The sequence below is a fragment of the Variovorax sp. GW823-FHT04F07 genome (genome assembly GCF_058795995.1).
Genome location: NZ_JBXAIG010000001.1, coordinates 1122635 through 1231610 on the forward strand (window position 1 = coordinate 1122635; position 108976 = coordinate 1231610).

The window sequence follows — 108976 nt, forward strand, 5'->3', positions numbered from 1 at the left end:
GGCGCACATCCTCGTGGTGGACGACCATCCGGCCAACCGCGAGCTGGTGAAGATGCAACTCGAGGCGCTGGGCTACACCTCCGACCAGGCCTCGGGCGGCCTGCAGGCGCTCGACCTGTTCGCCCGGCGGCGGCACGACCTCATCATCACCGACATCAACATGCCCGGCATGGACGGCTACACGCTGGCACGCGCGCTGCGCGCACAGGGCTCGCGCGTGCCCATCGTGGCGCTCACGGCCGACGTCGCGGTGCGCGAACGCGAGCGCTGCGAATCGGCGGGCATCGACACCGCGCTGATCAAGCCCATCCTGCTCGACACGCTCGAACGCACGGTGCGCCAGCTGACCCTGCGCGACCCCAACGCCGCGCCATCGGCCGGCGCCCGGCGGCAGGACATCGCGCAGGGCACCCTGCCCGCGTCGGTGCACCAGCCGCTCGTGCAGTCCCTGGCCGACACCGCGGCGGCCATCCGCGCGGCGCTGGACGCCGGCGACAGCGCCGCGCTCGGCGCCGGGCTGCATTCGCTGCGCGGCGCCTTCGCACTGATCCACGAAGCCGGGCTCGCCGCCGACTGCGTCGCCATGGAAACGCAGCTGCGCGACGCCGACCTGCCCGCGCTGGCGCAGGCCTTCGAACGCTTCGAACCGGCGGCGCGCGCCGCGCTCGCACGCCGGGCGCCCGAGGGCGCGGCCGCGGCCTGAAGCCGCCCGGGTCCGAACCCGTTTTCGGACCCGATCCGATCCGCCAACGCCCCCGGTCCTAGCCTCGGGCACCCCGCGTCTTACAAATTAGGACGGGTCCTATGCATTGGCGGCCCGCTATCGGATCAGGCCGCTTAACGCAGGACCGACGCCCTCCTAAAGTCCAGTCATCCCCTGCTGGCATCGCCCGAGGCACCCGCCACCGGCCCCTTTTTCAGACGTCCCCGACGCCGGGGGCCGGGCGTTCGACAGCAGCCCTTCCTGCACGCGGCGCGCGCAGGTCCGACCCCTCTGCGTTCCACAGGTCCGCCATGAAGCCATTCAATCTCCGCGTCCTGATCGCGGACGACCATCCCGCCGTTCGCATCGGCATCGAGAGCACGCTGCGCGAAAGCCAGGCGGTCACCGTCGTGGGCGCCGCGCGCGACTCCACCGAGATGATGGAGATGCTCAAGCAGCACGACTGCCAGATCCTGGTGTCCGACTACGCCATGCCCGGCGGCCTGCACGGCGACGGCATCGCGCTGTTCGCGCTGGTGCGCCAGCGCTACCCGCGGCTGAAGATCGTGGTGATGACCATGCTGGACAACCCCGGCATCATCCATTCACTGCTGGACATCGGCGTGCCCTGCATCCTGAACAAGGCCGACTCGGTGAGCCACCTGCTGCCGGCCGTGCATGCGGCCTACGCGAGCGGACGCTACCTGTCGCCCAGCATGGCGGAGATCGCCGCGCGCACCGCGCCGCACCGCACCGACACCCAGCCGCACGCCATGCTCTCCAAGCGCGAGCTCGAGGTGGTGCGCATGTTCGTGTCGGGCCTCACGGTGACGGAGATCGCCGAGCGGCTGCACCGCAGCAAGAAGACCATCAGCACGCAGAAGGGCTCGGCCATGGCCAAGCTCGGCATCCTGCGCGACATGGACCTCGTGCGCTACGGCATGGAGACGGGGCTCATGAGCACGTCGGCGGCTCCCCCGCCGCCACCGCCGGGCCTGCCGGCGTTGCCCTGGCCCTGAGGCCACACGCGGGTCAGCCTTGCGGCGCGCCCGTCACCGTGGCCGTCAGGCCGTTTTCGAGCGCGTAGCGCAACAGGTCGACATCGCGCTCGATGCCCAGCTTTTCCATCGCCTTGGTCTTTTGCGTGCTGATGGTCTTCTTGCTGCGGTGCAGCTGCTCGGCGATCTCGTTGATCGTGAGCCCCGACGCATACAGCCGCACCACCTCCGACTCGCGCTGGCTCAGCACGCCCGCAGCGTTGCGGCTGCGCACCTCCCAGTCGATGGAGCGCACCACCGCGTCCATGGTCGGCGAGTAGTACGTGCCGCCGGTGCGGGCGGCGTGGATGGCGGGAATCAGGTGCGCCACCGCATCCGATTTGCTCACGATGCAGCGGATGCCGCTGGACACCAGCGAGTGCAGCACCGCCGGGTTGTCGAGCATGGTCATCACCACGATCTGCGTGTCGGGAAAGCGCCGCTTCACCAGCTTGAACAACGGCACGCCGTCGCCGAACTCGCCGGCCGGCATCGCGTAGTCGGACACCAGCACGTCGCAGGGCGTGGTCTCCAGCAGCGCCATGAGCCCGGTCGAATTGGCCGCCTCGCCTACCAGCGTGAGGGTCTCGACCGACGCCAGCTCGTGCCGGACCCCGGCCAGCATGCCGGGATGGTCGTCGGCCAGAACGACGCGGATTTCGAAGCGGTCCACTGCCATTGTTTTTTCCCTTTCGCTTGCCGGCGTGGCCGGCGGACGAGGGTCCGGGCGCTGCGCCGGGGCATCTTACCCGCCGGTCCTGCGCGGGCGGGCCGCGTCGCGCAGGGGAAAGGCTCAGGCGGTTTCGGTGGGTGGTGGCGCCGCGGCAGCGGGCTGCGAAGCGCGCGCGCCCGAGGCCGAGAGCATGTCGCCCGGGAAGGCCTGCGCGATGGCCTGCAGCGCCGCGTGCGCGGCTTTCTTGCCGGAGTCGTCCGAGGTCCGGTAGGCGCGCAGCAGCGACACCTCCTCGCGGCTCACCGACAGGTCTTCGGTGCAGGTGGGCATGCCGGTCACGACGTACAGCACGTCGATGCCGATGACGGCCATGGTGGCCAGGTAGGCCGCATCGGGGTGGCGCGCGCCTTTTTCGAAAGCCTCCTGCACGGAGGCATCGACGCCGCCGAGCACCGCGAAGGCGGCGGCGCTCAGGCCGAGCCTGCAGCGCTCCATGGACAGGCGGCGTCCGATCATCCGCATGAGCGCGCTCCCCATGAAGGGCCGAGGCCCCATCCGCCTGCGATCTTGATCAAGGCCAAATGCGACCGCCTGCTCAAAGGAAGTTGTCGTTCCGAGCCATGGCCGATGGCTTATTTGCCAGGACCAAAGCGCCGAACAACGCGCTTCGCCGCGTGCAGCCGGTTGCCTGCATTCGCTTGCCACGCAGGAATTCCCACAATTTCTTGATCCACAAGATATTCGTCATCGACGACTCCCTAAAAATATTCAATCCAGCGCCCTTGCACAGATGCCAAAGAGGCGACAAAGGTGATTTTTCAATCCTATGTTTTCAGCCTCAAAAATCCAATCAGACCCGTCTGAAAATCGCTCGCGCGGTGCTTGCCTATTGGTAGCTCATCGTGAAGGTCGCGCGGCCATTGGCGTTGCCGCTCGCCACTGTCGATTTGCAGGGCAGCCTTGCCGACCCAGCGACCTATTCGCAGGAGATCGAATCCACCCGAACAGATGATTTATTTTTCATCGACGCCTGCGACTGCAGAATACAGATGGAAATTCCAGAAGCCCAGCCTCGCTCACCGGCTCAGCCGAATCCTGAAAAAGAAAGGCCTGCATAGGACTCGACCTATAAACAGAAGCACTCCTGTAATTCATGGAAATCCACGCGCAATTCGCCCTACCATTCCAGTCGATTGTTTTTAATTCGCGTCTTTTTCGCCATTTTTTCGCCATGTCTCCGCCCGCCTTCCCCGCCAGCGCCCCTGCGGCCCCGACACCTGCCCGGCAGGCCCAGGAGCTGGACCTGCTGCGCCGCTACCAGCACGCCCTGCTCTATGGCGGCGGCGCGCTGCTGTCGCTGCTCATCGTGCTGGCCGCGGGCCTCGTGCTGTACAACGCCGCCGCCAATGCGCTCGCGAACCTGCGCACCACGCTGGCCGCGCACAGCGCGCAGATGCAGCTCGACATCGAGGAAAAGCAGGCGGCGATGCGCCGCGGCGTGGTGAACGCCGAACTGCTCTGGAACAGCCAGACGCCGCCGGCCGCCGGCACGCTGGAGGCCTTCGTGCGCGACGGAGGCCAGGTGGTCCTGCAAGCCGGGGCACACCTGACGCCAGCCATCGCCGCGGTCGACACCGCCGGCACCCGTGACCTGCACGAATTCGCGCCCTACCTGGGCATGCTCGAAATGCAGGCCTACAGCGTCACCGCCGTCGCGCAGCTGCGCAATTCGCCGCTGGGCGCCTACGCCTACACCCCCGACCACCGCCTGCTCACGCTGATGCCCGCGCCCGAAGGCGGCCTGCAGGGCGCGCTGGCTCGCACCAGCCTGCCGGACACCGCAGCGCTCATCGCGCGCCTGAGCTACGACATCGGTGATCTCGCCGGCGACCCGGCACTCGCCGCGCAGTGGCGTATGCAGCGGCGCGTGGCCTGGCAGCCGCCGGCGCCCGACCTGCTGGCACCGGGGGCATCGCCCTTCAAGCTGGTGCAGCCCGGGTTCGACGCCCAGGGCCGCCCCTTCATGGTGTTCGTGAGCAACCTGCCCTCGGGCGTGTTGCAGGACCGCCTGCGCCACACGCCGCCAGACACGGCCGCCCTGCTGGTCGACGCGCAGGGCCGGGTGCTGCTCTCGGCCGACCGCACCGGCGACGCCATCGACGGCGGCGCACTGATGGCCACCGCGCTGGCCCACAGCCTGCGCCAAGCCGGGCCCGCGCTGCCGCGTGAAACCTACCGCGCGGGCGTGTTCAGCCTCTCGACGCCGCTGGCCGGCACCGGCTGGTCGCTGGTGTACGCGTACTCGTGGCGCACGGTCTTCACCACGCTGAAGCCGCAGCTGCTGCGCTACGGCGGCGCCACGCTGGTGGTGCTGGGCACGCTCTGGGGCCTGCTGCTGCTCTTCAGGCGCAAGCTGCTGGAGCCCGCCTACCGTCGCTCGCAGCGGGTGTTCGAGAGCGAGCAGCTCAACCGCGCGATCATCGCGACCTCGTCGTTCGGCGTCTGCCTCATCGCGCTCGACGACGAGCGCGTGCTGCTGCAGAACACCCTGATGGAACACTACGCGGCGGCCACCGCGCCGCCCGAGCCGCTGCACCGCCAGATGGCCGCGCTCTACCGCGAACGCGCCCAGGGCGGCACGCTGCACGACGCCGGCATGCCGCTGGCGCTGAAGAACGGCCAGGCCTGCGAGCTGCTGCTGCAATGCACGCGCACGCGCTACCAGGGCGCAGACGCCCTGCTGTGCAGCTTCTCCGACACCACCGAGCGCAACGAACTCGACAAGAAGCGCGAAGAAGCCCGCGAGGCAGCCGAGGCGGCCAACCGCGCCAAGTCGGTGTTCATCGCCACCATGAGCCACGAGATCCGCACGCCGCTGAACGCGGTGCTGGGCAACCTCGAACTGCTCGGCCAGGGCGCGCCGCCCGAGGTGCAGGCCCGGCGCCTGCAGTCAGTGCGCCAGGCCTCGCGCACCCTGCTCGAGATCGTCAACAACATCCTCGACCTGTCGAAGATGGAATCGGGTCACCTCAAGCTCGAAACCACGCGCGTGGCGCTGCCCGAGATCGTGCAGGCTTGCGCGCAGATGTTCGAGCCCTCGGCGCACGCCAAGGGACTGCGGCTCGACTGCCTGGTGCACCCGGGCCTGGCCGCCGGCTACGAAGGCGATCCGACGCGCATCCGCCAGATCGTCGTGAACCTGCTGAGCAACGCGATCAAGTTCACGGCCTCGGGCACGGTGACGCTGGAGGTCGGGCCGCTGTCGCCGGGGCAGGCCTCGCCGGTGGCGATCCGCGTGACCGACACCGGCATGGGCGTGCCGCCCGAGCAGATTCCGCAGCTGTTCGACATCTACATGCAGGCTTCGCCCTCGACCGCGCGCGAGTTCGGCGGCTCGGGGCTGGGGCTGTCGATCTGCCAGCGGCTGGCGCGCAAGATGGGCGGCACGATCGCCGTGCGCAGCCAGCCGGGTGCGGGCTCGTGCTTCACGGTGACCTTGCCGCTGGTGGCGCTGGCGCCCGAGGCGGTCGCGCCATCGGACACCGGTGCTGGCAGCGCGGCCCTGCCCTTGCGTCCCGTGCGCCTGCTGGTCGTGGACGACCATCCGGCCAACCGGGCCCTCATCAGCGACCAGCTCGATGCGCTCGGCGTCGCCGCTGACGTGGCGCCCGACGGCGAGGCCGCGCTGGCCCTGTTCGCCGTGCAGCGCTACGACCTCGTGCTGACCGACCTGAACATGCCCGGCATGGACGGCTACGCGCTGGCCCGCCGGCTGCGCGAGCGCATGCCGTCGATCCCGCTCGTCGCCATCACGGCGCACCTCGAGCAGGAGGGCTACCAGCAATGCTCGCTGGCGGGCTTCGCGGGGGTGCTGCTCAAGCCGGTGCTGTTGCCGGCGCTGGAGCAGGCGATCCTCAAGACACTGGGCGCGGCTGCGCCGCCATTGGTGGCCAGCGCCCCGGTCGCGCCTGCGCAAGCGCCGCACGCGCCGTTGGACGCGCGCCTGCACGACGCGATGGTCTCGTCGCTGGCGTCTTCCGCGCAGCAGGTCCGCAAGGCCCTGGTGATCGGCGACCGGCGCGTCATCGGCGACGAGTTGCATGCGGTGCGCGGTGCCTTCGCCATGATCGGCGAGCCGGCCATCGCCGCGATGTGCGGCCGGCTCAGCGCTGTAGTGAAGCAGGACGAGATGGCGGTGATTGCCCCCGGCTGGACCGCGCTGCAGGCAGCCGCCGAAGCGGTGCTGGCGCGACGCGCGGCCTGAGCGCGCGTCGCCCGATCGTCAATCGGCGTTCCGCTGCGCCTGCGGGCGCCCCGCCGTATACCGCAGCAGCGCCGCGTACTGCACGAAGGCCGACTCGGCCATCGGCGCGGCATGCTGCGCGCCCTGCGTGAAGTGGCACCCAATGCTGCGGGCCAGCGCGAGGTCACGTTCGCCGTCGACGCCCTTCACGAGCAGCGTCGCATGCTGTTCGCGTGCCATGGCGATCACGCTCGCCAGGATGTGGCGCGCATGCGGGTTCTCGCGCGCCTGCGCCAGCTGGCGTGCGTCGATCTGGAGCTCGCTGAACGGCACCTTGAACCAGCGGCTCAGGGTCGAGTCGCCCTGGCCGAAACGGTCGATGGCGCAGTGGAACCCGCGCAGCCGCAGGTGCGCGACCGCGCCGGCCAGCACCTCGTTGCAGCGCGCGCCGCCGTCTTCGGCAATCTCCAGCACGAGCTGGTCGGCGGCGAGGCCGGCGCGTTCGGCCTGTTCGGCCACGCCCTGCGCCCAGGACACCGAGGCGGCCACCGACGCCGGCACGCGCACGCCCAGGCGCAGGCCGTGGTCCTTGTGCATGTAGCCGAGCAGTTCGAAGGCGCAATCGAGCATGCGCTGCACCAGCGCGTCGTGCAGGCCGGCCCGCGCAATGGCCGGCAGGAAGTCGGCCGCGGGCAGCCAGGTGTCGTCGGGCCGGTACCAGCCCGGCTGCAGTTCAGCGCCGCGCAGCACGCCGGTGCGCGCGCAGTGCCGGGGCTGGAAGTGGGCGGCGATCTGGCGCGTGGCCAACGCCTCGCACAGGACCGCGGCCGTGAACACCGGTGTGTCGTTCGCAGGTGGGGCGCTTCCGCGCCGCAGCCCGGCCCGGTGGCGCCGTTCGCGCGCCATGGCCTGCGCCGCCGACGCCATCGTGACCATGGTGCGCGGCTTGGCGATGGCCGAGAGCACGCGCGCGCCGCGGGCCCGGGCGTAGTCTTGCGCCGCCTGCAGGATGCGCGGCGGCTGGGCGCTCATGAGCACCAGCGCCGCGGGGCTGCCGGCCTCGACCACCGCGTCGATCATCTGCAGGCCCGTGACCTCGGGCGTGTCGATGTCCACCACCAGCAGGTCGTGGCGCCGGTGCTGTACTGCCTCGACAAAGCCATGGCCGCTGCGCGTCACGTCCACGCGGGGAATGCCGGCGTAGCGCATGAAGGTGGCCAGCGCGAAGCCGGTGCGTTCGACCTGGTCGATCACGAGTGCGTGTCTGATCATGGCGAGCCTTGGAGGGGGAAGAGGATGTTCGGCATCTTCCCGGGGGCGGCAAAAATCCCCCATCGGCCCAGTCCGAAACTCGCGGCCGATTCCGTAGGACTTCGGCTGAACCCTGTTGCCACGCAGCAACTGTTGCCAGTCCTGAGCAAGGCCGCATCTGGCGGTACGATGCGCGGAATCGAATCGACCGACATTCCACCCCACTTCGCCTGCCGCAAAGGAGCCTCGATGGCCGGACCTTCCCCCACCTTGACGCGCGGCACCACCTCGCTGGACAAGACCCTGAAAAAGAGCGAGCAGGTGGCCGCCGATGTGCAGCGCGCCTCGGACAACCTCGCCGTCGTGAGCACCGTGCTGGAACAGGAACTGCCGGACGAGGTCCAGGTCGGCGAGGTAGCGCAGGCCATCGAGCACACCAGCCAGCTCGAGGAAAAACTCGCCCAGTCGGCCGAGAAACTGGCTGAAGTGAATGCGGCGCTGAGCGAGGAAATCGAGAAGCGCCTCGAAGTGACCGCCGAGCGCGACGAGAGCCAGGCGCTGGCCGAGCAGCTCAAGGCGCGCATCCGCACGCAGGCGACGTCGGACAAGCGCTGATCGCCGTTGTTTCCGCACGGTTTGCGTGCGTCGTTCTCCCTTCTCCTACGCGGAGACCGCTTGCGCCACGCTACGCTATTGGTTCACACATCAAAACCGCGGCATGGCCCTCATCACGTTCCTCGTCGAGGACAACAAGACCATCAGGGACAACCTGGTCCCGGCCCTCGAGGACCTCGTCAACGGCCATGTCGTCGGCTATGCCGAAACCGAATCGGGCGCCCTCGCCTGGCTCGCCGCCCACCCCGATGCCTGGCAGCTGCTCATCGTCGACCTGTTCCTCAAGGAAGGCTCCGGTCTGGGCGTGCTGTCGGGCTGCCGCGAGCGCGGCCCGCACCAGCGGGTCGTGGTGCTGAGCAACTACGTCACCCCGGACATCCGCACGCGCTGCCAGGCCCTGGGCGCCGACGCGGTGTTCGACAAGTCGCGCGACCTGGACGCCTTCATCGAATACTGCAACGCCGACCGCCCCTCGGGCATGGCCGCGCTCTGAAGGCCGGCCCGTGCCACGGCGGCGCGCCCCCCTGAATGACAAAAGGGCCCGAAGGCCCTTTTTTCATGGAACGACCCGGTGAAGGGTCGTTGGCTGCAATGCGATCAGCGCACCACGGCGATCTGCGTGCGCACGCCACCCTTGTAGGTGAAGAGCGTCAGGGCGCCGTTCTTGATGTCGCCCTTTTCGTCGAAGGCGATCGGGCCGGTCACGCCCTTGTATTGCACCTTGCCGACTTCAGCCAGGTACTTTTCCGGGTCGGACGAGCCGGCCTTGGCCATGGCTTCGGCCAGCACGTTGACCGCGTCGTACACGTACGGTGCGTAGATCTGCACTTCGACGCCGTTCTTGGTCTTGAACTTGGCCTTGAAGTCTTCCAGCGGCTGTTTGAAGTCGCCGTCGACACCGCCGGCTTCGGCGCAGACCACCATGTCTTCACCGATGGCGTCGCCTGCCAGCTTCGGCAGTTCGCCGGTGCACAGGCCGTCGCCGCCCATGAACTTGACGTTCAGGCCGAGCTGCTTGACCTGCTTGAGCATCGGGCCGCCCACGGCGTCCATGCCGCCGAAGAACAGCACGTCGGGCTTGGCAGCCTTCAGCTTGGTCAGGATGGCGTTGAAGTCGGTCGACTTGTCGGTCGTGAACTCGTGGCCCACGATGGTCGCGCCGGCGGCCTTGGCAGCCTTCTCGAACTCTTCGGCAACGCCCTGGCCATAGGCCGTGCGGTCGTCGATCACGGCGATGTTCTTGCCCTTGAGCGTTTCGACGGCGTACTTGCCGAGCGTGCCGCCCAGCTGCGTGTCGTCGGCCACCACGCGGAACGTGGTCTTGAAGCCCTGGCGGGTGTACTTGGGGTTGGTGGCCGACGGCGAGACCTGCGGAATGCCGGCGTCGCTGTACAGCTTGGAAGCGGGGATCGTGGTGCCCGAGTTCAGGTGACCGACGATGCCGTTGACCTTTTCATCGACCAGCTTCTGGGCGACGGCGGTGCCTTGCTTCGGATCGCCAGCGTCGTCTTCGGGAACCAGCACGAACTTGGCAACCTTGTCGCCGATCTTGAAGCCCTTTGCATTCAGGTCTTCGATGGCCATCTTGGCACCGAGCTCGTTGTCCTTGCCGAGGTGGGCAATGGGACCGCTGGTCGGGCCGACGTGGCCGATCTTGACGACCAGGGCATCAGCCGGAGGCGCAGCAGGGGCCGGAGCCGCAGCCGTGGGTGCCGGTGCCGCCGGAGCAGCAGCTTCTTCCTTCTTGCCGCAAGCCACGAGCGTGAGTGCAGCCAGTGCGACCGCAGTCCATTTCAATTGCATGAGAACCTCCAGAACTTGGATGAAAAGATATAAAAACCGGTCGTTCGATCCGGGCGTTCAGACCTCGCAAGTTTCGCGCCGCAGACCAGCGGCACCCTCACGCCATTCCGACCTGCGGCGCAGTTTAGCCGAGGATTTATGCGCCGGAAGTTGGCGTAGACCCTGTGTTTTCCCCTGTGTTTTCACAGAGTTCAGCGGCCATGGATTCGATGACGAGCGCGCGCAGCACGGCCTCGATTTCGCCGCGCAGACGCGGCACCATTTCGTCGAGCTGATGCTGAACGGCAGCTGACACGGCGTCGCTCAATCGCTCCTCCAGCGACAGGTCGACGCGCTGCAGCACGCGGTGCAGCAATTGCTCTTCGAGGCTGACGATTTCGGCCGGCGTGAGCGACACCGAAGGCGGCAACGCCACGGCGCTCGCGGGGTCGGGCGACGCAGGCTGCGACACCGGTGCGCCAATACTTGGAACTAAAGGGCGCACCGCCTCGGCGACCGGCACGGGCTCGGCCGGAATCTCGAGCACGGTCGTCAGCGTCGGGACGAACCGGGGCGGCGTGCGCAGCGTGCTGGCCATCAGGAAGCGCTCCTTGCGAAATCGTGCGGCTGGATCGTGTAGCCCCGGTCGGCGTAGTGACGCCAGCGGGTGCGGCCGACCTGCCGGTCGTTCGCCTCGTCGCTCACGATGTCGATCATGCGTTCGAAACGCTCGAAGCCGGCCGGCACTTCAAGGCCGAGGTTGACCAGCATCTCGCGGTGCGGCAGCGAGGCCGCGTCCGCACCTTCGGCGCACAGGATGACGGGCGAGCGCGCCACCACATGGGCCGGCGCATCGGCGCGGCAGTGCGCGACGAAGTCGACCGGCGACAGCTGCCAGAGCGCGGCATCGACCGTGTCGAGCGCGCGCGCATCGCCCACCACCACCACGCGCAGGCCGCGTGTGTTCACGGCCTTGCGAACCAGCCGGCAAGCGTAGGTGAGCTTGTCGGGCGCGTTGTAGTGAAAGCCGATGTCGGTCACTGCGCGGACCGGGCCTTTCGGGCCGGCTTGGCCGGGGCCTTGGGCGACGCGGCCTTCTTCACGGGCTTGGCAGCCTTGCCGGCCTTCGGCGCGGCGGCAGCGGCGTTGCTGCTGCCCGCGCGGTTCGTCAGGTACGACACCAGCAGGCCGACGGGCCGGCCGGTCGAGCCCTTGGCCGCCCCGCTCTTCCAGGCCGTGCCTGCGATGTCCAGGTGCGCCCAGGCGTAGTCGGCCGTGAAGCGCTGCAGGAACTTGGCCGCGGTGATCGCGCCGCCGGCACGCCCGGCGATGTTGGCCACGTCGGCGAAGTTGCTCTTGAGGCCTTCGGCATAGTCGTCGTCCAGCGGCAGGCGCCAGCAGCGGTCTTGCGAGGCCTCGCCGGCCGATTCGAGCGCGGAGGCCAGCGACTCGTCGCTGGCGAACAGGCCGCTGCGCACGCCGCCCAGAGCCACCACGCAGGCGCCTGTGAGCGTCGCGATGTCGATCACGGCGGCCGGGTCGAAGCGCTTGGCGTACGTGAGCGCGTCGCACAGGATGAGCCGGCCTTCGGCGTCGGTGTTCAGGATCTCGATGGTCTGCCCGCTCATGCTGGTGACCACGTCGCCGGGCTTGACGGCGTTGCCGTCGTTCATGTTCTCGCACGAAGGGATCAGGCCGACCACGTTGATCGCCGGCTGGATCGCGCCGAGCGCGCGGAAGGTGCCGAGCACGCTGGCCGCGCCGCACATGTCGAACTTCATCTCGTCCATCTCGGCCGCGGGCTTGAGCGAGACGCCGCCGGTGTCGAAGGTGATGCCCTTGCCCACGAGCACCACGGGGGCCTCGTCCTTGGCGCCGCCCTGGTAGCGCAGCACGATGAAGCGCAGCGGTTCGGCCGAGCCCTGGGCCACGGCGGCGAACGCGCCCATGCCGAGCTTGTCGACTTCCTTCGGGCCCAGCACTTCGCACTTGATGCGCGGCAGCTTCGCCAGCCCCTTGGCGGCTTCGGCCAGCAGCGTGGGCGTGGCGTGGTTGGCGGGACGGTTGCCCCATTCCTTGGCCAGCTCGATGCCGGCGACCGTGGCGCGGGCGTCGTCGAAAGCCTTGGTGACGGCGGGGCTGGCGGCCTCGGCCACGCCCAGCGTCAGGTGGCGGATGCTGCGCGGCTCGGCCTTCGACTTGGTCGTGGTGTAGACATAGCTGGCATCGGCCGCGGCCGTGACGGCGGCGGCCACCGCGGCGGCGTCGGCCGGCTGCGCGAAGACGATCACGACGCGCTTGGGGCCATTGGCCTTGGCGGCGGCAACCGCCGCGCTCACGGCGCTGCGCACCGAGGCGGCCTTGCCGTCGCCGATGGCGGCCAGCAGCACGCGCGAGGGCACCACGGTCTCGGGGCGGTACAGCGCGAGCAGCTTGCCGGCCTTGTCGGGCAGGTCGCCGGCCTTGCGGGCGCTGGCGGCGAGCACGGAAACGGGGTCTTTGGCGGTGGGGAGAGCGCTGCCGACGAGCACGATGAGGAGGTCGGATTTCTCGGCGGCGGCCTGGGCGACGGTGAGGGTCTTGAGTTGAAAGTCCATAATCCTTTTTTTCCTCGAACGATGTTATTCCATTCTTCCCTACGCAAGGAGCTGTCGCGCAGCTTCGGAGCGACCCTCGTCGTCCTGGTCACCATCGTGATGACCATGATGCTCATCCGTACGCTCGGGCTGGCGTCCAAGGGCAGCGTGAACCCGCAGGAGGTCTTCCTCGTGATGGCGTACACGGTGCTCGGCTACATGCCGACCATCCTGAGCCTGAGCCTGTTCATCGCCATCGTCGGCACGCTCTCGCGCATGTACCGCGACAGCGAAATGGTGATCTGGTTCTCCAGCGGGCGCGGCCTGGCCGATTTCGTCCAGCCGCTGTTCCGCTTCGCCTGGCCGGTGCTGCTGCTCATCGCGGCCATGGCGCTGGTGGGCTGGCCCTGGGCCAACTCGCAGACCATCGGCATGCGCCAGCAGTACGAGCAGCGCAGCGACATCGAGCGCGTCACGCCGGGTGAATTTCGCGAGTCCTCGGGCCGGCTGCGCGTGTTCTTCATCGACAAGGACACGCCCGACGGCGCCACCGCCACCAACGTGTTCATCTGGGCCGTCGAGCGCGGGCTGCAGATCACCACGTCGGCGCGCAGCGGCCGCATCGAGGACATCGACAACCACCGCTTCCTGCTGCTGAGCAACGGCCAGCGCCTGGAACGCCCGCTGTTCACCGAATCGGGCCTGAAGATCAGCGAGTTCAAGACCTACGGCACGCGCGCCGGCGGCAGCTCGAACGCCACCGGCGACAGCACGCCCACGCGCGCGCGCTCCACGCTCTCGCTGCTGCGCGACCGCAGCGATGCCAGCCTGGGCGAGCTGGGCTGGCGCTTCGGCATGCTGCTGGCCGCCATCAACTTCGTGCTGCTGGCGCTGACGGTGTCCAGCGTCAACCCGCGCGTGGGGCGCAGCGGCAACCTGGTGTTCGCGCTGTTCGCCTTCGTCGTCTACTACAACCTGCTGAACCTGGGCCAGAGCTGGATCAGCTCGGGCCGCTACGGCATGGGCTCATTCATGCTGCTGCTGCATGGCGGCGTCTTCCTCTTCGCCACGGCCTGGCTCACGCTGCGCAACAACAACTGGTCGGCCCGCCGCCAGGCCCGCGCCAGCGCCGCCACGGCCGGCGCCCTGCCGGCCGTACCGCCTTCCCGGATCGACCCGACCTCGTGAAAACCATCCGCCGACTGATCTACGTCGAGGCACTGAAGGCCGTGGCCTTCGTGACGCTCGGCTTCCTGAGCCTGTTCTTCTTCTTCGACTTCGTCGACGAGCTGCAGTCCGTGGGCAAGCCCGAAAGCCTGGCCTACGGCCCGGTGCAGGCGCTGATCTACGTGCTGCTGCTGGTGCCCAGCCACCTGTACGAGCTGCTGCCGATCACGGTGCTGATCGGCTGCATCTTCGTGATGGCGCGGCTGGCGCAAAGCTCCGAGTACACCATCCTGCGCACCAGTGGCCTCGGTCCGTGGCGCGCGCTGCGCACGCTGCTGCTGCTGGGGCTGGGTTTCGTGGTGCTCACCTTCGCCATCGGCGACTACATCGCGCCGCTGTCGGGGCGCACCGGGCAGCTACTCAAGTCGCGCTACCAGGGCACGTTCTCGCTGGTGGGCAACACCGGCGCCTGGCTGAAGGAAAAGCGCGGCGACACCTCGTATGCGGTCAACGTGCTGTCGATCTCGCGCGGTGGCTCGCTCACGACCACCCGCATCTTCGAATTCGATGCCGACGGCTATGTGAGCAAGCAGCTGGTGGCCCGGTCGGCGCGCATCCTCGACGAAAAATGGACGCTCTCCGACGTCGAGCAGCAGGACTACCAGACCCGCAACACCGAGAAGGCCCAGATCGTCACCACCCAGATCCCGAAGATGGACTGGCCCACCTCGCTCACCGCCGAAATGGTGTCGGTCGCGCTGCTGCGACCCGACCGCATGAGCACCATCGACCTGTTCGACTACATCCGGCACCTGAACGCCAACGGCCAGACCGCGCAGCGCTATGAGATCGAGTTCTGGCGCAAGGTGTTCTATCCGCTGTCGTGCCTGGTGATGGTGGTGCTCGCCCTGCCCTTCGCCTACCTGCACTTCCGCCAGGCCGGCATCACGACCTACGTGTTCGGCGGCGTGATGATCGGCATCAGCTTCTTCCTGCTGAACAACGTGTTCGGCTACCTGGGCAACCTCAGCAACTGGTCGCCCTGGCTCACGGCGGCGGCGCCGGGGCTGATCTATTCGGTGCTGTCTCTCACAGCCTTCAGCTGGCTGGTCCTGAGGCGATGACCACGCAGGTGCCGGGCACGGTGCTGCTCGCGCACGGCTCGCGCGACGCGCGCTGGCGCGAGCCCATCGAGGCGGTGGCCGCCCGCATGCGCGAAGACGACCCCGCCGTGCGCGTGCTGTGTGCCTACATGGAACTGGCCGCACCCGACCTGCCAACCGCCGCCGCAGCCCTGATCGCCGACGGCGCCACCGCGGTGCACGTCGTACCGCTGTTCCTGGGCATGGGCAAGCACGCCCGCGAAGACCTGCCGCTGCAGCTGGACGCCCTGCGCCAGCGCTGGCCCGACGTGGCCTTCTCGCTGGCCCCGATCGTGGGTGAATCGCCCGAACTGGTCGCTTTGCTGGCCCGGATTGCCATCAAATCCTGAAGTCCCGGTCATTTTTATAGACTTCAAAGGCATAATGAATTCCGCAATAAGACGGAATTTGATATGAATCTGCACCAGTTCAAGTTTGTTCAGGAAGCCGTGCGGCGCAACCTGAACCTCACCGAGGCGGCCAAGGCGCTCCACACCTCGCAGCCCGGCGTCTCCAAGGCGATCATCGAACTCGAGGAAGAGCTCGGCGTCGAGATCTTCGCCCGCCACGGCAAGCGCCTGAAGCGCATCACCGAACCCGGCCAGCACGTCATCGCGAGCATCGAGCTCATCATGCGCGAGGTGGGCAACCTCAAGCGCATCGGCGAACAGTTCAGCGCGCAGGACAGCGGCACCCTCTCCATCGCCACCACCCACACCCAGGCGCGCTATGTGCTGCCGGTGCCCGTGGCCAACCTGCGCGAGGCCTACCCGAAGGTCAACGTGAGCCTGCATCAGGGCTCGCCCGACCAGGTGGCGCGCATGGTGATCGACGAGATCGCCGAGATCGGCATCGCCACCGAATCGCTCGACGGCTACGCCGAGCTGGTCACGCTGCCCTGCTACGAGTGGCAGCACGTGCTGGTGCTGCCCAAGGACCACCCGCTGGCGGCCAAGGAGCGCGTCTCGCTCGAAGACCTCGCGAGCGAGCCGATCATCACGTACCACCCGTCGTTCACCGGCCGCACGCGCATCGACCACGCCTTCGCGCAGAAGAAGCTCACGCCGCGCATCGCGCTCGAAGCCATCGACTCCGACGTGATCAAGACCTACGTGCGCCTGGGCCTGGGCGTGGGCATCGTGGCCGAGATGGCCGTGCGCGACGAGTCGAACGCCGACCTCGTGGTGCGCCCGATGGGCCATGTGTTCGGCCAGAACATCGCGCGCGTCGCCTTCAAGCGCAGCGCCTACCTGCGCAACTTCGTCTTCAAGTTCGCCGAGCTGCTCTCCGACCGCCTCGACCGCAACCTGATCGCGAAGGCCCTCAGCGGCCACCAACAAGACTACGAACTCTGATCCTCCAGCCTTTCTCCCCGCGACGACCGACCATGAGCACCGCCACCCCTTCGTCTTCTCCCCGCACGCCCGAGATCACCACCAAGCTGCCGGCTGTCGGCACCACCATCTTCACCGTGATGTCCACGCTCGCGGCCGAGAAGAACGCCGTGAACCTCGGCCAGGGCTTCCCCGATTTCCACTGCGATCCGAAGCTGCTCGAAGACGTGACCGCCGCCATGGCGGCCGGCCACAACCAGTACCCGCCGATGCCGGGCATTCCGTCGCTGCGCGACGCCATCGCCGCCAAGATCGAGGCGCTCTACGGCCGCAACTACAGCGCCGCGACCGAGATCACGGTCACGGCCGGTGCCACGCAAGCCATCATCACGGCCATCCTGGCTATCGTGCGCCCCGGCGACGAAGTGATCGTGCTGGAGCCCTGCTACGACAGCTACGTGCCCAACATCGACCTGGCCGGCGGCAAGGTCGTGCGCGTGCCGCTCGTGCCCGGCACCTTCCGCCCCGATTTCGACAAGATCGCCGCCGCGCTCACGCCGAAGACGCGTGCGATCATCATCAACACACCGCACAACCCGAGCGCCACGGTCTGGACCGAGGCCGAGATGCGCCAGCTCGAAGACCTGCTCGCGCCCACCGACGTGTTCGTGATCAGCGACGAGGTCTACGAGCACATGGTGTTCGACGACGCGCGCCATGAAAGCGTCGCGCGCTTCCCCGGCCTGGCGGCACGCAGCTTCATCGTCAGCAGCTTCGGCAAGACCTACCACGTCACCGGCTGGAAGGTCGGCTTCGTGGCCGCGCCCGCGCCGCTGATGGCCGAGTTCCGCAAGGTGCACCAGTTCAACGTGTTCACGGTGAACACGCCGATGCAGCACGCGCTCGCGCAGTACATGGCGCGGCCCGAGCCCTACCTGGAGCTGCCGGCCTTCTACCAGCGCAAGCGCGACCTGTTCGCGGCCGGCCTGGCCGAGAAGACCCGCTTCAAGCTGCTGCGCAGCGAAGGCAGCTACTTCCAGTGCGTGGACATCTCGGCCGTGAGCGACCTGTCGGAGGCCGACTTCTGCCTCTGGCTCACGCGCGAGATCGGCGTGGCGGCGATCCCGCTGTCGGCCTTCTACGGCGACGGCTTCGACCAGCGCGTGGTGCGCTTCTGCTTCGCCAAGAAGGACGAGACGCTGCTCGCCGCGCTCGACCGCCTCGCGAAGCTCTGACGCCGGCGGCCACGCTCCGGGGGCAGCGATGACGATGAACCGGCCGCGCTGGATCCTGCTGGCCCTGGCCCTCTCGTTCCTCGTGGTGGGCATCGCCGACGCGTTCCTGCCGCCGCTGCGCGGCAAGGACTACACCGCGCTGGACGTGGCGCATGTGTTCCTCATCTCGGCGCTGTGCTACACGTGGTGCCGGGCCGATGGCCTCGCGCGCGGCGTGCCCGCGCCTGGTCGCGCGGCGCTGCTCGCAGGCATCTTTCCGCTGCTGGGCATTCCGGTCTATCTCTTTCGCACGCGCCCCTGGCGACGGGCCTTGCTGGCCACGCTGGGGGCCGTGGGCTTCCTGGTATCGAGCCTGGTGCTGGCCGCCGTGGGCACCTTGTCGATCGAGTGGATGCGCAACTGAAGGCCACCCCAATGAACCCCACCCGCCTCATCACGCGCATCTTCACGCTCGTCGGCGCGCTCATGCTCCTCGGCGCCTGGCTGCTCTACCAGAACACCACGAAGTTCATCGCATCGGCCGGCAAGGCGCAGGGCGAGGTGATCGCGCTGCAGTCCGCGGGAAGCTCGAGCCGCAGCAATTCGCCGACGTGGCGCCCGCTGGTGCGCTTCACGCTGCCCTCGGGCGCGATCGTCGAGTTCTCGCCCTCGAGCAGCAGTAACCCGCCGGCCTACGACAAGGGCGAAGTCGTCGGCGTGTTCTTCAACCCCGCGAACCCGCAAGATGCCCGACTCGATGGCTTCTTCGACCTGTGGGGCGGCGCCGCCATCGTCGGCGGGCTGGGCGCCATCTTCCTGGCCGTGGGCGTGGCCATGTACTTCCTGCTGGCAGGCGCACCGGTAAAGCGCCGACGCCCACGGTAGGACAGCCCTGACCGCGTCAGGGGCGGCTCTCCGGCGCTCGCGGCGCCCCGGGACGATGAGCATGGAGGCTCGTGACAACAACGTCCCAGGAGAAAAAACATGTCCCTCTCGTTCATTCTGCTGATCGTCCTGATCCTGCTGCTGATCGGCGCGCTGCCGAGCTGGGGTTACAGCCGGTCCTGGGGCTACGGGCCCAGCGGCGGCCTCGGGCTCGTGGTGCTGATCCTGGTGATCCTCGTGCTCATGGGCCGCATATAGCGCCCGCGCCATCATGAAAAAAGCCCGCGTCGCCGCGGGCTTTTTTTACGCCTGAAGCTGCGCCCAGGCCTTGTCGAGCCGCTTCACGCTCACCGGCTGCGGCGTGCGCAGCTCCTGCGCGAAGAAGCTCACGCGCAGTTCCTCGAGCAGCCAGCGGAATTCGAGCATGCGCTCGTCCACCACGCCCTTGCGCTCGGCCACGAGGCGCCAGTAGCGCTGCTCCTGCGGCCTCAGCTCGGCCAGCTTGGCCGTGTCGCGCGCGGGGTCGGCGCGCAGCTTGTCCAGGCGCAGCACGATGGCCTTGAGGTAGCGCGCGAAGTGCTGCAGCTGCGTCCACGGCGCGTCGGCGATGAAGCGCTTGCCCACGAGCTTCTGCAGCTGCTGCGCCGCGTCCTGCACCGCGTCGGGCTGGACCTTCGTGTCCTTGATCTTGCGCGCCGCCGCTGCGTACTCCACGAGGATGACGCCCGCGAGCCGCGCCACCTCGTTGGCGATCAGCGTGAGCCGCCCGCGCCCTTCTTCGAGCCGCTTCTTGAAGGCGAACTCGTCGGTGGGCAGCGGCTCCTGCAGGAACGCGCGGTCGATCGCCACGTCGATGATCTGCGTGCGCAGTTCTTCCGACGTGCCCAGCGGCATGTAGGCGACCGACATCTTCTGCAGGTCGGGGATGTTCTTCTCGAGGTACTTCAGCGCGTCCTTCAGCTGCAGCGCGAACAGGCGGCGCAGGCCGGCGCGGTGTTTGGCGGCGGCCACGGCGGGCTCGTCGAACACCTCGATGGTCACGGCATCGCCCTCGTCGCGCAGCGCCGGGAAGCCGATGAGCGACTGCGAACCGCGCCGCACTTCCATCAGCTCGGGCAGCTCGCCGAAAGCCCACGTCGTGTAGCGCTGGCCGGCGGGCAGCGTGGGGGCAGCCTTCTCGGGCGCAGCGCTCTTCGCGGGGGCCTGGCCCCCGTTCGCAGGCGCAGCCTTGGGCGCCGGCGACGCCTTCACGTTGAGCCCTGCGAGCGCCTGGAATGCACCGCGCGCCTGCGCGCCCAGTTCCGCCTTCAGCGCGCCGAGGTTGCGGCCCATGCCCAGCTGGCGGCCGTGCTCGTCGACGATGCGCAGGTTCATGAACAGGTGCGGCGCGAGCATGTCGAGCTTGAAGTCGGCGCGCTTCACGTCGATGCTCGTGAGGTCGCGCACGCGCTTGAGCAGCACGTCGGTGAGCGAGCCGGTGCCGAAGAGTTCGGGCGCCGACAGCTCCTCGGCCAGCTTCGAGGCCGACTCGGGCAGCGGCACCAGCCGCGAGCGCGGGCGCTGCGGCAGGCTCTTGAGCAGCGCCTGGATCTTGTCCTTGAGCATGCCCGTCACCAGCCACTCGCAGCGCTCTTCGTTCACCTGGTTGAGCACGAACAGCGGCACGCTGACCGTGAGGCCGTCTTTCGCATCGCCCGGTTCGTGCAGGTAGCTCGCGGCGCAATCGACGCCACCCAGGCGCAGCGTGGGCGGGAACGACTGCGTCGTGATGCCGGCCGCCTGGTGGCGCATGAGCTCGTCGCGCGTGAGGTACAGCAGGCGCGGCTGGTCCTTCGAGGCGTGGCGGTACCAGTTCTCGAAGGTGATGCCGCTGGCCACGTCGGGCGGCAGCTGCGCGTCGTAGAAGGCGAAGATCAGTTCGTCGTCGACCAGCACGTCCTGCCGGCGCGCCTTGTGCTCCAGGCCTTCGACCTCGCGCACCAGCTTGCGATTGGCGGTGAGGAACGGGAACTTGCTTTCCCACTGGCCACCGACCAGCGCTTCGCGGATGAAGATCTCGCGCGCCGAGACCGGATCGACCTTGGTGAAATCGACGCGCCGCCCGCTGTAGACCACGAGGCCGTACAGCGTCGCGCGCTCCAGCGCCGAGACCTGCGCGCCCTTCTTCTCCCAGTGCGGATCGAGCAGCTGCTTCTTCAGCAGATGCTCCGCCACCTGCTCGAGCCACTGCGGCTCGATGTTGGCGATGCCGCGCCCGAACAGGCGCGTGGTCTCGACCAGTTCGGCCGCGACGATCCAGCGCCCCGGCTTCTTCTTCAGGTGCGCGCCGGGGTGCTTGTAGAACTTGATGCCGCGCGCACCGAGGTAGGCCTCGTCATCCTCGAGCTTCCAGCCCACGTTGCCCAACAGGCCCGCGAGCATCGACAGGTGCAGCGGCTCGTAGCCGGCCGGCGTGGCGTTGATGCGCCACTTGTGCTCGGTGACCACCGTGAGCAGCTGCGAATGGATGTCGCGCCATTCGCGCACACGGCGGATGTTGATGAAATTCTGGCGCAGCAGCTGCTCGTACTGGCGGTTGCTGAGCTTGTGCGTGTCACCGTGGCCGCCGCGCGCGTCGGCGATCCATTTCCACAACCGCAGGTAGCCGCTGAACTCGCTCTTCTCGTCGTCGAATTTCGAGTGCGCCTGGTCGGCCTGCTGCTGCGCGTCCATCGGGCGGTCGCGCACGTCCTGCACGCTGAGCGCCGAGGCGATGATGAGCACTTCTTCGAGCGCGCCGCGCGTGCGGGCTTCGAGAATCATGCGGCCCACGCGCGGATCGAGCGGCAGCTTGGCCAGCTCGGCGCCGGTGGCCGTGAGTTCGTTGGCGTCGTCGACCGCGCCGAGTTCATTCAGCAGTTGGTAGCCGTCGGCAATCGCGCGCGGCGACGGCGCTTCGAGGAACGGGAAACGCGCCACGTCGCCCAGCCGCAGCGACTTCATGCGCAGGATCACGCCCGCGAGCGACGAGCGCAGGATTTCCGGATCGGTGAAGCGCGGGCGGCCCGCAAAGTCTTTCTCGTCGTACAGGCGGATGCAGATGCCGTTCGCCACGCGGCCGCATCGGCCCGCGCGCTGGTTGGCCGCGGCCTGGCTGATCGGCTCGACCAGCAGCTGCTCGACCTTGCTGCGGAAGCTGTAGCGCTTGACGCGCGCCGTGCCGGTGTCGATCACGTAGCGGATGCCCGGCACGGTGAGCGAGGTCTCGGCCACGTTGGTGGCCAGCACGATGCGCCGGCCGCTGTGGCTTTCGAAGATGCGGTCCTGCTCGGGGCCCGACAGCCGCGCGAACAGCGGCAGCACCTCGGCACTGCGGAACAGCGGCTGGTGGCTGACGTGGCGACGCAGGTGATCGGCCGCCTCGCGAATCTCGCGCTCGCCGGGCAGGAAGATCAGGATGTCGCCTGCGTTGTGCGGGTCGCGCCAGAGTTCGTCGACCGCATCCGCGATGGCGTCGTTCAGGTCGTGTTCGCGCGACTCTTCGAACGGGCGGTAGCGCTGCTCGACGGGGAAGGTGCGGCCCGACACCATGATCGTCGGCGCGGGGCCCTTGGCCGAAGCGAAGTGCTGCGCGAAGCGGTCGGCATCGATGGTGGCCGAGGTGACGATGATCTTCAGGTCGGGCCGGCGCGGAAGGATCTCGCGCAGATAGCCCAGCAGGAAGTCGATGTTCAGCGAGCGCTCGTGGGCCTCGTCGATGATGAGCGTGTCGTAGGCCTTGAGCAGCGGATCGGTCTGCGTCTCGGCCAGCAGGATGCCGTCGGTCATCAGCTTGACCGAGGCGTCGCGGCTCAGGCGGTCCTGAAAACGCACCTTGAAGCCGACCACGTCGCCCAGCGGCGTCTTCAGCTCTTCGGCGATGCGCTTGGCGACCGAGCTGGCGGCAATGCGGCGCGGCTGCGTGTGGCCGATGAGGCGGCCCTTGCCGGGCTCCGCGTTGAGCTTGCCGCGCCCGAGCGCCAGCGCGATCTTCGGCAGCTGCGTGGTCTTGCCCGAGCCCGTTTCGCCGCAGACGATCACGACCTGGTGCGCAGCAATGGCGGCCATGATCTCCTCGCGCCGGCCGGAGACCGGGAGCGATTCGGGAAACTCGATGCGCAGGGGGGCGGGAGGTGTGAGGGTCGTCAAGGCAAGGCAGTCGTCGGTCGTTGCGCGCGGCGGCAGGCGGGCAAACCGCCAATTATCGCGGGGCCCCGGCGCTGTTGCATGGCATCCACAGTGAGGCCGCATGCAGCAGGTGGCGCAGAAAATTTCGTAAAGACTCTTTACTCTACCGCATGCCACCGGTACGATCGCGGCCATGACCTCCTTCCTTGCACCCCTTTCGATGCGCATCCGCTGCGCAAGCCGCGTCCTTGCACGCGGCGGGGTCAAGGCGACCCGCCCGGCCTGACGAAGCCCGCGCGCCGGCTTCAGCTTCCTTCGCGGAACTGAACGCCCATCGCTCGCGCTTCACGGACTGAAGCGCGCCAGCCTGACCTGCACAGCGCCTGCACCACCGCCCTCCCCGCATCTCGCGTGGAGCAGCGGCCGCATTCCTGTTTCCGTGTCCCGAATCATTCGAAGAAAAAAGAACCTCATGTCGCATCCAGACATTTCCCGCGACCTGCACACCACGCTGGCCGAGCGCACGCGCCACCTGCAGGCCATCGCCCATTCGCTGAAGGCCGAGCTGTTCGGCATCGACGAGATCATCGATCGCGTGATCGATTCGCTGCGCGCCTGGTACGTGCTGCCGCAGCTCATCAGCCGCCCGGTCGTCATCTGCCTGTGGGGCCTGACCGGCACCGGCAAGACGCAACTCGTGCGGCGCCTGGCGCAGCACCTGGGCTTTTACGACCGCTTCATCGAAGTGCAGATGGACGGCTTCAGCCACGGCTCGGGCCACCGCACCGCCGGCTCGATCTCGGCCATGCTGGCCGAGTCGGGCATCGCCGAGGGCGCGCCCGGCATCCTCGTGCTCGACGAGTTCCAGCGCTTTCGCACCGTGGACGCCAACGGCAAGGAAGCGCGCGTGGAGCGCTACCAGGACGTGTGGGCGCTGCTGTCGGACGGCCGCCTGCCGCCGTCGCTGTCGGTGCTCAGCGAGATCGAGTCGTCGCTGGCCTGGGCCGAGTACGACCAGGACCGCCGCACCGATGACGACGACGAGGAAGACGAAGAGGACGACGGCGCCAAGGCTGGCAAGACCAAGCGCAAGCGCCGCCTGCAGCTCTCGCCCTGGGAAGCGCAGGAGTTCAAGCGCTGCCTGAAGCTGCGCGAGTCGCTGCTCGAAATCATGACCTGGAAGCCCGACGAGATCCAGGCGCGGCTGCGCGCCTTCCGCGCCTCGCAGGACAACTGGGAAACCGACTACTCCAAGCTGCTGGTCTTCGTCTCGGGCAACCTCGACGAGATGTACGCCGAGACCGCCAAACGGGTCGAAGACTGCGACACCGACGCCGACATCTTCCACGCGCTGACGAAGAAGCTCTCGCTCATCGACGTGAAGAAGGCGCTGGCCGAACGCTTCAAGCCCGAGCAGGTCGCGCGGCTGGGCAACAACCACGTGATCTACCCGTCGTTCAGCCGCGCCACCTACGTGCGCCTGATCCTGTCGATCTGCGACCGCTACGTGAGCGAGATCCAGGAAAGCTCGGGCGTGCGCTTCGTGCTCGACGCGAGCGTGTACGAGCAGATCTACGCCAACGCCGTGTTCCCGGCGCAGGGCACGCGGCCGCTGTTCTCGTCGATCCACGCGATCCTGAGCGCGACGCTGGTCAATGCCGCGCTGTGGGCGCTCGAACAGGGCGCGCACGGCAGCGAGCCCGTGTGGTTGATGCTCGACCCCGGCGAGGTCACGCCCGGCGGCCCGCGCCTGGTCGCGCGCTTCCGGCTGGCGCGGCGCGAGTTCCCGGTGGCGCTGGAGCTGAACCGGCTCAAGCAGCGCGCCAACGCCGACTTCCGTGCGCTGCTCGCGGTGCACGAGGCCGGCCATGGCCTGGTGTACGCCCTGCTCTTCGGCCGCGCGCCACAGGAGATCCGCATCAACGTGGCCTCGTTCGAGGGCGGCTACAACAGCTACGTGAAGCGCAAGGCCTGGTCCAAGCGCAACCTGCTGGACAGCGTGTGCGTGAGCCTGGCCGGCCGCGCGGCCGAGCGGCTGGTGTTCGGCGAATCGGGCTGCACCACCGGCGCCGAGCGCGACCTGATGCAGGCGACCGCGACGGCGGCGCGCCATGTGCGCCACCTGGGCTTCGGCACCCGCTGGAGCCGCACCGACGTGACGACCGATTCGAACGACAACCTCAACACCGACGTGGCCGCCACCAACCGCGAGATCGAGGCCATCCTGGCGCGCGAACACACCCGCGCGCTGGGCCTGCTCGAAGCGCACGCCACCGCCTTCATGGCGGTGGTCGATGCGCTGATGGCGCACGGTTCGATCGCGCCGGACGAGCTCGCCGGACTGCTCGGCCTGCCGCTGGCACCGGCCGCGCCGGCGGGGGCGCCCGAGGCGGCGGTGGAGCCGCTGGACGCCTACGCCGACCAGCTCGAGGCCTTCAAGGCCCGCGGCACGCCCGCCGCGGCCGGGGCCGGCCGGCTGCTGCGCGCCCTGGCATGACGCGCTGCACCAAAACCTTGCCAAGAATGCACAATCACGCCCCATGTCCACCGTCTTCAATTTCACCTTCGTGCCTTGGTTCCGCTCGGTCGCGCCCTACATCCACACGCACCGCGGCAAGACCTTCGTGGTCGCCCTGGCGGGTGAGGCCATCGCGGCGGGCAAGCTGCAGAACATCGCGCAGGACCTGGCCCTGATCCAGAGCATGGGCGTCAAGATCGTGCTGGTGCACGGCTTCCGCCCGCAGGTCAACGAGCAGCTGGCGGCCAAGGGCCACGAGGCGAAGTACTCGCACGGCATCCGCATCACCGACGCCGTGGCGCTCGACTCGGCGCAGGAGGCCGCGGGCCAGCTGCGCTACGAGATCGAGGCCGCCTTCAGCCAGGGCCTGCCCAACACGCCCATGGCCGGCTCGACGGTGCGCGTGATCTCGGGCAACTTCATCACCGCGCGCCCCGTGGGCGTGGTCGACGGGGTGGACTTCAAGCATTCGGGCCTGGTGCGCAAGGTGGACGCGGCCGGCATCCGCCGCACGCTCGACTTCGGCGCGATGGTGCTCATGTCGCCCTTCGGCTTCTCGCCGACCGGCGAGGCGTTCAACCTGACGATGGAAGAAGTGGCGACCAGCGTGGCCATCTCGATCCAGGCCGACAAGCTGATCTTCCTGACCGAAGTGCCGGGCATCCGCGTGGACAGCGAGCTGCCCGAGAGCGAGGACAACCCGATCGACACCGAGCTGCCGCTGGCCGCCGCCGAGAAGCTGCTGGCCTCGCTGCCGCCCGCGCAGAAGCCGACCGACACCGCCTTCTACCTGCAGCACTGCGTGAAGGCCTGCAAGGGCGGCGTGGAGCGCAACCACATCCTGCCGTTCGCGCTCGACGGCTCGCTGCTGCTCGAGATCTACGTGCACGACGGCGTGGGCACCATGGTGATCGACGAGAAGCTGGAGAGCCTGCGCGAAGCCACGGTGGACGACATCGGCGGCATCCTGCAGCTCATCGAGCCCTTCGAGCGCGACGGCACGCTGGTCAAGCGCGACCGCACCGAGATCGAGCGCGACGTGGGCCACTACACGGTGATCGAGCACGACGGCGTGATCTTCGGCTGCGCGGCGCTGTACCCGTACCCCGAGGCGAAGACCGCCGAGATGGCCGCGCTCACGGTGTCGCCGCAGTCGCAGTCGCAGGGCGACGGCGAACGCATCCTCAAGCGCATCGAGCACCGCGCCAAGGCCATGGGCCTGGAAAGCATCTTCGTGCTCACCACCGTCACGATGCACTGGTTCCTCAAGCGCGGCTTCCAGCAGGTCAACCCCGACTGGCTGCCCGAGGCGCGCAAGCGCAAGTACAACTGGGACCGCAAGAGCCAGGTGCTGGTCAAGAAGATCTGAGTCTACCCGCAGAAAGAAAGACGCCCCGATGACGCTCGCCACCGCCCTGCTGTTCGCCATCGTGGCCTTCGCCGCCATTGCCACGCCCGGCCCCACGGTGCTGCTGGCCCTGAGCAACGGCTCGCGCCACGGCGTGCGACGGGCGCTGCCGGGCATGCTCGGTGCGGTGCTGTCCGACTTCGTGCTGGTCGGCGCCGTGGCGCTCGGCCTGGGCGCGTTGCTGGCGGCTTCGGAGTTCTGGTTCTCGATGCTGAAGTGGGTGGGCGCGGTCTACCTGGCCTGGCTCGGGCTGCGCATGCTGCGCTCCCAGGGCGGCTTCCAGCTGCCGAGCGCGGACGCCGCGGCCACCGTCACGGCGGTCGAAAGCCGGCGCATCTTCTTCAAGTCGTTCCTGGTGGCGGTGACCAACCCCAAGGGCTACATCTTCTGCTCGGCGCTGCTGCCGCAGTTCATCGACCCGGCCGCCGCGCAGGCGCCGCAGTACCTGATCATTGCGCTGATCTTCGCGGGGCTGGACATGGCGGTGATGCTGGCCTACGCCTTCGTCGGCGCCCGCGCGATCCGGCTGCTCACGGTGTCGGCCACGCGCTGGATCGACCGCGCCTGCGGCGGCATGCTGCTGGTGCTGGCGGGCTCGCTCGCCTTCTACCGGCGCAGCGCGGCCACCGCCGTCTGACCCATCCCGCGCCCCTCGACCGCTGTCCTCAGGCAGCGGCGCTCCTCCCCACGATGTTTTTCCGGCAAGCCGCCATCCCGCGGCCTGCCCGTGCTGCTTTTTTTCAACGGAGGAAATGAAAGAATGAAGAACTACCAAGCCCTGCTGGGTGCCACCCTCGTCGCCGTGTCGGCGCTCGTCGCGGGCTGCGGCGACAAGGCGGACAAGACCGCCCCGCCCGCTTCCGCCGAAGCCAAGCCGGCCGGCAACGACCAGCAGCAGCTCGTCGAGAAGTACAACCTCTACGTCGACGTGTCGAACAACCTGCGCACCTCGTTCCAGGAAGCCCGCGAAAGCTACGTGACCGGCCAGGTGCCGCTGTTGCAGGCCAAGGCGCCGCTCACCAGCCTGCGCATCCAGAACGACATCCTGGTCGACCGCTCGGCCAAGAAGCTCGATGCCGCCGCCGCCATCGCCGCGCCGCTGCCCGAGATCGACGAATCGGCCAAAGCCTTCTCGGCCGCGCTCAAGGTGCTGTCGCCGCTGAGCCGCGAGCTGAACGACTACGCCAATTCCAAGGGTTACCTCGCCGACAACGGCGACAAGGCCCGCCAGATGAGCGCCGACTACCTGGCCGCGCTCACCACCGTCGCGCAGGCCGAAGCGGCCTTCGACAAGGGCCTGAGCGCCCGCGACCGGGCGCTCACCAGGGAAGCCTTCGAGAAAGCGCCCAAGGACACCGCCGCCTACTACCGCGCCGGCCTGATCTACCACGGCAAGCTCAACCACGCCGACGCCATGGCGCTGTTCGCCGCGCCCAACGACCCGCAGGCGCTGGCCGCCTTCGAGGCCTCGCTGGCGCTGGTGGCCGACTCGGCCGCAGGCTGGAGCAAGAAAACCAGCGAGCAGTCGACCCAGAACGGCAAGAGCTGCAGCGGCGGCATGCTGCAGATCAACGAGTTCATCGGCCAGTCGCGCTCGGTGATCAAGGACACCAAGGACGGCGTGTTCAAGCGCAAGGAAACCGGTGCGATGGCCCGCATGGGCCGCTCGGCCATCGTCGACGCGGCCAACCGCTACAACCAGAACTTCGCCAACATGATCGGCCAGTTCAACCGCCCGCTTTGCTGAGCGGGCCAAGGGGCGCGGGGCGTGCGGGCCGCCCTGCCCGTCGCCGATAATCCGGGGCATGAATCCCTTGCTTGCCAAATTGCAGCCGTACCCGTTCGAGCGGCTGAAGCAGCTGTTCGCAGGCGTCACGCCCGCCCCCGAATTCGCCCCCATCAGCCTGGGCATCGGCGAGCCCAAGCACGCCACGCCGGCCTTCATCAAGGACGCCTTGAGCGCCGGTCTCGGCGCCCTTGCCGCCTACCCGGCCACTGCCGGCGAGCTGAAACTGCGCACCGCCTTCACCCATTGGCTGCATCGCCGCTACAGCCTGACGCTCGACCCGGCCACCCAGGTGCTGCCGGTCAACGGCTCGCGCGAGGCGCTGTTCTCGCTCGCCCAGACCGTGGTCAACGCCAGCGCCCACCCGAAGCCGGTGGTGATGTCGCCCAACCCGTTCTATCAAATCTACGAGGGCGCGGCCCTGCTCTCGGGCGCCGAGCCGTACTACGTGCCCAGCGTGCCCGCGCGCAACTTCGCCGTCGACTGGGACAGCGTGCCCGACGAGGTCTGGGCCCGCACCCAGCTCGTGTTCGTCTGCTCGCCGGGCAATCCCACGGGCGCGGTGATGTCTCTGGACGAGTGGAAGAAGCTCTTCGCGCTGTCCGACCGCCACGGCTTCGTGATCGCCGCCGACGAGTGCTACAGCGAGATCTACTTCCGCGACGAGCCCCCGCTGAGCGGCCTGGAAGCCTCGATGAAGCTCGGCCGCCCCGACTTCAAGAACCTCATCGCGCTCACCTCGCTGTCCAAGCGTAGCAACGTGCCCGGCCTGCGCAGCGGCTTCGTGGCCGGCGACGCGGCGCTCATCAAGGGCTTTTTGCTCTACCGCACGTATCACGGCAGCGCCATGAGCGGCGCCGTGGCCGCCGCCAGCATCGCGGCCTGGGGCGACGAGTCGCACGTGGTCGACAACCGCGCCCAGTACCGCGCCAAGTTCGCCGCCGTCACGCCGCTGCTCGAACCCGTGCTCGACGTGCGCCTGCCCGACGCCAGCTTCTACCTCTGGGCGGGCGTGCCCGAAGTGTGGGCTGGCGACGACGAAGCCTTCGCCCGCGCGCTCTACGCTCAATACAATGTCACGGTTCTGCCGGGGAGCTATCTGGCGCGCGACACCGACCACAGCGCCAACCCGGGCCGCGGTCGCATCCGCATGGCGCTGGTGGCCGAAACGGCCGAGTGCGTCGAGGCCGCCCAGCGCATCGTCCAGTTCGTCAAAGACGGCCGCCGCTGACCCCCTGTCGCCCCGCTTCCCTGCCCCTTTTTCACCCGAGACTCTCTCCATGACACAGCAACTGCAACAAATCATCGACGCCGCGTGGGAAGACCGCGCCAACATCTCGATCAACGCCGCCCCCGCCGAAGTGCGCGACGCCGTCGAGCACGTGATCACCGAGCTGAACAACGGCAAGCTGCGCGTCGCCACCCGCCAGGGCGTGGGCCAGTGGACCGTGCACCAGTGGATCAAGAAGGCCGTGCTGCTGTCGTTCCGCCTGAAGGACAACGAGCAGATCCAGGCCGGCTCGCTGGGCTTCTACGACAAGGTGCCGACCAAGTTCTCGCACCTGTCGGCCGCCGAGCTGAAGGAATCGGGCGTGCGCATCGTGCCGCCGGCCGTGGCCCGCCGCGGCAGCTTCATCGCCAAGGGCGCGATCCTGATGCCCTCGTACGTGAACATCGGCGCCTACGTGGGTGAAGGCTCCATGGTCGACACCTGGGCCACCGTCGGTTCGTGCGCGCAGGTCGGTGCCAACGTGCACCTGTCGGGCGGCGTGGGCCTGGGCGGCGTGCTCGAGCCGCTGCAAGCCAACCCGACCATCATCGAAGACAACTGCTTCATCGGCGCGCGCTCCGAAGTCGTCGAAGGCGTGATCGTCGAAGAGAACTCGGTGCTGGGCATGGGCGTGTACCTGGGCCAGAGCACCCCGATCTTCAACCGCGACACCGGCGAGATCTCGTACGGCCGCGTGCCCGCCGGCAGCGTGGTCATCAGCGGCAGCCTGCCCAAGAAGACCAAGTCGGGCCAGGACTACAGCACCTACGCTGCAGTCATCGTGAAGACGGTCGACGCACAGACGCGTTCGAAGACCAGCCTGAACGACCTGCTGCGCGACTAAAACGCACCCACCACCGGCCGCCTGCTTCAACGCGCGCGGCCGGTTCGCTTCTTCCCTGAGAAAAAAACAGCACCGAGGAGAGAGACCGATGAACATGATGGAACGGATTCTTCGTTTGATGGCCGAGCGCAAGGCCTCCGACATCTACCTCTCGGCCCACTCCCCGGTGATGATCCGCATCAACGGCAACTGCCTGCCCATCAATGCGCAGGTGCTGCCGCCGACCGCGCCGCTGGCGCTGCTGTCGGAAGTGGTGCCCGAAGCCCGCATCCAGGAACTGGAAAACACGGGCGAACTCAACATGGCCGTCGCCCTCGAAGGCGCCGGCAACTACCGCATCAGCGCCATGCGCCAGCGCGGCAGCTACGCCGTGGTGGTGCGGCACATCGCCTCGGTCATCCCCAGCTTCGACGACCTGAACCTGCCCGACATCCTGAAGTCGCTCATCATGGAAAAGCGCGGGCTGATCCTGATGGTGGGCGCCACCGGCGCCGGCAAGACGACCACGCTGGCCTCGATGCTCGACTACCGCAACGAGCACGCCAGCGGCCACATCCTCACGGTCGAAGAGCCGATCGAGTTCACCTACACCAACAAGAAATCGCTGGTGAACCAGCGCGACGTGGGCAGCGACACCACCTCGCTGCAGGTGGCCCTGAAGAACGCGCTGCGCCAGGCGCCCGACGTGATCCAGATCGGCGAAATCCGCGACCGCGACACCATGACGGCCGCCATTGCCTACGCGCAGTCGGGCCACCTGTGCGTGGCCACGCTGCATGCCAACAACAGCTACCGCGCGCTGAACCGCATCCTGAGCTTCTTCCCGGTCGAGGTGCGCCCCACCCTGCTGGGCGACCTGGGCTCGGCGCTGCGCGCCGTGGTGTCGCAGCGCCTGCTGCGCACGCCGGCCGGCGGGCGCGTGCCCGCGCTCGAAGTGATGCTGAACACCGCACTGGTGGCCGACCTGATCGAAAAGGGCGACTTCTCCGGCGTCAAGGAGGCCATGGAGCAATCGATGGCCGAAGGCTCGCAGACCTTCGAGGAAGACATCGCCCGCCTCATCACCGAGGAGCGCGTGACCCGCGAAGAAGGCCTGGCCAACGCCGACTCGCCCACCAACCTGATGTGGCGCCTGCAGAACCGCGACGCGCCCAAGAAGCAGGCCGAGGATCGCGACCTGACCGACCAGCTCGACGAACCGACTTTCACCGACATCACGCTCGACGTGAAGTTCTGACCGCCCCTTAATCCCCGCTCCCTCGATGTCCCGTACGCTCCAGCTCGCCGAACAACTGATCTCGCGCCCTTCCGTCACCCCCGACGACGCGGGTTGCCAACAGATCCTGGGCGAACGCCTCGCCGCGCTGGGCTTCACGCTGGAAACCATCGAGAGCGGCCCGGCCGATTTCCGGGTCACCAACCTCTGGGCCGTGCGCCGCCCCACCAACGGCAAGCCGACCAAGACGCTGGTCTTCGCCGGCCACACCGACGTGGTGCCCACGGGCCCGCTCGACCAGTGGAGCAGCCACCCGTTCACGCCCACGCACCGCGACGGCAAGCTCTACGGCCGCGGCGCCTGCGACATGAAGACCTCGGTCGCGGCCTTCGTGACCTCCATCGAAGAATTCCTGCAGGGCGAGCCCGACCCGGCGCTCACGCTGGCCCTGCTGCTCACCAGCGACGAGGAAGGCCCCGGCGTCGACGGCACCGTGATCGTCTGCAATGCGCTGGCCGCGCGCGGTGAAACCATCGACTACTGCATCGTCGGCGAACCCACCTCGGTCGCGCGCTGCGGCGACATGATCAAGAACGGCCGCCGCGGCACCATGAGCTGCAAGCTCACGGTGAACGGTGTGCAGGGCCACATCGCCTACCCGCACCTGGCGAAGAACCCGGTGCATGCGGTGGCGCCCGCGCTCGCCGAGCTGGTGGCGATCAACGCCGCCGGCGGCTGGGACGCGCAGAGCAACCCCTACTTCCAGCCCACCAGCTGGCAGATCAGCAACTTCCACGCGGGCACCGGCGCGAGCAACGTGATTCCGGGCAGCGCGGTGATCGACTTCAACTTCCGTTTCTCGACCGAATCGACGCCCGAGTCGCTGCAGCAGCGCGTGCATGCCGTGCTCGACGCGCACGGCGTCGACTACACGTTGACCTGGACCGTCGGCGGCCTGCCCTTCCTGACCACGCCCGGCGAACTCGTCACGGCGGTGCAGGCGGCGATCCGCGAAGAGACCGGCCTGGACACCGAGCTGTCGACCAGCGGCGGCACCAGCGACGCGCGCTTCATCGCCAAGATCTGCAAGCAGGTCGTCGAGTGCGGCCCCGTGAACGCCAGCATCCACAAGATCGACGAGCACATCGAGGTCGCCGAGATCGAGACGCTGAAGAACATCTACCTGCGCACGCTGCGCGGGCTCGACGCGGCGCTCGCCCAGGGCGCGCGATGAGCACGGTCATTGAACTGATCGAAGCCGGCGCCAAGCGGCTCGAAGACGCCGGCGTGGCCTTCGGCCACGGCACCGCCAACGCCTTCGACGAAGCCGCCTGGCTCGTGCTGTGGCGCCTGAAGCAGCCGCTGGACGACCTCGACGCGGTGGCTGACACCCCCGTGTCGCAAGCCGACGCTGCCAAGGTGGCCGCCCTCATCGACGAGCGCATCGCCACGCGCAAGCCCGCCGCCTACCTCACCAAAGAGGCGTGGCTGCAGGGCGTGCCCTTCTACGTGGACGAGCGCGCCATCGTGCCGCGCAGCTTCATTGCCGAGCTCATCGCCGACGGCAGCATCGACTACTGGCTGGGCGAGCACACACAGCGCGTGCTCGACCTGTGCACCGGCAACGGCAGCCTCGCGGTGCTCGCGGCGCTCACCTACCCAGATGTGACGGTCGATGCCGCCGACTTGTCGACCGAAGCGCTCGAAGTGGCCGCGATCAACGTCACGCGCCACGCACTCGACGCCCGCGTCAAGTTGATCGAATCGGACGGCCTGAAAAGCGTGCCCGGTACGTACGACCTCGTGCTGTGCAACCCGCCCTACGTGAACAGCGCCAGCATGGCCGCGCTGCCCGCCGAATACCGCGCCGAGCCCGAACTGGCGCTGGCCGGCGGCACCGACGGCATGGACTTCGTGCGGCAACTGTTCGCCGACGCGCCCGCCCGCATGAGCGAGCAGGCCGTGCTGGTGCTGGAAATCGGCAACGAGCGCGATTATTTCGAGGCGGCGTTTCCGCAGCTCGAGGTGGTCTGGCTCGAAACCTCGGCCGGTGAAGACCAGGTGTTGCTGGTCACCCGGACGGCGCTGCTGGCCGGCGCCGGCGTGCGTTAGCGACGCCCGCCGCCCCCGCTTCACCGCCTTGCACGCAGCCTCCGGGCTGCGCCCCCTTTCATCGGGCGATGTCCGCCTTTGCCCCTTCGCGCCGGGTCGCCGAAGGCCGGGCGGGATAATCGCCCCTACGGTTCCTCACTCATGATCACTCTCAAAAACGTCATTCTTCGCCGCAGCGCCAAGAAACTGCTGGACGGCGCCACCGTCAATCTCAACCCCGGCGAGAAGGTCGGCCTGGTGGGACGCAACGGCGCCGGCAAGTCGTCGCTGTTCGCGCTGTTCAACGGCACGCTGCACGAAGACGGCGGCGACTTCTACATTCCCAAGCAGTGGCGCATGGCCCAGGTCGCGCAGGACATGCCCGAGACCGAGGAGTCGGCCACCGACTTCGTGGTCGGCGGCGACACCCGCCTGACCGAGCTGCGCGCCACGCTGGCCGCCATCGAGGCCGCCTACGCCGAGAACCCCGACGACGCCGACATCGGCATGGAGCTGGCCCACGCCTACACCGACCTGGCCGATGCCGGCGAGCACGACGCCGTGCCGCGCGCGCAGGCGCTGGTGCTGGGGCTGGGCTTCAAGTCGCACGAGCTCGACGAGCCCGTCAACAGCTTCTCGGGCGGCTGGCGCATGCGCCTGCAGCTGGCCCGCGCGCTGATGTGCCCGAGCGACCTGCTGCTGCTCGACGAACCGACCAACCACCTGGACTTGGACGCGCTCGTGTGGCTCGAAGCCTGGCTGCAGAAGTACGCCGGCACCATGATCGTCATCAGCCACGACCGCGAGTTTCTCGACGCCGTGACCGACGTCACCCTGCACATCGCCAACGCGCAGCTCACGCGCTACGGCGGCAACTACAGCAAGTTCGAAGACATGCGCGCGCTGCAGATGGAGCAGCAGCAGGTGGCCTTCAGCAAGCAGCAGGACAAGATCGCCCACCTGCAGAAGTTCATCGACCGCTTCAAGGCCAAGGCCAGCAAGGCCAAGCAGGCGCAAAGCCGCGTCAAGGCGCTGGAGCGCATGGAGAAAGTGGCGCCGCTGCTGGCCGAGGCCGACTTCACCTTCGAGTTCAAGGAGCCGGGCAACATCCCGAACCCGATGCTCTCGATCGACAACGCCAGCTTCGGCTACGAGGTTGAAGGCGAAGCGCCCAAGACCATCCTGCGCGGCGTCAGCCGTTCGGTGCTGGCGGGCCAGCGCATCGGCATCCTGGGCGCCAACGGCCAGGGCAAGTCGACGCTGGTGAAGACCATCGCGCGCGAAATGGGCGCACTGGCCGGCCAGGTCACCGAAGGCAAGGGCCTGAACATCGGCTACTTCGCGCAGCAGGAACTCGACGTGCTGCGCCCGCAGGACAACCCGCTCGAGCACATGGTGCGCATGGCGCGCGAACTCGGCAGCAATGCCAAGGAAGCCACCGGCGAGCAGGCCCTGCGCGGCTACCTGGGCAGCTTCAACTTCAGCGGCGACATGGTCAAGCAGCCCGTGGGCACCATGAGCGGCGGCGAAAAGGCCCGCCTCGTGCTCGCGATGATGGTCTGGCAGCGCCCCAACCTGCTGCTGCTGGACGAGCCCACCAACCACCTGGACCTGGCCACCCGCGAGGCCCTGGCCGTGGCGCTCAACGAGTTCGAAGGCACGCTGATGCTGGTGAGCCACGACCGTGCGCTGCTGCGCTCGGTGTGCGACGAGTTCTGGCTCGTGGGCCGCGGCGTCGTCACCGACTTCGACGGCGACCTGGACGACTACCAGCGCTACCTGCTCGACGAATCCAAGCGCCTGCGCGAAGAGGCCAAGGTGGCCGTGCGCGAAGCGGACGCCGTGGCGGCGGCTGCTGCGGCCGCCGCAGCGGCCGCGCCAGTGAAGAGCAGCAACACCCCCGAGCAGCGCAAGCAGGACGCCCAGGAGCGCCAGCAGCGCAGCGAGCAGGCCAAGCCGCTGAAGAAGGAAATCGCCAAGATCGACGAGCGCATGGCCGCGGCCAGCGCCGAGCGCAGCACGCTCGAAGCCAAGTTGGCCGAACCGCTGCCGCCCGCCGAGATCGCCGATGCCGGCAAGCGGCTGAAGGCGCTCAACGACGAGATCGCGCAGCTGGAAGAGCGCTGGCTGGCGCTGTCCGACCAGCTCGAAGCGTTGGCGGCATAGCCCCTTGCGCCCGCACGGCCCGGCCGGCTTCCACCGGCGCGGGCCGGGTAGCATGGCACGCTCAGGGAACCCGCCAAGGAGCCACGCTGCATGCCTTCTTCGATCGAACTCGCCCGGGGCGATGAAAAACTCATCGCGGCCATCCACCGCAGCCGACGCCTGATCGGCCGCAAGGCCCTCATGGCCGCCGCCGCCAGCGCCGTGCCGCTGCCCGGCGTCGACTGGATGGCCGACGCGGCGCTGCTGTCGCGCCTCGTGCCGCAGATCAGCGCCGAGTTCGGCCTCTCCGTCACCCAGGTCGAAAAGCTCGCGCCGCACCAGCGCGAGCGCATCCAGAAGGCCGCGACCACGCTGGGCGCCCTGCTCGTGGGGCGGCTCGTCACGCGCGAGCTGCTGATGAAGCTGGCCCGGCACGCCGGCATCCGCCTCACCGCCAAGCAGGCCACCAAGTACGTGCCCATCGCCGGGCAGGTGGTGTCGGCCGCGCTCGGCTATGCCGCGCTGCGCGCGCTGGGCGAACAGCACATCAAGGACTGCGTGCGCGTGAGCACCACGCTGGCCCTGACGCCGCCCGAGCCCGCCGAACGGCTCAAGCCGGCCTGATCCGGTCACTTCCGGCTCAGTGGCCGGCTCAGTCGCCGGCTGGCGGCGGCCCGTAGTGCGGGGCCGGCCGCAGCGCCTCTTCCTTCATGCGCTGCTCATAGGCGGCCAGCAGCGCGACGTAGTGGCGCGACATCACGTCGCTCACCCGCCCCAGCCCGATCTTGCTCACCGTGGGCTGCGGAATGCCGGTGCGTTCCTGGATCTGCTTTTGCGTCAATCCGAGCGCTCGCAGAGCCTGCACCAATTCGCGTGGCTTCATATCGATCCTCCCTTTTTTTCCTATTTTAGAGTCCAATACGAATATTCATCTGCGCTTGAATCTCCACCCCATGGAGACTATTGCTTCACGTGCCCTGGCCGCACGCAAATTCGCCAAGATGACTCAGAAGCAGGCCGAGGCCGCTTCGGGCGTCAAGCAGTCGAGCATCTCGAAGATCGAGCGTGGCGACACCAGCCGGTCGATGAGCGTGCTCGCCCTGGCACGCGCCTACCGCGCCGACCCCAACTGGCTCGACACCGGCGACGGCCCCGCCCCGTGGGACGAGGTGCAGATCCGCCTGGCGCGCGACAACGCGCACGAGCCGCCCGGCCCCTACCGCGTCACCCGCATCCCGCCCGCGGGCCCGGGCTTCGCGCCGCAGACGCCCGGCACCGTGCCGCTGATCACGTGGGAGCACGCGGGCGAATGGCGCGGGGCCGAATCGCCACCCCGGCCCACGCTGGCCGAACGCTGGATTCCCTGCATCGCGCACCACAGCGCCGGCACCTACGCGCTGCGCGTGCGCGGCGACAGCATGACCTCGCCGCACGGGCACCTGAAGAGCTACCCGGCCGGATCGATCATCTTTGTCGACCCGCAGCACACCACGCCCGACGACGGCGAGCGCGTGATCGCCAAGCTTGACGACGACACCAGCGGCGAAGTCACCTTCAAGGTCTACAAGGCCGACGCGGGCCGCCGCTGGCTGCTGCCGCTGAACCCCGCGCACGAAGCCGTGCGCGTGCCCTTCACCGTGCTGGGCACCGTGATCGGCAAGTGGGAAGACGAAGACTGAAGGCCCAAAGGGCCTCTTTTCGCGAGGTCAGGTTGCGTACAGATTCGCCGGGCACAGTGAGGTTTCTCCCGGTGGCTTGCACCTCTGATCCTCCCTCCTCCAGCAAGTCACCTTCCAGCCCGCCCTCGTGCGGGCTGTTTTTTTGCCTGCACCGCTGCGCGCCGGGCGGCGGCTTTTGATGGGGTCGATTCTTTCTGGTATATAATTCGCGGTTGCCTGAAACGATCGGGCATTTGCCTGGCCAGGCAAGCTGAATCTCATACCAGCGCGTCGAAGTCATAGCGACGAGAAAAACAACAATGACTTCCGCAAACGAATCTTTGCCGTAGCGTGGACCGCGTAAGAGTTCACGACCACATTCCGACAAAAGCCCTCCTCGCGAGGGCTTTTTCATTTCTGCGCGCTGGCGCCCCCAAGGCGTCCGCCTTCCGTCAACCCCTCTTTTTTCCTACACGGTGTAACGGAATGCGACCTACGCAGTACCACGCGGGCCCAAGAGACGATTCGTTCACTGTCAGCACAGGGAACAAAGGGAATCACATGAGCCTCAGGGACATCCGCGAACGCTACGGCGTCAGCTTCGAAAGAGGAGCCCGCGTCATCTGCGGCGGCCGGCTCGGCACCGTCGCCGGCGCGAGCAATTCGCACATCCGCATCAAGTTCGACGGGCGCCAGATCAGCAGCCCGTGCGATCCCCTGGAGGTTCAGCCCTGCCACGAAGGCGCCGTGAACCTCGCAGCGCAGACCACGCAAGACTGGCACGCCCCGGCGTAGCCCCGCCTGCGTGCCCGATGGGGCACATCTTCCTGGGCGTCCACGGTGTGGCGCAGCCGTCGCGTAGCATCGGCGCGCACCCTCACACCGCCAAGGAAACCCATGAAGACTCTGAAGAGGACACTCGCACTTGCGACGATCGGCCTGGCAGCCGTGGCCACGTCGGCGCAGGCACAGACGCAGACGCGACCCGTCGTGCAGTTCATCGCCACGGGCGGCACCATCGCGATGAAGATCGACCCCGTCACCAAGGGCGTGGTGCCCGCGATCTCGGGCGACGACCTGATGCAGACGGTGCCCGACGCCGGCAAGTACGCGACCATCGAGGTCAACAACTTCTCGGCCATGTCGTCCAACTACATCGAGGCGAAATGGTGGACGCGCCTGACCAAGGCGGTCGACGACGCGCTCGCGCGCCCCGAGGTGGCCGGCGTCGTCATCGCGCACGGCACCGACACCATGGAAGAAACGGCCTACTGGCTGGACCTGACCGTCAAGTCCGACAAGCCGGTGATCCTGATCGGTGCGCAGCGCAATGCCTCGTCGCCCGACTTCGACGGCCCGCGCAACCTGCTCAACGCCATCCGCATCGCCACCACGCCCGAAGCGCGCGGCAAGGGCGTGATGCTGGCGATGAACAACCAGATCAACGCGGCACGCAACGTCACCAAGACGCACACCGCCAACGTCGAGACCTTCAATTCGGGCGACTTCGGTTTCCTGGGCGAAGTGTGGGACGACAAGGTCGTCTTCACGCGCGCGCCGCTGCGCCGCCAGCACATCGACATCGGCAGCGCAGAGATGCCGCGCGTGGAAATCGTCGCCATGTTCGGCGGCGCCGACGGCTCGCTGATGCGCTACGCCGTCGACCAGGGTGCCAAGGGCATCGTGGTGCAGGCAGTGGGCATGGGCAACATGAACGTCTCGATGTTCGAGGCGCTCAAGTACGCGCTGTCCAAGGGCGTGCCGGTGGTCGTCTCCACGCGCGTGCACAACGGCCGCACGCGCCCGGTCTACGGCTTCGTGGGCGGCGGCAAGACCAGCGACGAGGCCGGCGCCGTGATGGCGGGCGACCTGAGCCCGCAGAAGGCACGCCTGCTGCTCATGCTCCAGCTGCAACGCGGCGTCACGAGCAAGGCCGAGCTGCAGGCCGCGTTCGACCGCTGAGCCCCGCGCACCGCGTCAGGCCGGCGCGCCAGCCAACGCATCGATCAGGGCGCGCGAGGCGGACGACAGCCGCCGGTGCGGCGCATAGATCACCGACACCGGCCGCGAACGCCCGCACGCCGGCGCCAGCACCTCCACCGCGCGGCCCTGCGCGAACAGCGGGCGCGCGATGAAGTCGTAGGTCTGGCAGATCCCGAGCCCGCTCAGCGCGAGCGCAACCACGCCCAGCACATCGTCCGACACCTGGAGGCTGCCGTGCGGCGTCCAGTCCACGTCCCGCCCGTCCTCCTGAAGAATCCACGGCGCCACGCGGCCGGTGCTGGGCATCACGAAAGGCAGGCAGGCGTGCTGCGCGAGGTCACCGATGCGCGCCGGCATGCCTGCACGCGCGATGTAGTCCGGCGCGGCCAGCAGGCACATCGGCGCGTCCTCGAGCTTGCGCCCGACCAGGCCGCTGTCGGGCAACGGACCCATGCGGATCGCGAGGTCGTAGCCCTCGGCCACGAGGTCGACGTTGCGGTTGGTGATGTTCAGCTCGACGCGCACCTGCGGGTGGCGGGTGCAGAACGGCTGCAACAGCGCCGGCAGCCGGTGATGGGCGTAGGTGGTGGGCACGCTCAGGCGCACGCTGCCCGTCAGCTCGTCGCCCTGCCCCTGCATCGCGCGCTCGGCATCGTCGATGAGCGCGAAGGCCGCACGCGACTGCTCCAGGTACAGCCGCCCCTGCTCGGTGAGGCTCAGGCGCCGCGTCGTGCGGCGCAGCAGCTGCACGCCCAGCCGCGCCTCCAGGCGCGTGATCGCGCGGCTGAGCACCGAGGGCGTCGTCGCCAGCGCCACGGCGCCGGCCGTCATGGAGCCCTTCTCGACCACGGTGACGAAGGTTTCCACATCCCCGAGGTGATCGAATCGGCGGCTCATCTTGTCTCCTGAAGAACAAATGTTTTCCCGACCGGCCAGTTTATCGCCGGAGAGGCAATCAATACATTCGATCTCAAGGGCCACATGGCCCGGCCTCTTCACCCTTCTCCAGGAGCTACAGATGACTTCCACCACCACCGCCCCGTCGATCCGCCCCGTCCTGATGGTGCTCACCAGCCACGGCACCAAGGGCGCCACCGGCGGCGAGCCGACGGGCTTCTACCTCGGCGAACTGACCCACCCGCTGGCCGAACTCGAGGCGGCCGGCATCCCCTTCGAACTCACATCCATCCAGGGCGGCGAACCGCCGGTCGATGGCCTGGACCTCGGCGATGCGGTCAATGCGCGCTACTGGAACGACAGCGCCTTTCGCGAGGCCCTGCGCCACACGCAGCGCCTGGGCGATGTCGACGCGTCAAAGTACAGCGCGATCTTCTTTGCCGGCGGGCACGGCGCGATGTGGGACTTTCCGACGAGCCCCGACGCAGCGCGCGTGACCCGCGAGGTCTACGAAGCGGGCGGCGTGGTGGGCGCGGTGTGCCACGGCCCCGCGGCGCTGGTCAACGTGACGCTCGGCAACGGCGCCTACCTGGTCGCGGGCAAGAACCTCAGCGCCTTCACCGACGACGAAGAACGCGCCGTCGGCCTCGCGCAGACCGTGCCCTTCCTGCTCGCCACCACGCTCGTGCAACGCGGTGCGCACCACCACCCGGCGCCCGACTGGACGGCGCAGGTCGTGGTTGACGACCGGCTCGTCACGGGGCAGAACCCGCAGTCGGCTGCGGGTGTCGGCGCGGCGATGCGCGAACTGCTGCTGCGCCAGAACTGAAAGGAAAGAACTTCCATGAACGCTCTCCACAAACTCGCCGCCGTCGCGGCCCTCGGCATGGCCGCGCTCGGCGCGCAGGCCGCCAACGTGCTGGTCGTGCTGTCGGATGCCGACCACCTCGACCTGAAGGACGGCAAGGTCTTCGCCACCGGCTTCTATCTGAACGAGCTGATGCAGCCTGTAAAGCTGCTGCTCGACGCCGGCCACCAGCTGACCTTCGCCACGCCGCTGGGCAACGCGCCCACCGTGGACGCGTCGTCGGTCGACAAGATGTATTTCGATGGCGACGAAGCCGCCCTCAAGCGGCACAAGGCGCTGCTCGACAAACTGAAGCTCACCTCGCGCACGGACTCGCCGGTGATCAGCCTGTCGCGCGTGGCGCAGATCGGCTACGCCCGCTTCGACGCCGTCTATGTGCCGGGCGGCCATGCGCCCATGCAGGACCTGCTGACCAGCCCCGCGCTGGGCCGGCTGCTCGCGGACTTTCATGCACGCCACAAGACCACGGCCCTCGTGTGCCACGGCCCGATCGCACTGCTCTCGACCTTGCCCGACGCACAGGGCTTCACGAACCGGCTCGCGGCGGGCGGCACGGTCGAGCAACGCCCCGACTGGATCTACGCCGGCTACCGCATGACCGTGATCAGCAACCAGGAAGAGGAGCTTGCCAAGGCGGCGCTGCAGGGCGGCACGATGAAGTTCTATCCGCAGACCGCGCTGCAGCAGGCCGGCGGCGCCTACAGCAGCAACCAGGCGCCGTTCACGCCGAACGTGGTGATGGACCGCGAGCTCATCACCGGGCAGAACCCGGCGTCTGCGCTTGGCGTGGGCCGCGAGCTGCTCAAGCGGCTCAGGCAACAGCCGGCGTCCTGACCGCCTGCCTGGCGTCGGACCCAAGAAAAAAGCCAGCTGTCGGGTGACAGCTGGCTTTTCATGTTTCGCATGGCTCGGTGGTAGGACGTACTGGATTCGAACCAGTGACCAACGGATTAAAAGTCCGCTGCTCTACCAACTGAGCTAACGTCCCGGAACCATTTTTCTTGCTTCTTGCCGACGTTGAATCCAGCAAAGCCTTGGATTATAGCGTGGTGTTTCTCGCAATTTCGTCGAGCACCCACCCTGCCGCACATTGACCGAAGGTGGCGGTCACGCTGACCACCGATCCGTAGCCGTGGCAGTTGAGCGAACCGTCGCCCGCATCGATCTGGCAGGACGCATCGGGCGGTGCCACGCTCTCGCGGCTGAACACGCAGGCCAGGCCGATCTTGCGGCCTTCACGCGGCGCGCCGTGCAGCTTGCGCAGCCGCTGGCGAAGCTGGGCCAACAGCGGGTCGTGGGTGACGAGCGACAGGTCGTCGATGTCGACCTTGTGCGCCTGCCGCTTGCCGCCCGCCGCACCGACCGTGATGAATGCGGTGCTGCGCGACACGGTGCGCGCCCAGGCGGCCATGGCGAGCTTGGCCTTCACCTGGTCGCAGGCGTCGATGACGGCATGGACCGGCCCGTGGGCGGCCTGCGCGGTCTCGAGCAGCGATGCCCAGTTGTCGGGCTCGACGAACTCGTCGATGGCGAGCACCTGGCAGTCGGGGTTGATCTGCGCGATGCGCTCGCGCATGGCCTCGACCTTGGCCTGCCCAACGGTCGAGTCGAGCGCGTGAATCTGGCGGTTGATGTTCGACTCCGACACGTGGTCGAGGTCGATGAGCGTCAGGCGCCCCACCCCACTGCGTGCCAGCGCCTCCACGGCCCACGAGCCCACGCCACCGATGCCGACGACGAGCACATGCGCGTGGCGGATGCGCGCGGCACCGGCTACGCCGTACAGGCGCTCGAGGCCGCCGAAGCGGCGCGCAAAGTCAGGCGCCGCGGTGTCGGTGAGGACATCCGCGGCGGCCATGGGGAGGGACGAGGCTTCTTCAGCCGAAGGCATCATCGAAGCACTCTCACACGCCGCCGAAACGGTCATTGCATCAACGCAGGCGCGACAGACGCTCGCGGCCCGCCTGTGCGGCTTCCGACTGCGGGTAGGCCTTGGTCAGGTCTTCCAGCGTGCGGCGTGCGGCACGCGTGTCCTTCAGTTCGATCTGGCAGTTCGCGATCGACAGCACGGCTTCGGGCGCCTTGGCATGGTCGGGTGCGAGCGATAGCATCGAGCGGAAATTGGCGATGGCTTCGTTGTAGTTGCGCGTGGCGTACTGCGCATTGCCGAGCCAGAACAGCGCGGACGCGTTGTAGCCGCTTTGCGGGTAGCGCTTCACGAACTCGGCGAAGGCGGTCTGGGCCTGCGCGAACTGGCCCGAGCGGAAGACGCCCAGGGCTGCTTCGAAGTCGGCCTTTTCCTTCGGATCGGCATTGAACTCGCGCCCGTCGATCGAGACCTTGGAAGGCTCGTTCTGCTTGAGCTTGTCGTCGATCGTGGTCTGGCGCGACTGCATTTCGCTCAGCGTGCGCGTGAGCTGCTCGTTCTGGCCGGTCATGCGTGCCAGTTCGCCGCGCATCTGCTCGATCTGGCTTTGCAGGTCGAGCAGGCTGCGACGCAGCTGGCCGTTTTCGTCGGCCAGGCGCTGGTCGGTCTGCTGGCGCATGGCTTCGACGCGCTGGCGCAGGTCGAGGATGGCGCGGCGCGCCTCGTCGTCCTCGAACAGCGCCGCCTGCGAGCCGGCCGACGCGCAGAACAAGGCGGCGGCGAGGGCCGCGCCTCGCCACAGGGCACGTGGTTGCATCACCGGGTGTAGCGGATTTCAGCGCGGCGGTTCTGCGCCCACACTTCTTCACCCGAGCCTTGGGCCGCGGGCTTTTCCTTGCCGAAGCTCACGGCTTCGATCTGGCTGTCGTTCACGCCCAGCAGCGTGAGCGCACGGCGCACGGCTTCGGAACGCTTCTGGCCGAGGGCCAGGTTGTACTCGCGGCCGCCGCGCTCGTCGGTATGGCCTTCGATCGAGATGCGACGTTGCGTGGCGCCCTTGAGGAAGCGCGCGTGGCCGTCGATCACCGACTGGAACTCGGGCTTGACCGTGTAGCTGTCGTAGTCGAAGTACACGATGCGTGCCACGCCGACCGGACCTTGCGCCGTGTTGGCGTTCGGGTCGATGGTCACCGGGGCCACGGCGGTTGCGCCGCCTTGCTGGCCGCCGGCCGTGCCGCTGCGGTCGGTGACCGGCGTTTCGTTGAGCTTGGTGCCCGACGAGCAACCGGCGATGAGCGCCACGATGGCGAGCGAATAGATCGTACGTTTCAACATTTGCGAACTCCTCAAGTAAATTTATCTGGTCAATGCTTATTGCTTTTGAAACGGACCCCAGTCCGGTTCACGGATGTCTCCCGCCTGGCCCGCGAGGCGGGCCTTGATCTTTCCGTCCAGCGTGGTCGTCATGAGCGCCTCGCGGCCTTGCAGGTGCGTGGCATAGACGATCAGCTTGCTGTTGGGTGCGAAGCTCGGGCTTTCGTCGGCCGTGGTGTCGGTGATCGCGGCGACATTGCCGCTGGCCAACTCCATCACGTGGAGTTTGAACGCACCGCCGACCCGCGAGATGTAGGCCAACCACCGGCCATCGCCGCTGACAGATGGAGAAATGTTGTAGGTGCCGCTGAAGGTGACCCGCGTCGGGTTGCCGCCGCTGGCGCTCATCTTGTAGATCTGGGGCGCGCCGCCGCGGTCGCTCACGAAGTAGATCGTGCTGCCGTCGGCCGAGTACACCGGCTCGGTGTCGATGCTCGAGCTCTGGGTGAGGCGGCGCGGTTCGCCGCCGCTGGCCGGGATGGTGTACAGCTGCGAGCCGCCGTCGCGGCTGAGCGTGACGGCCAGCGAACCGCCGTCGGGCGCCCAGGCCGGGGCGCTGTTGGAGCCCTTGAAGTTGGCGAGCAGCCGGCGCTGGCCGCTGGCCACGTTGTGCACGTAGACCACGGGCTTGCGCGACTCGAAGGACACGTACGCCAGCTGCTGGCCGTTGGACGACCAGCAGGGCGAGATGATCGGCTCGGGGCTGGCGAGCGCAGCCTGTGCGTTCTCGCCATCGGCGTCGGCCACCCACAGCGAATAGCGGCTGCCGCCCTTGGTGACGTAGGCGATGCGGGTCGAGAAGATGCCCTTCTCGCCGGTCAGCTTCTCGTACACGTAGTCGGCGATGCGGTGCGCTGCCAGGCGCAGGTCGCCCTGCGGCACGGTGTAGCTCTGCCCGCCGAGGTCGCGGTCTTTCACGACGTCCCACAGGCGGAAGCGCACGTCGTAGCGGCCGTCGCTGAGCCGGCTGACGCTGCCCACCACGAGCGAGTCGGCGGTGCGCTGGCGCCACAGGGCGAGGTCGGGGCGCGAGGACTCGTCGAGCGCCTGGCCCGAGGCATCGACGCCGCGGAACTGGCCGCTGCGTTCGAGGTCGGCCTGGACGATGTCGGAAATCTTCTGGGGCGAGGCGTCCTGCCCCCGGAAAGGCACGAGCGCGATCGGCAACTGCGTCAGCCCCACGCCCGACACCTCGACCCGGAACTGGGCCATGGCGGGAAGCATGGGAGAGGCAGCAAGGGCCGCGATGAGGCTGCGGCGTGCAATCAACGATGAAGAAGGAGTTGGGGAAAGATCTGGCAACGGCTTGTTCATGCGGTTCGGAGAGGTTTCCGGGTAAAAAGTTTCTCCCCGGCGTTTCACGGGCCACATGTTACACACTGGGTTGAACCCGCCGTCACAAAACGTTTATCCGGCGAAATGGTCCTACAGCCCCTCAAAAAGGCGGTCGGAGCCGCCCCGTAAAATCCGCCGCCATATGCAAGCATCCCCCGGCAGCGAGAGCGCCCGCCCTCCCCTCATGCGCCGGCTGGCGCGACTCATGACCTGGTTCGGCAGTTCGCGCCAATGGTGGGCCGTGGGGCTGATCGGCGCCCTGCTGGCCGCGCTCACCGAGCCGCTCATGGCCGCCCTGCTCAAGCCGCTGCTCGACCGGGGCTTCACACGCGGCGAAATGCCGCTGTGGTTCATTCCGGCCGCCGTGCTGCTGTTGTTCGCGGTGCGCGGCATCGCGCAGTTCATTTCGCAGTACGCGCTCTCGCGCATCGCCAACGAAGGCATGCAGAAGCTGCGCCGCGTGCTGTTCGAACGGCTGCTCGGCGCCGAGCTGGCGCTGTTCGCGCGGCAGTCGGCCAGCGCACTGTCGAACACGGTGGTGTACGAGGTGCAGACCGGCGCCATGCTGCTGGTACAGGCGCTGCTCGGGCTGTCGCGCGACGGCTTCACGCTCATTGCGCTGCTGGGCTACCTGGTCTACCTGAACTGGAAGCTCACGCTCATCGTCGCCTTCCTGGTGCCCAGCATCTCCTGGATCATGAAGGTGTTCTCCAAGCGCCTGTACAAGCTCACGCAGCAGGGCCAGCAGGCCACCGACGAACTGGCCTACGTGGTCGAGGAAAACGTGCTGGCCCACCGCGTGGTGCGCCTGCACGGCGCGGAGCAGGCGCAGGAGCGCCGCTTCGAACAACTGAGCCAGCGCCTGAACCGCCTGGCCGTGAAGTCCACCATCGCCCAGGCCGCCACCACGCCGCTGACGCAGATGATGGCTTCGCTGGCGCTGTCGGTGGTGGTGATGATCGCGCTGTGGCAAAGCGGCAAGCAGGGCTTCACGGTGGGCGGCTTCGTCGCCTACATCACGGCCATGCTGATGCTGATCGCACCGATCCGCCGCCTCGCCGAAGTGGCCGGGCCGATCACGCGCGGACTGGCCGCCCTTGAGCGCGGGCTGATCCTCATCGACGAGGTGGCACCGGAATCGCAGGGCATCTTCAGCATCGCGCACGCCCAAGGCCACATCGAGCTGCGCAACGTGCAGGTCAGCTACCGCGGCGACGACGAACAGCGCGCGCTCGACGGCGTGAACCTCGTCATCGAGCCAGGCCAGGTGGTGGCCTTCGTCGGCCCCTCGGGCTCGGGCAAGACCACGCTGGTCAACCTGCTGCCGCGCTTCGTGCAGCCCAGCGGCGGCCAGGTGCTGCTCGACGGCCACGACACCAGCGAGTGGCAGCTCAAGAGCCTGCGCGCCCAGTTCGCGATGGTGAGCCAGGACGTGGTGATGCTCAACGACACGCTCGCCGCCAACGTGGCGCTGGGCGGCGACATCGACCTCGCGCGCGTGCAGTCCTGCCTCGAGGCGGCCAACCTGAGCGGCCACGTCGAGACGCTGCCGCAGGGCATCGAGACCGTGCTCGGCCACAACGCCACGCAGCTCTCGGGCGGCCAGCGCCAGCGGCTGGCGATTGCCCGCGCGCTCTACAAGAACGCGCCCGTGCTGCTGCTCGACGAAGCCACGTCGGCCTTGGACACCGAATCGGAACGGCTGGTGCAGGACGCCCTGCAACGCCTGATGCAGGGCCGCACCACGCTGATCGTGGCGCACCGCCTGTCGACCATCCAGCATGCCGACCGCATCATCGTGATGGAGCAAGGCCGCATCGCCGAGCAAGGCAGCCACGAGCAGCTCATGGCGCGCGACGGGCTCTACGCGCGGCTGCAGACACTGGCGGTGCGCAGCGCGGCGCCGGGGCAGGACCCGACGCTCTGACCCTCAGCGTGCGGTGCCTGCCGCGCTGCGCGCCTTTTTCGCCGCTGGTGCGGCGTTCTGCGGCGGCAGCGTGCCATCGGACACCAGCACGCCCGTCGACAGGATGAATTCCGCGGCGCTTTCGATGTCGCCCTGCAGCGCGGCCCGGGCCTTGGCGCCGTCGCGGCGCTTCAGCGCGGCCAGCAGCGCCGCATGGTGCGACATCGCCACCTTGTCCCCCACGCGGCGCGAGCCGGCCCGCAGGTCGTAGTTGAGGATGGGGCCGATGCGCAGCCACAACGCCTCGATCATCTGCAACAACACCGGCATGTCGGCGGCGGCGTAGACCGCGAAGTGGAACTCCTTGTTGAAGGTGACGAGCTTCGAGCCGTCCGGGCTCGCCGCGTTCATCTCGGCCGCGAACTCGTCGTGCCAGCGCGTGATGTCGCGCAATGTCACCGCACCCGATGCCGAGGCCGCCACCTCCGTGGCCAGGCCTTCGAGGTTGGTGCGGATGGTGGTGATTTCCTTGAACTGCGCCGCCGTCATCCGGGGCACGCGCAAGGTGCGGCTGGGCGTGAGTTCGAGCGCCTGCTCGGCCACCAGGCGCTGCATCGCCTCGCGCACCGGCATCACGCTCACGCCCAGCGCCTCGGCCGCGCTGCGCAATGAAATCTGCTCGCCCGGCATCATCTGCCCGCTCATCACGAGGTCGCGCAACTGGTCGTAGACGTTGGCGCTGAGCGTCTGGCGCTTCAGGGGGGTGACGAGATCGGTGAGGCTCATGCGTCGAAGTATATGGCCGGGGTATTCCCTATGAATTATCTGTGATCACAGATATACGATCCCCGTCATTCCGAAATCGACCTCAAGGATCTCTTCAGCATGTGGAACAACAACTCCCTCGCCGGCCGGCGCGTGCTCGTCACCGCCGGTGCCAACGGCATCGGCCTGGACATCGTGCGCAGCTTCGCCGCGGCGGGCGCCAGGGTCTTCGTCTGCGATGTGCAGGCTGCCAGCCTCGACCAGCTGGCGCGTGAACTGCCCGAGGTGGGCCGCTGCGTCGCCGACGTGTCCAACGAGGACGACGTGGCCCGCCTCTTCGAGGCCGTGGACCGTGAACTCGGCGGCCTCGATGTGCTGGTGAACAACGCCGGCGTGGCCGGCCCCACCGGCCCGGTCGAGACCGTCTCGCTCGCCGACTGGGAGCGCACGATGGCCGTCAACGTCACCGGCCAGTTCCTCTGCGTGCGGCTGGCCGTGCCGCGGCTGCGCAAGGGCCGCCTGCCCGCCATCATCAACCTGTCCTCGGCCGCCGGGCACCTGGGCATGCCGGGGCGCTCGCCCTACTCCGCCTCGAAGTGGGCCGTCATCGGCTTCACGAAAACGCTGGCACTCGAGCTCGGGGCCGACGGCATCCGCGTCAACGCGATCCTGCCGGGCGCGGTCGATGGTCCGCGCATCCGTGCGGTGATCGCCGCCAAGGCCGAGGCGCTGGGCAAGCCGCTCGACGAAGTGACGCGCGCCTACACCGCGCAGGCCGCGCTGGGCCGCATGGTGACGGCCACGGACATCGCCAACATGGTGCTGTTCGCCGCGAGCGACCTGGCCGCCAGCGTCACGGGCCAGGAGCTCGTGGTGGACGGCCACACGCAGGCGCTGAGCTGATCCCCTCGCACGCCCCTTTCTTTCCCTCTTCTTCTTTCCGGACACCTCATGGCCCAACGCCCCAAAGCCATCATCACCTGCGCCCCCACGGGCGCCATCCACACGCCCAGCATGTCGCCGCACCTTCCCGTGACGGCCGACGAGATTGCGCAAGCATCCATCGAAGCCGCCCGCGCCGGCGCCGCGATCCTGCACCTGCATGCGCGCGACCCGAAGGACGGCCGCCCTTCGCAGGACCCGGACCTGTTCCGCCCCTTCCTCTCGAAGATCAAGGCCGCGACCGATGCGGTGATCAACATCACCACCGGCGGCAGCCCGCACATGAGCGTCGAGGAGCGCATGCGCCCGGCCACCACCTTCAAGCCCGAGCTCGCGTCGCTCAACATGGGCTCGATGAACTTCGGCCTCTTTCCGATGCTGGAGCGCTTCAAGTCCTTCGAGCATGAATGGGAGCGCGAGCACCTGGAGAACAGCCGCAACCTGATCTTCAAGAACACCTTCGCCGACATCGAGAACATCCTGAAGCTCGGCAACGCCAACGGCACGCGTTTCGAGTTCGAGTGCTACGACGTGAGCCACCTCAACAACCTGCGGCACTTCCTGGACCGCGGGCTGGTGCAGGCGCCGGTCTTCGTGCAGACGGTCTTCGGCATCCTGGGCGGCATCGGCGCCGATCCCGAAGACCTGATGCACATGCGCCGCACCGCCGCGCGGCTGTTCGGCGACCGCTTCGAGTGGTCGATCCTCGGCACCGGCCGCAACCAGCTGCCGCTGGCCACCATCGGCGCGGCCATGGGCTCGCACGTGCGCGTCGGGCTCGAAGACTCGCTGTGGATCGGCCCGGGCCGGCTCGCCGCGTCGAGCGCCGAGCAGGTGCTGCGCATCCGCGCCGTGCTGGAGGCACTGAACATCGACATCGCGACACCCGCCGAGGCGCGCGAGATCCTCGGCCTCAAGGGCGCGGCGAACGTCGACTTCTAGCCCTGCGCCAGAACCACTGACCCGACTCGGCCCGGCCCATGACCGGGCCGCATCTGCACGCCCGCCGGCGCCCGCCGACGACCTTCCGCCAGAACACGACAGGACAGGAGAGAGACATCCCATGCAACACCCATCCATCCCCGCCACGCCGCCGGGCCTGCGCGCCCGCCAGGCCGTCGACGAGCAGGCCTCGCTCAATGCGCTGATCTTCCGCAAGCTCATGCCGCTGCTGGTGCTGGCCTATGTGATCAGCTTCATCGACCGCACCAACATCGCGCTGGCCAAGAGCCACATGGCCGTGGACATCGGCATCTCGGCGGCCGCCTACGGGCTGGGCGCCGGGCTGTTCTTTCTGAGCTACGCGCTGCTCGAAGTGCCCAGCAATCTGGTGATGCACCGCGTGGGCGCCCGCTGGTGGATCGCCCGCATCATGATCACCTGGGGGCTGCTGTCGGCGGGCATGGCCTTCGTCACGGGCGAGACCTCGTTCTACGTGATGCGCATCCTGCTCGGCGCGGCGGAAGCCGGCCTGTTCCCGGGCGTGATGCTGTACCTGAACTACTGGTTCGGCCGCAAGGACCGCGCACGCGCCACGGGCTACTTCCTGCTCGGCGTGTGCATCGCGAACATCCTCAGCGGCCCGGTCGGCGGCGCGCTGCTGCAGATGGACGGCCTGTGGGGCTGGCACGGCTGGCAATGGATGTTCGTGCTCGAAGGCCTGCCCGCCGTGGCGCTGGCCTTCGTGGTCTGGCGCAAGCTGCCCGACGGGCCCTCCAGCGCCAGCTGGCTCACGCGCCCGCAGGCGCAGGCCATCGAACGCCAGCTCGCCGCCGAACGCGCCGAGGACGTGGCCAACGGCCAGGTCGGCGAGTCGTTCCGCGCCTGCCTGGTCGACCGGCAGATCTGGCTGGCGATCTTTGTCTACTTCTGCCACCAGATCAGCATCTACACGGTGATCTTCTTCCTGCCGAGCATCATCGGCACCTACGGCAAGCTCTCGCCGCTGGAAATCGGCGCGCTCAACTCGCTGCCCTGGGTGGCCGCCGCCGTCGGCGCCATTGCGCTGCCCCGCCTCGCGGTCACGCCGCAACGCGGCCGGCGCCTGCTGCTGGTCGGGCTGGTCTCGATGGCGGTGGGCCTGCTGATCGCAGCCTTCGCAAGCCCGGCCGTCGCGCTGGCCGGCTTCTGCCTCACGGGCTCGATGTTCTTCGTGGTGCAGTCCGTGATCTTCCTGTTCGCGTCGTCACGGCTGGCCGGTGTGGCGCTGGCAGGTGGACTCGCGTTGGTCAACACCTGCGGCCTCGTGGGCGGCTTCATCGGGCCGTCGGTGATGGGCTGGATCGAGCAGAGCACGGGCAGCACGAAGAATGGGCTGCTGCTGATCGCCGGGATGCTGGTGGCCGCCGCGCTGGCCAGCATCTGGATGCGCCAAGGCCAGGAGTCGAAGCGCTGACCCGTCGTTGCAACGGGCCGCGCGCTCCTGTCGTCAGAGCAACACGATGTCGTACTGCCCCTGCCCGATCGCCGGCTCCGACTGCAGCGAGATCGGCTTGCCGATGAAGTCGCTCAGCCCCGCGAGGTGCTGGCTCTCCTCGTCGAGGAACAGCTCGATCACCTGCGGCGACGAGACGATGCGGAACTCGCGCGGCGTGAACTGCCGCGCTTCGCGCAGGATCTCGCGCATCACGTCGTAGGCCACGCTGCGCGCGGTCTTCACGATGCCCTGCCCACCGCAGGCCACGCAGGGCTCGCACAGCATGTGGGCCAGCGATTCGCGCGTGCGCTTGCGCGTCATCTCGACGAGGCCGAGCTGCGAGAAACCACCGGCCGTGGTCTTCACGCGGTCGCGCGCGAGCTGCTTGCGGAACTCCGCCAGCACCTGCTCGCGGTGGTCGTCACGCGCCATGTCGATGAAGTCGACGATGATGATCCCGCCCAGGTTGCGCAGGCGCAGCTGCCGCGCAATGGCCTGCGCGGCCTCCAGGTTGGTCTTGAAGATGGTGTCGTCGAAGTTGCGCGCACCGACGAAGCCGCCGGTGTTCACGTCGACGGTGGTCAGCGCCTCGGTCTGGTCGACCACGAGGTAGCCGCCCGATTTCAGGTCGACACGCCGGCCCAGCGCCTTCGCGATTTCCTCGTCCACCGAATACAGGTCGAAGATCGGCCGCTCGCCCTTGTAGTGCTGCAGCTTGCCGGCCGCCTGCGGCATGAATTCGAGGCCGAACTTCAGCAGCACTTCGAACTGCTCGCGCGAGTCGATGCGGATGGTCTGCGTGTCTTCGCTCGTCATGTCGCGCAGCACGCGCTGCAGCAGGCTCAGGTCCTGGTGCAGCAGCGACATGGCCGGCATTCGGCTTGAGGCCTCGCGGATGCGCGTCCAGGTCTTGCGCAGGTAGGCGATGTCTTCGGCCAGTTCGGCGTCGGCGGCGTCTTCGCCGTTGGTGCGCAGGATGAAGCCGCCCGTGTTCACAGGCACCACGCCGCCGCTCTCGGCGGCCGCGGCCGCCTCGATGAGCGCCAGCATGCGGTTGCGCAGCGACTCGCGCTGGTCGGGCGGGATCTTCTGCGACACGCCGATGTGGTTGTCCTGCGGCAGGAACACCAGCAGGCGCCCGGCGATGCTGATCTGCGTGGACAGCCGCGCGCCCTTGGTGCCGATCGGGTCCTTGATGACCTGCACCAGCAGCGACTGGCCTTCGAACACCTGCTTCTCGATGGGCACCATCGGCCCGCCGTTGCGGTGGTCGCGTTCGGGCGGCGTGGCGCTCGGGCGCGAGCCCGGCGTGAACGGCGAGACGATGTCGGCCACGTGCAGGAAGGCGGTGCGCTCCAGGCCGATGTCGATGAAGGCCGACTGCATGCCCGGCAGCACGCGCGAGACCTTGCCCAGGTAGATGTTGCCGACCAGCCCGCGCTCGAGCGTGCGCTCGACGTGCAGCTCTTGCACCGCGCCGTGCTCGACCAGCGCCACACGGGTCTCCTGTGGAGACCAGTTGATCAGGATGTCTTGCATGGATGTCTTAAGTATTGAAACCGACGCCTCGAAGCAGCTGCGCGGTCTCGAACATGGGGAGTCCCATGATGCCCGAATAGGAGCCGCTGATGTGCTCCACGAACGCAGCGGCCGCGCCCTGGATGGCATAGGCGCCAGCCTTGCCGAGCGGCTCGCCGCTGGCGGCGTAGGCCGCGACCTGCTTCTTGGTGAGCGTGGCGAAGCGCACGCGCGACACGCTGAGCGCCGCGTGGCGTCGACGGCCGTTCTGCAGCGCGACCGCCGTGAGCACGCGGTGCGTGGCGCCGGACAGGTGCGCCAGCATGCGCTCGGCATCGCGCGCGTCCTCGGGCTTGCCGAGGATGGTGCGGCCGAGCGCGACCGTGGTGTCGGCGCAGAGCACGGGCGCCTCGGCCAGGCCGAGACGCTTGCGGCGCGCAACGGCGGCATCGAGCTTGAGGGCGGTGACGCGCTGCACGTAGGCGGTCGGCGATTCGTTCGGCAGCAAGGCCTCGAGCGCCTCGGCGTCTTCGTCGGCGCCGGCCAGCAGCAGTTCGTGGCGCACGCCGAGCTGGCCGAGCAATTGGGCGCGGCGCGGGCTTTGCGACGCGAGGTAGATGAAGTCAGGCAAGTTCAGGTCTCCGAGGTGGGCCCCACCGCCGGCCCCGTGGTCATTCCCGGTGGTACGGATGGCCCGCGTTGACCGACCATGCCCGGTAGAGCTGTTCGACCAGCAGCACGCGCGCCATGGCATGCGGCAGGGTCAGGTCGGACAGGCGGATGCGTTCGTGCGCTGCGGCCTTGAAGGCCGGGTCGAGCCCGTCGGGGCCGCCGATGACCAGCGCGACGTCGTCGCCCTCGCCCTGCCAGGTCTGCAGCCGTGTGGCCAGCGCCTTGGTGGTGAGCGCTGTGCCGCGCTCGTCGAGCACGACGATGCGCATGCCGCGGGCGATGGCGCCTTCGATGCGCTCGCGCTCGGCGGCATACAGCGTCTCGAGTGTCTTGGAGCCGCGCGGCTCGGTCTTGACGGCGCGCAGCTCGAGCTTGAGCTCGGGCGGGAAGCGCTTGGCGTAGTCGTCCCAGGCAGTCTGCGCCCAGTCGGGCATGCGCTGCCCGACGGCGACCACCAGCAGCTTCATGCGCGGCGGGCTGGCGCCTTCTTGGCCGGCGCCTTCTTCGCAGCGGTCTTCTTGGCGGCCGGCTTGCCGACCACCTTCACCGGCACGCGTGCGGTGCCCGTGGCGGACTTCTTCGCGGGCGCCTTCTTGGCGGCAGTCTTGCCCGCGGTCTTCGATGCGGCCTTCTTCGCCGGGGCCTTGGCGGCCTTGGCTTCCTGCTCGGCCGCGCGGATCGCGGTCTTGGCGGCGCTCGAGCGGCGCAGGCTCGGCGTCTTGGCGGCGGCCGTCTTCTTCTCTTCGGCGCCCTTGACGACGGACGAGGCGGTGGCCAGCGCGGGCTTGGTGGCGCCGAGCTTGGCGCGCACCGGCTTGTCGCCCCAGATCTCTTCGAGGTGGTAGTACTGGCGGATGGCGGGCTGCATGATGTGCGCCACGGCCGCGCCGCAGTCCACGATGATCCACTCGCCGTTTTCCTCGCCCTCGGTGCGCGGCTTGGCAAAGCCGGCTTCACGCACGGCGTCGCGCACGCTCGAAGCGAGTGCCTTGGTCTGGCGGTTGGAGGTGCCCGACGCCACGATCACGCGCTCGAACAGCGGCGAGAGGTGCTCCGTGTCGAATACCTGGATGTCCTGCGCCTTGACGTCTTCGAGACCATCGATGATGGCTCGCTGGAGTTTTTGGATGTCTTTTTTGGCGGCGGCTTCAGTGGTCATCAGGCAGAGCGGTAGAGGTGGTGTTGGTCAATATAGCGTGCAACCGTGGGCGGAACCAGCGAGGAAATGTCCACACCCGACGCCACACGCCGCCGGATATCGGTGGCGCTGGTGTCCATGGCGGCAGGCAGTTCAAGCGCCTCGAAACGCGCGCCAACCGGGAGGCCGGGCAGCTGTTTCGGATCAAAACGAGTGACGTCACCCGTCGATAGTGCGCGATACGCTACAGAAACGATAGCAATGCCGAGTATATCCTGCCAGCCGTGCCAGGTCGGCAAGGCCGCTGCCTGGTCCGCGCCCATCACCAGCACGAGCTGTGCGCCGGGTTGCTCTTTCTGCAATTCATGCAGCGTGTCGAGCGTGTAGGTCGGGCCGTCGCGCAACACCTCGCGGCTGTCGATGACGACCTTGCCTTGCAGGTTGCCGAAGGCCAGCCGCGCCATCGCCAGGCGATCTTCCTTCGGCGTGAGCGTGCGGCTCTTGTGCCAGGCCTGCCCCGTGGGAATGACGTGCAACTCCGTCAGATCGAGTTGTGCCAATGCAGCTTCAGCCAGGGCGACGTGCGCGTTGTGCGGCGGGTCGAAGGCCCCGCCGAAGACGCCGATGCGCAAAGCGGAACCGGTGGGGCTCACACCCAGTCCCGGCGCACGATGAAGTCGCTGTACAGCGCGGCTTCGGGGCTGCCCGCTTCGGGCTGTTGCCGGTAGGCCCAGCTCGCGAGCGGCGGCATCGACAACAGGATCGATTCGGTGCGCCCGCCCGACTGCAGGCCGAAGTGCGTGCCGCGGTCCCACACGAGGTTGAACTCGACATAGCGCCCGCGCCGGTACAGCTGGAATTCGCGTTCGCGCTCGCCGTACGGCATGCCTCGGCGGCGCTCGACGATCGGCAGGTAGGCCTGCAGGAAGGCATCGCCGACCGAGCGCATCAGCGCAAAGCCGTTCTCGATGCCGCCCTCGGCGAAGTCGTCGAAGAAGATACCGCCGATGCCGCGCTGTTCGTTGCGGTGCTTGAGAAAGAAATACTCGTCGCACCAGGTCTTGAAGCGTGGGTACTTGTCGGCGCCGAAGGGAGCGAGCGCATCGCGGCACACGGTGTGGAAGTGCACCGCGTCTTCTTCAAAGCCGTAGCACGGCGTGAGGTCCATGCCGCCGCCGAACCAGCACACGGGATCACCGCCGCCCGCGGGCTGCGCAGCCAGCATGCGCACGTTCATGTGGACGATCGGCACGTAAGGATTGCGCGGATGGAACACCAGCGACACGCCCATGGCCTCGAACGGCGCGCCCGAGAGCTCGGGGCGGTTCTGCGTGGCCGAGGGCGGCAGCTTGGCGCCACGCACCTGCGAGAAGCCGACGCCGGCGCGCTCGAACAGCGCGCCGCCTTCGAGGATGCAGGTCAGGCCACTGCCCTGCAGCGGCTCGCCGGGCTCTTTCTGCCAAGCGTCGCGCACCGCACTGCCGCCATCCGCCGCCTCGACCGCCGAGATGATCGATTGCTGCAGTCCGCGCAGGTAGTCGCCGACCGCCTTCGGCTGGGTGGCTGGCATCAGGCGTGGGGCGTGTTGCGCGCGTTGACGGCGCGGTAGCCGATGTCCTTGCGGTACTGCGCACCGTCGAACTGCACGCGCGCCGCGACCTCGTAGGCGCGCTGCTGCGCCTGCTTGACGCTGTCGGCCAGCACGGTCACGCAGAGGACGCGGCCGCCGCTGGTCTTGAGTTCGCCGTTCTCGAGCGTGGTGCCCGCGTGGAACACCACGGCATCGGGCGCCTCGGCCGGGATGCCGCTGATGCGGTCGCCCTTGCGCGGCGACAGCGGGTAGCCGTGCGCGGCCATCACCACGCCCAGCGCCACGCGCCGGTCCCACTGCAGCTCGACCTGGTCGAGCGTGCCGTCGGTGGCGTGCCAGAACACCTCGAACAGGTCGGACTTCAGGCGCATCATGATCGGCTGCGTCTCGGGGTCGCCCATGCGGCAGTTGAATTCGAGCGTCTTGGGCTGACCGGCCGCGTCGATCATGAGGCCGGCATAGAGGAAGCCGGTGAACGGAATGCCGTCCTTTTCCATGCCGCGGACGGTCGGCAGGATGATCTCGCGCATCGCACGCGCATGCACCTCGGCCGTGACGACCGGTGCGGGCGAGTACGCGCCCATGCCGCCGGTGTTCGGGCCTTCGTCGCCATCGAGCAGGCGCTTGTGGTCCTGGCTGGTGGCCAGCGCGGCAACGTTCTTGCCGTCGCACATCACGATGAAGCTGGCTTCTTCGCCTTGCAGGAATTCTTCGATGACGACGCGTGCGCCGCCTTCGTTGTGCGACACGCCGAACTTGTTGTCGACCAGCATGAAGTCGACGGCCTCATGGGCTTCCTGCGCCGTCATGGCAACCACCACGCCCTTGCCGGCGGCCAGGCCGTCGGCCTTGACGACGATCGGTGCGCCCTTGGCGTCGATGTACGCATGAGCGGCAGCTGCGTCGGTGAAGGCCTCGTATTCGGCCGTCGGGATCTTGTGGCGCTTCATGAACGCCTTCGAGAAGGCCTTGGAGCTTTCGAGCTGCGCAGCCGCCTGCGTCGGGCCAAAGATGCGCAGGCCGTGCGCGCGGAACTCGTCCACCACGCCCGCGGCGAGCGGCCCCTCGGGGCCGACCACGGTCAGCGCGATTTTTTCGGCCATCGCCCACTCGCGCAGCGCGGCGGGTTCGGTGATGTCGATGCAGTCGTAGCGTTCGTCGCTCACGGTGCCGCCGTTGCCGGGCGCCACGTAGACGCGGCTGACCCGGTTGCCCTGCGCCAGCCGCCACGCCAGTGCGTGCTCGCGGCCCCCTCCTCCAATCACCAGTACCTTCATTCGCGGGCTTTCGTTTGTCGCTGTGGATCCATCATTCATTCGTTCAGTCGGACAGTGCGGCGTTGTGATAGACGTCCTGCACGTCGTCCAGGTCCTCGAGCACGTCGAGCAACTTCTGCATCCTGGCGGCGTCTTCGCCGGTCACGTCCACGGTGTTCTCGGCGCGCATCGTGATTTCGGCGGCGTCGGGCTTCAGGCCCGCAGCTTCGAGCGCGTTTTTCACGGCCTCGAAGTCGCCGATGGCGGTGAGCACCTCGATGGCGCCGTCGTCGTCGGTGATCACGTCCTCGGCGCCGGCTTCGAGAGCCACTTCCATGACCTTGTCCTCGCTGGTGCCGGGCGCGAAGATGATCTGGCCGCAGTGCTTGAACTGGAAGGCCACCGAGCCTTCGGTGCCCATGTTGCCGCCGTGCTTGGAGAAGGCGTGGCGCACTTCGGCCACGGTGCGCACGCGGTTGTCGGTCATGGTGTCGACGATGATCGCCGCGCCGCCGATGCCGTACCCTTCGTAACGAATTTCTTCGTAATTGACGCCTTCGAGGTTGCCCGTGGCCTTGTCGATGTTGCGCTTGACGGTGTCGATGGGCAGGTTGACCGCCTTGGCCTTTTCGACCGCCAGCCGCAGCCGGGGGTTGGCGCTGAGGTCTGCGCCGCCGGCGCGTGCCGCCACCGTGATTTCACGGATGGCGCGGGTCCAGAGCTTGCCCCGTTTCTCGTCCTGGCGGCCCTTGCGGTGCTGAATATTTGCCCACTTGCTATGTCCGGCCATGGCTTTCTCTCTCGCTGTCGTGTGTTTTCAAAGCAAGTGTGGAGTTTACTGTCCGGCGCACACAACGCTCCCCCGGCGCCCGGGATTTCGGCCCGGACCTTTTGGTGATAATTGTTCGATGACGCCATCGCCCATTGCCGGTACGGGAAATCCCGACGCCCTGCCGCCGCACGCCCCGCTGCCGCTGTACTACAACACCGAAGCGGAGCACCAGGCGTTCCTGCGGCGCATCTTCGACAGCACGGCCGCGGACTACGACCGCATCGAAGCCGTGCTGGCCTTCGGCACCGGCCCCTCGTACCGGCGCGATGCACTGAAGCAGGCCGGCCTCACGGCGGGCGCGCAGGTGCTCGACGTGGGCATCGGCACCGGGCTCGTCGCCCGCGAAGCCCTGAAGATCATCGGCTCCACCGGCAAGCTCACCGGCGTCGATCCCAGCGTGGGCATGATGGGCCAGGTCCGGCTGCCCGGCGTCGAACTCATTCAAGGCGTCGCCGAGGCCCTGCCACGGCCCGACGCCAGCTGCGATTTCGTGAGCATGGGTTACGCCATGCGCCACATCAGCGACGTGGCCGCCGCCTTTTCCGAGTTCCATCGCGTGCTGCGCCCCGGCGGGCGCGTGGTGGTGCTCGAGATCACCAAACCCGAGGGCCGCATCGCCACCGCACTGCTGAAAGGCTACATGCGCGCCGTGGTGCCGTTGATCGCCCGCGTGGTCGGCCGCCGCAGCGACACCTCGGAGCTGTGGCGCTATTACTGGGACACGATCGAGGCCTGCATCCCGCCCGAGCGCGTCATGCAGGCCCTGGGCGCCGCCGGCTTCAACGACGTGCGCCGGCATGCGAGCCTCGGGGTCTTCTCGGCCTACACCGGCCGCAAACCCGAATCCACCGCCGACGAGGTTCGCTGAACGTGCGCCCCCAGGACGACCTCCTTCATTCCCCCCTGCGCGTGGAGCGCCTCTCGCTGCCGGACAGCCTTGCGCTGGCCACGCACAGCCATGCGCCCTTCGCCGCGCTCGGCTACGGCACGCCGCACGGTGTCGCCTGGATGCCCACGGTCAACGCGCGCGTGCTGTCGCCGCAAGGCGCGATGGCGGATGTGTGGCACGTGGGACACGCAGGTGACGGCACCCAGGTCCGGTCGGGCACCACCGGCATCGCGCGCTGGCGCACCGACGGGCACTGGCTGCTCGGCGCCATCGACCTCGATGAAGCCGTCGAAGGCCAGGGACTGACCGAGCTCGCACAGCGCGCCTACCGCGACCTGTTCCGCACGCTCGAGCAGGCCGGCACGCCGCACCTGCAGCGCATCTGGAACTACCTGCCGCGCATCAACGCCGACGGCGGCGGTCTCGAGCGGTATCGTCAGTTCAACCTCGGCCGCCAAGAGGCCTTCTTCGAAGCCGGCCGCGCTGCCTTCGAGGGTGCCCCGGCCGCCTGCGCGCTGGGCATCCGCCAGGGCGCGCTGTCGATCCGTTTTCTTGCGGGACGCGCCGCGCCGCTGCCGGTCGAGAACCCGCGGCAGGTGTCGGCCTACCGCTATCCCGAAACCTACGGCCCGCGCTCGCCGACCTTCTCGCGCGCCGCGCTGGCGGACATCGGCGACGACCAGGTCGCGCTCTTCATCTCGGGCACGGCGAGCATCGTCGGCCACGAAACGGTGCACCACGGCGACGTGCGTGAGCAGGCCCGTGAAACGCTGCGCAACCTCGAGGCCGTGATCGCCTCCGCCCATGCGCAGACCACGGCGCGCTTCTCGCTCGATGCGCTCGACTGCGTGGTGTACGTGCGGCATCCGTCGGACACCGAGGCCGTGCGCGAGGTGATCGAAGCCGCGCTCGGCGCCCAGTCGCCGATGGCCCGCCATGCGGTGTACCTGGAAGCCGACATCTGCCGCAGCGATCTGCTGGTCGAGATCGAGGCCCACACGGTCGCCGCCGGCCGGCTGCAGGCCGCCTGAGCGGCCCGCCGTCCGCCCGTCCGACCGACACCACCCATGAACGTGCTGCGTCTTCTCACGTCGATCCCGCTCGCGCTGATGCTCTATGCGCTGCTGCTGTTCCTCGGACTGATCTCGCTGGTCTGGAACTTCGTCGCCATGCTGCTGTACCCGGTGATGCCGGCTGCGCCGGCGCGCGCGCTGGGCCGCATGACCATCGCCTTTGCCTACCGGATGTTCTGGTGGCTCGCGTCCGTCACCGGCATGATGCGCATCGACGCCTCGTGCCTGGACCCGATGCGCAACGAACCCGGCGTGATCTTCGTGGCCAACCACCCGACCATGCTCGATGCGCTGCTGCTGGTGGCGCGGCTGCCGCGCAGCGCCTGCATCATGAAGGCGGAGCTGATGGGCAACATCTTCCTCGGCGCCGGAGCCCGGCTGGCACGCTACATCAGCAACAAGTCGGCCCGCACGATGGTGCGCCTGGCGGTCAACGACTTGCGCCAGGGCGGCCAGCTCGTGATCTTTCCCGAAGGCACGCGCACGGTGACGCCGCCGCTGAACCCCTTCCGCCCCGGCACCACGCTGATCGCCAAGCTGGCGCAGGCGCCGATCCAGACCGTGTTCATCGACACCGACTCGCCCTACCTCGGCAAGGGCTGGCCGCTGTGGCGCGTGCCGCCGCTGCCCATCGTCTTCACGCTGCGGCTGGGCAAGCGCTTTGCGCCGACGCAGGACAGCGATGCGTTGCAGGTCGAGCTGGAGCACTATTTCCGTCAACACATGGAGCAGCGCGCCACCGACGCGTCCCCCGAATGCCAGCAGACGCCTCGCGCACCCACCTTGTCCTGATCCCCAGCTACAACACGGGCGAGCGCCTGTTCTCGACGGTCGCCGCCGCGCGGGCCCAATGGAACCCGGTGTGGGTGGTGATCGACGGCAGCGACGACGGCACGGGCGAGCGGCTGCAGCAGATGGCGGCCGGCGATCCGGGGCTGCGTGTGTGGGTGCTGCCGCAGAACCAGGGCAAGGGCTCGGCGGTGCTGCACGGCTTGCGGGCCGCGAAGGACGCCGGCTTCACGCATGCGCTCACGATGGATTCCGACGGGCAGCATCCGGCGGACCTGATCCCCTCTTTCATGAACGCCTCGCTGGCGCGGCCCGAGACGATGGTGCTGGGCCGGCCGGTGTTCGATGCAAGCGCGCCGCTGCTGCGGGTGCGTGGGCGGCGGGTATCGAACGGCTGGACGCAGCTCGAGACGCTGTTCGCGGGTGTCGGCGATTCGCTTTACGGTTTTCGCGTGTACCCGGTGGTCGACCTGATCGCTGTGATGGCGCGGCAGCCGTGGATGCGGCGTTTCGACTTCGATACCGAGGCGGTCGTGCGGCTGGCCTGGCGCGGGGTCAAGCCGGTGAACATCGATGCGCCTGTGAAGTACCTGACGGCTGAAGAAGGCGGGGTGTCGCACTTTCGCTATGGGCGGGACAACGTGCTGCTGACTTGGATGCACACGCGGTTGATGGTGGAGTTTGTCTTGCGGCTGCCTGGGTTGCTCTTTCGCAAATTGCGGGGGGCGCCGCCGTTTCAGGCCTAGCCTCTTTTTGAGGGGGCGCCCGGCAGGCGATACGGCGCGGTCGGCCCCACTGCGCCGGCCGCTTCGCGGCTGCCCTGCGGTGCTCGCGTTTCGCGGGGTCTCGCAGAACTCGCTTCGCTCAAACAGCTGCGAGCCCTGATCCGCGAAACGCTGCGCTCCTCGGCGGCACAGAGGGGCCGCCCACACCGCACCGCCTGCCGGGCACCTGCTGTGGTGTGGGAGCTCTTCCTCTCTTCCTACTCGACGATGGCCGCGCCGCCCAACGCCTTGTACAGCGTCATCGTGGCGTTGAGCTGGTTCAGACGGTTCTGCGCCAGTGACTCCTCCGCGGCGCGCCGCTTGTCCTTGGCGTCGAGCACGGGCTGCAACGCGGTGGCGCCAGCGCGGTAACGCACTTCCGACAAGGCCTCCGCACGCTGCGCCTGCTGTAACGCCAGGGCCAGCTTGACGCTTTCGTCCTGCAACTGGGTTCGCGACGACAGCGCATTTTCCACCTCGGACAGCGCGGTGTACAGCGACTGGCGGAACCCGACCACCGCTTCTTCATAACGCGTCTGGGACACGGCGACGGTCAGCCGCGCGGTGTTCCATTGCAGGAAAGGCAGCACCAGGCCGGCACCGAGGGTCGCGACCGGGTTCTTCAGCACCTCGCCCAATGCATTGCTCCCCGCGCCCAGCGAACCCGTGAGGCTCAGCACCGGATAGAAGCTGGTGCGCGTGGCATCGACGTTCGCCAGCGAGGACCGCAGGCGCTGCTCCGCGGCACGCAGGTCGGGCCGGCGAGCCAGCAGGCTGGCGGGCAGGCCGGCATCGATCACGGGCAAGGCGGTGTCCGGCAGTTGGGAGGGCTCGTCCCTCGGGGCGTCGGGCGGCATGTCGAACAGGATGGCCAGCGCGTTGCGCGCCTCGACGCGCTGCTGCAGCAGCTGCGTGTGCGCGGCCTCCTGGCTCGCGAGGTTCTGGCCCGCCTGCGCGACGTCGAGCCCGGACACGGCACCCGCCGCATATTTGGCGCGCACCAGCGCCTGGATGCGCCGTGCATCGGCCATGCCGGCTTCGCTCAGCGCGATGCGGTGGTTCAGGTAGCCGGTCTGCCAGTACAGCCCGGCCGTGGTGCCCACCAGCGCCAGCGCCGTAGCCTCGCGGTCGGACTGGGTGGCCTGCAGCTCCCAGTCGGCGACGCTGCGCTGTGCCGACAGGCGGCCCCACAGGTCGACTTCGTAGCTCAGGCTCAGCAAGGAGCTCGCGCTCGATGCGGCCACGCCGCCGCGCTTCAGGTCGAAGCTGCGCTGGGTGCCCAGTTGCCCCGTCACGCCGGGCGTGAGGTTGGTGTTCGCCAGGCCGGCCTGCAGCTGCGCCCGCTGCACGCGGATGCCGGCGGCGGCCAGGTTGTTGTTGGTGCGCAGGGCGCTGTCGATCAGGGTGTCGAGCCGCGCGTCGTGGAAGGCGGTCCACCAGCGGGCCTGCGGCACGGCCGCTGCGTTCTGCGGCAGGGGCTGTTGCTGCTGCCAGGCCTGCGGCACGCCGAGCGGTCGGTGTTCGCGCCGCTCCGGCGCGAACAACGTGCAGCCGCCGAGCGCCAGCGCGATGGCGAGGCCCGTCAGGGTCGGTCGCGCGCTACTCACGCGCCAGCGCCTCGATGGGGTCGAGCCGCGCGGCGTTGCGCGCCGGCAGGTACCCGAACAGCACGCCGATGAGCGACGCGCACAGGAAGGCCGACACCACGGCCCCCAGCGAAAAGATCATTTGCCATTGCTTCACGAACAGCGAGAACACAAAGCTGATGCCGTACGACAGCACCACGCCGATGAAACCGCCGACCAGGCACACGAGCACGGCCTCGGTCAGGAACTGCTGCAGCACGTCGCTCTGGCGCGCGCCCACGGCCATGCGGATGCCGATCTCGCGGGTGCGCTCGGTCACCGACACCAGCATGATGTTCATCACGCCGATGCCGCCCACCACGAGCGAGATCACCGCGATCAGCGACAGCAGCAGCGTGAGCGACTGGCTCGTGCGCTCGGCCGTCTTCACGATGCTGTCCATGTTGAAGGTGAAGAAGTCCTTGCCGCCGTGGCGCAGCGTGAGCAGCCGCACGATGCTCTCTTCGGCCGCCTTGGTGGGCTGGTCGTCGCGGATGCGCACGGTGATGCTGTCGAAGTGCTGCTGGCCGAAGAGGCGGCTTGCACCGGTGCTGTAGGGCAGCCAGATGTTGAGCGACTTGTTCTCGCCGAACATGCTCTTCTTTTCCTGCGCCACGCCGATCACGGTGCACGGCAGGCTGCCCACCAGGATGATCTTGCCGACCGGGTCGGTGCCGTCGGGAAAGAGCTTGCGCCGCGTGTTCTGGTCGATCACCACCACCTGCGACTGGTGCCGCACGTCGTTGGCGTCGAAGTCCGTGCCGCTGGCCATCTGGATGTCGCGCACGCTGAAGAAGTTGTCGCTGACGCCGTTCACGTTGCCGTTGACGTCGGCGCTGCGGTAGCGCAGGCGCAGGCTGCGCATGGTGGTCGGCGTGACGCTGTGCACGAAGGGCTGCGCGGCGATGGCCTGCAGGTCGGCGGGCAGCAGCGTGCGGATGCTCGCGGCCTTGTCGTCGCCGAAGTCGTGGCCCGGGTAGATGTCGAGCGTGTTGGTGCCGATGGCCTTGATGTCGGCCAGCACGAAGCGCTTGGCGCCCTCCCCGATGGCCACGATCGACACCACCGAGGTGATGCCGATGATGATGCCCAGCATGGTCAGCGCCGTGCGCATGCGGTGCGCCATCATCGAGCGCCAGGCCATGCGGAAGGCTTCGGAGAAACGCGCCCAGCCGGTGCTGAAGCGCGCGATGCCCAGCGTGGGGCGGGTCATCGCGGGCGGCGTGGGGGTGTCGTCGCCGACGGTCTGCGCGGGCGCGGCCACGGTCGGCACGTTCGGCCGGTCGCCCACGATCGCGCCGTCGGCGATCTCGATGATGCGTTCGGTGCAGCGTGCCACCTGCATGTCGTGCGTCACGATGATGATCGTGTGCCCCTGCGCATGCAGCTCGCGCAGGATGCCGATGACCTCCTGGCCGCTCTTGCTGTCGAGCGCGCCGGTGGGCTCGTCGGCCAGGATGACCTGCCCGCCGTTCATGAGCGCGCGCGCGATGCTGACGCGCTGCTGCTGGCCGCCCGAGAGCTGGCTCGGCCGGTGCTCGGTGCGGTCTTCCAGGCCCAGGCTCGCGAGCAGCTGCCGTGCCCGCGCGTCGCGCGCCGAGCCCTCGGTGCCGGCATAGACGGCGGGCACCTCGACGTTGCCGGTGGCCGTCAGGTGCTGCATGAGGTGGTAGCGCTGGAAGATGAAGCCGAAGTGCTCGCGCCGCAGCGCGGCGAGCGCATCGCTGTCGAGTGTGCCGACGTCCTGGCCCGACACGATGTAGGTGCCGGTGCTCGGCCGGTCGAGGCAGCCGAGGATGTTCATCAGCGTCGACTTGCCCGAGCCCGAGGCGCCGACGATGGCCAGCATTTCGCCGTGGCCGATGTCCAGGTCGACATCTTTCAGCACCTGGACCTCCTGCTCGCCCGAGGGAAAGTTGCGGCCGATGCCGCGCAGGGTCAGCAGCGGTTGCGTCACTGGCGCGGCCTCCGGTTGCCGCTGTCATTGCCGTCGGTCTTTTCCAGCGCCGAGGCGTCGCCGGTGATGACGCTGTCGCCCTCCTTCAGGCCTTCGAGCACCTGCGCCTGGAAGTTGTTGCTGATGCCCACGCGCACCTGCCGCTTTTCCACGCGCTGGTCGGGCAGGAGCACGCGCACTTCGTGGCGGCCGTCCTTGTCGCGCGTGCCGAGCGCGGTGAGCGGCACGGTCAGCGCCTGCTTGGCCTCGCCCAGCAGGATGGCGACCTGCGCCGTCATGTCGACGCGCAGCGTGCGCTCGGGGTTGGGCACGTCGAACAGCGCGTTGAAGAAGACGGCGTTGTTGATCTTCTCGGGCGAGGGCTGCACCGCGCGCAGCGTGCCGTGGTAGCGCGTGTCGGGGTCGCCCAGGATGGTGAAGTACACCGGCTGGCCGGCCTTCACGCGCACCACGTCGGCCTCGGACACCTGGGCCTTCACGGTCATGGTCGACAGGTCGGCCAGCTTCATCAGCGTGGGCACCTGGAACGAGGCCACCACGGTCTGGCCTTCGAGCGTGCTGATCGACACCACGTCGCCGTCGATGGGCGCGACGATGCGGGTGTACGACAGGTTGGTCTGCGCCGAGGCCAGGGCCAGCTTCTGCTGGCGGATCTGCGCGTCGAGCGAGACGGCGTCGGCGCGCAGCGCGCGCAGCTCGGTGTCGGCGCCTTCCAGGTCCTGGCGCGCGGCGGCGTCCTGCGCCAGCATCTCGCGCTGGCGCGCCCAGGTGAGCTCGGCCTGCTTCACGCGCACTTCCTTGGCGAGCTTCTGGGCCTGCAGGTTCTCCAGCTTGGCCTGCTCCTGTGCGAGCGTGTTCTGCGAGATGACGGGGTCGATCTCGGCCAGCCAGTCGCCCTTCTTCACCGTCTGGCCGAGCACCACCTTCAGCGACTTGAGCTGGCCGGACACCTGCGCGCCCACCTCGACCTGCTTGAGAGCCTGCAGCACGCCGGTGGCGAGCACCGCGTTCTCCAGGTCGCTGCGCTGCACGGTGGCGGTCAGGTAGTCGCTTTTCTTCGGCGGGCTCAGCCAGAAGAAGGCCGCGATGGCCAGCGCGACGAGCAAGGCCAGGCCGACAAGGAGCTTGCGCGATCGTCGCGAAGGAGTGGTGGGCATGCAGTGAAGAAGTGGGATGAAACGGGCGGCGAGGCCCGGGAAGGGATGCGGTTCATCCTAGCCCCGGTTGCTGAAGGCCTGCTAAAGCATGCGTTTTGACGGGCTTTTTGCACAGGCCTGCGCAGCGACCCCTGAAAACGGCGTGGCCCGCTGCCCTCGAAGGACAGCGGGCCACGCCGCAACAACTACTGAAAAAGAACTCAGCGCGCGGTGCGCCGGCGCAAGAGCAAGGTGAGGAGCAACAGCGCCAGCACCGTGAACGCGATGAACGACCAGTTCGCCAGCGTCAGGCCGAACAGCGACCAGTCGATCTTGGAACAGTCGCCGCCGCCGCGGAAGATCATCGGCAGCGCGCGCTTGAGCGGGAAGGTCTCGATCATCCCGTACAGGTCGCGCCCGCACGAGACGACTTCGGGCGGATACCACTGCAGCCAGCTCTGCTGCGCCGCCGTGTAGGCACCGCCCACCGCCGCCGCCAGCGCCAGCACCCCGCCCGTCACCTGCAGACCGCGGCTGCTGAACAGCGCCGCCAAGCCGGTGAACAGCGCCACCAGCATCAGCGCATAGCGCTGCACGATGCACATCGGGCAGGGTTCGAGCCCGACCACGTGCTGCAGATACAGCCCGAAGGCCAGCATGAGGACACAGGCCAGGCAGATCAGCCCGAGCGCGCGGCGCGGCGCGCCGAAGTACCAATGGATCAAGGAGATACCCAATCTTCTTCTACGAACACCCTGGCCTTGCGGGGGTTGGCGACGACGGTGTCGCCTTCCTTCAAGCCCAGGTCGCGGAACTGTTGCGCAGGGAGTTGCGCTTCGATGATGGTTCCGGAGCCCGGATTATCTGGATTCGTTTCGGTGGGCTCAAGTTCCAGCCGCGCGATCGGTCCGACCACGATCGCGCGCGACAGCGTGGCGACGATGCCCGTGGCACCCGACACGTAGCGTGTCACATCGAGGTCATGCGGGCGCACGTAGGCCAGCGCCTTGGCGTCGCGCGCGCTGCTGTGCTCGGGCGAGTCGATGCGCATGCCGTCCAGTTGCACGGCGCCGTTGTCGGCCCGGCCGTGGAACAGGTTCACGTCGCCCAGGAAGCCGTACACGAACGGGCTCGCGGGCTTGTCCCACACATCTTGCGGCGAACCGACCTGCTCGATGCGGCCCTTGTTGATGACCACCACGCGGTCGGCCACCTCGAGTGCTTCTTCCTGGTCGTGCGTGACGAAGATCGAGGTGACGTGCAGCTCGTCGTGCAGCCGGCGCAACCAGCGGCGCAGTTCCTTGCGCACCTTGGCGTCGAGTGCGCCGAAGGGTTCGTCCAGCAGCAGCACCTTGGGCTCCACCGCCAGCGCGCGGGCCAGCGCGATGCGCTGGCGCTGGCCGCCGGACAGCTGCGACGGGTAGCGGTCGGCCAGCCAGTCCAGCTGCACCAGCTTGAGCAGGTCGGTCACCTTGGCCTTTATCTGCGCGTCGCTCGGGCGCTCCTTGCGCGGCTTCACGCGCAGGCCGAAGGCCACGTTCTCGAACACGGTCATGTGGCGGAACAGCGCGTAATGCTGGAACACGAAGCCGACCTGACGTTCGCGCACGTGCACGTCGGTCGTGTCTTCGCCCGAGAAGTGGATGCTGCCGGTGTCGGCCGTTTCCAGGCCCGCGATGATGCGCAGCAGCGTGGTCTTGCCGCAGCCCGAGGGGCCGAGCAGCGCGACGAGTTCGCCCGACTCGACGTCGAGGTTCACGTTGTTCAGCGCCCGGAAGTCGCCGAACTGCTTGCTGATGTTGCGGATTTCGATGCTCATGGTCTTGTTCTCTCGTCTTCTCAGGCCGCCGAAGGCTCGGGGGGACGCTCGGGCGGCAGCTCGGCGATGGCTTTCATTTCGCGCTCATGGCGCCACTCGATGACCGACTTGATCACCAGGGTGACCAGCGCCAGGATCGCCAGCAGCGAGGCCACCGCGAAGGCGGCCACCGACTGGTATTCGTTGTAGAGCACCTCGACGTGCAGCGGCATCGTGTTGGTCTGGCCGCGGATGTGGCCCGACACCACCGACACCGCGCCGAACTCGCCCATGGCGCGCGCGTTGCACAGGATCACGCCGTACAGCAGGCCCCACTTGATGTTGGGCAAGGTCACGCGCCGGAAGGTCTGCCAGCCGGTCGCGCCGAGCACGATGGCGGCCTGTTCCTCGTCGGTGCCCTGCGCCTGCATCAGCGGAATGAGTTCGCGCGCAATGAAGGGAAAGGTCACGAACACGGTGGCCAGCACGATGCCGGGCACGGCGAAGATGATCTTGATGTCGTGCTCCGCCAGCCACGGTCCGAACCAGCCCTGCGCGCCGAACACCAGCACGTAGATCAGGCCCGCCACCACCGGCGACACCGCGAACGGCAGGTCGATCAGCGTGGTGAGGAAGGCCTTGCCGCGGAACTCGAACTTGGCGATGGCCCACGCTGCGGCCACGCCGAAGACGAGGTTCATCGGCACCGCGATGGCCGCGGTGATCAGCGTGAGGCGGATGGCGCTCCACGCATCGGGTTCCTTCAGCGCCTCGAGGTAGACGTTCAGGCCCTTGCGCAGCGCCTCGACGGCCACGGCCGCCAGCGGCAGCACGAGGAACAGGAACATGAACGCCAGGGCGATGCCGATCAGCGTCCAGCGGACCCAGGCCGACTCGGTGGTGCCGGCCTGCGCGCGGCGGATGATTTTCGAAGGTGCGCTCATGTCAGGCTCCTGCGCGCTTGCGTTGCCAGGCTTGCAGGCCGTTGATGACCAGCAGCAGGATGAACGACAGCACGAGCATCACCAGCGCGACCGCGGTGGCGCCCGTGTAGTCGTACTGCTCCAGCTTGCCGATGATGATGAGCGGCGTGATCTCGGAAATCATCGGCATGTTGCCGGCGATGAAGATCACGGAGCCGTACTCGCCGATGGCGCGTGCGAAGGCCATCGCGAAGCCCGTCAGCAGCGCGGGTGCGATCGACGGAAAGATCACCTTCGTGAAGGTCTGCAGGCGCGTGGCGCCCAGCGAGGTGGCGGCTTCTTCGAGTTCCTTCTCGGCGTCTTCGAGCACCGGCTGCACCGTGCGCACCACGAAGGGCAGCCCGATGAAGATCAGCGCAATCACGATGCCCGCCGGCGTGAACGCCAGCTTGATGCCGTGCGGCTCGAGCAGCTGCCCGATCCAGCCGTTGCCCGCGAGCAGCGCCGTGAGCGAGATGCCGGCCACGGCCGTGGGCAACGCGAACGGCAGGTCGACCAGCGCATCGACGATGCGCTTGCCCGGGAACTTGTAGCGCACCAGCACCCAGGCCACCAGCAGGCCGAACACCGCGTTCACCATGGCGGCAATCAGCGAGGCGCCGAAGGTCAGGCGGTACGAGGCCATCACGCGCGGCGCGGTCACCGACACCCAGAAGTGCTCCCAGGTCATCGTGAAAGTCTTGAAGACCAGCGCCGACAGCGGGATCAGCACGATCAGGCACAGATAGAAGACCGTGAAGCCGAGCGTGATGTGGAAACCGGGCAGCACGCGCTTGGCGCCCCCTGCCCGGTTGGCACGTGAAAAAGGCGCTCCCGCTGCCGGGAGCGCCGAAGAAGCAGCGCCGCTCATTTACTTCGCGCCGGGCGTGTAGAGCTTGTCGAACTGGCCGCCGTCATTGAAGTGCACCTTCTGCGCTTCACTCAGGCTGCCGAACAGTTCCTGCACCGTGAACAGCTGCAGCGGCTTGAAGGTCGAGGCGTACTTCTTGAGCACGGTCTGCGAACGCGGGCGCAGCGCATGCTTGGCGGCGATTTCCTGCGCTTCTTCGGAGTACAGCCAGTCGAGGTAGGCCTTGGCCAGCTCGCCCGTGCCCTTCTTCTTGACGGTGCGCTCGACGATGGCGACCGGGTTCTCGGCCACGATGGAGATCGACGGGTACACCGAGTCGACCTTGCCGGTGCCGAATTCGCGGTCGATCGAGACCACTTCGGATTCGAAGGTGATCAGCGCATCGCCGATGTTGCGTTGCAGGAAGGCGGTGGTCGCGTCGCGGCCGCCGCGTGCCAGCACCGGCACGTTCTTGAACAGCTTGCCGACGAACTCGGCAGCCTGGGCGTCGGTGCCGCCCTTCTTCTTGATGTAGCCCCAGGCGGCCAGGTAGGCATAGCGACCGTTGCCGCCGGTCTTGGGGTTGACGATCACGACCTGCACGCCGGGCTTGACCAGGTCGTCCCAGTCCTTGATGCCCTTGGGGTTGCCGTTGCGCACCAGCAGCAGCATGGTCGAGGTGGTGGGCGATGCGTTCTCGGGGAACTTCTTGTTCCAGTCCTTGGCGACCACGCCGGCGTTGGCCAGGAAGTCGATGTCGGTCGAGGTGTTCATGGTCACCACGTCGGCATCCAGGCCGTCGGCCACGGCGCGCGCCTGGGCGCTGGAGCCGCCGTGCGACTGGTCGATCTTGACGTCCTTGCCCGTGGCCTTCTTGTAGTTCGCCACGAAGGCCGCGTTGTAGTCCTTGTAGAACTCGCGCGCCACGTCGTACGAGGCGTTCAGCAGCCCCGTGCCTTGTGCGAAGGCGGTGCTGCCGGCGAGTGCGGAGGACGCCAGCGCGAGCACGGCGACGAAGGTCTTGATTCTGGAAGTCATGTGGTTGCCAGGTTTTCTGAAAATTCACGTCCCGCCGACCAGGCGGCGGGTTCGTCGGTCAACGATTGCAGCAGGGCCAGGCCGAGCGGCCAGTCTCCGTGCCCCGAATCGATGTTGATGTGCCCCGCATTCTGCATGCGCACGAACTCGCTGCCCCAGGCGCGCGAATAGGCGCCCGCCAGGCGGATCGGGCAATAGGGATCGTTGCTGCTCGCCACCACGATGCTGCGGTACGGCAGCGCCGCGTAGGGCACGGGTGCGAAGTCGGACAGCACCGCGCGGCGCTCGGGGTCGGCCGGCGCCACCAGCAGCGCGCCCTGGATGCGGGCGGCGGCCTCGGGCGGCAGGTGCGCGGTGGCGATGCAGCCCAGGCTGTGCGCCGCGATGACCACGGGGCCTTCGCTTTCGAGCACCAGCTTGGCCAGCGCGGGCACCCAGGCGTCGCGCTTGGGCGAGGCCCAGTCGTCCTGCGCCACCCGCGCCGCGCCCGGAATGCGTTCTTCCCACAGGCTCTGCCAATGGCCGGGCCCGGAGTCGCGCCAACCGGGCACGATGACGACACGAGTCTGCATGACGGCGCGGTCCTGCGGCTTCTTACTTGTTGGGCTGCGGCGTGATGCGCAGGTAAGGCTTGACGGCCTTGAAGCCCTTGGGGAAGCGCTCGGCCAGCTCGGCCGGGTCCTGGATGCTCGGCACGATGACGACGTCGTCACCGTCCTTCCAGTTCACGGGCGTGGCGACCTTGTGGCTGTCGGTGAGCTGCAGCGAGTCGATGACGCGCAGGATCTCGTCGAAGTTGCGGCCGGTCGACGCCGGGTAGGTGATGGTGGTGCGGATGACCTTCTTGGGGTCGATGATGTAGACGCTGCGCACCGTGGCCGTGGTCGAGGCGTTCGGGTGGATCAGGTCGTACAGGTCGGCCACCTTGCGGTCGGCGTCCGCAATGATCGGGAAATTGACGGTGGTGTTCTGCGTCTCGTTGATGTCGCCGATCCACTCCTTGTGCTTGGTGGCCGGGTCGACGCTCAGCGCGATGGGCTTGACGCCGCGCTTGGCGAACTCGCCCGACAGCGCCGCCGTCTTGCCGAGCTCGGTGGTGCACACGGGCGTGAAATCGGCCGGGTGCGAGAAGAACACGATCCACGAATCGCCGGCCCACTGATAGAAGTCGATCGGGCCTTCGCTGGAGTCCTGGGTGAAATTGGGGGCGGTGTCGCCGAGTCGCAGGGTTGCCATGGTCGCTCCAAGGAGGGGGTGAAGCCCTGGATTGTGCGAACCGCTGCTTCAATGGCAAACGAATATCTGTTTGTTTGGATATGACGTTTTTCGCATATAGAACCTGCGCAGGCCCACTATGACGCTATCTTTTAGATAGCAATCTGCCTCAGAACATCCGCATCTGCTCGCTTTGCAGGTGTTCGGACAGGAAGTCGATCAGCCGCCGCACCGCCGGCACCAGCGCCCGCCGCGCCGGAAACACCATGTGCGCCACCACCGGCGACGGCCCCCAGCCGGGCAGCACCCGCACCAGCCGGCCCGCCTCGATGTCGGCACTGCACATGTAGTCGGGCAGCAGGGTCACGCCGACACCGCCCAGCGCGCCGAACTGCAGCGTCGCGAGGTCGTCGGCCACGTAGCGCGGCGTGTGCACATGCACGTGGCTGCGGCCTTCCGGGCCTTCGAGCCGCCACTCCGAGCGCCCTTCCCCGTTGACCGACATGGCCGCCGTGGGCAGCTTCGCGAGGTCGGCGGGCGTATCGACCGGGCCCTGGCTGGCCAGCAGCGTCGGGCTCGCGACCAGCACGCCGCGGCTGTGGCCGAAGGTCTTGGCCACCAGCACCGTGCTGTCCTCGATGGTCGGGCGCACGCGCAGCGCGATGTCGATGCCCTCCTCGATCAGGTCCACCGGCCGGTTGATGACGCGCATGTCGACGCGCACCGCCGGGTGGCGCGCCATGAACACCGGCATCAGCTGCGCCAGCCCGCTGTGCGAGATGGTGACCGGGCAGGTCAGCCGCACCAGCCCGCTCGGCTCGGTCTGCACCTGCGCCACCGCCTCGGCCGCCGCTTGCGCCGCATCGCGCATCGCCGAGGCATGCCGCAGGTAGATCTCGCCGGCCGGCGTGAGCGACAGGCGGCGCGTGCTGCGCTGCATCAGCTGCACGCCCAGGCGCTCCTCGAGCTCGGCCACGCGGCGCGACAGCCGCGATTTGGGGATGCCCAGCGCCCGGCTGGCGGCGGCAAAGCCGCCCCGCTCGGCCACCTCGGCGAAGAACACCATGTCGTTGAGGTCTTGCATGGCTTTATTGTCCTACCAACAGAACGATCTGATCAAATTTTGGCCACTTATCAGCCACTCACATCAAAAATAGAATTCTCCCAACGCCGGCCACTTCTCAGCGCCGACACCTTGCACAGAAAGTGATTGACTGACATGAAGCTGCTCCACATCGACTCCAGCATCCTCGCCGCCGGCTCCACCTCGCGCCAGCTGACCGCCGAAACCGTCGCCGCATGGCGCGCCGCCCACCCCGACACCCAGGTCGAGTACCTCGACCTCGCCGTGGACGCGCCCTCGCACTTCGGCGTCGACGCCCTCGGCATCAAGACCGGCGTGCAGGCCCAACCGACCGAAGCGCAACTGCGCGAGAACGCCCTGTCCGAAAAGCTGGTGACCCAGTTCCTGGCCGCCGACGTCGTGGTGCTCGGCGCCCCGCTGTACAACTTCACCATCCCGACCCAGCTCAAGGCCTGGATCGACCGCCTCGCGCAAGCCGGCCGCACCTTCAAGTACACCGAGAAGGGCCCCGTCGGCCTGGCCGGCGGCAAGACGGTGATCGTGGCTTCGAGCCGCGGCGGCATCTACTCGACCTCCGAAGGTGGCCAGGCCGCGGAACACCAGGAGAGCTACCTGAAGGTGATCTTCGGCTTCTTCGGCATCACCGACGTGCGCTTCGTGCGCGCCGAAGGCATCGCGATGGGTGACGCGCCCAAGGCCGCCGCCCTGGCCGCCGCCCGCGCCGACATCCTCGTGGCCACGACCGAAGCCGCGAACCAGAAGAACGTCGCGCAAGCCGCCTGAAGCTTCCGCGGCCGGAACGGACTTGTCTGGCTGATGCAAAAGCCAACAGAACCAGTCGCTTAAGAAGCTGGATGTCATTGCCGCTTGGTTGAGCCCATGCAGCGTAGAGCTGTCTGGGCCAATCGAGCGTTCACTGTGCGCTACCTTCTGCAGACCCAAGAGCTTCAGCTGGAGAATCTTTTGCGGTAGTCCGCAGGTCCGACCCCGAGCCGCCGGTGAAACGCCCGGCGAAGGCCGTCCCCATTGGCATAGCCTACTTCGTCGGCCAAACCCTTCAACGAAACGTTTGACTCCTCGATGCGCCTACGCGCTGCGTCGATTCGAACGCTCTCGACATAGTCTGCAGGCGTCATGCCAGCCTCAAGTCGAAAAATCCGCGCAAAGTTCCGCTCACTCATCTTTGCTTGCAGGGCGAGCGCAGGCACGCTGAGGTCGGCCCGGAGGTTGCCCAGGACAAAGTCTTGAATCTCACGAATTGCGGAACGCTCGGCGGTCTGGGCCGCGAGGTGCGCACTGAACTGGGACTGGCCTCCGGGGCGCTTCAGAAACATCACCATCTCGCGAGCCACGCGAAGTGCCAGATCGCGCCCATGATCTTCCTCGACCAGAGCGAGCGCGAGATCCATTCCGGCAGATACGCCCGCCGATGTGTAGAGATTCCCATCTCTCACGAATATCGCGTCAGCGTCAACGTCTGTAGTTGGATAGTCCGCGGCAAGTCGGTCTGCTGCATTCCAGTGCGTGGCCACCTTCTTTCCGCTCAGAAGACCGGCGGCTGCCAACACAAAGGCACCGCTGCAAACCGACCCGATGCGTCGCACCCTCCCACATTGCTGCCGAAGCCACGTCTTGAGCGCTTCGTTGCCCGTCACGCTGTGCACATCTGGACTGCCCGCAACCAGCAACGTGTCGATCGCACCTCGATGGCTGGCAATCGTGGCATCGATCATCAGACGCAGCCCGCTGCTGCTCTTGAGTGCCCCTTCATCTGGGGCGATGACCTGCACACGGTACGCGCGCGGATCTCCCAGCTGCCTCGAAGCCTCGGCAAAGATGTCAGCCGGGCCGACAACATCAAGCAGCTGAACACGTGGGAAAGCAAGGATGGCGATACGCATCGGGGTGGCTCCGTCATGCACGCCATGGGCGCGCCGTGCCGGAAGTTTGGCCGGATCTCACGGGATTGGCAATTCAAGCCACGGGGTTTGACCATGCTTTAACGAGGTCGGCTGTATCTGCTTGAACATTGGCAGAAAAGAACGGAGGACTGCAGCCCGCGCCCTCGCCTGTTGGCGGAAACTTTCGCACATGGCACTTTCCGCCAACATACGGAGCAACAAATGACCGCCGATCTCCTCTCTGCTGAACAGCAGTCCCGCCCTGCAGTAACTGGTTCCATCCGAAATCTTCCTGTCAACCTTTTCGGAGCTGTCATGGGCCTCTCAGGCCTTGCACTGGGTTGGCGCCTGGCCACCCAGTCTCTTGGCTTTGGCCCGCAAGTCGCGGATGCCCTGAGCATCTTTTCCAGCCTCGTTTTTCTGGCCATCACGGTCGCGTATCTTTTCAAGCTGGTGAAGCATCCCGACGCTGTCCTGGCCGAGTTCCGCCACCCCATCGCTGGCAACTTCTTCGGAACAATCACCATCTCGCTGTTGCTGCAGTCGGCCGTACTGGGCCACTACTTCGGGCAGGTGGGACTGGTGTTGTGGATCGTTGGCACCGTCACGACACTCCTGGTGAGCTACGTCGTCGTTTCCCGGCTGCTATCCGGCGGGGGTGACCCCTCGCACGCCGTGCCTGCCTGGTTGATTCCCGGTGTTGCCGCGCTGGACATTGCCGTGACCTTCGCCTACACCGATCTACCGGGCTCCGCCGAGACTTTGCGTGTCGCTGCCGGCATTGGCACGGCCCTCGCCTTGGTGATGTTCACGATGATCGTCGTGAGACTCGTGCAGCGAGAGCCGCTCGCTGCGGCCATGACGCCTTCTCTGATGATTCTCGTGGCTCCGTTTGAGGTTGGCTTCCTCGCCTACACCAATCTCACAGGCGAAGTCGACGCCTTCGCCGCAATGCTCTTTTACTTCGGCCTCTTCCTGTTCCTGGTTCTGGCGCCCAAAGTGTTTCGGCCGGGCATTGCGTTCGGTCCCGCGTGGTGGGCGATCAGTTTCCCCCTCGCCGCGCTCGTCAACGCTGCACTCAAATATGCGTCCGTGCAGTCATCGCAGCCCCTGACGTGGCTTGCGTGGGGCTTGCTGATTCTGCTCACCGCGGCTCTGTCGCTACTGACTGTGCGGACCTTCCGTATCGTCTTCAACGGCAAGCTCCTTGCGAACTGAAGTGACCGAAACTCAGCGCTCACCAAGAGGGTCGCAGCCCCTGTCACGCAGGCAGTTTGAGCAGGCACGCGGTACGCACAGCCAACGGCTTCTTGATCTCCGAGCCGCTCGCAGCTTGCCGACAAGGCCGCCATACGCCGTCAGCTTCGAAACCAAGGAGTCGCTTTGGCTGCAGGGCCAGGAAGCCTTGCATGCACAAGGACTCCGAGAAGAAGCGATTGAGAATGAAATCAGCAACTACGTTGCGATGGCTCCTGCACGCAACGAACTGATGGCGCGCATCACATTCGATCCCACGACTGGTCAACAAGAAGTTTCCTCAGCGTCTCGACGTGCCCAACAAACCGATGCCGAGCAGGAAACGGATCTGGTTTTCTGTGGGCATGCAGTAAGGGGCCAACTCAGTAAGCGCGCGTTTGAGCACGGCACAGCATCTGAGCTCGTCCTGTATGTCGGATTTCACTTGACGGACCAACAGGCCGCTCACTTCTGCCTGTTCAGCAGCAAGGTGTCCTTTCACGTTGGTCGCTCAAAGCACCGTGTTGCTTCTGTGCCTTTGATCTTGCGTATGCGACTCGCAGCCGAATGGGCCCAATCATGAATGCGATGACCGCATGGGTAGCGCTTTTTGCTGCTGGGGGACTCGAAATCCTATTTGCCGTCGGGCTGAAATCGGCCACAAGATTCGACCGCCCTTGGGTGTTGGCAGGCACGATCGCTTCGCTTCTCGGCAGCCTGTCACTGCTCACCTTCTCGCTGAGGCATTTGCCAGTCGGTTCTGCCTACGCCGTGTGGACAGGCATCGGTGCGGTCGGAACAGCGATTGTGGGCATGGTTCTCTTGGGAGAGTCGGCTTCGGCACTCCGGCTACTTTGCATTGGGCTGATTGTCATGGGCGTGGTCGGGCTTAAATCGCTCCACTAGCGGTCCCGAAGAAACCCCTCGTTCTGAGGGGCGAGGAATCTTGTGCAACAGCTAGATGGCTCCGACACCGGAACGAAAAAGCCGCCCTTGGGGCGGCTTTTTCATGGGCGATTGCCTTGCGTTCAGGCTGCCGAGTGCGCCTTGACCCAAGCCACGTACTTGTCCATCCAGCCCTGCAGGAACTTCTGCGTGCCTTCGTTGCCGATGTGGCCCTTGTCGTCGAACAGGCCTTCTTTGGCCTGCAGGAACACCTCGGGGCCGCCCATCGTGGGCGCGTCGAGGTAGGCCAGGATGTTGCGCAGGTGCTGCTGCGCCAGCGCGGTGCCGATGGCGCCCACCGAAATGCCGAGCACGCCGGTCGGCTTGCCGGCCCACACGCTCTGGCCATAGGGGCGCGAGGCGTGGTCGATGGCGTTCTTCAGCACGCCGGGGATCGAGCGGTTGTATTCGGGCGTGACGAACAGCACGCCCTGCGCGGCGGCCACTTCGCTCTTGAGGCGCTTCACCTGGGCGGCCTGGTTGCCGTCGTCGTCCTGGTTGTACAGCGGCAGGTCGTCGATGCGCAGGGTCTCGAACGTGAAGTCCGACGGCGCGAGATGCGCCAGGGCCAGGGCCAGCTTGTGGTTGAACGAATCCTTGCGCAGGCTGCCGACGATGACGGCGATCCGGGTCTGTGCCATGAGGTGGAACTCCTTGAAATAAGAAAGGCTGTCGGAATGACCGGGACGATTATGCGAAGCGCTCAAGACCTTTTCCAGAAAAGTTCATGACAACCGGCGCACCCGCCTGCGCGCGGCGCACGACTCCGTGGGCCAGCCGGTCCAGCCCGGTGCACAGCAGCCAGTAGATCGCGCCCACCAGCACGAAAATCTCCGCCGGGTAGACCATGGTGCGCGCATTCACCTGCGAGGCCACGAACGACAGCTCGCCCACGCCCACCACGTAGGCCAGCGAGCTGTCCTTCACGAGCGTGACCCACTGGTTGACAAACGACGGCAGCATCATCCGCAGCGCCTGCGGCAGCACGACGTGGCGCAGCGTGCCCCAGCGCGTGAGCCCGAGCGACAGCCCCGCCGCCCACTGCCCGGCCCCGATGCCGCGGATGCCCGCATGCACCGCGTGCGCCAGGTAGGCGCCGCCCACCAGCGACAGCGCGCACATCACCGACAGCACGCCCGGCACGCTCACGCCCAGCGCGAACGGCAGCAGGAAGTAGGTCCAGAAGATCAGCATCAGCACCGGGATCGCACGCAGGAAGGCCAGCCCCAGCGTCAGCACGCGCTTCAGCGGCCCCCGCGCCATGGCCAGCCCGATGCCCCACGCCAGCCCCAGCAGCGCCGACGCGATGCCCGAGCCGGCGCTGAGCAGCACCGTGAGCGCCGCACCGCCCAGCTCGCCCTGCGGAAAGGCACCCCACAGCAGGTACGGCAGGCTGTCCCACAGCATGTGCAATGCATCGGTCATGCAGCGGCCCTCCCCGGCACCGCCGATTGCCGACGCGCAGCCCACGCTGCCAGCAGCTCGATCGCGCCGATGGTCACGATGTAGAGCAGCGTCGCCACGCCGAAGGCCTGGAAGGTCTTGAAGGTTTCCGCCTCGACCTGGCGCGAGGCGTACGACAGCTCGACCAGCCCCACGGCCATCGCGAGCGAGGTGTTCTTGACGATGTTCATGTACTGCCCCAGCAGCGGCGGCAACGCGATGCGCAGCGCCTGCGGCAGCACCACCTGCGCCAGCACCTGCGCGCGCGTGAAGCCCAGCGCCTGTGCCGCCAGCGTCTGCCCCTCAGGCACGCCGCGGATGCCCGAGCGGATGTCCTCCCCCACGTAGGCGGCCGCATACAGCGTGAGCCCGAGCAGCGCCGACAGAAGTTCGAAGGAAACGAAGCGCCCCGCCAGCAGCCCTTCGCGCAGCGCCTCGGGCAGCAGGCTGGGCGCGCCGAAGTACCAGAAGAAGAGCTGCACCAGCAGCGGCGTGTTGCGAAACAGCGAGACGTACGCGCCGCTCGCGCGCAGCCACGCGGGCCGGCTCGACGAGCGCCCCGCCGCCACGACGACACCCAGCAGCGTGGCGCCCGCCGCCACCAGCAGCGAGGCGCCCACGGTCACGAGCCAGCCGTCGAGCAGCCAGCCGAGGTAATGGGGCGCGAGCAGGTGCTCGCGCAGGAAATCGCTCAAGGCCGCATCGATCCGGTCGTTGCGCGCCCCATCAGTTGGCGGCCACGCGCTGGTCGCCGATCTTCAGCAGGCGCGGCAGCGGCGCCTTGCTGTTCGGACCGAACCAGGTGTCGTAGATCGCCACGGCGCGGCCGTTCTTCTCGCTGTCGACCAGCCAGGCGTTGAGTGTCTCGAGCAGGCGCGTCTCGCCCTTGGCCACGGCCGCGCCGAGGTACTCCTTCGACACCGTGATCGCCGGGATCTCGTACTTCTCCTTGTCGGGAATCGCGTTCCACTGCGCCGTGAGCTTCACGCCGTCGTTGGTGATGGCCTGCACGTTGCCGTTGCGCAGCGCGGCCAGCGCAAAGGGCGAATCGTCGTAGAGCACGACCTTGGCGTCGGGGTAGTTCTTGCGCAGGTTCGACTCCATCGTCGTGCCCTTCTCGGTACCGATGCGGATGTCCTTGATCTGCGCGGCCTCCTTCAGCACGCCCTTCTTCGCCAGGAACTGCTGGCCGACCAGGAAGTACGGCGTGGTGAAGTCGACTGCCTTGGCACGTTCGTCGGTGATGGTGAAGCTGGCGAACACCACGTCAGCCTTGCCCGAGGTGAGCAGCGGGATGCGGTTGGCCGGGTTGGTCGGCACCAGCTCGATCTTCACGCCCAGGCTCTTTGCGAACTCGGTCGCCAGGTCGATGTCGTGGCCCACCTGCTTCTTGCTGGCCGGGTCGATGTAGCCGAAGGGCGGGTTGCCGTCGAACGCGGCCACGCGCAGCACACCGGCCTTGCGGATGTCGTCGAGCTTGTCGGCCCAGGCAATGTTGCCCAGGGTGGTGAGAGCGCCGATTGCCAGGGCCAGGCTGGTCACGGTGAAAGAGTGGGTGTTGCGGGTCATGCCTGCGCTTCGCTGGAAGTGGAAAAAGAGAGCGCGACTCTAGGCAGCGCCGCGTGCGGCGCCAACGAAGCAATTTCCGCTTGCATATGCAGCGATGAGTTGCGCATGAACAAATGACAAAAGCTTCGTGGCGCGCGAAGGCATCGGTCCCTAGAGTGGCCAGCCTCTGCCTTTCGACTGACTGCTTTTTTCTTCTTCGGCCGCGCGACGCGGCCCCGCTCTTCCCATGCACTTCCCACCCTCTTCCTCGCCCGCCGTCTCCCGGCGCCTTCTGCTTCGCGCCGGCGTCGGCGCTGCCGTCGTGGCCGCCTCGGCCCCGCTGTTCGCCCAGCCGCGCGCCCGCACGCTGCGCATCGGCTACCAGAAGTTCAACACGCTCAACATCCTCAAGGGCACGGGCCAGCTCGAGAAGGCGCTCGCACCGGCCGGCGTGAACGTCGAGTGGCGCGAGTTCCTCGGCGGCAGCCAGCTGTCGGAAGCACTGGCGGCCGGCGCCATCGACTTCGGCCACGCCTCCGACGGCATCGGCGTGTTCCAGCAGGCCAGCGGCAAGGGCCTGGTCTACCTCGCGGCCGAAAGCCCCTACCCCGGCGGCGTCGGCTTCCTGGTGCCGCGCGACTCGCCGATCCGCAGCGTGCGCGACCTCAAGGGCAAGAAGGTCGTCACCGGCCGCGGCTACAACACCCAGTACGTGCTGATCCGCGCACTCGAGGCGGCCGGCCTGCGCTACGAAGACATCGAGCCGGTCTACATCGTCACGGCCTCCGACACCGTGGCGGCCTACCAGTCGGGCAGCGTCGCGGCCATCGGCCTGTGGGACCCGTTCCTGGCCGGCGCGCAGGTGGCGACCGAGTCGCGCCTGCTGTTCGACGGCACCGACCTGAGCGGCAACCGCACCTACCACTTCGCGCAGCCCGCCTTCGCGCGCGCCAACGCCGACACGCTGCGCACCGTGTTCGCCGAGCTGCGCAAGGCCAACGACTGGGCGCAGGCCCACCCCGGCGACGTGGTGGCCACGCTCGCACCGCAGCTCAAGGTCGAGCCCAAGGTGCTGGCGCTGGCGACCGAACGGCGGCACTATGGCGTCGTGGCGCTCACGCCCGCCATCGCCCGCGAACAGCAGGGCCTGGCCGACGTGTTCGCGCAGCTGAAGCTCATTCCCCAGCCCATCGCGGTGAAGGATGCTTTTCTCGACCTGAACCTTGTGTGACGACGAAACCTCTCGCCCCGTGACCCGTTCCCCTACTCATTACGACGCGATCGTCATCGGCCTGGGCGCCCTCGGCGCGGCCACCCTCTACCAGCTCTCGCAACGCGGTGCGCGCGTGCTCGGCATCGACCAGTTCGCGCCGCCGCACGACCGCGGCTCCTCGCACGGCGATTCGCGCATCACGCGGCTGGCCGTCGGCGAAGGCGACGAGTACGTGCCGCTGGTGCACCGCTCGCACGCCATCTGGCGCGAGCTCGAGGCGCGCACCGGCCGACCGCTGATGACCACCACCGGCGGCCTCATCCTCGCGCCGCGCGACCGCGTGGCCGAACACCACGGCAAGTCCGACTTCGTGCGCCGCACCATCGCCTGCGCCGAGCGCTTCGGCATTGCGCACGAGGTGCTCGACGCGGCCGGCATCCGCGCGCGCTACCCGCAGTTCCACCTGCAGGGCGACGAGATCGGGTACCTCGAATGCGACGCCGGCTTCGTGCGCCCCGAAGACGCCATCGCCGCCCAGCTCGCCGTGGCCCGCGCCGACGGCGCACAGACCCGCACCGGCGAGCGCGTGCTGGGCGTCGAGCCCGTGGGCAACGGCGACACCGTGCGCGTGCGCACCGAAACCGCGAGCTTCACCGCCGACCAGGTGGTGGTCGCGGCCGGCGCCTGGCTGCCCGAATTCCTCGGCCGGCAGGCGCGCACCGACTGGCAGGCCCACTTCTCGGTGCACCGGCAGGTGATGCACTGGTTCGACACCGGCCCCACCGCCGCGGCCGACTTCGCGCCCGGGCGTTTTCCCATCTTCATCTGGATGTTCGGCGACGCGCAGGAGGACTACATGTACGGTTTTCCGGCCTCCGACCCGTCGCAGCCCGCGCTGAAGGTCGCCACCGAGCAGTACGTCGACGCCACCACGCCCGACGCGCTCGACCGCGAGGTGAGCGCCGAAGAAACCGCCGCCATGTACCGCCACCGCGTGGCCGGGCGCTTTCCGCAGATCGCAGGGCACGCACTCAAGGCCCGTGCCTGCATGTACACCGTGACGCCCGACCGCCGCTTCGTGATCGACGCGCTCGACGGCCTGCCCAACGTGCTGATCGTCTCGGCCTGCTCCGGCCACGGCTTCAAGCACTCGGCCGGGCTGGGCGACGCCATCGCCGACCGGGTGCTGGGGCGCGAAAGCGCGCATGGCCTCGACCTGCGGCCCTTTGCCCGCGAGCGACTGGCGACCTCGCAACACCCCTGAGGCGCCCGCGCGCGATCCGGGGCATCATCGCTTCCGATCTTCAGTTTCTTCGGAGGCAGCGCGCGATGCGATTCCTGATGGTGGGTGCGGGAGCACTCGGTGGTTACTTCGGCGCACGCCTGCTCGCGGCAGGCCGCGATGTGACCTTTCTACTGCGTCCCGGCCGCGCGGCCCAGCTGGCCACGACCGGGCTCGTGGTGCGCAGCCCCTTCGGCGACCTCGACCTGCCCACGCCGAAGCATGTGCTGGCCGAGCAGATCGGCGGCCCGTACGACGTGGTCGTGGTCGGCTGCAAGGCCTACGACCTCGACGCCACCATGGATTCGTTCGCGCCCGCCGTCGGGCCCGACACCGTCATCCTTCCGCTGCTCAACGGCCTGGGCCACATCGACCGGCTGGTCGCGCGCTTCGGCGAGGCGCGCGTGCTCGGCGGCCTGTGCATGATCTCCGCCACCCTCGACGACGAGGGCCGCGTGCAGCACCTGAACGACATGCACAGCCTGAGCTACGGCGAACGCGCGGGCGGACGTTCGCCGCGCATCGACGCCATCGCGGCCCAGTTCGCCGGCGCGAACTTCACGGCCACCGCGAGCGAGACCATCGCACAGGACATGTGGGAGAAGTGGGTCTTCATCGCCTCGGCCGCGGGCCTCACGAGCCTGATGCACGCCTCCATCGGCGACATCGTGGCGGCCGGCGGCGAAGACGTGGCGCTCGCGATCTTCGACGAGTGCTGCGCCATCGCCGCCCACAACGGCTTTGCCCCGCAGCCCGGCGCCATCACGCGCGGTCGCGCAGTGGTCACGACCGCCGGCTCGCCCATGACCGCCTCGATGTACAAGGACATGGCCCGCGGCGCGCGCGTCGAGGCCGACCACATCCTGGGCGACCTGCTGGCCCGCGCGCCGCGCAGCGCCTCGGCCACACCGTCGGTGCTGCGCACGGCCTACGTGCACCTGAAGGCCTACGAGTTCCGGCGCGCCCGCGAGGCCGGTTGAACGGCGGCAAGCTCATGGCCGACACGCTCGCCTTCCTCCATACCGCGCAGGTGCATGTGCAGACCTTCGGCAGCCTGGCCCGCGAGATCGCGCCCGAGCTGCGCGTGCAGCACCTGGTGATGGAAGAGCTGCTCGCCGATGCGCGCACCCTGGGCGTCGACCACGCCGGCCTGGTAGCGCGCGTCCACGAGGCCATGCGCGACGCCGCCTCGGACGGCGCTTCGGTGGTCGTGTGCACCTGCTCGACCATCGGCGGCATCGCCGAAAAGACCGCCACCGGCGGCGCCTTCGCCGCCCTGCGCATCGACCGCGCCATGGCCGACCGCGCCGTGCGCAACGGCCCGCGCGTGCTGATCGTCGGCGCCGTCGAAAGCACCATCGACCCGACCCTGTCGCTCGTGCTTTCAGCCGCGCGGCAGGCCGGCGTCGGCATCCGCGCCAGCACGCTGCTCGTCGAAGACGCCTGGGTGCATTTCCAGTCCGGCGACATCGCGCGCTACGTCGCCACGCTGGCCGAATCGATCCGCGCCGCGGCCGACGGCACCGACGTGATCGTGCTGGCGCAAGCGTCGATGGCGCCGGTGACGGGGTTGCTGGCGGACCTCAAGGTTGATGTGCTCAGCAGCCCGCAGTTGGGGGTGGCGCATGCGGTGGCGACGTTGCGCGCATCGAACACCGCCTGGGCATCCACCCGTACCGGCCTGACGGGCTGGTAGCCCCCGCGGCGCGAACCCGCTTCTGGGCGCGCCTAGTCCGACTTGAGGATCGTCTCCCCCTTCAACGCCCCCATGTCGCGGATGTTGAAGCGGTGGCGCTTCCAGCCCGCCCAGGTGCGGCGGAAGTTGGCGAGGGAGATGCCGTAGTACAGCACCTTGAACATGCGCAGCGCGCCCCACATCGGCGTGCCCTTGTAGATGTCGCCGGCCAGCAGCGACATCAGCGCCTCCTTCACCCGGAACGGGTTGCCGGGGTACATGAACATGTCGCGGATGGTCGGGTTGGTCACGCGGTAGATGAACCACGAGTACTCGCGCGGGCCCTTGCGCATCATGGCCTCGAAGCCTTCTCGGGCGCGGGCCAGTTCGGCCGGCTGGTCGAGCGCGGTGGCCACCAACTCGGCGCCGTCGAAGGCGCTGTGCATCGCCAGGTACACGCCCGAGGAGAACATCGGGTCGATGAAGGTGAAGGCGTCGCCCAGCAGCAGGTAGTTGTCGCCGGTGGCGTGCGTGCTCGAGTACGAGAAGTTGCCCGTGGCGTGCACGGCGTCGTCGACCAGGGTGGCATTCTTCAGGCGGTCGGCCAGCACGGGGCACAGCGCGATGGTGTCGTAGAAGAATTCCTTCAGCGATTTTTCGCGCGTCTTCAGGTAGTAGGGCCAGCACACCGCGCCCACGCTGGTCGTGCCGTCGGCCAGCGGAATGAACCAGAACCAGCCGTGCGGAAACCAGCAGATGCTGATGTTGCCTTCCTTCTTGCCCTCGAGCCGCTCGGCATTGATGAAGTGGCCGAACAGCGCGGTGCTGTTGTGGTCGGGGTTCTTCTGCTTGCAGCGGAATTTGTTGGCCAGCAGCGTGTCGCGGCCCGTGGCGTCGATCACGAAGCGCGCGCGCCAGCTGCGCTTGGCACCGTCGTCCATCACGGCCTGCACGGTGGCGCCGTCGGCGTCGAAGGCCACGTCGCGCACCTTGCAACCCTCGAAGGCCTGGGCGCCGCGCGTGGCGGCGTTGCGGAACAGCAGCTCGTCGAGCTCGGAGCGGCGCACCTGCCAGGCGGAGTCGAGCGACTTGTCCCAGCCTTCGGCGAACTCCACGTAGCTGCGGTGCTCATGCTCGGGCGAGACGAACTCGATGCCGAACTTCGGCATGCCGATCTTCTCGACCTGGTCGCGCACGCCGAGCTTGTCGAACAGCTCGACGTTCGCGGGCAGCAGCGATTCGCCGATGTGAAAGCGCGGGTGGTGCTCTTTCTCGACCAGCACCACCCTGCGCCCCTGCTGCGCCAGCAGCGCCGCGACGGTCGAACCCGCGGGGCCGCCGCCGATCACGAACACATCGCAGGAATCGCTGACAGAAGAAGGAGCACCGGAAGAAGAAACCTGAGGCTGGGACATGCGAAGACAAGCAGCGTGATGGACAGCGACAGAGCATAGCGCGCCCGCATCGCACGACGCAAAACGGGCTGGCGGCGCGGGGCCGGAGGCGGCACACTGGCGACCCGTTCAGCCCCCTCTACCCCTTGCGCACCATGACCCTGCATCGCCTTGCCCTGCTCGCCGCCCTCTGTGTGTCTGCCGCATGGAGCCATGCGGCGGGGTTCAGCTTCATCGAGGTGCCGGCCGACAAGGACGGGCCGGCCTTGCGTGGCGCGGTGTGGACGCCTTGCGAGGCGGCGCCCGGCGAGATCGCGTTCGGCCTGATCGCCATCTCGGCCAGCAAGGACTGCCCCATCGCCGGCACAGGGCTGCCGCTGGTGCTGATGTCACACGGCTCGGGCGGCTCGTTCCTCGGACACCACGACACGGCGGCAGCGCTGGCCCACGCGGGCTTCGTGGTCGCCGCCATCAACCATCCGAACGACAACTTCCAGGACATGGAACGCCGGGGCCATCTCTCGACATTTGCCGCGCGGCCCGTCGATATGCGCCGGCTGGCGGATCACATGCTCAAGACGTGGTCCGGCCATACAAGAATCGCCGCCGACCAGGTCGGCTTCTTCGGCTTCTCGCGCGGCGGCTACACCGGCCTCGTGGCAACGGGCGCGGTGCCCAACTTCAAGCTGGGCCTGCGCTTTTGCACGCCGGCGTCGAAGATTCCGTTCTGCGGCCAGATCCAGCGCCAGGAACTGCCAGCGCCGCCGGTGCGCGATGCGCGCATCAAGGCGGCGGTGATCGTCGACCCGTTGAGCTTTTTCGATGCCGAGGGGCTGAAGCAGGTCACAGTGCCCGTCCAGCTCTGGGCCTCCGCGCGCGGCGGCGACGGCGTGACGCTGGACGATGTCGAAGCGGTTCGCCGCAACCTGCCTTCGGCACCGGACTGGTACGTGCCCGCGAACACCGCGCACTTCGCCTTCCTGGCGCCCTGCGCGCCGGCCATGGCCAAGGCCTTGCCGGAGATCTGCAGCGATGCGGGCGGCTTCGACCGCGTCGCCTTCCACGCCGACTTCAATGCCAAGGTGCTCGCCTTCTTCAGGCAGCACCTGGCATCGAAGCCCTGAGCCGGCTCAGCGCGTGCGCCTCTGGCCGGCGAGCCGCCGCACCACCGTCACCAGCCGGTCGATCTCGTCGAAGGTGTTGTAGAACGCCAGCGACGGCCGCACCGTGGTCTCGACGCCGAAGCGCCGCAGGATCGGCTGCGCGCAGTGGTGCCCCGTGCGCACCGCGATGCCTTCGTCGTTGAGCGCGTGGCCCACCTCCTCGGTGGTGTAGCCGTCGAGCACGAAGGACATCACGCTCGCCTTGTCCGCCGCCGTGCCGATCAGCCGCACGCCGGGAATCGCGCCCAGTTGCGCCATGCCGTACACCAGCAGGTCGTGCTCGTAGCGCGCGATGTTCTCGATGCCGACCTTGTTGACGTAGTCGATGGCCGCGCCCAGGCCCACGGCATCGGCGATGTTGCCGGTGCCGGCCTCGAACTTGTTCGGGATCGGCTGGAACACGGTCTTCTCGAAGGTCACGTCAGCAATCATGTTGCCGCCGCCCTGCCACGGGGGCATGTCTTCGAGCACCTCGCGCTTGCCCCACACCACGCCGATGCCGGTCGGGCCGAACACCTTGTGGCCGGAGAACACGAAGAAGTCGGCGCCGATGTCCTGCACATCGACCCGCATGTGCGACACCGACTGCGCGCCGTCGACCAGCGCCTTCGCGCCCGCGCGGTGCGCCAGCTCGACGATCTCCTTCACCGGCACCACGGTGCCCAGCGCATTCGAGACCTGCGTGACCGCGACGATCTTCGTGCGGTCGTTGAGCAGCTTGCGGTACTCGTCGAGCAGCACCTGCCCCGAATCGTCCACCGGAATCACGCGCAGCTTCGCGCCCTTGGCGGCGGCGAGCTGCTGCCACGGCACGATGTTGGCGTGGTGCTCGAGGTTCGACACGATGATCTCGTCACCCTCGCCCACGTGCTGGCCGCCCCAGCTCTTGGCCACGAGGTTGATGGCCTCGGTGGTGCCGCGCACGAAGATCACTTCGTCGACTTCGGGTGCATTGATGAACTTGCGCACGCGCTCGCGTGCGCCTTCGTAGGCATCGGTCGCACGCGCGGCGAGTTCATGCGCCGCACGATGGATGTTCGAGTTCTCGTGCTCGTAGAAGTACGCGATGCGGTCGATGACCGACTGCGGCTTGTGCGTGGTGGCCGCGTTGTCGAACCACACGAGCTGCTTGCCGTTCACCCGCTCCTGCAGGATCGGGAAGTCGCGGCGCACGGCATGCACGTCGAACGGCGGATGCTGGCCGCTGCCGGCCAGCGGCGCCGCGTCGGGGCCGCGCGGATCGGGCTTGGCCGGCGTGACGAAGCCGTTGGGCAGGCGCACTGCATCGACGAAGTAGAACTGCGCATCGCGTCCGGCCGGCGCCGAAGGCGGGCTCGGTGGCAATGCGGGCTGCGCCGTCGGCGCGGCAAGGCCCGCGAACGGATCGTGGATCGCAAAGCCATCGCTGGCGCTGGCCGCCGGATGCCCGTAGCTGTGGTTCAGGAAGTAGAACGGCGATGCGGAGGCGGCCTGCGGCGACACAGGCGCCCCCACCTGCTGCGGCACGCCCTGCACCACGCCGCCCGAACGCGGCTCGAAGGCCGGCGCCACCGACAGCACCGTGTCAGGCACGCCGTTGCCCGCCACCGCATGCGGCAGCAGCGCCGGCGCGCGGTTCGCGAGCGACGGCAGCTGCGTGGGCGATGCGGGCAGCACATTGGCGCCCGGAACCTGCCCTTGCGGGATCGGCGTGCCCGGCACGCTCGGCCCGAAGCCGGCGGGGCTCACCAGCGGCGAGCCCGGCGGTGCGATGTTGGCGGGAAACTGCGCGCCCGGCGGCGCGGAGAACATGGCGCTGGCCATGCGCGCGAGAACGGCCGGATCGAACGGCGCCTCGCCCGGGAACGTGGGTGTGCTGCTCACCGCGGCTTACTTGTAGGTGTCGGGATAGTCGTGGTACTTGCCGATCTCGACGTCGTCGAGCACGGCCAGCGCGTCGGTGGTCAGCACCGCGAGCGAGCAGTACAGCGAGATCAGGTACGACGCGATCGCGTGGTTGTTGATGCCCATGAAGCGCACCGACAGCCCCGGGCTCTGCTCGCCCGACAGGCCCGGCTGAAACAGCCCCACCACGCCCTGGCGCTTGTCGCCCACGCGCAGCAGCAGGATCTTGCTCTTGCCGTCGGCCACCGGCACCTTGTTCGACGGAATCAGCGGAATGCCGCGCCAGGTGATGAACTGCGAACCGAACAGGCTCACCGTGGGCGGCGGCGTGCCGCGGCGCGTGGCTTCACGACCGAACGCGGCAATGGCCAGCGGATGCGTGAGGAAGAACGCGGGCTCCTTCCACACCTTGGTCAGCAACTCGTCCAGGTCGTCGGGCGTGGGCGCGCCGGTCAGCGGAAAGATGCGCTGCTCTTCGCTCACCTGCGCCAGCAGGCCGTAGTCGGGGTTGTTGATAAGCTCGCTCTCCTGGTTCTCCTTGATCGTCTCGATCGTCAGGCGCAGCTGCTCCTTGATCTGGTCGTGCGGGCTGCTGTACAGGTCGGAGATGCGGGTGTGCACGTCGAGCACGGTGCTCACGGCATTGAGGTAGTGCTCGCGCGGGTTCTCTTCGTAGTCGACGAAGGTGCGCGGCAGCTGGTTCTCTTCTTCGCGCGAGGTGCAGGTGACCTTGATCGACTCGGGGTTCTTGACCTTGTTGACGCGGTAGATGCCCGCTTCCACCGGCACCCATTGCAGCAGGTGCGTCAGCCAGCGCGGGCTGATGGTCTCGAGTTGGGGAACGGTCTTGGTGGCGTTGGCTAGCTGGCGGGCGGCGTTGTCGCCAAGGGCGGTGGTACCACCGACTGTTGCACTCATGGATCAAGGCTCCGTGGGTTGAGGAAAAAGTGATCGCCAGTGTCTGGCGACCACGGGTTTCCCCTCAACAGGCTATAGCCGCCAAGTTGATCCGCCGTGCAAGGCGCGACTGCTCCAGTTGCTCGCAACGCGCGAGCAGGTTGACGATGTTGATGCCCAGCGCGGTGGCCAGCTTCTGCGCCGTGACGATCGACGGGATCACGCGCCCGCGCTCGATCTCGCCCACGTACGAGCGGTTCAGATCGGAACGCTCGGCCAGCTCTTCCTGCGACCAGCCCTGCCCTTCGCGCAGCTGGCGCACGGTGACGCCGAAGTCTTCGACAAAGGCCTTCATACGCTGCCCGCCTTCGGTGCGCTGTTGTTCTGCAGGCTGGCCTGCGTGACGCTGGCGCCGGGCTTCACGTCGTCGGTGATCCACACGTTGCCGCCGATGACCGCGCCCTTGCCGAGCGTGACGCGGCCCAGGATGGTGGCGCCCGCGTAGATGACCACGTCGTCCTCCACCACCGGGTGGCGCGGCAGGCCCTTCTGCAGGTTGCCTTCGGCGTCGGTGGGAAAGCGCTTGGCGCCGAGCGTGACGGCCTGGTACAGCCGCACGCGCTTGCCGATGACGGCCGTCTCGCCGATCACGACGCCGGTGCCGTGGTCCATGAAGAAGCCCGCGTCGATCGTCGCGCCCGGGTGGATGTCGATGCCGGTCTGCGCATGCGCCAGCTCGGCGACGATGCGCGCGAGCAGCGGCAGGCCGAGCTCGTAGAGCCGGTGCGCGAGGCGGTGATGGATCATCGCGAGCACGCCCGGATAGCACAGCAACACCTCGTCGACGCTGCGCGCGGCCGGGTCGCCCTGGTAGGCCGCGAGCACGTCGCTGTCGAGCAGCCGGCGCAGGCCCGGCAGCGCGTTCGCGAACTGGCGCACGGCTTCGGTGGCTGCAGCGTCGATCTCGCTCGCGGGGCGCGGTGCCAGCCGTGCGTTGAAGTTCAGCTCGAGCCGGGCCTGCACCAGCAGCGCCTGCAGGGCAGCGTCGAGCGTGTGGCCCACGTAGAAATCCTCGCTCTCGTGGCGCAGGTCCGGCGGACCCAGCCGCATCGGAAAGAGCGCGCCCTTGAGCGACTCGACGATCTGCGCCAGCGCATCGCGCGACGGAAACTCGCGCGCACCAGGCTCGCGCGAACGGCGCTGCGAATCGCGCCACTCGTCGCGCACCTCGTGCAGGGCGCGCACGATGTCACTCACTTCGAATTGAGCCATGTGTTTTTTCCTCCCGTGTGTTTCTGTCTGTGTGGGTTCGGGGTTCAGTCCTGCACCCACGGCAGGCCATGGAAGCGCCAGCCGTCGGACCCGCCCCGGTGCTGCCGCGCATCGATCTCGCCCTCGAAGCCTTCGAGCACGTTAAACACCTGCGTGAAGCCGGCCTTGGCAGCGGCTTCGGCCGCCAGCGCGGAGCGCTTGCCGCTGCGGCACAGCAGCAGCACCACGGCCTCCTTGCCGCCGTCCTTGGCCAGCTTGGCCTCGAGCTCGCGCACGAAGCGCGGGTTGCGGGTGAGCGCGGTGCCCGTGGCCCAGGCCACGTGCAGGCTGTCGGGCACGTGGCCGACGAATTTGCGTTCTTCGCCGGAGCGCACGTCCACGAGCAGGGCCTGGCCGTCCTGCACCAGCTGCCAGGCCACCGGGGGCGTCACGCCGCCGGCGTAGGGCCAGTTCTTTTCGATGGCTTGCGCGCGCGCCTGTTCGAGGGCGGGCGGCAAGGCGATGACATCTTCAACTTCCACGGACATGCGGTTCGGCTCCTGTTGTACGTTGGTCATTCCATCTTCCTTGATGGCGATAACCACCACTGTAGAAGTGCGAAGGCCAAGGTCAAACGACTCAAAAGTCGATTCTTAACAACCTTGTGATCTATGGGGTGCTGGGTCTGGGTGCTTCAGGGCGCGCTCACGCCGACGGGGTACCTTGCTCCGCGAATGTCCTCCGGGCTTCGCCCTCCCCCTTGATTTCGCTGCGCAAGGCACCCCATCGACGTGAGCGTGTTCAGTGCGGTGGTTGATCGACTGCACACCACCGCCGCGTCCCGTGCGCAGGACACCGGGTGCTTCCCGCAGCGAAATCAAGGGGGAGGCCGCAGGCCGGAGGACATTCGCGGAGGGAAGTACCCGGTGGCCTGCGCACACGCCCCGAACCAGCAGCGCTGAAACGAAAAACCCCGGCACCAAAACAGCACCGGGGAATCGCAAAGCCCGAGGGTCCGTCAGAGCTTGGCGATCGAAACTTCGGTCGACTTCACGAGTGCGACCACGTCGGAACCCACCTTCAGCTGCAGCTCGTCGACCGAGCGCGTGGTGATGACGGAGGTGACGATGCCCCAGGCGGTTTCGACATCGACTTCGGAGACGACGTCGCCGCGGATGATCTCGCGGACCTTGCCCTTGAACTGGTTGCGGACGTTGATGGCTTGGATGGACATGGTGATTTCTCTTTCAGGGTTGACAGGGGTTGTGAGTGAAAACGGTCGGCGCTCAGACGATCTCGGCCACGTCGTCGAACGCCAGCCGGGGTCCGCGTTCGAAAGTGCCGGCGTGGTCGGCCACGCCGAGGTTGACGAGGAAGTTCGCGCGATAGCGGCCGTCGGGGAAGAAGGCCTTGTCGACCAGGTCGGCGTTGAAGCCCGACTGCGGCCCCGCGTCGAGCCCGAGCGCGCGCGCCGCCAGGATCAGGTAGGCGCCCTGCAGGCTGCTGTTGCGGAAGGCCGTGGCCTGCGCGGCGTCGGCGCTCTTCTCGAAGAAGGGCTTGGCGTCGTAGGCCGGGAACTGCGTGGGCAGGTGCTCGTAGAAGCGCGTGTCGTGCGCCACGATCACCGTCACGCCGGCCTGCAGCGTCTGCGCGGTGTTGCCCGACGACACGGCCGGCTTCAGCTTGGCCTTGGCCTCCTCGCTGCGCACGAACACGTAGCGCGCGGGCTGGGCGTTGTAGGCGGTCGGGCCCCACTTCACGAGGTCGTAGAGCTGGTGGATCAGCGCGTCGGTCACGGGCACCGGCTTGAAGGCATGCACCGTGCGCGCCTTGCGAAACAGCTGGTCCAGCGCGGCGTCAGGAATGGCTTGCAATTTGGTCATTTCTTGGAACGCTGTGTCAGTTCGATGCGGCGGCCAGAGCCTGGTCGAGGTCGGCGATCAGGTCGTCGATGTGCTCGATGCCCACCGACAGGCGCACGGTGTCTTCCGTGACGCCGGCCCGGGCCAGTTCTTCAGGCGACAGCTGCCGGTGCGTGGTCGATGCGGGGTGCGTGGCCAGCGAGCGCACGTCGCCGATGTTCACGAGGCGGGTGAAGAGCTTCAGCGCGTCGAGGAACTTCGCCCCACCCTCGCGACCCGCGCCGATGCCGAAGGTCAGCACGCCGCTGGACTTGCCGCCGAAGTACTTCTTCGCCAGCGGGTAGTCGGCATGGTCTTCGAGCGCGGCGTAGTTCACCCAGTTGACGGCCTTGCTCTGCTTCAGGTGCTGCGCCACCGCCAGCGCGTTGCTGCTGATGCGGTCCATGCGCAGCGCCAGCGTCTCGATGCCCTGCAGGATCAGGAAGGCGTTGAACGGCGAGATGGCCGCGCCCGTGTTGCGCAGCGGCACCACGCGCGCACGGCCGATGTAGGCGGCCGGGCCCAGCGCCTCGGTGTAGACCACGCCGTGGTAGCTCACGTCGGGTTCGTTCAGGCGCTTGAAGCGCTGCTTGTGCTCGGCCCACGGGAACTTGCCCGAATCGACGATGGCACCACCGATGCTGGTGCCGTGGCCGCCCAGGTACTTGGTGAGCGAGTGCACCACGATGTCGGCGCCGTGCTCGATGGGCCGGCTCAGGTACGGCGAGGGCACGGTGTTGTCGACGATGAGCGGTACGCCGTGGCGGTGCGCGATCTCGGCGATGGCCGCGATGTCGGTCACGTTGCCCGCCGGGTTGCCCAGTGACTCGACGAACACCGCCTTGGTGCGCTCGTCGAACAGCTTTTCGAAACTGCTCGGGTCGCGGTGGTCCGCGAAGCGTGTGGTGATGCCGAACTGCGGCAACGTGTGGGCGAACAGGTTGTATGTGCCGCCGTAGAGCGCCGTGCTGCTGATGATGTTGTCACCGGCCTCGGCGATGGTCTGGATCGCGTAGGTCACGGCCGCCTGGCCCGAGGCCAGCGCCAGCGCCGCAATGCCGCCTTCGAGCGCGGCCACGCGCTGTTCCAGCACGTCCTGCGTCGGGTTGTTGATGCGGGTGTAGATGTTGCCCGGCACCTTCAGGTCGAACAGGTCGGCGCCGTGCTGCGCGCTGTCGAAGGCGTAGGCGACGGTCTGGTAGATCGGCGGCGCGACCGCGCGGGTGGTCGGGTCGGGCGAGTAGCCGGCGTGGACCGACAGGGTTTCGAATTTCCAGTTCTGCGACATGCGACTGCCTTTCAAAGGGGGAATGGATGAAACGACTCAGATCGCCCAGCGCAGGGCGTGGGCCTGGGGCGTGAGCCAGCGGGCATCGGTGCTTTCCACATCGGTCTCTTCGGACTTCTGCAGCACCCGGTCGAGGATTCGTTTTTCGATCGCGGCAAAGGCGGGGTCGCCCTGCGAGCGCGGGCGGGCCAGCGCGATGTTCTCGTCGAGCGCGATGCGGCCGTCCTCGATGAGGATCACGCGGTCGGCCAGGGCCACGGCTTCCTGCACGTCGTGCGTCACCAGCAGCGCGGTGAAGCGGTGGCGCTGCCACAGGTTCTCGATGAGGCGGTGCATCTCGATGCGCGTGAGCGCGTCGAGCGCGCCCAGCGGCTCGTCGAGCAGCAGCAGGCGCGGGTGGTGCACCAGCGCACGGGCCAAAGCCACGCGCTGGCGCTGCCCGCCCGACAGGCGCGCCGGCCATTCGTTCTCGCGATCGGCCAGGCCGACCTGCGCGAGCACTTCCTTGCCGCGCGCCTTGGCATCGTTGGGCAGGCCCAGCGTCACGTTGTCGAGCACGCGGCGCCAGGGCAGGAGGCGCGCCTCCTGGAACATGATGCGCGTGTCGTCGTGCAGGCCGCTCACGGCCTTGCCGTCGGTGTACAGGCCACCGGAAGTGGCTTCTTCGAGGCCTGCGATGAGCCGCAGCAGCGTGCTCTTGCCGCAGCCGCTGCGCCCGACGATGGCGATGAACTGGCCCGGCTCGATGGTCAGCTGCGTGTTGCGCAGCACCTCGCGCGCGCCATAACGCTTGTGCAGGCCGCGCGCCTCGAGGCGCACGCCACCGGCGATGGCTTGGGGTTGGATGTCTTTGAGAACGGCACTCATGAGTTCAGGCCCCGGGGTTGAACAGCGCCACCTTCAGCGCATCGATTTTTCTGGGCAGCAGCTTCTCGGCGAAGAAGGCATCGGCGATGCGCTGCTGCTCGGCCAGCCCGCCGGCCACCACCGGCCGCACCGCGTAGCTGCGGCGGCTGTTGGCCTGCTCGATGGTCGGGGCGTCGAGCCCCCACACGGGCGCGAGCAAGGCCGCGGCTTCCTTCGGGTGCTGCTTGACCCACTTGCCGGTCTTCTCGAGTTCGGCGTAGACCACGCGCAGCACGTCGGGCCGCGCCTTCGCGAACTTGGTGCTTGCCAGGTAGTAGCGCTGGTACGACGCGATGCCCGTGCCGTCGGCCAGGATGCGCACCTTCGACTGGCGCTGAGCCGCGGCCAGGAACGGGTCCCACACGACCCAGGCGTCGATGGCGCCCTTCTCGAAGGCGGCGCGGCCGTCGGCCGGTGTGAGGTAGGCGGGCTCGATGTCCTTGAACGACAGGCCGGCCTTTTCGAGCGCGGCGATCAGCAGGTAGTGCGCGCCGGCCGCTTTCGCAAACCCGACCTTCCTGCCCTTGAGATCGGCCACGGTCTTGAGCGGCGACTCGTCACGCACGACGATGGCCTGCGCGGCGGGCGACGGCGCTTCCTGCGCCAGAAAGGTCAGGTCGGCGCCGGCCGCTTGTGCGAACACGGGCACGGTGTCGGCGACGTCGGCGCTGATGTCCAGGTTGTCGAGGTTCAGCGCCTCGAGCAGCGGCAGGCCGCTGGTGAACTCGTGCCAGCTCAGCGAAACATTGAGCGGCGCGAGCTGCTTCTCGAGCGTGCCCTGCACCTTCAACAATGCGATCAGCGTGGATGATTTCTGGTAGCCGAAGCGCACGGTAGCGGGCCGTTGCTGCTGTGCCAGCACGGCACCTGCGCTGAGCGCACCCAGCGTCGCAATGGCGGTACGGCGATTGATGATTTGGTTCATGTGCCCTGCCCTCACTTCGCCGGCTTCTTCTGGTAGCCCGGGTGCCAGCGCAGCCACCACTGCTCCAGGCCGCGTGCGAACAGGTCGGCCAGCTTGCCGAGCAGCGCGTACAGCAGGATGCCCACCAGCACGATGTCGGTCTGCAGGAACTCGCGGGCGTTCATCGTGAGGTAGCCGATGCCGGCCTGCGCCGAGATGGTCTCGGCCACGATGAGGATCACCCACATCAGGCCCAGCGAGAAACGCAGCCCCACCAGGATCGACGACAGCGCGCCCGGCAGGATCACCTCGCGGTACAGCTGCCAGCGCGACAGGCCGTAGGTGCGCCCCATCTCGATGAGCTGCGGGTCGACGTTGCGGATGCCGTGGAAGGTGTTCAGGTAGATCGGGAAGAACACCGACACCGAGATCAGGAAGAGCTTGGCCGATTCGTCGATGCCGAACCACAGGATCACCAGCGGAATCAGCGCCAGCGCCGGGATGTTGCGCACCATCTGGATGGTGGAGTCGAGCAGCGTCTCGAAGAACTTCACCGAGCCCGTGAGCAGGCCCAGCGCCAACCCCGCGCCGCCGCCGATGGCCAGCCCCGCGAGCGCGCGGCCCGCACTCACCTTCACGTGCGTCCAGAGCTCGCCGGACACGGTGAGCGACCACGCGGCCTTGACCACGTCGAGCGGCGCCGGCAGCACGCGCGTCGAGAGCCAGCCCAGCGAGGAGGCGATCTGCCAGACGACGATCAGCCCCACGGGCACCAGCCACGGGATGAGCCGCTTCGCGACATTGAGGCCGAAGCCTCGCAGCGCGCTGCCTGCATCGCCTGCGGCGGTCGATGCCGGCGCCACCGCCGGCAGTTCCTGTACTTGTTCGGTCATGCGTGTCCTCAGCTTTGGGAGACGAGGCGCGAGGGCGCGTCGAGGTTGGCGACGACTTCGCCGAAGGGGCCACTCAGCGAGCCGCCCGCGAGTTGCGTCTTCGCCTTGCGCGAGAGCAGCGGGAACACCAGCTCGGCGAAGCGGTAGGCCTCTTCGAGGTGCGGGTAGCCCGAGAAGATGAACTTGTCGATGCCCAGTGCGGCGTACTCCTCGATGCGCGCTGCCACGGTCTTGGCGTCGCCGACCAGCGCCGTGCCCGCACCGCCGCGCACCAGGCCCACGCCGGCCCACAGGTTGGGCGCAATCTCCAGGTCGGCGCGCCCGCGCTTGGCACCGCCGGCATGCAGCGCGGCCATGCGGCGCTGGCCCTCGGAATCCATGCGCGCAAAGGCGGCCTGGGCGCGCGCGACGGTCTCGTCGTCGACGCGGCTGATGAGTTCTTCAGCGGCCTTCCAGGCCGCGTCTTCGGTCTCGCGCACGATCACGTGCAGACGGATGCCGAACTGCACGCTGCGGCCCTGGCGTTCGGCGCGGGCGCGCACGTCGGCGATCTTTTTCGACACCTCCGCGGGCGGCTCGCCCCAGCTCAGGTAGGCATCGACCTGCTCGGCCGCGAGGTCATGCGCCGCCGCAGAAGAGCCGCCGAACCACACGGGCGGATAGGGCTTTTGCACCGGCGGGAACAGCAGCCGCGCGCCCTTCACGCTCAGGTGCTTGCCTTCGTAGTCGTAGGTGCCGGTCTCGTGGCTGCGCGCGATGATCTCGCGCCAGATGCGGATGAACTCGGCCGACTGCTCGTAGCGCGCCGCATGGTCGAGGTACACGCCGTCGCCTTCCAGCTCGGCCTGGTCGCCGCCGGTGACGAGGTTCACGAGCAGGCGCCCGCCCGAGAGCCGGTCGAAGGTCGCGGCCATGCGCGCGGCCAGGCTGGGCTGGTGCAGGCCGGGGCGCACCGCCACCAGAAACTTGAGCTTCTTCGTCGCGCCGATCAGGCTGGACGCGATCACCCACGGGTCTTCGCAGGAGCGGCCGGTGGGAATCAGCACGCCTTCATAGCCGAGGTGGTCGGCCGCGCCGGCGATCTGTTGCAGGTACGGCAGATCGACGGCGCGCGCGCCTTCGCTCGTGCCAAGGTAACGGCTGTCGCCGTGCGTGGGGAGGAACCAGAAGATCTGCATCGAAAACTCTCGATCGTTCGTTAGCTTGCCCGTTCAGACGGCAAGAAGAAAAGGAAGGCGGCGCGCCGCGGACACGACACCCCAGGCGCGCGCCGTGATGGCCAGCACCTGGCCGGCGCGTTCGTGCAGCGCAGTCGACAACACGGCGGTCATCACGCGATCCCCGCGCCGGCGGCTTCGAGCACGTTGATCTTTCTGGGGATCAGCTTGAGCGCGAAGAAGGTGTCGGCGATCTGCTGCTGCTCGGCCAGGATGGCCTTGGTGATCGGGCCCGTGCCGTAGGCGGTGCGGCCCTGCGACAGGTCGGCCACGGCCTTGGGCAGGCCCCAGATGGCCGACAGCTCGGTCGCCAGTTCGTTGCGGTGGGCGGCGCCCCACTGGTCGATCTTGTTGACCTCTTCGATCGCAACGGCCAGCACGTCGGCGTTCTTCGCCACGTAGTCGAGCGACGAGAAGTAGTAGGCGCGGTTGCCGACCACGCCCACGGCGTCGGCCAGGATGCGCGCGTCGAGCGACTGCTGCGCGGCGGCCAGGAACGGGTCCCAGATCACCCAGGCGTCGACCGAGCCCTTTTCGAAGGCGGCGCGCGCATCGGCCGGCGGCAGGTAGACCAGGTTCAGGTCGCTGTACGCCAGGCCATGCTTCTCGAACAGCTTGACGATGAAGTAGTGGACGTTCGAGCCCTTGTTGAGCGCGATCTTCTTGCCCTTGAGGTCGGCCACGGTCTGGATGGCCGAGCCCTTGGGCACCAGCACCGCCTCGGTCTTCGGGCGCGGCACCGTGGCGCCCACGTAGGCCAGCGGCGCGCCGGCGGCCTGGGCGAAGATGGGCGGCGCTTCGCCCACGTCGCCGAAGTCGATCGAGCCGACGTTCAGCGCCTCGAGCTGCACCGGGCCGGCCGTGAACTCGGTCCACTTCACGGTGGCGCCCAGCGGCGCGAGCCGCTTCTCGAGCGTGCCGCGGGCCTTGAGCACGCTCAGGTAGCCCTTCTGGTGGCCGATGCGCAACTGGCGCGCGGGGCTCTGCGCCAGGGCGGCGAACGACGATGGCAGCGCGAGGGCGGCGGCCGCGCCCTGGAGCAGGCGGCGGCGGGGAATGGCAATGCGGGTCATGGAATGGGGTCCTTCGAATCTGTTCAGGGCTGGGCCGTGACGACCGCGTCGCTGACCTTGATGGGCTTGGGAATGAGCTTCAGCGCGTAGAAGGTGTCGGCGATCTGTTGCTGGTCGGCCGCGACGGCCGCGGTGATCGGCTTCACGTTGAACTCGTAGCGGCGCAGCGCCAGCTCGACCACGTCCACCGGCAGGCCCTGCAGCGGCGCGATCAGCTCGGCGGCCTGGCGCAGGTTCTTCTTGAGCCAGATGCCCTGCTCGACCGAATCGGCGAACAGCGCGTCGATCACCTGCGGGTGCTTCTTCACGAAGCCGCGCTCGCCGAGGTAGTACTGGTAGTTGTTGACCACGTCCGGCGCGCCATCGGCCAGCACGCGGGCGCCGGTGGCTTTCTCGGCGGCGGCCTGGAACGGGTCCCAGATCACCCAGGCGTCGACGTTCTTGCTCTCGAAAGCGGCGCGGCCATCGGCGGGCGCGAGGTACACGGGCTGGATGTCGGAGAGCTTCAGGCCGTTCTTCTCGAGCTGCTTCACGAGCAGGTAGTGCACGTTGCTGCCCTTGTTAAGCGCGACCTTCTTGCCCTTGAGGTCGGCCACGGAGCGAATGGGCGAATCCTTGGTGACCAGGATGGCCTCGGCGCGCGGCGCGGCCGGGTCGTAGCCGAAGTAGACGAACTTGGCCCCTGCGGCCTGCGCGAAGATGGGCGGCGCCTCGCCGACGTAGCCCACGTCGACCGCACCCACGTTCAGCCCTTCGAGCAGCTGCGGGCCGGCCGGGAACTCGACCCACTTCACGCCGAAGCCCAGCGGCGAGAGCTTCTTCTCGAGCGTGCCCTGCGCCTTCTGCAGCACGAACAGGCTGGCCGACTTCTGGTAGCCGATGCGCAGCTCGCTCTTGGCCTTCGTCTGCGTCTGGGCGTGTGCCGAAGCGGCGGAGATGAAGCTCACGATGAGCGCGATGGCGGTGACGACGATGGCGCTGATGGCCAGGTCGCGCAGCGCCTGCCAGAAGGAGCGCGGCGCGACTTCGAACACGGAGTCTTCGGGAGCGACGGGGTTCATGCGGAATTCCTTGGTGCAAAAACGTGAGGCAAAGCGATCCCCCGGCCGCGCGCAGGCGGCTTCAAAAAACGGGGAACGGAAAAAGGTCTGGCGGGGGCCGGGTTCAGCAGCGAACCCGGTCGTCAAACGCTACATCGCACACGGGAGAAAGGAACCGGCTCGAAGCCGTGCGTGGCCGGCAGCTTCAGGCCTTCGGTCGCGAGCACCTCGACGGCCTCGTTCAGACGCTCCGCCAGGTCGTGGTGCACCTGGTAGGCGTTCTCGGGCGTCAGCGCGATCTGCGAATCGCTCGCGTAGACGCCCGGCAGGATGTGGCGCGCCGACAGCGACTGCAGCACGGGGCGCAGTGCGTAGTCGAGTGCGAGCATGTGGTGCGGGCTGCCGCCGGTGGCCAGTGGCAGCACCGTCTTGCCCTTGAGTGCGTTCTGCGAGAGCAGGTCGAGAAAGACCTTCAGCACGCCGCTGTAGGCCGCCTTGTAGACCGGCGTGGCCACCACGATCACACGGGCCGCCGCCACCTGGGCAATGGCACGCTCGATGGCCGGATGCGCCCACTCGGCCAGCAGCAGCGCCTGCGCCGGCAGGTCGCGGATCGCGAGCCGCTCGATGCGCGCATGGCGTTGGGCCAGCCGCTCGCCCACCGCGTCGAGCAAGGCGGTGGAGCGGGACGGGGCCGAGGGGCTGCCAGCAATCAGGAGAACGGACACGAGAAACTTTCGTTGGGCTTCAGGAGAAATTCAGGGCGAAGCGATCCCCGGCGCCCTCCCACGGGGTGCCACCAGCGATCGATTCCGGAACAGCTGCGCTTACTTCTGCTTGGGCGCGTAAATCTGGTCGAAGGAGCCGCCGTCGGCGAAATGCTCCTTGTCGGCCTTCGCCCAGCCACCGAAGGCCTGGTCGATGGTCACCAGCGTGAGCTTGGGGAACTGCTTGTCGTACTTGGCCTTGGCCTTATCCGAGGTCGGGCGGTAGAAGTTGCGGCCGGCGATGTCCTGGCCTTCGTCGGAGTACAGGTACTTCAGGTACTCCTCGGCCACGGCGCGCGTGCCCTTCTTGTCGACCACCTTGTCGACCACCGCCACGCTGGGCTCGGCCAGGATGGAGATGGACGGCACGACGATCTCGAACTTCTCGGGGCCGAATTCCTTCAGCGCCAGGAAGGCTTCGTTTTCCCAGGCCAGCAGCACATCGCCCACGCCGCGCTGCACGAAGGTGATGGTCGAGCCGCGCGCGCCGGTGTCGAGCACGGGCACGTTCTTGTACAGGTTGCCGACGAATTCCTTGGCCTTCGCTTCACCGCCGTACTTGCGCTTGGCGAATTCCCAGGCGGCCAGGTAGTTCCAGCGGGCGCCGCCCGAGGTCTTGGGGTTGGGCGTGATCACCTGCACGCCGGGCTTGACCAGGTCGTCCCAGTCCTTCAGGCCCTTGGGGTTGCCCTTCTTCACCAGGAACACGATGGTCGAGGTGTAGGGGGCGGAGTTGTGCGGCAGGCGCTTTTGCCAGTCGGCCTTGACGAGGCCGCCATGCGTGGCCAGCGCGTCGATGTCGCCGCCCAGCGCCAGCGTGGCCACGTCGGAGTCGATGCCGTCGATGATCGAGCGCGCCTGCTTGCCCGAGCCGCCGTGCGACTGCTTGACGCTCACGTCCTGGCCGGTCTTGGCCTTCCAGTACTTGGCGAAGGCCTGGTTGTAGTCCACGTACAGCTCGCGGGTCGGGTCGTACGACACGTTCAGCAGCGTCACGGGGCCCTTGGCACCCGCCGCACCCTGCGAAAACGACGGCAATGCCGACAGGGCCAAGGCACCGGCCACGCCGGCACCCAGGGAAAGCTTGATAAAGTCGCGGCGAAGGCTCATGGTGTCTTGCTCTTAAAAAGGCATATCAATGAAGCCACGTATTCTGAATACGACATATAGGAACTGGAACGACCAAGTTTTCAGTTCTTAATAGCCAAATCAACTAAGCAACCGCTTTCCCCCACAAGAGGCAATCAAATGGCACGCATGGTTCAGTGCATCAAGCTCGGCAAAGAGGCCGAAGGACTCGACTTTCCGCCGTACCCCGGCGACCTGGGCAAGCGCCTGTGGGAAAACGTCAGCAAGGAAGCCTGGGCCGCCTGGCTCAAGCAACAGACCATGCTGGTCAATGAAAACCGGCTGAACCTGGCCGACCTGCGCGCCCGCCAGTACTTGGCGCGCCAGATGGAAAAGCACTTCTTCGGCGAAGGCGCCGACGTGGCGCAAGGCTACGTTCCCCCTCCTGCAGCTTGAGAAGGTGTGAACGAACCCGCCATGCCCGCTCATCCCGCCCAGACACGCCCCCTCTGCGTTGCAAATGCTCGCCATAGCCCGAGCTATGGCTGCGCTTTGCGCCTTGAGGGGACGCGCCTGAGCGGGCTGCTCGGCCACGCCGGATTCATTCACACCTTCTGAGTCCGTCTTGGCCGCCGACGGCACCCCGCTCGGTGCGCGCTCCGGCGACACCTCCCCCCTCGACAACGACACCTCGGCGCTTTCGCGCCGTGTGTTTTTGGACGGCTGCGGCCTGCCCGCCGCCTGGTCCGGGCGTCTGCAATGGCGGATTCTCGAAACCGGCTTCGGGCCGGGCCTTCATTTCCTGACAACCTGGCAGGCCTGGCGCGCCGACCCGCACCGGCCGCACCTGCTGCACTACGTCGCGGTCGACGCCCATCCGGCGCCGGTCGGCGATCTGCTGCGCGCGTCTGAAGCCGACCCGGCGCTCGCACCGCTCGCCGAGGAGCTGGTCCGCCAGTGGACCGGGCTGCTGCCGGGCTTTCACCGGCTGGCCTTCGACGACGGCCGCGTGCTGCTCACGCTGTGCGTGGGCGAGCTGCAGCCGATGCTGCGCGCCCAGCGCTTCGAGGCCGACAGCCTCTTCCTCGACGGTTTCGGCCCGGCGATGACCTTGCCCGATACGCTCAAGGCGGTGTCGCGCTTCGCCCGCCAGGGCACCGGCCTTGCGGCCCGCACCGACGACGACGGGGTGCGCCATGCGCTGGCGCAGAACGGCTTCCAGCTCGACCCGGGCCCCCGCAGCCTGCGTGGCACGTTCGCGCCCGCCTGGACCGTGCGGCGCCGCCAGCCGGTGCGCGAAGGCGTCGACGCGCCCGGCCACTGCGCGGTGATCGGCGCCGGGCTCGCGGGTGCGGCGGTCGCGGCCAGCCTCGCGCGGCGCGGTTGGCGGGTTACGGCGCTCGATGCGGCCGACATGCCGGCCTCCGGCGCGTCAGGCCTGCCGGTCGGGCTGCTGGCGCCGCATGTGTCGTCCGACGACGCCTTGCTGTCGCGGCTCACACGCGCCGGCATCCGCGCGACATGGGCCGAACTGGCACTGCGGCTCGACGCCGGCCGCGACTGGGGCGCACACGGCTCGCTCGAACGCCGCCCCGACGGCGACGTGCGCGTGCCGCCCGGCTGGAGCGCGGAGGGACCGAACGAATCCTGGCCCGCACAGCCCGACCAACTCGCAGCAGCCGGCCTGCCGCCCGACACGCCGGCGCTCTGGCATGCACGCGCGGCCTGGGTGCGGCCGCACCGGCTGATCTCCGCGTGGCTGGGCCGACCGGGCATCGAATTCCGGGGCAACTGCCACGTGGCGCGCCTCGCACGCACAGGCGCCGGATGGCAGCTGTTCGACGACGCCGGCACTTTGCTCGCCGAAGCCGACCGCGTCGTCGTGGCCGCAGGCTTCGAATCGCATCACTTCGCACCCGATCTGCCACTGCAACCCGTGCGCGGCCAGGTCGCCTGGGGCCGCGCGGACCCCGCCGCCCTGCCCGTCACCCCCATCAACGGCGACGGCCACCTGATCGCCGGCGTACCCGACGGCCAGACGCCGCAGCCGCTGTGGCTGATCGGCGCCACCTTCGACCGCGACAGCACCGACCTCGCCCCCACCGACGCAGACAGCCTCGCCAACCGCGAACGGCTCGCGCGCCTGCACCCCAGTGCCGCCGCGGCGCTGGCGCCCGCCTTCGAACGCGGAGACACCCACGCCTGGGTCGGCGTGCGCTGCGCCTCGGGCGACCGCCGGCCGCTGGTCGGCCCGCTGGCCCCGGGGGCCGACGAGGGCCTGTGGGCCTGCACCGCGCTGGGCTCGCGCGGCCTGAGCTTTGCCACCCTGTGCGCCGAGCTGCTGGCGGCGCAGTGGCATGGCGAACCGCTGCCCTTGCCCGCGACGCTCGCCAAGGCGCTGGGCACGCAGCGGCTCTGGCCCGGATCGGACTGAATCGGCCCGTACGGGCTTCCCGGCTCCCCGGCGCCACGCGCGCGCCGCACAATGCGCGCCATGGCCATCCAGTACGACATCACCCACACCACCGTCTACCGCTACAACAAGCCGGTGACCTTCGGCTTGCACCGCGTGATGTTCCGTCCGCGCGACAGCCACGACCTGCGGGTGCTCGCCACCGACCTGCAGGTGAGCCCGCAGGCCCTCACGCGGCTCATTCAAGACCCGTACTCGAACTCCGTCGCGCTGGTGCAGCCGCTGGGCGAAGCGACCGAGCTGCGCATCGTCTGCTCCTTCACCATCGAGCACGTGCCGCCGTCGCAGCGCGACCTGCTCACGCTCGACCCGTCGGCCGAGTTCCTGCCCTTTGCCTATTCGGTGCAGGAGCGCCTGGACCTGGAGCACTACCTGCGCCCGCACCACAACGACGACGCCAACGGCACGCTGATCCGCTGGGCGCACCAGTTCCTGCACACCGACCAGCCCAACAGCACGCGCGACGTGCTCACGCGCATGAACGCGCACATCGGCCAGAGCTTCGAATACAAGGCGCGCGACGAGGAAGGCACGCAGACGCCGCTGGAGACGCTGGCGCTGGGCAGCGGCAGCTGCCGCGACTACGCGCTGCTGATGATGGAAGCCACGCGCCGTCTCGGCATCGCGACGCGTTTTGTCTCGGGCTATCTCTACGACGCGTCGCTCGACAACGACGCCACCAGGCAGGCGCCCGGCGAATCGGTCACCGGCGCCGGCAGCACGCACGCCTGGCTGCAGGCCTACCTGCCCGGCGCGGGCTGGCTGGCCTTCGACCCGACCAACAACCTCATGGGCAGCGGCCAGCTGATCCGCGTGGGCGTGGCGCGCGACCCCGCGCTGGCGGCGCCCATCTCGGGCAGCTGGTACGGCGACGCCGAGGCCTACGAAGGCCTCGAGGCCACGGTGGTGGTGAAGCGGCGCAAGGGCGGCTGAGCCACCGCGCGATCAGCCTTGCTCAGCCGCGCGCAGCCAGCTTCGCTTCGAGCTCGGCGATGCGCGCCCTCGCCTCGTCGCCTTCAGGAATCGGCCGGCCGCTGTCGCGCCACTGCACCGCGCTCTTGAAGCCTTCGGCCTCTGCCTGGCGGCGGAACCACATGCCTTCGGGGTTGTGGCGCGTGATGCCGTCGAACACGGTGGCGAACATCTGGGTCTGCTCCAGCCCCATCGAATGCCAGACCTGGTTGACGACCATCTTGTGCATCATGAGGTGCGAACTGGGCACGCCCGCGATGCGCTGCGCGAGCGCCAGCGTGGCCTCGTCGAGCTGCGCCGCGGGCACCGCGAAGTTGGCCAGGCCCCAGTCGGCCGCCTGCGTGCCGGTGATGGTGTCGCCGGTGAACATGAGCTGCTTGGCGCGCAATGCGCCGAGGCGGTAGGTCCACATCGCGGTGGTCGGGCAGCCCCACACGCGCGTGGGCATGTAACCGATGCGCGCGTCGTCGGCCATGGTGAGCAGGTCGCAGCACAGCGCGATGTCGGAGCCGCCGGCCACCGCGTAGCCGTGCACCTTGGCGATGGTCGGCTTGCGGCAGCGCCACAGCGACATGAAGTCCTCGGTGTTGCGCTTCATGGCGGCGTAGTCGAGCATCGGGTCCCACGGCGTTTTCTCCTGCCGGCAGGGATGGTCGCCCTGGCCTTCGCGGCCTTGGCCTTCGGCGTAGTCGCCCAGGTCGTAGCCGGCGCAGAAGGCGCGGCCCGCGCCCTCGACCACGATCACATGCACCTCGTCGTCGGCCTCGGCCCATTCGACCGCGCGGCGGATGTCGGTCGGCGTGCTGTCGCCGATGGCGTTGAGCTTCTCGGGGCGGTTGAGCACGAGGCGCGCGATGCGCGGGTGCTGCGGGTCCTTGTCGATCAGGACGGTCTCGAAAGCGGGCATGGTCGGTGGTCTCCTTCTGTTCTTGGGGGGTGATGCCGCTTCGCTTGTAGCATCGCCCGCCGCCCGCTGGCAAACCCGCCGACCGCCGGGCTCAACGCCCCGTTGCACCCCCGAGCCGGAACAGGAACACCGCGCCCTTGCCCGGCTGCGGTACGAGCCGGATGTCGCTGCCGTGCAGCTGCAGGATGCGCTGCACGATCATCAGCCCCAGCCCGCCGCCGCGCGCACCGCCATCGGCAAAGGCCGGCCGCGTGAACAGCCCCTTCTGCAGCTCGCCCGGAATGCCGGGCCCGGTGTCGCTCACCTGCACCGCCACGCCGGCGTCGGACGGGCGCAGGCGCACCTCGATCTCGCCGCCGGCCGGTGTGTGACGGATGGCGTTGTCCAGCAGGTTGGTCAGCACGCGCTCGATCATGCCGAGGTCGGCCGACACCACGGGCAGGTTCGGCGCGATGTCGGGCTTGAGCTGCTGGCGCCGCGCCTCGGCCGCGAGTTCGAACTTCTGGAACACGTCCTGCACGAGGTCGGCGAGCGCGAAGTTCTCTTTCTCGGGCTTGACCACGCCGTACTCGAGCCGTGCCAGCTCGAACACCTCCTGCGCGAGCCGGCCCACCTTGCGGCTCTGGCCGAGCGCGATCTCCAGGTAGCGGCGGCGCTCTTCCTCGCTGAGCGTGCCGGCCTTGAGCAGCAGCGTCTCGAGGTAGCCGTGCAGCGAGGTGAGCGGCGTGCGCAGGTCGTGCGAGATGTTGGCGAAGAGCTCGCGACGCTGGCGGTCCTGCAGGCTCAGTTCGCGCCACTGCTCGGCGATGCGGCGCGTCATCTGCGCAAAGGCCTGCTGCAGCTGCGCGATCTCGTCGTCGGCGTGGCGCGCCGGCGCGGGCATGGGCACCTCGCGCTCCAGCGCCGCGATGCCCTCGGCCTCGAAGCGCCGCACCGCCGCCGTCAGCTCGCGCAGCGGCCGCGTGATGAGCCGGAACGCCACCAGCCCGGCGATGAGCCCCAGCAGCGCCACCAGCGCCATCGACCACAGCGTGGCGCGCAGCACGGTGTCGGTCGAGAGGTTGGCGGCCAGTGCGTCGTGGTCTTCGCCTTGCAGCACCACGTACACGTAGCCGGCATCGCGCCCGCCCATGCGCAGCGGCGCGGCGCTGAAGACCTTGGCGCCGTCGGGGCTGCGCGGGTCGTCGCCCGCGATGGGCAGGCGCTCGCCGGCCAGCAGCCGGCGGATGGGGCCGAGCGCCACCTTGTCGCGCTTGAGATGCCCGGGCGGCGCGGCCTGGGCCTCGATGCGGCCGTCAGGCCCCAGCACGTAGACCTCGACGCTGGGGTTGACGGTCATGAGCTTGTCGAACAGGTCTTTCACCGCCACCGGGTCGAGGCCGCCGGGTTTCATGAGTTCGGTGTTCTGTGCGATGTGGGCCGCGAGCCCCAGCGACAGCCGCTGCGTCACCTCTTGCGCGTGCTGCGCGCCCGCGCGCATCTGCAGCCACG

The 108976-nt window shown here is 68.0% G+C and carries 109 protein-coding genes and 1 tRNA gene (2 of these 110 cut by a window edge); 50 read left to right on the forward strand and 60 right to left on the reverse strand.

Annotated features, from left to right (window positions below; all coding sequences use genetic code 11):
• Together AC1RAA_RS05270 and AC1RAA_RS05275 are read left to right on the forward strand one after the other, a co-directional pair.
• Positions 1-703: the 3' portion of a hybrid sensor histidine kinase/response regulator gene (locus tag AC1RAA_RS05270; protein ID WP_492726945.1), read on the forward strand. Its footprint begins 2327 nt before the window's first position; only the last 703 of its 3030 coding nucleotides appear in the window; its start codon lies beyond the left edge, outside the window; the stop codon is at positions 701-703.
• A gap of 311 nt (positions 704-1014) precedes the next feature.
• On the forward strand, positions 1015-1722 hold the full coding sequence (locus tag AC1RAA_RS05275) for a response regulator (protein WP_062470253.1): 708 nt from the start codon (positions 1015-1017) through the stop codon (positions 1720-1722).
• A 13-nt stretch (positions 1723-1735) separates the two neighbouring features.
• Here the strand turns inward: AC1RAA_RS05275 and AC1RAA_RS05280 are convergent, their stop codons facing one another.
• The 3 genes from AC1RAA_RS05280 to AC1RAA_RS05290 form a co-directional block, all read right to left on the reverse strand.
• Positions 1736-2419 carry a response regulator gene (locus AC1RAA_RS05280; protein WP_492726947.1) on the reverse strand — a complete coding sequence of 228 codons (684 nt, stop codon included), beginning with the start codon at positions 2417-2419 and terminating at the stop codon, positions 1736-1738.
• A 114-nt stretch (positions 2420-2533) separates the two neighbouring features.
• Positions 2534-2935, reverse strand: coding sequence for a helix-turn-helix domain-containing protein (locus tag AC1RAA_RS05285; protein ID WP_492726949.1), 402 nt, complete (start codon positions 2933-2935; stop codon positions 2534-2536).
• A 73-nt stretch (positions 2936-3008) separates the two neighbouring features.
• Positions 3009-3161, reverse strand: coding sequence for a hypothetical protein (locus AC1RAA_RS05290; RefSeq protein WP_492726951.1), 153 nt, complete (start codon positions 3159-3161; stop codon positions 3009-3011).
• 154 nt (positions 3162-3315) lie between these two features.
• Here AC1RAA_RS05290 and AC1RAA_RS05295 point away from each other — a divergent pair, with 154 nt between their 5' ends.
• Together AC1RAA_RS05295 and AC1RAA_RS05300 are read left to right on the forward strand one after the other, a co-directional pair.
• Positions 3316-3531, forward strand: a complete 216-nt coding sequence (locus tag AC1RAA_RS05295) for a hypothetical protein (protein ID WP_492726953.1) — start codon at positions 3316-3318, stop codon at positions 3529-3531.
• Positions 3532-3644: 113 nt separating this feature from the next.
• A complete protein-coding gene (locus AC1RAA_RS05300) occupies positions 3645-6677 on the forward strand; it encodes an ATP-binding protein (protein WP_492726956.1) in 3033 nt (1010 codons plus the stop codon).
• Between the two features lie 18 nt (positions 6678-6695).
• Here the strand turns inward: AC1RAA_RS05300 and AC1RAA_RS05305 are convergent, their stop codons facing one another.
• Positions 6696-7928 (reverse strand): EAL domain-containing response regulator, encoded by a 1233-nt coding sequence (locus tag AC1RAA_RS05305; protein WP_492726958.1) that lies wholly within the window; start codon positions 7926-7928, stop codon positions 6696-6698.
• A 228-nt stretch (positions 7929-8156) separates the two neighbouring features.
• Between AC1RAA_RS05305 and AC1RAA_RS05310 the strand changes: the two genes are divergently transcribed.
• Both AC1RAA_RS05310 and AC1RAA_RS05315 read left to right on the forward strand, forming a co-directional pair.
• Positions 8157-8522, forward strand: a complete 366-nt coding sequence (locus tag AC1RAA_RS05310; protein WP_070060782.1) for a hypothetical protein — start codon at positions 8157-8159, stop codon at positions 8520-8522.
• A 103-nt stretch (positions 8523-8625) separates the two neighbouring features.
• The gene (locus tag AC1RAA_RS05315; protein WP_070060783.1) at positions 8626-9015 is read left to right on the forward strand and encodes a response regulator; all 390 of its coding nucleotides are present in this window, start codon (positions 8626-8628) and stop codon (positions 9013-9015) included.
• 104 nt (positions 9016-9119) lie between these two features.
• Here AC1RAA_RS05315 and AC1RAA_RS05320 read toward each other — a convergent pair whose 3' ends face one another.
• The 4 genes from AC1RAA_RS05320 to AC1RAA_RS05335 all read right to left on the reverse strand — a co-directional run bounded on the left by AC1RAA_RS05320 (position 9120) and on the right by AC1RAA_RS05335 (position 12901).
• On the reverse strand, positions 9120-10325 hold the full coding sequence (locus tag AC1RAA_RS05320; RefSeq protein ID WP_062470234.1) for a branched-chain amino acid ABC transporter substrate-binding protein: 1206 nt from the start codon (positions 10323-10325) through the stop codon (positions 9120-9122).
• A 136-nt stretch (positions 10326-10461) separates the two neighbouring features.
• A complete protein-coding gene (locus AC1RAA_RS05325) occupies positions 10462-10902 on the reverse strand; it encodes a hypothetical protein (protein ID WP_492726960.1) in 441 nt (146 codons plus the stop codon).
• Positions 10902-11345: a DNA polymerase III subunit chi gene (locus AC1RAA_RS05330; protein WP_369628967.1), complete on the reverse strand. Its 444-nt coding sequence runs from the start codon at positions 11343-11345 to the stop codon at positions 10902-10904. Before AC1RAA_RS05330 ends, AC1RAA_RS05325 begins: the two co-directional genes overlap by 1 nt.
• The gene (locus AC1RAA_RS05335) at positions 11342-12901 is read right to left on the reverse strand and encodes a leucyl aminopeptidase (RefSeq protein WP_492726962.1); all 1560 of its coding nucleotides are present in this window, start codon (positions 12899-12901) and stop codon (positions 11342-11344) included. Before AC1RAA_RS05335 ends, AC1RAA_RS05330 begins: the two co-directional genes overlap by 4 nt.
• Before the next feature lie 21 nt (positions 12902-12922).
• On the opposite strand from AC1RAA_RS05335, the gene lptF reads away from it, so the two are divergent.
• The 8 genes from lptF to AC1RAA_RS05375 all read left to right on the forward strand — a co-directional run bounded on the left by lptF (position 12923) and on the right by AC1RAA_RS05375 (position 18880).
• Positions 12923-14068, forward strand: a complete 1146-nt coding sequence (gene lptF, locus AC1RAA_RS05340) for an LPS export ABC transporter permease LptF (RefSeq protein ID WP_062470224.1) — start codon at positions 12923-12925, stop codon at positions 14066-14068.
• Positions 14065-15171: an LPS export ABC transporter permease LptG gene (lptG, locus tag AC1RAA_RS05345; RefSeq protein WP_492726964.1), complete on the forward strand. Its 1107-nt coding sequence runs from the start codon at positions 14065-14067 to the stop codon at positions 15169-15171. Before lptF ends, lptG begins: the two co-directional genes overlap by 4 nt.
• Complete coding sequence (locus tag AC1RAA_RS05350) at positions 15168-15539, forward strand: sirohydrochlorin chelatase (RefSeq protein ID WP_095948630.1); 372 nt, start codon at positions 15168-15170, stop codon at positions 15537-15539. Before lptG ends, AC1RAA_RS05350 begins: the two co-directional genes overlap by 4 nt.
• A 63-nt stretch (positions 15540-15602) precedes the next feature.
• Positions 15603-16544 (forward strand): CysB family HTH-type transcriptional regulator, encoded by a 942-nt coding sequence (locus tag AC1RAA_RS05355; protein WP_062470216.1) that lies wholly within the window; start codon positions 15603-15605, stop codon positions 16542-16544.
• Positions 16545-16576: 32 nt separating this feature from the next.
• Positions 16577-17758: a pyridoxal phosphate-dependent aminotransferase gene (locus tag AC1RAA_RS05360; RefSeq protein WP_307692884.1), complete on the forward strand. Its 1182-nt coding sequence runs from the start codon at positions 16577-16579 to the stop codon at positions 17756-17758.
• Positions 17759-17786: 28 nt separating this feature from the next.
• Positions 17787-18161, forward strand: coding sequence for a rard protein (locus tag AC1RAA_RS05365; RefSeq protein ID WP_492726968.1), 375 nt, complete (start codon positions 17787-17789; stop codon positions 18159-18161).
• Positions 18162-18172: 11 nt separating this feature from the next.
• Entirely contained in the window at positions 18173-18622 is a 450-nt protein-coding gene (locus AC1RAA_RS05370) for a DUF3592 domain-containing protein (RefSeq protein ID WP_492726970.1), read from the forward strand.
• Between the two features lie 99 nt (positions 18623-18721).
• Complete coding sequence (locus AC1RAA_RS05375) at positions 18722-18880, forward strand: DUF3309 family protein (protein WP_070060790.1); 159 nt, start codon at positions 18722-18724, stop codon at positions 18878-18880.
• Between the two features lie 45 nt (positions 18881-18925).
• Here AC1RAA_RS05375 and hrpA read toward each other — a convergent pair whose 3' ends face one another.
• The gene (gene hrpA / locus AC1RAA_RS05380) at positions 18926-22891 is read right to left on the reverse strand and encodes an ATP-dependent RNA helicase HrpA (RefSeq protein WP_492726973.1); all 3966 of its coding nucleotides are present in this window, start codon (positions 22889-22891) and stop codon (positions 18926-18928) included.
• A gap of 349 nt (positions 22892-23240) precedes the next feature.
• Here hrpA and AC1RAA_RS05385 point away from each other — a divergent pair, with 349 nt between their 5' ends.
• The 11 genes from AC1RAA_RS05385 to AC1RAA_RS05435 all read left to right on the forward strand — a co-directional run bounded on the left by AC1RAA_RS05385 (position 23241) and on the right by AC1RAA_RS05435 (position 36670).
• Positions 23241-25265 carry an AAA family ATPase gene (locus AC1RAA_RS05385; protein WP_492726976.1) on the forward strand — a complete coding sequence of 675 codons (2025 nt, stop codon included), beginning with the start codon at positions 23241-23243 and terminating at the stop codon, positions 25263-25265.
• Between the two features lie 43 nt (positions 25266-25308).
• On the forward strand, positions 25309-26655 hold the full coding sequence (gene argA / locus AC1RAA_RS05390) for an amino-acid N-acetyltransferase (RefSeq protein WP_062470199.1): 1347 nt from the start codon (positions 25309-25311) through the stop codon (positions 26653-26655).
• A 28-nt stretch (positions 26656-26683) separates the two neighbouring features.
• Positions 26684-27331, forward strand: a complete 648-nt coding sequence (locus AC1RAA_RS05395) for a LysE family translocator (protein WP_492726978.1) — start codon at positions 26684-26686, stop codon at positions 27329-27331.
• Positions 27332-27454: 123 nt separating this feature from the next.
• Positions 27455-28441, forward strand: coding sequence for a DUF3829 domain-containing protein (locus AC1RAA_RS05400; RefSeq protein WP_492726981.1), 987 nt, complete (start codon positions 27455-27457; stop codon positions 28439-28441).
• A gap of 58 nt (positions 28442-28499) precedes the next feature.
• Positions 28500-29711, forward strand: coding sequence for a succinyldiaminopimelate transaminase (gene dapC / locus AC1RAA_RS05405; protein WP_492726982.1), 1212 nt, complete (start codon positions 28500-28502; stop codon positions 29709-29711).
• A gap of 49 nt (positions 29712-29760) precedes the next feature.
• Complete coding sequence (gene dapD / locus AC1RAA_RS05410; protein WP_062470187.1) at positions 29761-30594, forward strand: 2,3,4,5-tetrahydropyridine-2,6-dicarboxylate N-succinyltransferase; 834 nt, start codon at positions 29761-29763, stop codon at positions 30592-30594.
• Positions 30595-30682: 88 nt separating this feature from the next.
• Positions 30683-31831, forward strand: coding sequence for a PilT/PilU family type 4a pilus ATPase (locus AC1RAA_RS05415; protein WP_062470184.1), 1149 nt, complete (start codon positions 30683-30685; stop codon positions 31829-31831).
• Positions 31832-31856: 25 nt separating this feature from the next.
• The gene (gene dapE, locus AC1RAA_RS05420) at positions 31857-33044 is read left to right on the forward strand and encodes a succinyl-diaminopimelate desuccinylase (protein WP_492726984.1); all 1188 of its coding nucleotides are present in this window, start codon (positions 31857-31859) and stop codon (positions 33042-33044) included.
• Complete coding sequence (prmB, locus tag AC1RAA_RS05425; protein ID WP_492726987.1) at positions 33041-33922, forward strand: 50S ribosomal protein L3 N(5)-glutamine methyltransferase; 882 nt, start codon at positions 33041-33043, stop codon at positions 33920-33922. Before dapE ends, prmB begins: the two co-directional genes overlap by 4 nt.
• A gap of 141 nt (positions 33923-34063) precedes the next feature.
• Positions 34064-36067, forward strand: coding sequence for an ABC-F family ATP-binding cassette domain-containing protein (locus AC1RAA_RS05430; RefSeq protein WP_492726989.1), 2004 nt, complete (start codon positions 34064-34066; stop codon positions 36065-36067).
• 90 nt (positions 36068-36157) lie between these two features.
• Positions 36158-36670 carry a hypothetical protein gene (locus AC1RAA_RS05435; protein ID WP_139701662.1) on the forward strand — a complete coding sequence of 171 codons (513 nt, stop codon included), beginning with the start codon at positions 36158-36160 and terminating at the stop codon, positions 36668-36670.
• 28 nt (positions 36671-36698) lie between these two features.
• Here the strand turns inward: AC1RAA_RS05435 and AC1RAA_RS05440 are convergent, their stop codons facing one another.
• A complete protein-coding gene (locus AC1RAA_RS05440; protein WP_062470169.1) occupies positions 36699-36929 on the reverse strand; it encodes a helix-turn-helix domain-containing protein in 231 nt (76 codons plus the stop codon).
• 70 nt (positions 36930-36999) lie between these two features.
• Between AC1RAA_RS05440 and AC1RAA_RS05445 the strand changes: the two genes are divergently transcribed.
• The 3 genes from AC1RAA_RS05445 (at position 37000) to AC1RAA_RS05455 (ending at position 39666) form a co-directional block, all read left to right on the forward strand.
• Entirely contained in the window at positions 37000-37725 is a 726-nt protein-coding gene (locus tag AC1RAA_RS05445; protein WP_101491719.1) for a helix-turn-helix domain-containing protein, read from the forward strand.
• A 540-nt stretch (positions 37726-38265) separates the two neighbouring features.
• The gene (locus tag AC1RAA_RS05450; protein ID WP_369628980.1) at positions 38266-38499 is read left to right on the forward strand and encodes a hypothetical protein; all 234 of its coding nucleotides are present in this window, start codon (positions 38266-38268) and stop codon (positions 38497-38499) included.
• Between the two features lie 102 nt (positions 38500-38601).
• Positions 38602-39666, forward strand: a complete 1065-nt coding sequence (locus AC1RAA_RS05455) for an asparaginase (RefSeq protein WP_492726993.1) — start codon at positions 38602-38604, stop codon at positions 39664-39666.
• A 15-nt stretch (positions 39667-39681) separates the two neighbouring features.
• Here AC1RAA_RS05455 and AC1RAA_RS05460 read toward each other — a convergent pair whose 3' ends face one another.
• Positions 39682-40584, reverse strand: coding sequence for a LysR family transcriptional regulator (locus tag AC1RAA_RS05460; protein WP_159271704.1), 903 nt, complete (start codon positions 40582-40584; stop codon positions 39682-39684).
• Positions 40585-40705: 121 nt separating this feature from the next.
• On the opposite strand from AC1RAA_RS05460, the gene AC1RAA_RS05465 reads away from it, so the two are divergent.
• Together AC1RAA_RS05465 and AC1RAA_RS05470 are read left to right on the forward strand one after the other, a co-directional pair.
• Positions 40706-41413 (forward strand): type 1 glutamine amidotransferase domain-containing protein, encoded by a 708-nt coding sequence (locus AC1RAA_RS05465; RefSeq protein WP_492726994.1) that lies wholly within the window; start codon positions 40706-40708, stop codon positions 41411-41413.
• A gap of 15 nt (positions 41414-41428) precedes the next feature.
• Positions 41429-42286 carry a type 1 glutamine amidotransferase domain-containing protein gene (locus AC1RAA_RS05470; protein WP_492726995.1) on the forward strand — a complete coding sequence of 286 codons (858 nt, stop codon included), beginning with the start codon at positions 41429-41431 and terminating at the stop codon, positions 42284-42286.
• A 78-nt stretch (positions 42287-42364) separates the two neighbouring features.
• Here AC1RAA_RS05470 and AC1RAA_RS05475 read toward each other — a convergent pair.
• The 5 genes from AC1RAA_RS05475 to tolB form a co-directional block, all read right to left on the reverse strand.
• A tRNA-Lys gene (locus tag AC1RAA_RS05475) sits at positions 42365-42440 on the reverse strand.
• 51 nt (positions 42441-42491) lie between these two features.
• Positions 42492-43310 (reverse strand): tRNA threonylcarbamoyladenosine dehydratase, encoded by an 819-nt coding sequence (locus AC1RAA_RS05480; RefSeq protein WP_235926844.1) that lies wholly within the window; start codon positions 43308-43310, stop codon positions 42492-42494.
• A gap of 73 nt (positions 43311-43383) precedes the next feature.
• Positions 43384-44136 (reverse strand): tol-pal system protein YbgF, encoded by a 753-nt coding sequence (gene ybgF / locus AC1RAA_RS05485; protein ID WP_062470144.1) that lies wholly within the window; start codon positions 44134-44136, stop codon positions 43384-43386.
• Complete coding sequence (gene pal, locus AC1RAA_RS05490) at positions 44136-44654, reverse strand: peptidoglycan-associated lipoprotein Pal (RefSeq protein ID WP_062470142.1); 519 nt, start codon at positions 44652-44654, stop codon at positions 44136-44138. The genes ybgF and pal overlap by 1 nt, the downstream gene beginning before the upstream one ends.
• A gap of 36 nt (positions 44655-44690) precedes the next feature.
• On the reverse strand, positions 44691-46007 hold the full coding sequence (gene tolB / locus AC1RAA_RS05495) for a Tol-Pal system beta propeller repeat protein TolB (protein ID WP_492726997.1): 1317 nt from the start codon (positions 46005-46007) through the stop codon (positions 44691-44693).
• A gap of 163 nt (positions 46008-46170) precedes the next feature.
• On the opposite strand from tolB, the gene msbA reads away from it, so the two are divergent.
• The gene (msbA, locus tag AC1RAA_RS05500; protein ID WP_492726999.1) at positions 46171-47955 is read left to right on the forward strand and encodes a lipid A export permease/ATP-binding protein MsbA; all 1785 of its coding nucleotides are present in this window, start codon (positions 46171-46173) and stop codon (positions 47953-47955) included.
• Positions 47956-47958: 3 nt separating this feature from the next.
• Here msbA and AC1RAA_RS05505 read toward each other — a convergent pair whose 3' ends face one another.
• Complete coding sequence (locus AC1RAA_RS05505) at positions 47959-48720, reverse strand: GntR family transcriptional regulator (protein ID WP_492727001.1); 762 nt, start codon at positions 48718-48720, stop codon at positions 47959-47961.
• 99 nt (positions 48721-48819) lie between these two features.
• On the opposite strand from AC1RAA_RS05505, the gene AC1RAA_RS05510 reads away from it, so the two are divergent.
• From AC1RAA_RS05510 to AC1RAA_RS05520, 3 genes are all read left to right on the forward strand, one after another.
• Entirely contained in the window at positions 48820-49602 is a 783-nt protein-coding gene (locus AC1RAA_RS05510) for an SDR family oxidoreductase (protein ID WP_492727003.1), read from the forward strand.
• A gap of 48 nt (positions 49603-49650) precedes the next feature.
• The gene (gene kce, locus AC1RAA_RS05515; protein WP_341892456.1) at positions 49651-50583 is read left to right on the forward strand and encodes a 3,5-dioxohexanoate:acetyl-CoA acetone transferase; all 933 of its coding nucleotides are present in this window, start codon (positions 49651-49653) and stop codon (positions 50581-50583) included.
• Between the two features lie 121 nt (positions 50584-50704).
• Complete coding sequence (locus tag AC1RAA_RS05520; protein ID WP_492727005.1) at positions 50705-52036, forward strand: MFS transporter; 1332 nt, start codon at positions 50705-50707, stop codon at positions 52034-52036.
• Positions 52037-52069: 33 nt separating this feature from the next.
• Here AC1RAA_RS05520 and rng read toward each other — a convergent pair whose 3' ends face one another.
• Genes rng through AC1RAA_RS05560 form a run of 8 tightly spaced genes read right to left on the reverse strand, consistent with a single transcriptional unit; the run spans position 52070 to position 59022 of the window.
• Positions 52070-53596, reverse strand: coding sequence for a ribonuclease G (rng, locus tag AC1RAA_RS05525; protein WP_056580445.1), 1527 nt, complete (start codon positions 53594-53596; stop codon positions 52070-52072).
• 7 nt (positions 53597-53603) lie between these two features.
• Complete coding sequence (locus AC1RAA_RS05530; protein WP_369646925.1) at positions 53604-54206, reverse strand: Maf family protein; 603 nt, start codon at positions 54204-54206, stop codon at positions 53604-53606.
• Between the two features lie 40 nt (positions 54207-54246).
• Complete coding sequence (rlmH, locus tag AC1RAA_RS05535; protein ID WP_159276828.1) at positions 54247-54714, reverse strand: 23S rRNA (pseudouridine(1915)-N(3))-methyltransferase RlmH; 468 nt, start codon at positions 54712-54714, stop codon at positions 54247-54249.
• Positions 54711-55406 carry a ribosome silencing factor gene (gene rsfS / locus AC1RAA_RS05540; protein WP_062470113.1) on the reverse strand — a complete coding sequence of 232 codons (696 nt, stop codon included), beginning with the start codon at positions 55404-55406 and terminating at the stop codon, positions 54711-54713. The genes rlmH and rsfS overlap by 4 nt, the downstream gene beginning before the upstream one ends.
• A complete protein-coding gene (gene nadD, locus AC1RAA_RS05545; protein WP_492727008.1) occupies positions 55406-56038 on the reverse strand; it encodes a nicotinate (nicotinamide) nucleotide adenylyltransferase in 633 nt (210 codons plus the stop codon). Before nadD ends, rsfS begins: the two co-directional genes overlap by 1 nt.
• Positions 56035-56955 (reverse strand): oxygen-dependent coproporphyrinogen oxidase, encoded by a 921-nt coding sequence (hemF, locus tag AC1RAA_RS05550; protein WP_492727010.1) that lies wholly within the window; start codon positions 56953-56955, stop codon positions 56035-56037. The genes nadD and hemF overlap by 4 nt, the downstream gene beginning before the upstream one ends.
• Positions 56955-58253, reverse strand: a complete 1299-nt coding sequence (purD, locus tag AC1RAA_RS05555) for a phosphoribosylamine--glycine ligase (RefSeq protein WP_492727012.1) — start codon at positions 58251-58253, stop codon at positions 56955-56957. The genes hemF and purD overlap by 1 nt, the downstream gene beginning before the upstream one ends.
• Positions 58254-58296: 43 nt before the next feature.
• Positions 58297-59022, reverse strand: coding sequence for a YebC/PmpR family DNA-binding transcriptional regulator (locus AC1RAA_RS05560; RefSeq protein WP_056580425.1), 726 nt, complete (start codon positions 59020-59022; stop codon positions 58297-58299).
• A 118-nt stretch (positions 59023-59140) separates the two neighbouring features.
• Between AC1RAA_RS05560 and AC1RAA_RS05565 the strand changes: the two genes are divergently transcribed.
• From AC1RAA_RS05565 to AC1RAA_RS05580, 4 genes are read left to right on the forward strand one after another with little or no spacing between them, the layout of a single operon-like run.
• Entirely contained in the window at positions 59141-59932 is a 792-nt protein-coding gene (locus tag AC1RAA_RS05565; RefSeq protein WP_492727014.1) for a class I SAM-dependent methyltransferase, read from the forward strand.
• A gap of 2 nt (positions 59933-59934) precedes the next feature.
• The gene (locus tag AC1RAA_RS05570; protein WP_492727016.1) at positions 59935-60984 is read left to right on the forward strand and encodes a chorismate transformation FkbO/Hyg5 family protein; all 1050 of its coding nucleotides are present in this window, start codon (positions 59935-59937) and stop codon (positions 60982-60984) included.
• A gap of 36 nt (positions 60985-61020) precedes the next feature.
• Positions 61021-61818 (forward strand): lysophospholipid acyltransferase family protein, encoded by a 798-nt coding sequence (locus tag AC1RAA_RS05575; protein ID WP_070060819.1) that lies wholly within the window; start codon positions 61021-61023, stop codon positions 61816-61818.
• A complete protein-coding gene (locus AC1RAA_RS05580) occupies positions 61782-62561 on the forward strand; it encodes a glycosyltransferase family 2 protein (protein WP_095948658.1) in 780 nt (259 codons plus the stop codon). Before AC1RAA_RS05575 ends, AC1RAA_RS05580 begins: the two co-directional genes overlap by 37 nt.
• A 236-nt stretch (positions 62562-62797) precedes the next feature.
• Here the strand turns inward: AC1RAA_RS05580 and AC1RAA_RS05585 are convergent, their stop codons facing one another.
• The 11 genes from AC1RAA_RS05585 to AC1RAA_RS05635 form a co-directional block, all read right to left on the reverse strand.
• Positions 62798-64186 carry an efflux transporter outer membrane subunit gene (locus AC1RAA_RS05585; RefSeq protein WP_492727018.1) on the reverse strand — a complete coding sequence of 463 codons (1389 nt, stop codon included), beginning with the start codon at positions 64184-64186 and terminating at the stop codon, positions 62798-62800.
• A complete protein-coding gene (gene macB, locus AC1RAA_RS05590) occupies positions 64179-66161 on the reverse strand; it encodes a macrolide ABC transporter ATP-binding protein/permease MacB (protein WP_492727020.1) in 1983 nt (660 codons plus the stop codon). Before macB ends, AC1RAA_RS05585 begins: the two co-directional genes overlap by 8 nt.
• Positions 66158-67318: a macrolide transporter subunit MacA gene (gene macA, locus AC1RAA_RS05595; RefSeq protein WP_492727022.1), complete on the reverse strand. Its 1161-nt coding sequence runs from the start codon at positions 67316-67318 to the stop codon at positions 66158-66160. The genes macB and macA overlap by 4 nt, the downstream gene beginning before the upstream one ends.
• 200 nt (positions 67319-67518) lie before the next feature.
• Positions 67519-68022 carry a disulfide bond formation protein B gene (locus AC1RAA_RS05600; protein ID WP_492676922.1) on the reverse strand — a complete coding sequence of 168 codons (504 nt, stop codon included), beginning with the start codon at positions 68020-68022 and terminating at the stop codon, positions 67519-67521.
• Positions 68019-69116 (reverse strand): sulfate/molybdate ABC transporter ATP-binding protein, encoded by a 1098-nt coding sequence (locus AC1RAA_RS05605; protein WP_062470081.1) that lies wholly within the window; start codon positions 69114-69116, stop codon positions 68019-68021. Before AC1RAA_RS05605 ends, AC1RAA_RS05600 begins: the two co-directional genes overlap by 4 nt.
• A 20-nt stretch (positions 69117-69136) precedes the next feature.
• On the reverse strand, positions 69137-70039 hold the full coding sequence (cysW, locus tag AC1RAA_RS05610) for a sulfate ABC transporter permease subunit CysW (RefSeq protein WP_492727024.1): 903 nt from the start codon (positions 70037-70039) through the stop codon (positions 69137-69139).
• A gap of 1 nt (position 70040) precedes the next feature.
• On the reverse strand, positions 70041-70928 hold the full coding sequence (cysT, locus tag AC1RAA_RS05615; protein ID WP_062470075.1) for a sulfate ABC transporter permease subunit CysT: 888 nt from the start codon (positions 70926-70928) through the stop codon (positions 70041-70043).
• A complete protein-coding gene (locus AC1RAA_RS05620) occupies positions 70929-71945 on the reverse strand; it encodes a sulfate ABC transporter substrate-binding protein (protein ID WP_062470072.1) in 1017 nt (338 codons plus the stop codon).
• Complete coding sequence (locus AC1RAA_RS05625; protein WP_056580397.1) at positions 71942-72517, reverse strand: RBBP9/YdeN family alpha/beta hydrolase; 576 nt, start codon at positions 72515-72517, stop codon at positions 71942-71944. The genes AC1RAA_RS05620 and AC1RAA_RS05625 overlap by 4 nt, the downstream gene beginning before the upstream one ends.
• A gap of 22 nt (positions 72518-72539) precedes the next feature.
• Positions 72540-73181, reverse strand: coding sequence for a peroxiredoxin (locus tag AC1RAA_RS05630; RefSeq protein WP_062470070.1), 642 nt, complete (start codon positions 73179-73181; stop codon positions 72540-72542).
• Positions 73182-73329: 148 nt separating this feature from the next.
• A complete protein-coding gene (locus tag AC1RAA_RS05635; protein ID WP_492697077.1) occupies positions 73330-74244 on the reverse strand; it encodes a LysR family transcriptional regulator in 915 nt (304 codons plus the stop codon).
• A gap of 135 nt (positions 74245-74379) precedes the next feature.
• Between AC1RAA_RS05635 and AC1RAA_RS05640 the strand changes: the two genes are divergently transcribed.
• Positions 74380-75027 carry an FMN-dependent NADH-azoreductase gene (locus AC1RAA_RS05640; RefSeq protein ID WP_159271685.1) on the forward strand — a complete coding sequence of 216 codons (648 nt, stop codon included), beginning with the start codon at positions 74380-74382 and terminating at the stop codon, positions 75025-75027.
• A gap of 164 nt (positions 75028-75191) precedes the next feature.
• Here the strand turns inward: AC1RAA_RS05640 and AC1RAA_RS05645 are convergent, their stop codons facing one another.
• Positions 75192-76145: a GlxA family transcriptional regulator gene (locus AC1RAA_RS05645; RefSeq protein WP_095747618.1), complete on the reverse strand. Its 954-nt coding sequence runs from the start codon at positions 76143-76145 to the stop codon at positions 75192-75194.
• Positions 76146-76367: 222 nt separating this feature from the next.
• Between AC1RAA_RS05645 and AC1RAA_RS05650 the strand changes: the two genes are divergently transcribed.
• Genes AC1RAA_RS05650 through AC1RAA_RS05660 form a run of 3 tightly spaced genes read left to right on the forward strand, consistent with a single transcriptional unit; the run spans position 76368 to position 78287 of the window.
• Positions 76368-77363 carry an SLAC1 anion channel family protein gene (locus AC1RAA_RS05650; RefSeq protein WP_492727027.1) on the forward strand — a complete coding sequence of 332 codons (996 nt, stop codon included), beginning with the start codon at positions 76368-76370 and terminating at the stop codon, positions 77361-77363.
• A gap of 1 nt (position 77364) precedes the next feature.
• Complete coding sequence (locus AC1RAA_RS05655; RefSeq protein ID WP_492727029.1) at positions 77365-77964, forward strand: DUF3501 family protein; 600 nt, start codon at positions 77365-77367, stop codon at positions 77962-77964.
• Complete coding sequence (locus AC1RAA_RS05660; protein ID WP_492727031.1) at positions 77961-78287, forward strand: DMT family transporter; 327 nt, start codon at positions 77961-77963, stop codon at positions 78285-78287. The genes AC1RAA_RS05655 and AC1RAA_RS05660 overlap by 4 nt, the downstream gene beginning before the upstream one ends.
• A gap of 122 nt (positions 78288-78409) precedes the next feature.
• Here the strand turns inward: AC1RAA_RS05660 and AC1RAA_RS05665 are convergent, their stop codons facing one another.
• The 4 genes from AC1RAA_RS05665 to AC1RAA_RS05680 are packed head-to-tail and all read right to left on the reverse strand — an operon-like array spanning position 78410 to position 81338.
• Entirely contained in the window at positions 78410-78967 is a 558-nt protein-coding gene (locus AC1RAA_RS05665; RefSeq protein ID WP_062470062.1) for an NADPH-dependent FMN reductase, read from the reverse strand.
• Between the two features lie 49 nt (positions 78968-79016).
• Positions 79017-79751 (reverse strand): amino acid ABC transporter permease, encoded by a 735-nt coding sequence (locus AC1RAA_RS05670; protein ID WP_095745447.1) that lies wholly within the window; start codon positions 79749-79751, stop codon positions 79017-79019.
• The gene (locus tag AC1RAA_RS05675; protein WP_492727034.1) at positions 79748-80464 is read right to left on the reverse strand and encodes an amino acid ABC transporter permease; all 717 of its coding nucleotides are present in this window, start codon (positions 80462-80464) and stop codon (positions 79748-79750) included. The genes AC1RAA_RS05670 and AC1RAA_RS05675 overlap by 4 nt, the downstream gene beginning before the upstream one ends.
• A gap of 31 nt (positions 80465-80495) precedes the next feature.
• Positions 80496-81338 carry a transporter substrate-binding domain-containing protein gene (locus AC1RAA_RS05680; RefSeq protein WP_492676912.1) on the reverse strand — a complete coding sequence of 281 codons (843 nt, stop codon included), beginning with the start codon at positions 81336-81338 and terminating at the stop codon, positions 80496-80498.
• A 226-nt stretch (positions 81339-81564) separates the two neighbouring features.
• Here AC1RAA_RS05680 and AC1RAA_RS05685 point away from each other — a divergent pair, with 226 nt between their 5' ends.
• The 4 genes from AC1RAA_RS05685 to AC1RAA_RS05700 all read left to right on the forward strand — a co-directional run bounded on the left by AC1RAA_RS05685 (position 81565) and on the right by AC1RAA_RS05700 (position 85508).
• A complete protein-coding gene (locus tag AC1RAA_RS05685; protein WP_492727036.1) occupies positions 81565-82548 on the forward strand; it encodes an aliphatic sulfonate ABC transporter substrate-binding protein in 984 nt (327 codons plus the stop codon).
• A 19-nt stretch (positions 82549-82567) separates the two neighbouring features.
• Positions 82568-83794, forward strand: a complete 1227-nt coding sequence (solA, locus tag AC1RAA_RS05690) for an N-methyl-L-tryptophan oxidase (RefSeq protein ID WP_492727038.1) — start codon at positions 82568-82570, stop codon at positions 83792-83794.
• Positions 83795-83859: 65 nt separating this feature from the next.
• A complete protein-coding gene (gene panE, locus AC1RAA_RS05695; protein ID WP_492727040.1) occupies positions 83860-84792 on the forward strand; it encodes a 2-dehydropantoate 2-reductase in 933 nt (310 codons plus the stop codon).
• Between the two features lie 14 nt (positions 84793-84806).
• Positions 84807-85508 (forward strand): aspartate/glutamate racemase family protein, encoded by a 702-nt coding sequence (locus AC1RAA_RS05700; RefSeq protein WP_492727044.1) that lies wholly within the window; start codon positions 84807-84809, stop codon positions 85506-85508.
• Between the two features lie 32 nt (positions 85509-85540).
• On the opposite strand, the gene AC1RAA_RS05705 is transcribed toward AC1RAA_RS05700, so the two are convergent.
• Positions 85541-86902 carry an NAD(P)/FAD-dependent oxidoreductase gene (locus AC1RAA_RS05705; protein WP_492727047.1) on the reverse strand — a complete coding sequence of 454 codons (1362 nt, stop codon included), beginning with the start codon at positions 86900-86902 and terminating at the stop codon, positions 85541-85543.
• Positions 86903-87036: 134 nt separating this feature from the next.
• On the opposite strand from AC1RAA_RS05705, the gene AC1RAA_RS05710 reads away from it, so the two are divergent.
• Complete coding sequence (locus AC1RAA_RS05710) at positions 87037-88005, forward strand: alpha/beta hydrolase family protein (protein WP_492727050.1); 969 nt, start codon at positions 87037-87039, stop codon at positions 88003-88005.
• Positions 88006-88011: 6 nt separating this feature from the next.
• Here AC1RAA_RS05710 and AC1RAA_RS05715 read toward each other — a convergent pair whose 3' ends face one another.
• The 16 genes from AC1RAA_RS05715 to AC1RAA_RS05790 form a co-directional block, all read right to left on the reverse strand.
• Complete coding sequence (locus AC1RAA_RS05715) at positions 88012-89847, reverse strand: family 2A encapsulin nanocompartment cargo protein cysteine desulfurase (RefSeq protein ID WP_492728333.1); 1836 nt, start codon at positions 89845-89847, stop codon at positions 88012-88014.
• Positions 89848-89913: 66 nt separating this feature from the next.
• Positions 89914-90846 (reverse strand): family 2A encapsulin nanocompartment shell protein, encoded by a 933-nt coding sequence (locus tag AC1RAA_RS05720; RefSeq protein ID WP_042579703.1) that lies wholly within the window; start codon positions 90844-90846, stop codon positions 89914-89916.
• 64 nt (positions 90847-90910) lie between these two features.
• Positions 90911-91180 carry a helix-turn-helix domain-containing protein gene (locus AC1RAA_RS05725; protein WP_062470032.1) on the reverse strand — a complete coding sequence of 90 codons (270 nt, stop codon included), beginning with the start codon at positions 91178-91180 and terminating at the stop codon, positions 90911-90913.
• On the reverse strand, positions 91177-92097 hold the full coding sequence (gene epsC / locus AC1RAA_RS05730; protein ID WP_062470029.1) for a serine O-acetyltransferase EpsC: 921 nt from the start codon (positions 92095-92097) through the stop codon (positions 91177-91179). Before epsC ends, AC1RAA_RS05725 begins: the two co-directional genes overlap by 4 nt.
• A 44-nt stretch (positions 92098-92141) precedes the next feature.
• Complete coding sequence (locus AC1RAA_RS05735; protein ID WP_139704307.1) at positions 92142-92624, reverse strand: rhodanese-like domain-containing protein; 483 nt, start codon at positions 92622-92624, stop codon at positions 92142-92144.
• 470 nt (positions 92625-93094) lie between these two features.
• Positions 93095-93310, reverse strand: coding sequence for a TOBE domain-containing protein (locus tag AC1RAA_RS05740; RefSeq protein WP_007829250.1), 216 nt, complete (start codon positions 93308-93310; stop codon positions 93095-93097).
• Between the two features lie 52 nt (positions 93311-93362).
• On the reverse strand, positions 93363-93959 hold the full coding sequence (locus AC1RAA_RS05745) for a malonic semialdehyde reductase (RefSeq protein WP_492727054.1): 597 nt from the start codon (positions 93957-93959) through the stop codon (positions 93363-93365).
• Between the two features lie 16 nt (positions 93960-93975).
• On the reverse strand, positions 93976-95265 hold the full coding sequence (locus AC1RAA_RS05750) for an O-acetylhomoserine aminocarboxypropyltransferase/cysteine synthase family protein (protein ID WP_492727058.1): 1290 nt from the start codon (positions 95263-95265) through the stop codon (positions 93976-93978).
• A 36-nt stretch (positions 95266-95301) separates the two neighbouring features.
• Positions 95302-96132, reverse strand: coding sequence for an ATP-binding cassette domain-containing protein (locus AC1RAA_RS05755; protein WP_492727061.1), 831 nt, complete (start codon positions 96130-96132; stop codon positions 95302-95304).
• Between the two features lie 4 nt (positions 96133-96136).
• Positions 96137-97096 carry an aliphatic sulfonate ABC transporter substrate-binding protein gene (locus tag AC1RAA_RS05760; RefSeq protein WP_492727064.1) on the reverse strand — a complete coding sequence of 320 codons (960 nt, stop codon included), beginning with the start codon at positions 97094-97096 and terminating at the stop codon, positions 96137-96139.
• 11 nt (positions 97097-97107) lie between these two features.
• The gene (ssuC, locus tag AC1RAA_RS05765; RefSeq protein WP_492727066.1) at positions 97108-97968 is read right to left on the reverse strand and encodes an aliphatic sulfonate ABC transporter permease SsuC; all 861 of its coding nucleotides are present in this window, start codon (positions 97966-97968) and stop codon (positions 97108-97110) included.
• An 8-nt stretch (positions 97969-97976) separates the two neighbouring features.
• On the reverse strand, positions 97977-99146 hold the full coding sequence (gene ssuD, locus AC1RAA_RS05770; protein WP_492727069.1) for an FMNH2-dependent alkanesulfonate monooxygenase: 1170 nt from the start codon (positions 99144-99146) through the stop codon (positions 97977-97979).
• 152 nt (positions 99147-99298) lie between these two features.
• A complete protein-coding gene (locus tag AC1RAA_RS05775) occupies positions 99299-100258 on the reverse strand; it encodes a sulfonate ABC transporter substrate-binding protein (protein WP_492676899.1) in 960 nt (319 codons plus the stop codon).
• Between the two features lie 23 nt (positions 100259-100281).
• The gene (locus AC1RAA_RS05780; protein WP_492727071.1) at positions 100282-101319 is read right to left on the reverse strand and encodes a sulfonate ABC transporter substrate-binding protein; all 1038 of its coding nucleotides are present in this window, start codon (positions 101317-101319) and stop codon (positions 100282-100284) included.
• 122 nt (positions 101320-101441) lie between these two features.
• Positions 101442-102026, reverse strand: a complete 585-nt coding sequence (gene ssuE / locus AC1RAA_RS05785; RefSeq protein ID WP_070060842.1) for an NADPH-dependent FMN reductase — start codon at positions 102024-102026, stop codon at positions 101442-101444.
• 99 nt (positions 102027-102125) lie between these two features.
• A complete protein-coding gene (locus AC1RAA_RS05790) occupies positions 102126-103175 on the reverse strand; it encodes a sulfate ABC transporter substrate-binding protein (RefSeq protein WP_095948675.1) in 1050 nt (349 codons plus the stop codon).
• A 138-nt stretch (positions 103176-103313) separates the two neighbouring features.
• On the opposite strand from AC1RAA_RS05790, the gene AC1RAA_RS05795 reads away from it, so the two are divergent.
• The 3 genes from AC1RAA_RS05795 to AC1RAA_RS05805 all read left to right on the forward strand — a co-directional run bounded on the left by AC1RAA_RS05795 (position 103314) and on the right by AC1RAA_RS05805 (position 106539).
• A complete protein-coding gene (locus AC1RAA_RS05795; RefSeq protein ID WP_013541095.1) occupies positions 103314-103589 on the forward strand; it encodes an oxidative damage protection protein in 276 nt (91 codons plus the stop codon).
• A gap of 169 nt (positions 103590-103758) precedes the next feature.
• Positions 103759-105567 carry an FAD-dependent 5-carboxymethylaminomethyl-2-thiouridine(34) oxidoreductase MnmC1 gene (gene mnmC1 / locus AC1RAA_RS05800; protein ID WP_492727073.1) on the forward strand — a complete coding sequence of 603 codons (1809 nt, stop codon included), beginning with the start codon at positions 103759-103761 and terminating at the stop codon, positions 105565-105567.
• A 60-nt stretch (positions 105568-105627) separates the two neighbouring features.
• Positions 105628-106539 (forward strand): transglutaminase family protein, encoded by a 912-nt coding sequence (locus AC1RAA_RS05805; protein ID WP_492727075.1) that lies wholly within the window; start codon positions 105628-105630, stop codon positions 106537-106539.
• Between the two features lie 22 nt (positions 106540-106561).
• Here AC1RAA_RS05805 and AC1RAA_RS05810 read toward each other — a convergent pair whose 3' ends face one another.
• Positions 106562-107485: a crotonase/enoyl-CoA hydratase family protein gene (locus AC1RAA_RS05810; RefSeq protein WP_369629010.1), complete on the reverse strand. Its 924-nt coding sequence runs from the start codon at positions 107483-107485 to the stop codon at positions 106562-106564.
• 91 nt (positions 107486-107576) lie between these two features.
• Positions 107577-108976: the 3' portion of a sensor histidine kinase gene (locus AC1RAA_RS05815; RefSeq protein WP_492728335.1), read on the reverse strand. Its footprint extends 76 nt past the window's final position; 1400 of the gene's 1476 nt are visible here — the last part of the coding sequence; its start codon lies beyond the right edge, outside the window — the gene reads right to left on this strand; the stop codon is at positions 107577-107579.

What these genes read in the sequence shown, in the direction of transcription:
- AC1RAA_RS05630 (WP_062470070.1), bottom strand. Translation starts at nt 73,181, where the DNA reads ATGGCAACCCTGCGACTCGGCGACACCGCCCCCAATTTCACCCAGGAC.
- AC1RAA_RS05360 (WP_307692884.1), top strand. Translation starts at nt 16,577, where the DNA reads ATGAGCACCGCCACCCCTTCGTCTTCTCCCCGCACGCCCGAGATCACC.
- purD (WP_492727012.1), bottom strand. Translation starts at nt 58,253, where the DNA reads ATGAAGGTACTGGTGATTGGAGGAGGGGGCCGCGAGCACGCACTGGCG.
- AC1RAA_RS05300 (WP_492726956.1), top strand. Translation starts at nt 3,645, where the DNA reads ATGTCTCCGCCCGCCTTCCCCGCCAGCGCCCCTGCGGCCCCGACACCT.
- AC1RAA_RS05720 (WP_042579703.1), bottom strand. Translation starts at nt 90,846, where the DNA reads ATGAGTGCAACAGTCGGTGGTACCACCGCCCTTGGCGACAACGCCGCC.
- AC1RAA_RS05335 (WP_492726962.1), bottom strand. Translation starts at nt 12,901, where the DNA reads ATGGACTTTCAACTCAAGACCCTCACCGTCGCCCAGGCCGCCGCCGAG.
- AC1RAA_RS05750 (WP_492727058.1), bottom strand. Translation starts at nt 95,265, where the DNA reads ATGTCGCAGAACTGGAAATTCGAAACCCTGTCGGTCCACGCCGGCTAC.
- AC1RAA_RS05365 (WP_492726968.1), top strand. Translation starts at nt 17,787, where the DNA reads ATGACGATGAACCGGCCGCGCTGGATCCTGCTGGCCCTGGCCCTCTCG.
- AC1RAA_RS05400 (WP_492726981.1), top strand. Translation starts at nt 27,455, where the DNA reads ATGAAGAACTACCAAGCCCTGCTGGGTGCCACCCTCGTCGCCGTGTCG.
- kce (WP_341892456.1), top strand. Translation starts at nt 49,651, where the DNA reads ATGGCCCAACGCCCCAAAGCCATCATCACCTGCGCCCCCACGGGCGCC.
- AC1RAA_RS05350 (WP_095948630.1), top strand. Translation starts at nt 15,168, where the DNA reads ATGACCACGCAGGTGCCGGGCACGGTGCTGCTCGCGCACGGCTCGCGC.
- AC1RAA_RS05645 (WP_095747618.1), bottom strand. Translation starts at nt 76,145, where the DNA reads ATGCGTATCGCCATCCTTGCTTTCCCACGTGTTCAGCTGCTTGATGTT.
- macA (WP_492727022.1), bottom strand. Translation starts at nt 67,318, where the DNA reads ATGCCCACCACTCCTTCGCGACGATCGCGCAAGCTCCTTGTCGGCCTG.
- AC1RAA_RS05510 (WP_492727003.1), top strand. Translation starts at nt 48,820, where the DNA reads ATGTGGAACAACAACTCCCTCGCCGGCCGGCGCGTGCTCGTCACCGCC.
- AC1RAA_RS05430 (WP_492726989.1), top strand. Translation starts at nt 34,064, where the DNA reads ATGATCACTCTCAAAAACGTCATTCTTCGCCGCAGCGCCAAGAAACTG.
- AC1RAA_RS05505 (WP_492727001.1), bottom strand. Translation starts at nt 48,720, where the DNA reads ATGAGCCTCACCGATCTCGTCACCCCCCTGAAGCGCCAGACGCTCAGC.
- AC1RAA_RS05290 (WP_492726951.1), bottom strand. Translation starts at nt 3,161, where the DNA reads ATGACGAATATCTTGTGGATCAAGAAATTGTGGGAATTCCTGCGTGGC.
- AC1RAA_RS05305 (WP_492726958.1), bottom strand. Translation starts at nt 7,928, where the DNA reads ATGATCAGACACGCACTCGTGATCGACCAGGTCGAACGCACCGGCTTC.
- AC1RAA_RS05470 (WP_492726995.1), top strand. Translation starts at nt 41,429, where the DNA reads ATGAACGCTCTCCACAAACTCGCCGCCGTCGCGGCCCTCGGCATGGCC.
- AC1RAA_RS05580 (WP_095948658.1), top strand. Translation starts at nt 61,782, where the DNA reads ATGCCAGCAGACGCCTCGCGCACCCACCTTGTCCTGATCCCCAGCTAC.
- AC1RAA_RS05685 (WP_492727036.1), top strand. Translation starts at nt 81,565, where the DNA reads ATGCACTTCCCACCCTCTTCCTCGCCCGCCGTCTCCCGGCGCCTTCTG.
- AC1RAA_RS05605 (WP_062470081.1), bottom strand. Translation starts at nt 69,116, where the DNA reads ATGAGCATCGAAATCCGCAACATCAGCAAGCAGTTCGGCGACTTCCGG.
- AC1RAA_RS05760 (WP_492727064.1), bottom strand. Translation starts at nt 97,096, where the DNA reads ATGAACCAAATCATCAATCGCCGTACCGCCATTGCGACGCTGGGTGCG.
- AC1RAA_RS05700 (WP_492727044.1), top strand. Translation starts at nt 84,807, where the DNA reads ATGGCCGACACGCTCGCCTTCCTCCATACCGCGCAGGTGCATGTGCAG.
- AC1RAA_RS05575 (WP_070060819.1), top strand. Translation starts at nt 61,021, where the DNA reads ATGAACGTGCTGCGTCTTCTCACGTCGATCCCGCTCGCGCTGATGCTC.
- ybgF (WP_062470144.1), bottom strand. Translation starts at nt 44,136, where the DNA reads ATGCAACCACGTGCCCTGTGGCGAGGCGCGGCCCTCGCCGCCGCCTTG.
- AC1RAA_RS05775 (WP_492676899.1), bottom strand. Translation starts at nt 100,258, where the DNA reads ATGACCCGCATTGCCATTCCCCGCCGCCGCCTGCTCCAGGGCGCGGCC.
- AC1RAA_RS05755 (WP_492727061.1), bottom strand. Translation starts at nt 96,132, where the DNA reads ATGAGTGCCGTTCTCAAAGACATCCAACCCCAAGCCATCGCCGGTGGC.
- AC1RAA_RS05320 (WP_062470234.1), bottom strand. Translation starts at nt 10,325, where the DNA reads ATGCAATTGAAATGGACTGCGGTCGCACTGGCTGCACTCACGCTCGTG.
- AC1RAA_RS05665 (WP_062470062.1), bottom strand. Translation starts at nt 78,967, where the DNA reads ATGGCACAGACCCGGATCGCCGTCATCGTCGGCAGCCTGCGCAAGGAT.
- AC1RAA_RS05680 (WP_492676912.1), bottom strand. Translation starts at nt 81,338, where the DNA reads ATGACCCGCAACACCCACTCTTTCACCGTGACCAGCCTGGCCCTGGCA.
- pal (WP_062470142.1), bottom strand. Translation starts at nt 44,654, where the DNA reads ATGTTGAAACGTACGATCTATTCGCTCGCCATCGTGGCGCTCATCGCC.
- AC1RAA_RS05640 (WP_159271685.1), top strand. Translation starts at nt 74,380, where the DNA reads ATGAAGCTGCTCCACATCGACTCCAGCATCCTCGCCGCCGGCTCCACC.
- AC1RAA_RS05635 (WP_492697077.1), bottom strand. Translation starts at nt 74,244, where the DNA reads ATGCAAGACCTCAACGACATGGTGTTCTTCGCCGAGGTGGCCGAGCGG.
- AC1RAA_RS05275 (WP_062470253.1), top strand. Translation starts at nt 1,015, where the DNA reads ATGAAGCCATTCAATCTCCGCGTCCTGATCGCGGACGACCATCCCGCC.
- AC1RAA_RS05455 (WP_492726993.1), top strand. Translation starts at nt 38,602, where the DNA reads ATGAAGACTCTGAAGAGGACACTCGCACTTGCGACGATCGGCCTGGCA.
- AC1RAA_RS05445 (WP_101491719.1), top strand. Translation starts at nt 37,000, where the DNA reads ATGGAGACTATTGCTTCACGTGCCCTGGCCGCACGCAAATTCGCCAAG.
- AC1RAA_RS05670 (WP_095745447.1), bottom strand. Translation starts at nt 79,751, where the DNA reads ATGACCGATGCATTGCACATGCTGTGGGACAGCCTGCCGTACCTGCTG.
- msbA (WP_492726999.1), top strand. Translation starts at nt 46,171, where the DNA reads ATGCAAGCATCCCCCGGCAGCGAGAGCGCCCGCCCTCCCCTCATGCGC.
- AC1RAA_RS05745 (WP_492727054.1), bottom strand. Translation starts at nt 93,959, where the DNA reads ATGACCAAATTGCAAGCCATTCCTGACGCCGCGCTGGACCAGCTGTTT.
- AC1RAA_RS05705 (WP_492727047.1), bottom strand. Translation starts at nt 86,902, where the DNA reads ATGTCCCAGCCTCAGGTTTCTTCTTCCGGTGCTCCTTCTTCTGTCAGC.
- AC1RAA_RS05795 (WP_013541095.1), top strand. Translation starts at nt 103,314, where the DNA reads ATGGCACGCATGGTTCAGTGCATCAAGCTCGGCAAAGAGGCCGAAGGA.
- AC1RAA_RS05710 (WP_492727050.1), top strand. Translation starts at nt 87,037, where the DNA reads ATGACCCTGCATCGCCTTGCCCTGCTCGCCGCCCTCTGTGTGTCTGCC.
- AC1RAA_RS05560 (WP_056580425.1), bottom strand. Translation starts at nt 59,022, where the DNA reads ATGGCCGGACATAGCAAGTGGGCAAATATTCAGCACCGCAAGGGCCGC.
- ssuD (WP_492727069.1), bottom strand. Translation starts at nt 99,146, where the DNA reads ATGCAGATCTTCTGGTTCCTCCCCACGCACGGCGACAGCCGTTACCTT.
- AC1RAA_RS05325 (WP_492726960.1), bottom strand. Translation starts at nt 10,902, where the DNA reads ATGGCCAGCACGCTGCGCACGCCGCCCCGGTTCGTCCCGACGCTGACG.
- AC1RAA_RS05385 (WP_492726976.1), top strand. Translation starts at nt 23,241, where the DNA reads ATGTCGCATCCAGACATTTCCCGCGACCTGCACACCACGCTGGCCGAG.
- AC1RAA_RS05395 (WP_492726978.1), top strand. Translation starts at nt 26,684, where the DNA reads ATGACGCTCGCCACCGCCCTGCTGTTCGCCATCGTGGCCTTCGCCGCC.
- rng (WP_056580445.1), bottom strand. Translation starts at nt 53,596, where the DNA reads ATGCAAGACATCCTGATCAACTGGTCTCCACAGGAGACCCGTGTGGCG.
- AC1RAA_RS05440 (WP_062470169.1), bottom strand. Translation starts at nt 36,929, where the DNA reads ATGAAGCCACGCGAATTGGTGCAGGCTCTGCGAGCGCTCGGATTGACG.
- AC1RAA_RS05790 (WP_095948675.1), bottom strand. Translation starts at nt 103,175, where the DNA reads ATGAGCCTTCGCCGCGACTTTATCAAGCTTTCCCTGGGTGCCGGCGTG.
- ssuC (WP_492727066.1), bottom strand. Translation starts at nt 97,968, where the DNA reads ATGACCGAACAAGTACAGGAACTGCCGGCGGTGGCGCCGGCATCGACC.
- AC1RAA_RS05735 (WP_139704307.1), bottom strand. Translation starts at nt 92,624, where the DNA reads ATGTCCGTGGAAGTTGAAGATGTCATCGCCTTGCCGCCCGCCCTCGAA.
- AC1RAA_RS05280 (WP_492726947.1), bottom strand. Translation starts at nt 2,419, where the DNA reads ATGGCAGTGGACCGCTTCGAAATCCGCGTCGTTCTGGCCGACGACCAT.
- AC1RAA_RS05565 (WP_492727014.1), top strand. Translation starts at nt 59,141, where the DNA reads ATGACGCCATCGCCCATTGCCGGTACGGGAAATCCCGACGCCCTGCCG.
- rsfS (WP_062470113.1), bottom strand. Translation starts at nt 55,406, where the DNA reads ATGACCACTGAAGCCGCCGCCAAAAAAGACATCCAAAAACTCCAGCGA.
- AC1RAA_RS05480 (WP_235926844.1), bottom strand. Translation starts at nt 43,310, where the DNA reads ATGGCCGCCGCGGATGTCCTCACCGACACCGCGGCGCCTGACTTTGCG.
- AC1RAA_RS05450 (WP_369628980.1), top strand. Translation starts at nt 38,266, where the DNA reads ATGAGCCTCAGGGACATCCGCGAACGCTACGGCGTCAGCTTCGAAAGA.
- AC1RAA_RS05715 (WP_492728333.1), bottom strand. Translation starts at nt 89,847, where the DNA reads ATGGCCAGCGCCATGTTCTCCGCGCCGCCGGGCGCGCAGTTTCCCGCC.
- AC1RAA_RS05415 (WP_062470184.1), top strand. Translation starts at nt 30,683, where the DNA reads ATGAACATGATGGAACGGATTCTTCGTTTGATGGCCGAGCGCAAGGCC.
- dapE (WP_492726984.1), top strand. Translation starts at nt 31,857, where the DNA reads ATGTCCCGTACGCTCCAGCTCGCCGAACAACTGATCTCGCGCCCTTCC.
- rlmH (WP_159276828.1), bottom strand. Translation starts at nt 54,714, where the DNA reads ATGAAGCTGCTGGTGGTCGCCGTCGGGCAGCGCATGCCCGACTGGGCG.
- AC1RAA_RS05285 (WP_492726949.1), bottom strand. Translation starts at nt 2,935, where the DNA reads ATGCGGATGATCGGACGCCGCCTGTCCATGGAGCGCTGCAGGCTCGGC.
- AC1RAA_RS05370 (WP_492726970.1), top strand. Translation starts at nt 18,173, where the DNA reads ATGAACCCCACCCGCCTCATCACGCGCATCTTCACGCTCGTCGGCGCG.
- AC1RAA_RS05315 (WP_070060783.1), top strand. Translation starts at nt 8,626, where the DNA reads ATGGCCCTCATCACGTTCCTCGTCGAGGACAACAAGACCATCAGGGAC.
- cysT (WP_062470075.1), bottom strand. Translation starts at nt 70,928, where the DNA reads ATGAGCGGCGCTGCTTCTTCGGCGCTCCCGGCAGCGGGAGCGCCTTTT.
- panE (WP_492727040.1), top strand. Translation starts at nt 83,860, where the DNA reads ATGCGATTCCTGATGGTGGGTGCGGGAGCACTCGGTGGTTACTTCGGC.
- tolB (WP_492726997.1), bottom strand. Translation starts at nt 46,007, where the DNA reads ATGAACAAGCCGTTGCCAGATCTTTCCCCAACTCCTTCTTCATCGTTG.
- AC1RAA_RS05805 (WP_492727075.1), top strand. Translation starts at nt 105,628, where the DNA reads ATGGCCATCCAGTACGACATCACCCACACCACCGTCTACCGCTACAAC.
- AC1RAA_RS05660 (WP_492727031.1), top strand. Translation starts at nt 77,961, where the DNA reads ATGAATGCGATGACCGCATGGGTAGCGCTTTTTGCTGCTGGGGGACTC.
- lptF (WP_062470224.1), top strand. Translation starts at nt 12,923, where the DNA reads ATGTTATTCCATTCTTCCCTACGCAAGGAGCTGTCGCGCAGCTTCGGA.
- AC1RAA_RS05460 (WP_159271704.1), bottom strand. Translation starts at nt 40,584, where the DNA reads ATGAGCCGCCGATTCGATCACCTCGGGGATGTGGAAACCTTCGTCACC.
- hemF (WP_492727010.1), bottom strand. Translation starts at nt 56,955, where the DNA reads ATGCCAGCCACCCAGCCGAAGGCGGTCGGCGACTACCTGCGCGGACTG.
- AC1RAA_RS05355 (WP_062470216.1), top strand. Translation starts at nt 15,603, where the DNA reads ATGAATCTGCACCAGTTCAAGTTTGTTCAGGAAGCCGTGCGGCGCAAC.
- hrpA (WP_492726973.1), bottom strand. Translation starts at nt 22,891, where the DNA reads ATGCGGCCTCACTGTGGATGCCATGCAACAGCGCCGGGGCCCCGCGAT.
- AC1RAA_RS05625 (WP_056580397.1), bottom strand. Translation starts at nt 72,517, where the DNA reads ATGCAGACTCGTGTCGTCATCGTGCCCGGTTGGCGCGACTCCGGGCCC.
- AC1RAA_RS05520 (WP_492727005.1), top strand. Translation starts at nt 50,705, where the DNA reads ATGCAACACCCATCCATCCCCGCCACGCCGCCGGGCCTGCGCGCCCGC.
- dapC (WP_492726982.1), top strand. Translation starts at nt 28,500, where the DNA reads ATGAATCCCTTGCTTGCCAAATTGCAGCCGTACCCGTTCGAGCGGCTG.
- AC1RAA_RS05620 (WP_062470072.1), bottom strand. Translation starts at nt 71,945, where the DNA reads ATGACTTCCAGAATCAAGACCTTCGTCGCCGTGCTCGCGCTGGCGTCC.
- AC1RAA_RS05435 (WP_139701662.1), top strand. Translation starts at nt 36,158, where the DNA reads ATGCCTTCTTCGATCGAACTCGCCCGGGGCGATGAAAAACTCATCGCG.
- prmB (WP_492726987.1), top strand. Translation starts at nt 33,041, where the DNA reads ATGAGCACGGTCATTGAACTGATCGAAGCCGGCGCCAAGCGGCTCGAA.
- AC1RAA_RS05740 (WP_007829250.1), bottom strand. Translation starts at nt 93,310, where the DNA reads ATGTCCATCCAAGCCATCAACGTCCGCAACCAGTTCAAGGGCAAGGTC.
- AC1RAA_RS05375 (WP_070060790.1), top strand. Translation starts at nt 18,722, where the DNA reads ATGTCCCTCTCGTTCATTCTGCTGATCGTCCTGATCCTGCTGCTGATC.
- epsC (WP_062470029.1), bottom strand. Translation starts at nt 92,097, where the DNA reads ATGGCTCAATTCGAAGTGAGTGACATCGTGCGCGCCCTGCACGAGGTG.
- argA (WP_062470199.1), top strand. Translation starts at nt 25,309, where the DNA reads ATGTCCACCGTCTTCAATTTCACCTTCGTGCCTTGGTTCCGCTCGGTC.
- AC1RAA_RS05725 (WP_062470032.1), bottom strand. Translation starts at nt 91,180, where the DNA reads ATGAAGGCCTTTGTCGAAGACTTCGGCGTCACCGTGCGCCAGCTGCGC.
- dapD (WP_062470187.1), top strand. Translation starts at nt 29,761, where the DNA reads ATGACACAGCAACTGCAACAAATCATCGACGCCGCGTGGGAAGACCGC.
- cysW (WP_492727024.1), bottom strand. Translation starts at nt 70,039, where the DNA reads ATGAGCGCACCTTCGAAAATCATCCGCCGCGCGCAGGCCGGCACCACC.
- AC1RAA_RS05465 (WP_492726994.1), top strand. Translation starts at nt 40,706, where the DNA reads ATGACTTCCACCACCACCGCCCCGTCGATCCGCCCCGTCCTGATGGTG.
- AC1RAA_RS05780 (WP_492727071.1), bottom strand. Translation starts at nt 101,319, where the DNA reads ATGAACCCCGTCGCTCCCGAAGACTCCGTGTTCGAAGTCGCGCCGCGC.
- AC1RAA_RS05650 (WP_492727027.1), top strand. Translation starts at nt 76,368, where the DNA reads ATGACCGCCGATCTCCTCTCTGCTGAACAGCAGTCCCGCCCTGCAGTA.
- AC1RAA_RS05810 (WP_369629010.1), bottom strand. Translation starts at nt 107,485, where the DNA reads ATGCCCGCTTTCGAGACCGTCCTGATCGACAAGGACCCGCAGCACCCG.
- AC1RAA_RS05310 (WP_070060782.1), top strand. Translation starts at nt 8,157, where the DNA reads ATGGCCGGACCTTCCCCCACCTTGACGCGCGGCACCACCTCGCTGGAC.